Origin of the sequence: Sporosarcina sp. 6E9 (assembly GCF_017921835.1) — a bacterium.
Taxonomy (GTDB): domain Bacteria; phylum Bacillota; class Bacilli; order Bacillales_A; family Planococcaceae; genus Sporosarcina.
This window is the reverse complement of the sequence record NZ_JAGEMN010000001.1, coordinates 1,785,500-1,900,842: the sequence shown is the minus strand read 5'-3', so window position 1 is coordinate 1,900,842 and position 115,343 is coordinate 1,785,500. Positions and strand designations below refer to the sequence as shown.

Below are 115,343 nucleotides of genomic sequence, written 5' to 3'. Positions count from 1 at the left end.
TTTATCTGTCATGGTGACCGATATTCGACATATAAAGCGTGTTGGGGCGGCGGGTATTGTGATTGGTGCATTAACTGAAAATAATAAAGTTGATACAGATGCAATTTCGCTTCTCTTACAAGAAGCGGAAGGTTTAGATGTTACTTTCCACCGTGCATTTGATTTTGTAGATAATCAGTTCGAAGCATTAGAAACGATTTCGAGTTTCCCGCAAATCAATCAGATATTAACATCTGGGGGACCAGCACCGGCACCAGAATCAGCTGAACAACTTAAAAAATTGGTGAAGCAGTGTGAAAATAAGTCTATCAAAATTATAGCGGGCAGTGGTGTAACGCCAGAATCACTAGCTTTCTTGATCGAAGAAACTGGGGTGGAGCAGGTTCATCTAGGTTCAGGGGTTCGCGTGAATCGAAGTTTTATGTATCCTGTCGACGCTGAAGTTGTTACGGATGTAAAAAAACAATTAGAGCAAATGCGCAGCTAGATTAAACGAATAAGAGGGATGAGAAATGGAGAATGAGATGTCGTATGTTGTAGGCGTGGATCTGGGTGGAACAAAAATAGCGACTGCATTACATGACCAAAAAGGTACCGTTATTCACCGTGTACAATATCAGACGACGACACTTAAAAGTGCAGAAGAGGTCATCAATTGTTTAGTGAACTCTGTGAATGAGGTGCGCGGTGATTATCCGATAGCCGGTGTTGGTGTTGCATCACCTGGTGCTGTGGACACAGAAAAAGGTCTGATTTTAAAAGGTACTAACTTGCCCGAGTGGTCTAATATTCCACTTCAACAGGAGATGGAGTCTAAACTTAAACTTCCTGTCAAAGTTGTGAATGATGCAAATGCAGCTGCTTGGGGCGAATATTATGCGGGTGCTGGAAAAGATTCAAAGACAATGGTTTATGTAACGCTAAGTACTGGGATTGGTTCAGGTATCGTTCTAGATGGTAAATTATTGCTGGGTAGTAATGGATTTGCTGGGGAGCTAGGACATACAGTGATCGGTCAAGAGGGGGCAATATGTAGTTGCGGACAAGTTGGCTGTTGGGAAGTATTGGCATCTGGTACCGCTATGGCCCGTTTTGCAACTGTAGCGGCAGCGAAGAATTTCACATTGATGACAGAACTTGCAAAACAGGATGGTACACCGATAGGAGCAAAGCATCTATTTGAAGCGAATCGACAAGGTGACATGATCGCTAGTGAAGTTGTTGATAAAGTAACTGACTATGTTGCCTTAGGATTGAAGAACATTGTGCATACATTTAATCCGGATTGTATTGTGATTGGCGGCGGTGTCAGTTTAGCAGGCGATGATTTATTTAGACCGGTGCTTAAGAAAACAAGGAATCTAGTGATGGAACCATATCGCGAAACATTCCGTATTGTGCCAGCATTGCTAGGGGACGATGTGGGTGTTATAGGTGCAGCCACTCTCTGCTATGCATGAAAAGACATTGAAGAAAGTTATTGTTGAATTTAGGGGGGATATAGGCATGACTGACAAAATTGTTGGCGAATTGGCTTATAAAGGAATTCCGGGTGAAATAGAGTTGAGTAAAGATAAACGTATTGCAGCATGGCAAAGACTGCAATATGGCATGTTTATACACTGGGGGCTTTATTCTGAAATTGGTGGTATTTGGAATGGAAAACCAGTGACAAAAGGGTACAGTGAACAAATTCAAATGTGGGCGAATATTTCAGAAGCTGAATACTTAGAAGTCGCTAAAAACTTTACTGCTGAGAAATTTAATCCGGAGGAAATCTGTACATTGGCGAAGGATGCAGGCATGGAATATATCGTAATTACAAGCAAACATCATGACGGGTTTGCGATGTTTGATACGGCCACAACTGATTATGGAATTGTTCACCGCACGCCTTATGGTAAGGATCCCTTAAAATTATTGGCTGATGAATGTCTTCGTCAAGGCTTGAAACTTGGATTTTACTTCTCATTAATTGATTGGCATGAAGGGCATGCGTTTGATGAAAATAATAACAATCCGATCCCAACGTCTATGGAACCCATGATTGAAGGACAGTTACGTGAGTTAATGACAAATTACGGTCCAATCGCCGAAGTTTGGTTTGATATGTCTCACCCAACAGTGGCACAAAGTCTAAAGTTTGCTGAAATTATTCACGAACTTCAACCAGAAGCCATTGTTAGCGGCAGAATATGGAATAATCTCGGTGATTTTAGAACCTTAGCTGATAACCAAGTGCCTTCAAGTACATTAGATGGCGCCTGGCAAACACCAGCATCTATTTATCATGCGACATGGGGCTACCGATCCTGGCAGGAACGCAATGATTTTTCAGGAAAAGTTCGTGATCTTATTACAGGATTGACGAGCGTACGTGCTCGTGGTGGAAACTACTTACTTAATATTGGTCCTCAAGGGGATGGTTCGCTGGTCAAATTTGAATCCGATGTTTTACGTACTATGGGAGAATGGTTGAATAGGCATCCCGGGGCAATCCTAGGTGCTTCTGGTACTCATTTCGGCGGCCAATCATGGGGAGAGGTAACAATCAACAAAAAAAATCTATTTTTACATATTCTTAATTGTCCAAAAGAAAATGAAGTGACATTGTCTGGATTACTGACTGGTGTACTTAAAGTTGTTGAAGATGGTACTTCTAACGAACTGAATTGGCACCTGGAGGAAAATAATCTTGTTATTACATTGCCCGATTCACCAACGGATTCAGTTATATCAGTTATTCGGGTCGAGCTATCTGGAGAGTTGAGACTGATACCAGAACGTCTAATTGGTGCGAATGAAAACAATACTTGGACAATCGAAGCAAATGATATTTACTTTGGTCGTAGTTATGCTGATGAAGGCTATTATAATAGTCTGATTGAAACTACAGTTAGACAAACCGCCTATCTTACGACTCAAGAAGAAGGAAAAGTATTATTAACTGTGCGAGGCAAAGTGACGAATCAAGATGCTCTGTACAAAGTCGAACTTGGCACGGAATCGCAAGTGGTAACAGGTCGTCAATTGATAGAGTCTGAGGTAGGTCCAATTCCAGTTCCAGCGAGTGAAATTGTTCCGCTTACAATCACATTAGAAGATCCCAAGCATGCGAATGAAGATATAGGTTTAACGATTCATACGGCAATTGTAAAATATAAGTAATGAAGTAAATTGTTGAATTGTACATTGAAGTTACTTGTTAATTAAACTTTCAATATTTTTTAGGTTGACAATCTATAAATTTCATGCAAAAATGAATTTATAGATAATTGAGTTTGCGAATTAATAAAAAATCTCCTTCATCTGATTCTAATTTGTAATGTAATCGAAATCATTAATGGATCTTTCAGTAGAGATTGTCTGAATGAAGTAAAGTAAATTAACAAAGTAATGTGGTAATTGTCAAGGGAAATTTTAAAAGGAGGTTTTAATTAAAAATGAAAACGATTACAATTAAGGACAAGAAGCAGTCTAAAAAAGAACAGAAAGAATTGCAACAGAAGAATAGAAAGAGTAAGTGGCGTCAAGCACTCCAAACTTGGCAATTATACCTTTTTATATTACCAGCATTTCTTTACTTTCTTATATTTCACTACGTACCAATGTACGGTGTTCAGATTGCATTTAAAGATTTTACCCCTTCAATGGGAATTTGGGAAAGTCCGTGGGTAGGTTTCGAGCATTTTAAAGCGTTCTTCGAATCATACTATTTCTGGGATTTGATGAAAAACACATTGGGGATTAGTGTTTACTCTTTAATTGTTGGTTTTCCGCTTCCGATATTACTAGCATTATCGCTAAATGAAGCAAAAGATGGACTCTTCAAACGTGGTGTCCAAACTATTACATACGCTCCACATTTTATATCAGTCGTTGTTATGGCAGGGATTATTATTACATTCTTGTCACCATCAACGGGTATCATTAATGACTTTATCGGGTTATTTGGGATTGAGCCAATTGCATTTATGGAAGATCCGAAATGGTTCAAGACAGTCTTCGTCTTCTCAGGAGTCTGGCAAAGTGCCGGTTGGGGAACAATCATTTACTTAGCAGCTTTGGCAGGTGTTGATCCTCAGCAACACGAGGCGGCAATTGTTGATGGTGCAACAAGATTAGAAAGAATTTGGCATATCAATATTCCAGCAATTTTTCCGACAATGGTTATTCTACTTATCTTAAATACTGGTAGTTTACTAGCAGTTGGATTTGAAAAAGTTCTACTACTCCAAAACCCATTGAACATGGAGTCGTCAGAAATTATATCCACATTCGTCTACAGAGCGGGTTTACTAGGTGGGGAATATAGTTTCTCAACTGCAGTTGGATTATTCAACTCAGTCATCAATGCGATTTTATTAATCTGCGTAAACTTCATTGCTAGGAAAACAAGTGAAACTAGTCTTTGGTAAAAAGGAGGAGATCCTGGATGAATACAGCTATTAAAGAAACAATGCCTGACAAAATATTTAAGTTTTTCAACTACTCAATTCTTACAGTAGCTATGATTGCAGTTTTATATCCGCTAATTTACATTATTAGTGCTTCAATTAGTGATCCAGCCGCAGTCAACTCGGGAAAAATGTGGCTCTATCCGATTGATATTACATTTGAAGGGTATCAACGCGTCTTCAATAATGCGAAAATATGGAATGGTTATCGTAACACTATTTTCTATACTGCACTGGGAACATTTATTAACTTATTGGTCACATTACCCGCTGCATTTGCACTATCAAGAAGAGATTTTGTTGGACGTAATTTCTTCATGACAATGTTCGTAGTTACGATGTTTCTCAGTGGTGGATTAATCCCTAGTTATCTATTGGTGAAAAACTTGGGGCTTATGAACTCAGTTTGGGCTCTTGTACTCCCAAACGCAGCAGCGATTTGGCATATCATCGTCTGTCGTACATTCTTCCAATCTACAATTCCAGCAGACTTGGAAGATGCAGCTAAAATTGATGGTGCTTCGATTTTTCATTTCTTTGCAAAAGTCGTTCTACCATTATCAACACCGATTATTGCTGTTATGGCTTTGTTCTATGGTGTTGATCACTGGAACTCTTACTTTAACGCGATGATATATATATCAGATACAAGTAAATATCCATTGCAATTAGTATTACGTGAAATTCTTGTTCTACAAGAGATGTCTACAAATGTAAATAACTTAGATGGTGCTGCACTTCAGAACCAAGCGAATATCGCAGCAATTATGAAATACGCAGTTATGCTAGTTGCGACATTACCGCTTATTATCGTATATCCATTCATGCAACGTTTCTTTGTTCAAGGCGTAATGATTGGTTCAGTAAAAGGTTAATTTAAAAATGCAGAAGTCTAGGAAAGGGGTTGATAATTAAGTAGTGAATTTGTATTCATAGATTTGTTAAATATAAATTAAAAAGATAAAGGGAGTGGATCAAATTGAAAAAACTTAAGTTTCTAGCTGTTTTTGTTTTACTAATTGGTTTATTAGCTGCTTGTAGTTCGGACAAGAAAGAAAAAGAAGTCATATCAGCTGAGCCAGACGATAACTTCAATGCTGAAGGTTATCCAATCGTTGATGAGAAAATTACAATCTCAATGTTTGGTACAAAGGTTGGGGATGAATATTGGAAGGACATGGAGTTTTTCAAGGCAATGGAAGAGAAAACAAATATAAATTTTGAATTCAGAACGCCAAATCTTGATAGTCTTGCAACGCAGAAAAACCTCATGTTCGCAAGTGGCGACTATAGCGAAATCTTATTTGCTGCTGATTTATCCAATGAAGAGCAGATTAAAAATGGGGGACAAGGTACGTTAATCCCACTTGAAGATTTAATCGAAGAATATGCGCCAAACATTAAAAAGATGTTTGATGAAAATCCAGAAGTTAAAAAGTCTGTTACAGCAAGAGATGGTCATATATACGCTTTACCACAAGTTTCACAAGGTGAAAACTGGTACCGTGGACCATTATGGTATAACGCTAAATTCTTAGATGCATTGAATGTAACTGAATTACCAGAAACGACGGATGAAATGTATGAACTATTAAAACGTTTCCGAGATGAAGATCCAAATGGCAACGGTAAAGCAGATGAAATTCCACTAACAGCCAATGGTATGAATGATGTTCGGCAGTTCTTTCTTGGGGCATTTGGTGTGCTTGATAGCGCGACAGGTGCTTACGTAGCCGATGATAAGGTTCAATATAGCCGGAACCAACCAGGCTATAAAGCTTATTTGGAATATATGAAGTTGTTATATGATGAAAAACTATTCGACTCAGAAAGTTTTTCCCAAACAGATGAGCAGAAAAAAGGTAAAGGTCAAGAAAATAGAGTTGGATTATTTGCAGATTGGTTCCCATTCTTTACGTTAGGAACACCTGAAAATGGAACTGAAAACCCAATGATGGTTCCAATTAAGAGCGACATGGTTGATGAGCCAACGATTCCAATGGGGTCTGGTATTACGGCAGGTACATTCGCAATTACTGATAAAAATAAGTACCCTGCAGCAAGTATTCGTTGGATTGATTTCTTATATTCCGAGGAAGGATATGCAATGCTTAACATGGGTCCAGAGGGAGTATTCTGGAGTTGGGCAGACGAGGAAAAAACAATTAGAAAGCAAAATGAAACACCTGGTGAATTCACATCATCAGAAGATTGGCGCGGGTCACTTACGCCAGATTACGGAATTGCAACACCGAAGCTTGCATTCGATTTACAATTTGAAGAAGAGAATGAGTTCGCCGATTGGATTCGAGAAGAAACTGTAGAAAAGATTCACCCTGTTGGACATGTACCGCTACCACCATTGTTCTTAACAGATGAAGAGCAAAAAGAAATTAATAGAATTAGAACAGACATCGATTCATATGTAGAACAAATGGAAGCGAAATTTATCACAGGACAAGAACCAATGGAAAACTGGGATAAATACTTGGAAACACTTGATAAGATGAAAGTGGACAGACTAGTTGAATTATATGATCAAGCATACCAGGACTATAATTCAAACTAATCAATCACACTGATCAATTATCATTTGTCGTATAAAAGGTTGGCTTAGGTAGGAAAACAAACTGTCAGTGAGTTTTCCTACTATAGGCACCTGAATCGCAATTTAAGGAGTACCGGTATCGAATACTAAGACTTATCCAGTTGTTTTATTGACTTATGGTGAAACTATTTCTATGATAGACAAGGTTCAGATAATAATATGATCATCATTTTGGGAGTGTAATCACCATGTTTAACAATATTATTGAAGGAATTCTTGGGATAGGTAATTGGTGTGCCAAAATAATCTATCTTCATTTTTTATGGATTATTTTTACGTTACTTGGGCTTATTGTTTTTGGAGCGATGCCAGCGACTACAGCAGTATTTTACGTAATTCGAAAATGGCTAGAAGAAGATATCGATGCCCCTATATTTAAAAACTTCTATAGGAGTTACAAAGATCATTTTGTGAAATCTAATGGCCTTGGTATTATCCTTGTGGGTATGGGGTTATTTCTTTATTACGACTATAGTATTTCGAAAATGGAGATTGGAATCCCTTTTCTTCACTTCATCATATTGGTAATTGGATTTCTTTACTTCATCACGCTTTTATACTTTTTTCCAGTGTTTGTTCGCTATGAGTTTAAGTTTTTTGACTATTATAAAAAACCATTTCAACTTGCACTTGGGCGTCCATTTGAAACATTGGCGATGATTATCAGTTTTGTTTTATTGTATTATTTCTTTCATATTTTCCCGTTATTTTTTGTCGTTGCAGGTGTACCATTGATTGCCTATCCTTCAATGTGGTTTGCGCACAGGGCTTTCTCGCAGATTGAAGCTGGGGCTGCTTAATAACGGAATAAATCACTATGGATCACTATGTCGGAAAATGCCTAGTAGATAGATTACTTCTGACATAGTAATTATTTCTAAGTAAATGGCAATATGAGGCATTAACTGTAATCGTTTACATTAGGACTATATTAATTATATTATATTAGGAGGATTTTAAAATGACTAAAAAACTTAAATTGGGTATTATCGGCTGTGGGGGTATTGCGAATGGTAAACACCTTCCAAGTCTAAGTAAGCTCGATACTGTAGAACTTGTTGCATTTTGTGATATTAAAATTCAAAAAGCTGAAAAAGCAGCGAAGCAATATGGAACTGAAGGTGCAAAAGTTTATGAAGATTATAAAGAGCTACTAAGCGATAGTTCAATTGATGTTGTACACGTTTTAACACCGAATATTTCTCATGCTGAAATTTCAATTGCAGCCATGGAAGCTGACAAACATGTTCTATGTGAAAAGCCAATGGCAAAAACATCTGCAGAAGCGAAAGAAATGCTTGAAGTTGCTGAGCGTACTGGTAAAAAGCTAACAATTGGTTATGACAATCGTTTTAGACCTGATAGCCAACATTTACATAAGGTCACAAGCCGTGGTGATCTAGGTGAGATATACTTTGCTAAAGCACATGCAATTCGTAGACGTGCTGTTCCAACATGGGGAGTATTCTTAGATGAAGAAAAACAAGGTGGGGGTCCGTTAATCGATATCGGTACTCACGCGCTGGATTTAACACTATGGATGATGAACAACTACAAACCAAAATCGGTTATGGGTTCTGTTTATCATAAACTAGGCAAGAAAGAAAATGCTGCAAATGCATGGGGACCGTGGGATCCAGAGAAATTTACGGTCGAAGATTCTGCATTTGGATTCATCACAATGGAGAATGGTGCAACAATTAGTTTAGAGGCAAGTTGGGCACTGAATACACTAGATGTTGATGAAGCAAAGTGTTCCCTAAGTGGTACCGAAGGCGGAGCCGATATGAAAGATGGTTTGCGCATTAACGGTGAAGATATGGGGAATCTATATGCAACGAAAGTAGAGTTAGGTTCAGGTGGGGTTGCCTATTATGATGGGGCATCGGAAAGTAATGCAGACCTAGAAGCACGCTTGTGGATTGAAAGCATCATTAATGACACAGAGCCAACTGTAAAACCTGAACAGGCTTATGTTGTAACACAAATTCTAGAAGCAATTTACGAATCAGCTAAAACTGGAAAAGCAGTTTACTTTGACTGATAGAACTATTTCTAATTATGCGTAGTAATTAGTTTAGATTTAAAAATGACCGAAAGCCCTGAGATTGGAAGTGTTTTTTGTCTAACTTAGGGCCGGTATTTTTATTTCAGCACGAGACGAAGTTTTAGATTACATAGCTATGAAAAACTATAGAAAAGTGAGTGGTATAAATGATTAAGGTAGCGCTATTAAGTAGATGGCATGTACATGCAGATGATTATGCACGAGACATTAAAGAAATCAATGACTTATCAATTGAAATGGTTTGGGATGAAGAAGTAGAACGTGGTGAAGGATGGGCAAATGAACTGAATGTTCCATTTGAAAAAGATCTACAAGCAGTTTTATCTAATCCAGATATAGATGCAGTTGTTGTCAATACACCGACAAATATGCATAAAGAAGTTATCATTGCAGCAGCAAAGCATAAAAAACATATTTTCACTGAGAAAGTCTTGGCATTTACAGTAAGAGATTGCGAGGAAATTTTTGCAGCAGTTGAGGAAGCTGGAGTAGAGCTAATGGTTTCTTTACCAAGACTCACAGACAATAACTTCCTTTACGCAGAAAAGTCGATTAACGAGGGATGGATTGGAAAGTTAACAATGGTTCGTTGTCGCTTTGCTCATAACGGCGGTGTTGCTCCAGAAGGACAAGCGAATGGATGGTTACCGGCACGTTTCTACGATAAAGAACAAGCGGGCGGAGGCGCAATGATGGATCTTGGCGCACACCCGATTTATCTAACAAACCGCTTAGCAGGAAAAGCAGCTGGTGTATATGCACGTCTTCACAAAGAAGGGAATACTACTGTAGATGATAACTCTGCACTTCTAGTAGATTATGAATCAGGCGCACTAGGGATTATTGAAACAAGTTTCGTATCAAACGGAAGCCCATTCCAACTAGAAGTATACGGAACTGAAGGAACGCTTTTAATCAGTGATGATAAGATTCAGATTAATAGTGCAAATGTTGAATCAAAAGCGTTAACTGAAGTATTACCAAGTTTACCGATGCCAATGGTACAGTGGGTAGATTCAATTAAAACAGGGGCAACACCAACAATTACAAAAGAAGATGTTCTCAAATTAACAGCAATAAATGAAGCTGCAATCATATCGCATGAAGAGGGTCGCAGAATCGAGTTATAAGGTAGACGGAACATTATCGGGAAATTATTTTGGACCAATTGACCAGCAAAATTGATTATAAACTATGTTTATAAGGATGTTGCTGGTCCTATTCATTTTTACACTAAACTAAAGGAGAGGTTCGAATGTTAAAAGTTGGCGTTATTGGAGTCGGATCAATTTCAGAGATGCACATCACTTCTTATTTAAATAATAAGGAAGTAGAACTGGTCGCATTCTGTGATATTCATGAAGGACGTCTTGCTGAAAAAGGAAAGTTATTTGGTGTTGACCAATTGTATACTAGCCACCAGGAACTCTTGGAAAATCCAGAGATCGACGCAGTTAGTATTTGTACATGGAATAATAGTCATGCGGAGATTGCTGTTGCAGCACTACAGGCTGGTAAGCATGTCCTAGTCGAAAAACCAGTGAGTATGACAGTTGAGGAAGCGCTTATGGTTGAAGAGGTGGCTAAAAAGTCAGGGAAACTTGTTCAAGTTGGCTTTGTGAGGCGTCACGCTGATAATGCGAAAATCTTGAAGCAATTTATCGATAATGATGAGCTTGGTAATATCTATTATTCAAAAGTATCTTACTTAAGACGTCTGGGCAATCCTGGTGGTTGGTTTAGTGATCAAACGAAATCCGGTGGAGGCCCACTTATTGATCTGGGTGTACATGTCATTGATATTGCTTGGTATTTAATGGGGAAACCACGTCCGGTGTCAGTAAGCGGAAATACATATCGTAAACTGGGTAACCGTAACAACGTTGAAAATCTAAGTTTTTATCAAGCGGCAGATTATGATCCGACGCTAAATGATGTGGAAGATCTAACAAATGCACTCATTCGTTTTGAAAATGGTGCATCACTCTATGTTGACGTGAGCTACGCGCTACATGCAAAAGAAGATGAAACATCAGTGAAGTTATTTGGTGACAAAGGCGGCGCAGAAATTGAGCCAGCATTGGCACTTGTTACAGAAAAACATAATACAATTTTAAATATTGCGCCTCAAATTGATTCATTGGGTTTCGACTTCGCAAAATCATTTGCAAATGAAATCAATCATTTTGTGGACTGCTGTCAATCAGGTGAAGAATCAATCGCGCCGATTGCTGATGGTGTTGAAGTTATGAAAATGTTAAATGCGATTTATGAGTCCGCGAAAACCGGAAAAGAAGTGTATTTATAATAAAGAAGGGGGAAGAAAAGTAATGGGGAAATTAGGACTACAATTATATTCGATTAAAGAAGCTGCTGAGAAAGATTTTTTAGGTACACTGGAACAAGTTGCTGAGATGGGGTATGAAGGTGTTCAATTCGCTGGGTTCTTTAATCATACTGCAAATGAAGTAAAAGCTAAAATGGATGAACTTGGTATTAAGGCAGCAGGTGCACATGTTCCAATTGAAGATTTACAAGGTGATTTAGATGAGTTGCTCATTTATCACAATACGATAGGCAACCGTCTACTAATTTGTCCATGGCTAGCAGATGATATGCGGACGACGGCTGATGATTATAAAAGAACAGCTGAATTATTCAACAGTGTAGGCGAAAGATTATCTAAAGAAGGATTTGCGTTTGGTTATCATAACCATGCCTTTGAATTTGATTTACATGACGGGAAGACTGGTTTTGATATCCTGTATGAAAATACGAATCCACAGTATGTCAAAATGGAATTAGATTGTTTTTGGGCGACGAACGCGGGCTATGATCCTGTCGAGATTATTAAGAAAAATGCAGACCGATGTGTTTCTTTACACATAAAAGACCTCAAATTAGTTCAGGGGAATCCGGTTTCTACAGAACTTGGTACAGGAACGATTGATATTGCCCGTTTAATCAGAACTGGTAATGATCATCAAGTGGACTGGTTTGTTGTAGAACAAGAAGATTTTACGGGAGATCCAGTAGAGAGTGCTGCACAGAACGCTAAAGCATTAAAGGAAATTATTGAGTCAGTTTAAACATGAAAAATGCTGAGAAAGAAGGAATCTACTTTCTCAGCATTTTTTATTATGTTGAATCACGAATGATTAATTCATGGTCTAATAAAACACTATCCACCTCAACACCTTTAATTTTATCGATGAGCATTTTTGCTGATGTGAAGCCCATTTCATACCCTGGTTGAGAGATTGTCGTCAATGTTGGATGGGTCATGTTGGAAAAACTAATTTTATCAAAACCAATGAGGGCGATGTCATCCGGAACGTGTAATCCTCTACTATTAATTTCCTTTAGTGCGCCAATCGCAAGAATGTCAGAGACTGCAAAAATAGCAGTCGGCTTATCAGGGAGTGAAAGCAGGTGGCGCATTGCTCGTTGGCCATGTTCAAATCCTAAATTATCCGTATTGTATATCCAGTCAGTATTCACCGTTAAATTAGATTCATTCAAAGCTTTTTCAAAGCCTTGACGACGTTGCCGGGCATATAAAAATTTATTATGCGAATTAAGCAGGGCAATTTTTTTATGTCCGATTTTAATTAAATAACGCACTGCATGGTAAGCAGCCAGTTCATTATCGATGGATACATATGAGATATTACCCCCTTCATCGTACTCACTACATTGTACGACGGGATACCTATCTGCAAGCTCAAGTAGTTTAGTTCTGTCAACGGTTGGATCCATTGAAATAATGCCATCTGCTAGTTGACTTTTAAGTAGATTAAAATAAATGTTCTCTTTAATAGGATTTGAACCTGTTTCACATAGAAGGATATTATATCCTTGCTCGATTGCAGCATTTTCGATTCCATTAATGATTTCAATATAAAACGGGTTGGATATACTTGGAATGAGCGTCAAGAGTAGTCTACTTTTAGCAGTACGTAAATTACGTCCAAGTACGCTCGGTTCATAGTTTAGTTCTTCAATGATTCTTTGTACTTTTACCCTGGTTGCTTCTCTTACAAGGCTTGGATTATTAATGACCCGTGAAACCGTAGCGACGGAGACCCCCGATTTTTTAGCAACTTCTTGTATCGTGGCGGACATAGCATCAACTCATTTCTTTATAGTAATCGATTACATTATAAGTGGATAAAAAACATATATTGTGCTTTATGAAGACATGTAAAACAAATGAAAGCCCTCACAAAAAGAGGTTAGTATTTTAAATTGATACCCTACTTCAATTATATAGAATAAAAATAAAAAATGTTGGATTTATCTAAAAAAACAATTAAAATAATACTTTTTAAATGAATTTAATAAAAATCGGGCTTCTACTGGACTTTAAAATACGGTAGAAGTAAACTAAAAATGCAAATACAACTAAAAACTATGCATTTTAATATGGGGGAATCAGGCATGACAAAAGTGATTAAAATTGGCATTATTGGTGGCGGAGGAATTGCAGGAAGCCATGCAAATGCTTATTTGGCAATGGAAGGTGTTCAAATTGTAGGCGTAGCTGATGTAGTACCTGGGAAAGCCCAACAATTTATTGATGAATTGGGAATTGAGGGGGCACTAGCGTTTGAGGATCATAAGAAAATGCTTGAGCTAGATATAGATGGTGTAAGTATTTGTACGCCAAACGCATTCCATCATATAACAAGTATTGATGCTCTGCGTGCTGGCAAACATGTGCTTGTTGAAAAACCTTTAGCGGTTACACTTGAGCAAGGAATTGAAATGGTACAAGTAGCGAATGAGACAGGTAAAATGCTATCTGTAGGTTTCCAACCTCGCTATGATCCAAATATGCAACATGTAAAAAGGATTGTTCAGTCAGGGGAGCTTGGAGACGTATACTATGTAGAAGTAGGTGGCGGACGTCGTCGTGGTATGCCGGGAGGAACATTTATCAGTAAACAGTTGGCAGGTGTTGGCGCGATGGCTGATATTGGAACGTATTCGCTCGATCTTGCTTTAAATGCGTTAGGCCATCCAAAACCACTAACTGTTTCGGCATTTACATCAAATTACTTTGGTACAAATTCAAAGTATCATCCTGAAGCAGAAAAGTTTGAAGTAGAGGACTTTGGGGTCGCGATGATTCGCTTAGAAGGTGGTATCGTTCTAAACTTTAAAATCTCATGGGCAATGCATATGGATACATTAGGACCAACGATTTTCCTTGGTAAAGATGGTGGCTTAAAGCTCACAACAGCTGGAAGTGGTCCATGGAGCGGTGTTTGGGACGGTGGCATAGGATCAATGAGTATATTCCATGACACAGATAAAGAACAAACAGAAACAATCATACCTTTAGAAGAGCATACGCTTAACATTTTTGATGAAAAAGTACGTGATTTCGTTGTCGCCATTCAAGAAGGTAAGCCAGCCCCTATTCCAGGAGAAGAAATTCTGGTCAACCAAGCAATTATTGACGCGATATTTCGATCGTCTAGGGAAGGAAGAGAAGTCGAGGTTCAGCTTCCAGAACTATAATTCAATTAAACTGTTTACTGCCCTTTTGGCGTAAGCAGTTTTTATTTAAAAGTTATGTAAACGATTTCAATTGTATACAAAATGAAGTATAATAGAGTTATATTTGATAATTAAAAAAATGGAGGTAGTAATTATGAAACTAGGTGTATTTACAGTATTATTTGCAGAAAAATCATTTGAAGAAATGCTCGATCATGTTCAAGCAGCTGGTTTACAAGCTGTTGAAATTGGTACTGGTGGTTATCCGGGGAACTCACATTGTGATTTAGACGCGTTACTTGAAAGTGAAAAGAAACGTGAAGAATATCTTGAACAAGTGCATTCACGTGGTTTGACAATCAGTGCATTTAGCTGTCACGGAAATCCGGTTTCGCCTGATCATGAATTTGCAAAAGCTTCTGATGATGTATTAAGAAAAACAATCGTGTTAGCCAACTTATTAGACGTCCCTGTTGTCAACACATTTTCTGGAACACCTGGAGATCATGAGGAAGCGAAATATCCAAACTGGCCTATCACACCTTGGCCAACAGAATATAGTGATATTTTAACGTGGCAATGGCAAGAGAAACTGGTCCCTTATTGGAAAGAAATCGGACAACTCGCTGAGGAAAATGATGTAAAAATCGGTTTGGAATTGCATGGCGGATTTTTAGTTCACACACCGCACACGATGCTTAAATTGAGAGAGTTAACTTCACCGGCGATTGGCGCGAACCTAGATCCAAGTCATCTTTGGTGGCAAGGAATTGACCCAGTTGCTGCAATTAAGATTTTAGGAAAAGAAAATGCAATTCATCATTTCCATGCAAAAGATACATATATTGACCAAGAAAATGTCAATATGTACGGTTTGACAGATATGCAACCTTACGGAGATGTACAATCACGTGCGTGGACGTTCCGTTCCGTAGGATGTGGACATAGTATTCAAGAATGGTCAGATATGATGAGTGCACTACGCACGTATGGTTACGACTATGTTGTGAGTATCGAACATGAAGATCCGTTAATGTCTATTGATGAAGGGTTTACACGTGCGGTTACAAACTTAAAATCGGTATTAATTAACGAACAACCTACTGATATGTGGTGGGCATAAAATCGCAATTACTTAAGTGAAGAAGGCTCATAAGGTTAGGGAAGGAGACAAATATATGAAACTTGGTTTGAGTTCTTACAGTCTTTTAGGTGCATTCAATCGTAAGGAAATGACGATTATTGATGCAATCCAGTGGGTGGCAGATCAAGGTGGGGAACATATTGAGATTGTTCCTAATCTTGGTTTTAGCTTTGAAGAGGATCCAACATTAATAGATAAGGTTCGTGAAAAGGCTAATGAAGTAGGGATTGAACTTTCAAACTACGCAATTGGTGCGAATTTTATTACCGATAACGAAGAGGATTATCAGGCAGAAATTGTACGCGTCAAGAAAGAAGTCGACATTGCAAATCAACTAGGCATTAAGTTTATGCGTCATGACGTTGCATCCCGTCCAATCCCTGAAACAACAATCCAACAATTCGAAGCGGATTTACCCCAATTGATAGAAGCTTGTAGGGAAATTGCTGATTATGCCAATCAGTACGGTATCATAACGAGCGTGGAAAATCATGGGTACTATATTCAAGCAAGTGACAGGGTTCAATCATTGGTTAGTCATGTAGACCGACCAAACTTTAAAACAACATTAGACATAGGTAACTTTTTATGTGTAGACGAGGATCCAGTTGTTGCGACAAAAAATAATATTGAATTAGCTTCGATTGTACATTTCAAAGACTTTTTCCATCGCCCTGCAAAACTTAATCCTGGTGAAGGGTGGATGCAAACTGCTTCTGGAAACTATTTAAGGGGCACGATTGTTGGGCATGGGGATATTGATATTAGAGAAGTCATGCGTATTGTCAAAGGGTCTGGGTTCGATGGGTATATTTCTGTTGAATTTGAGGGGATGGAAGACTGTAAACAAGCATCCAAAATAGGTATGGCAAATGTTCGCCGATTATGGGATGAAATTTAACTAAATTCAGTGCTGAAAAATGGAGTTCAGTCAATCCTAGTTGTCCTCTTGATAATATAAAGTGGAGGCAATTATACCTAAGCAGAATTAATGGAAAATAAACAGTGTCCAGAACAGAGTGATTATTGCCTTGTGCTAAGGGAAAATAGTCAACACGATATTTCAACAAATCCTGTGAAAAGGCATTGTTCTCTCAAGTAAATGAGTGAATGATGCCTTTCCTTTTGTAAATGTACATTATTATCGACTTAAGATATTCGCACGTAGGAATAAACTATCTAGACTTTCTAATGTGAAAGAACAACGAAGGGAATGATCAAGGTGAAAATTGCAGTTGTAGGCGTAGGAAAAATAGGACAAAGACATTTGAATATTTGGTCGAAGCTCGAGGGTGTTGAAATTGTTGGAGTTATTGGCCGTAATCCGGAAAGATTAAAAGTTGTTGGAAATCGGCACGGTGCGAGGACTTTTACAAGTATTGAAGAACTACTTTCAGAGGTAGAAGTTGACGCCTTTGATATTTGTACACCAACAGACACGCATTTATCGTTTGTAACCCAAATTGCCGAAGCGCATAAAGATATTATTTGTGCGAAACCACTTGGCGTAACGAGCGAGGAAGCGGAAGAAATGATCGCTATTTGCGAGCAGAATAACATTCAACTACTCGTCAGCCATACGCTAAGATTCTTCCCGGAATACGCAAATGCAAAAGAGCAAGTAAAGAATGGTGCAATTGGACGTCCCGGAGTGATTCGTATGTCAAGAGGTGTTCCTTATCCTTCAGCCGGTAGAGAGTGGTATTCAGATGAAAAGAGAAGTGGCGGTCTATTTCTTGATGTGGGCGTTCATGAATTTGAATGGATTCAATCAACGTTTGGGGATGTGCATCGCGTGATGGCCAAACATGTAAAACACACCGAAGCGAATGGACGGGCAATGGAGTATGGGCTTGTAACAATTAGAATGGTTGATGGAACAATCGTTCATGTTGAATTGTCTTGGGCTGAGACAAAATTCCGCTCATCCTTCGAACTGACTGGAGACAAAGGAATGATTACTTATAATCTTGACGAGACAAATCCGGTAATCCTCGATGTTCACAATGACGGAACTTCCGTAGATTGGCCCCAAAGTATGCTGAGAAGAGATCCATATACACGCCAATTGGAGCACTTTTTAGATTGTCTCACTGGGAAAGTAGAACCTGTTGTTTTGGCTACTGATGCATTAGCAGCAATCCGGATTGCTGAAGCTGCAAAGAAGTCAGCGGAAGAGGGACAGCCTGTTGTATTAAGTGAAGGGGGACAAAAGATATGAAAATCGGGATGATTAGTTTTGCGCATATGCATGCGTTGAGTTATGCAGACACACTTCAACATCGGAGCGATGTAGAGTTATCTTATATTTGGGATGAGGACAAAGTAAGAGGAAAAGAAATGGCGGAAAAATATAATTGTCAATATATCGCTAATCTGGATGAATTTTTGGAAACAGATATCAAAGCAGTTGTTATTTGCTCAGAAAATATACACCATAAAGAACATGTGATTAGTGCAGCTCAAGCTAATAAACATATTTTATGTGAAAAACCACTTGCAACCGAAGTAAAAGACGCCGAAGCAATGATAAAAGCTTGCGAAGAAGCGGAAGTGATTTTGCAAGTTGCATATCCAGTGCGATTTGCACCTGCCATTGAAAATGTAAGAACAATGATTCAAGAAGGTGCGATTGGCAAAGTACTTGCGATTAATGCGACAAATCATGGTTTAATGCCGGGTGGATGGTTTATTGATCAGGAACTTTCGGGCGGCGGATCAGCGACCGATCATATTGTTCATATTATGGATGTGATTCGCTGGATTTTCAAAGATGAAGTAAAAAGTGTGTATGCCGAATTAGACACTAGATTTTATGATATAGATGTTGAAGATTGTGGCATGGTTTCATTGGAGCTTGAATCTGGAATGATCGTCTCTATTGATCCAAGCTGGTCTAGACCCAAAACATACCCGACTTGGGGGAATTTTGTGATGCACTTCGTTGGAACAAAAGGAAATTTAAGTGTAGACGCTTTCAAACAACATTCGCTTTATTATAATGATGTTGATGAGAAGATAGAGGAATTACCATGGTCAGAAGATATGGATGCTGGTTTAATTGCGGATTTTATTGACTGTGTTAAATCTAATGGCACGCCATCAATTACTGGAATCGATGGTTTACGTACACTAGAAGTGGTGAAAGCCGCTTATCTATCTAATGAAATGAAAAAAACAGTGACACTTAATCGTGTTTAATAAACCGAAAACTTCTCAAAAAGTTTCACCAGTAATTGGTGCGGACTTGAATGTATTTAGGAAAGATGATATTAGGGGGAGTCCAGTTGTCTAATCAAGAATGCTTATTAGAAACCCGTTGCTTAAGTTCACTGGTCAAAGTTTTTGCCGATGAAGAGTTAGAGGATTCCGCTATAGTGGGTGGGACAGCGCTACTAAATGAAGTGTACACTTTCCAAGTGGCCTATAAGACAACCGAAAGATTTTCAGATGGGATTACGATTCGAGTAGAATCAGATATTTCAGATGTGATAACAGTACGAGAAGTAGGACTAGTCCCATCAGATTTTCCTATGTATGAAAATCACGATGATAATATTTTACGTATCGAACCAGGATTGTTTCCTGACCCTTTGTATCCAATTGGATCAGAAGGAATACCTGCACGCCAAAATCAATGGCGATCCATTTGGGTAACAGTCAAGTTAAATAATAATATCAAATCCGACACATATAAAATATGTATCAAGTTCGAAACGGTTGAAGCTGGAACGATAGCTGAAGAAAACTTTCACTTGGAAGTGATTGATGAATCATTACCTAAATCGAAGCTCATACAAACAAATTGGTTTCATACTGATTGTATTGCAACATATTACAACATCGATGTTTGTAGCCAAGAACATTGGTCTTTAATTAAAGATTTTATTGAAACGGCTGTTAAACATGATATCAATATGATTTTAACCCCATTATTTACACCGCCACTTGATACTGAAATTGGTGAAGAACGCCCAACTGTGCAGTTAGTCGACATAGAGATAAAGGATGATACCTATCATTTTAACTTTGATAAATTAAAAAGATGGGTAGATATGTGTGATGAGTTAGGTGTTCAATACTTTGAGTTTTCACATCTTTATACGCAATGGGGGGCTAAACATGCACCTAAAATAATGGCAACCAAAAACAAAGAATATAAACAAATATTTGGTTGGGAAACTGATTCGGCTGGCGAGAATTATCGGAACTTCTTATCATTATTTCTTCCAGAACTTGTACATTTTATAGAAGAAAACAACTTACATGATCGTGTCTATTTTCATGTTTCCGATGAGCCAAATCTAGATAACATCGAATCCTATCAAAGCGCAAGTAACCATATGAACAAATACTTATCGAAGTATCCAATTATTGATGCATTGTCAGATTACGAGTTTTATGAAAGAGGTTTTGTTGAAAAACCAATCCCTGCAACAAATCATATAGAACCTTTTTTGGAAAATGAGGTTCCAGATTTATGGACATATAATTGTTGTGCACAATATATAGATGTGTCGAATCGTTTCTTCACATTCCCATCTGCGCGAAATCGAATTATCGGCATGCAATTTTATAAGTTTAATATTACTGGTTTTTTACATTGGGGCTATAATTTCTGGTACTCACAATTATCAAAGAGGTCAATAGATCCCTTTACAGTTACAGATGCTGATCAGGGTTTTCCATCAGGTGACGCATTTGTCGTGTATCCTGGAGAAAACGGACCAATTGAATCCCTTAGACTCGAAGTGTTTTATGAGGCATTACAAGATTTAAGGGCACTTCAACTTTTAGAATCTTATATTGGTAGAGAAGCCGTAATAGAGTTAATAGAAGAAGATTTAAGTGAACCTTTGACTTTTAGAAAATATCCACGAGGTAATGCATGGTTATTGGAGAAAAGAGAACTAATTAACCGGACAATAGAAAAGAACGTAAGATGAGTGGAATAATATTACTAATACTAGACTTCTCTCGACAGACGATATACTGAGATATTCTTTAAAATACTATAGACGGAATATGCTTTAAGTGATAATCTGGATAATAATTAGTAAAATGTTTACTAGTAATTGAGAGGATGAAAAGACTGAACTAAAGCTGTCCCTATCCCTGACGGCTTGGAACGACTATCAACATGTTCTGTTTTTATCTAAACAATATTAACTATGTAAGAGAAGTAACCACTATTTAAATAATATGCTCCCAAAAATCGATTCAAACACTACTAGTTAGGCATATGAAGTTATTTGATAATGGTATATAATAGTGTTACTTTCTAAAATAGAAAATTGTAGAAATGGAAAAGGTGATAGAGCGTGGCGACAATTAAAGATATAGCAGAAAAAGCTGGTGTATCTTCGGCTACTGTGTCTCGAGTACTGAATTATGACGCAAGTCTATCAGTCGCAGATGAGACGAAGAAAAAAATATTTGAAGCAGCGGAAGAGTTATCTTATCGGAAGCGGACTTCGAAAAGATATATTAATCAAAAGATTGCTGTTATCCATTGGTATACAGAAAAAGAGGAGCTGAATGACCTTTATTATTTATCTATTCGGTTAGGAATTGAAGAAAGATGTAAAGAAATTGGCATGAATCCTGAAGTTTATTTTTTCAACAATATCAAGGATATTAATGCTGCAGGGATTGAAGGTATTATAGCGATAGGTAAATTCAGTCCAAAACAAGTGAATGATCTCACCAAAATTAATCGCCATGTCGTTTTTGTCGATTATAGTCCAAACGAAGACAAATACGATTCGATTGTAATAGACTTTGAACGAGCAACGAAGAAGATTATAGGTTATTTCATCTCGACAGATCATACAAAAATTGGTTTTATAGGTGGAAGAGAGTTGCTCAAAGGACAAAAAACACCTATTGAGGACTTGCGAGAAAAATCGTTCCAGATGTATATGGAGGAAAATGGCCTTTATAACGAACGCTTTATGTTTATCGGTTCATTTTCCGTTGAAGATGGCTATAATTTAATGCAACAAGCGATTGACGAATTAGGGGAGGATTTACCTACCGCATTCTTCATCAGTAGTGATGTTATGGCAATCGGCAGTATGCGCGCTTTGCATGAAGCAAATATTGCTATTCCTGAAAGAGTAAGCATTATCGGGATCAATGATATGTCTGTTTCAAAACATATGTATCCTTCACTTAGCACGATACGAGTATATACTGAGATAATGGGTGAAGCTGCCGTGGATACATTATTAGAGCGATTAGAAGGTAGAAAAATTGCAAAGCAAATCGTTATTTCTACAAAGCTAATCATCCGAGATAGCGTTAAGAAATAAAGTAACTGGGTTTATTTTAGGAAGGTGCAAAACGTAATGGAAAAGAGCAGGATTCCGCTATACTTTCAGTTAATGCAAGATTTGATCGATAAAATTGATAATCGTGTCTATGTCGAGCATGAAAGATTGCCATCTGAACGTGAATTATGCACGATTTACAATATGAGTCGCATCACAATTAGACAGGCCTTACAAGAATTAGAAAGAGAAAACTATATTTATAAATTGCATGGAAAAGGGACGTTTGTTGCCCCGAAACTGTACAACCAAAAACTGGTGAAGCTTTATAGTTTTACCGATGAAATGAAAAAGTCTGGAAAAACGCCGTCAACTAAGGTTTTAGAATTTCATGAAATGATTGCGGATGAACGATTAGCTAGTAAGATGGATATCAAACCATTTGAAGAAGTCTTTCAAATAATTCGTTTACGTTTGGCCGACGATGAACCTTTAATGTATGAAACATCATATTTACCAAAAAAGATTTTTCCTCAGTTAACGCAAAAAGATGTGAGTGAAAAACCGATGTACAGTGTCTTTTCAGATGAGTATAATATCCGAGCTACTAAAGCATATGAACGCTTTAAAGCGACAAGTGTACGTGCCAAAGAGGCTACTCATTTAAATATGATTGAAAACCACCCGGCAATGCTAATTACTCGAAGTACCTATTATGAAAATACATTAATTGAATACACGATTAGTATAGCACGTGGCGATAAGTTTGATTATACGGTTGAATTAACATAACTCTATTTCGTGGAGTTTTGTTTTACTATAACTGGTTATGACAACATAACCATTGGGGGTTGTAAATATGTTTAATATTACAGAAGAGCAAATGAAGAAGCAAAATGCAGTTCATACAACTGGAGAAATTCATCAACAGCCAGCAGTATGGGAAGAGTTAGTGGAAGATTTTTTCGCACAACAAGCATCATATAAAGAATTTCTTAATGCAATTTACGAAAAACATCAAAGTGTTCGCGTCATATTCACAGGTGCGGGAACATCTGCGTTTGTAGGCGATACGCTAGTGCCAGAATTGGCAAGACAAAATAATAGAAATATCCAGTTTGAATCGATTCCAACGACGGATATTGTATCTAATCCAACTGAATTTTTCTTTAAAGATCATCCGACCATTTTGGTGTCATTTGCACGTTCCGGAAACAGTCCTGAAAGTGTGGCCTCGGTTTCACTGGGACAAGAAATTATAGATGACTTTTATCAAGTCGTTATCACATGTAACAAGGACGGCCTATTAGCAAAAAATATTCTAGCTGATAAAAATAGCATCACGCTACTTATGCCTGAAAAATCAAATGATCAATCACTTGCTATGACGAGTAGTTTCACAAGCATGATTATCGCAGGCTTTGCACTATTTACGGACAATGTATTTACAAAAGAAGTTGCAAAACAGGTGATTGAAAGTGCAACTTCATTGATTGAAAACCTGGGTGATAGTATTGATAACATACTGGAATCAGATTTTGAACGCGTTGTCTATTTAGGATCTGGCTTACTTGCCCAATTATCACATGAAGCAGCGTTAAAAATGCTCGAACTCTCCAATGGACAAGTAGTTGCGATTCATGAATCATCACTCGGTTTTCGTCATGGACCGAAATCGATTTTAAATGACCAATCAATCGTGGTTTTATTTGTCTCACAAAATCCATATACGCGAAAATACGATCTTGATATTTTAAAAGAATTAGCGGCTGCGGATACTTTTAAAATCATCGCGTTAACTGAAACAAAAGATGACGAGGTTGCGGAACTAGCGAATTGGCATCTAACGGTTAATAGCGGAACAAATCCATTATCCAATGATTTTAATCTTGCGTTATTGTATACGATTTTCGCGCAAACATTAGCTTTGAAAAAATCACTACAATTAGGGATTACTCCAGATAATCCAAGTCCAGATGGGTTAATCAGTCGCGTCGTTAAAGGCGTCACGATATATGACTATCAATAAGCAGAGAGTAGCAATCAGATTAAAACAATGGAGGAATTAGGATGGGGTCTATACAAAACACGAAGGAAATGTTAATCAAAGCTAGAAAAGAGGGGTATGCAGTTCCAGCATTTAATATTCATAACCTCGAAACAATTCAAGTCGTTGTTGACGCAGCGGTTGAACTAAAATCACCGTTAATCTTAGCAGCAACACCGGGAACAATGGATTACGCAGGGCGCGCATATATTCAAGCGATTGCGGAAATTGCAGCCAAAGAACATAATATTCCAATCGCCTTACATTTAGATCATCATGAAACACTAGATTCGATTACTGAATCGCTTAGACTTGGCGTAAAGTCCGTCATGATTGATGGCTCACATGGATCGTTTGAAGAAAATATTGCAATTTCCAAAGCAGTAGTCGAGAAAGCACATAAATACGGTGCAACGGTAGAGGCTGAACTAGGGAAGCTGGTCGGTCAAGAAGATGATATTATCGTGAAAGCAGAGGATGCTGAGTATACGGACCCAGATGCGGCGAATGAGTTCAGTGAGAGAACTGGGATTGACTCTTTGGCAGTTGCTATCGGAACGGGTCACGGTTTATACGAAACGAAACCGAATCTTGATTTTGATCGTTTACGAAAAATTCGTGATCTCGTCGATATTCCGCTCGTTCTGCACGGTGCTTCTGGTATTTCGAAAGAGGATGTTCGTAAATGTATTTCACTTGGATGTGCAAAAGTGAACATTTCGACAGAGTTAAAGATTCCATTCTCGAATTCATTACGTGAGTTCTTAATAGAAAATCCGAATGAAACAGATACGAGAAAATATATGGGACCAGCTAAAGAAGCGATGAAGAAAGTTGCAATGGAAAAAATTGAAATGTGTATGAGTAACGGAAAAGCCTAAGGAAATGGAGTGAGATTTTATTCTCACTCCATTTGACTATATGAGTGATTAAAGAGGGGATACTATATGATTTTAACGTTGACATTAAATCCTGCTGTCGATATAAGTTATAAGCTAGATTATTTGGCGTTAGACGTGGTTAATCGAGTGGCAGATGTTTCGAAAACAGCAGGAGGTAAAGGATTAAATGTTGCTCGAGTATTGCATCAGCTAGGTGAAGAAGTTGCTGCATCGGGATTTTTAGGGGGCAGCTTGGGAAGTTTTATAAGTGCTGAACTGAAGGCGATTGGAATCGAAGATCTATTTGTTCCAATAGAAGGAGAAACTCGAAATTGTATTGCAATTCTCCATGAAGGTAAACAGACGGAAATTCTAGAAAGTGGACCTATTATTTCAAAAACTGAAGCTGAATTATTTTTAACAAATTTTGAGGAGCATCTAAGTCGAGTAGATTTAGTCACGATTTCTGGTAGTTTACCTAAAGGTTTATCAAGTGATTTCTACGCTAAATTAATCGAAATTTCGAATCCCTATGGAACGAAAGTGTTATTAGATGCGAATGGTGCCCTTTTAACATCAACGTTAAACAGTGCCAGTAAACCGTATCTAATTAAACCAAATGAGGAGGAAATGGCTGAATTAATTGGAAAATCTACTATTGACGAAATTGAAATAATAGAAGCATTAGAGAGTATTTTATTTAGTGCTATTCCTTGGGTTGTTGTGACGCTTGGAGAGAATGGTGCAATCATAAAACATAATCAAACCATCTATCGTGCTTCTTTACCGAGAGTTGACGCGATAAATCCAGTTGGCTCGGGTGATTCAGTTGTTGCGGGATTCGCTGCTGGAATAGCGCGCGGCTTAACAGATGAAGAGTTAATCAATTTTGGCCTAACTATGGGTGTGCTTAATGCACAAGAAGAAAAAACAGGCTATATTAATGTAGAGGAAATAGAGACCGTTTCGAGTCAAATCCAAGTAGAGCGTGTCAACATTCATTAATCGAAATTATGAAAGGAAGTTTTTTCTTGGGTGAAATATATTTAACAAACGCCACGATTGTTCTTGAAAATAAGGTTTTGCCAAAAGGTTATCTACATATAAAAGATGAGCAGATCCAGTCGGTTGGAGAGATGAAAGATTGCCCGCCAATAAGCAAACAGGATATAAAATACGACTGTACAGATAAGCAATATGTCATCCCGGGAATGATTGATATTCATGTCCACGGTGCAGCTGGATACGATTTTATGGATGGAAGTACTGAAGCGGTTGAAGCGATTGCTCATGCCTTGCCGAAAGAAGGTGTTACATCTTTTCTAGCAACGACGATAACGAATCCAGTCGATTATACGAGTCACGCACTTGAAAATTTAAATTCCTACCGCCTGCATAAGAATAAACCCGGCGTAGCGGAATTAGTTGGTATTCATTTAGAAGGCCCATTTATTAATAAAGTACAAAAAGGTGCACAGCCAGAAGAAAGTATTTTACCTCCTGACGTTGCACGCTTTAAAAAATGGCAAGCATTGTCGGGGAATGCTATTAAAGTTATTACCTATGCACCCGAGTTGGATAGAAATTTTGAGCTTCTAACTGAACTTAATCAGACAGGTGTTATTCCTTCTATGGGTCATACAAACGCCACTTATGACGAGTCTAAAGATGCGATACATAACGGAGTTTCACATGCCACGCATTTATTTAATGGGATGAAGGGGTTACATCATAGGGAACCAGGGGTTGTTGGTGCGGTTCTTCTACAAGATGATGTGTTCGTTGAAATAATTCCCGACGGGATCCATTTTCATCCTGATTTAGTTAAGCTCATCGTCAAAATGAAAGGCCTTGAAAAAGTATTAGTCATTACGGATGGTATGCGTGCAAAAGGGTTGCCAGATGGTAATTACGATTTAGGTGGCCAAGAAGTAATCGTTCGCGATGGGAGTTGCTCGTTAGCCTCTAATGGTTCATTGGCTGGGAGTGTGGTGACGATGAATAAAGCCCGCTTGAATTTAATCGAATGGATTGATTTATCAATCGTTGAACAAGTACGGGTAACCGCCGTTAACCAAGCCAAACGTTTAAAAGTTTTTGATCGCAAAGGATCAATTGAAGCTGGAAAAGATGCTGATTTAGTAGTTCTGGGTTCAGATGGTCAAATCGAATTAACAATATGTAGGGGGAAAATCTCTTATCAACGGGAGACCTAATAATTTATCAAATAAAGAACGTCTATTCAAAACCTTTTCGGGTAAAGAATAGACGTTTTATTATTTAATAGGTCAAACAAGTATCTCCGTAACTTTTCGCGAAATTTCATGCGTATTTATAGTAGATTCAATTTGTCTATTCTTCACTGAGTTAATAAATTCTTCAACTTCATAATACATCGTATCATATTCGTGCTGAACAGAAATATCCTCCGTTTTACCATCTCTGTATTTAATCATGACTTGATGAGGATCACTAATTTTATCGATTTCAATGACGCCATTTTCGCCTTGGATTTCACTTGGTAAAAATGAATCGGAGATTTTTGAGTACATCACAATCGCTTCAAAACCCTCGTAATTCAAAATCATACTGCCTTGTCCTTCAGCACCCGTGGATAGTAAATAATTATTTTTCAAAACGGAAACCGGTTCGCCAACTAAATGAACAATAGGCGCAATCGCATAAACCCCCAAATCTGTTTTCGCACCATTTCCTAACTCAGGTTTAAAGGCATTTTCAATAATTCCTTCTTTGTAACTGTCGTATCTAGAAGAATATTGATTGTAATGAAAGACAAAGCGACGGAGTGGTCCAATCTTGTCCAAGTTCTTTTTTAAATTAAGGAATGATGGAATCACTGTTGATTTCATCGCCTCCATAAAGGTAACGTCGTATTGCCTAGAAGCTTCAATTACTTGATCCATTTCTTCCACAGTCGTGACAGCAGGCTTTTCACAAAGAACATGAATCCCGTTTTCCATTGCCAATATACTTTGTTCTGCATGAAATGCATTCGGTGATGCGATATAAACCGCGTCAATATCACCGCTACGGAACATCTCTTCCATATTGGTATAGACATTTTGAACGTGATGTTTCTCCGCAAATGCTCGTCCAGTTTCTTCAGCACGTGAATAAACCGCCCCAACTGTAAATTCTGGATGCGCGCTTGCTGCTTTGATAAATCGATCTGTGATCCAATTCGTACCTATAATCCCGAATCTCATAGAATAATCTTCTCCTGTCCATTATTGTAAATCCTATAACTAGTATTATACACGGAATTCAGCAAAAAATATTGGCTATTTATTGTGTGATATAATTAGACAAAAGAAATAATTGGAGGAATTCACATTTAGGGATTACTAAATCAAAAAAAGTCGGTGATTGAATGAAGAGGTCTACCAAAAAAATACTTTATAGTTGCGGAATCACTGTTTTTCTCATGAGCTTTTTAGGGATGATCTATTACGGTTATAAAACTTTTTATATTGAAAAGGATTCCGTTACTTCAAAAGAATACGCCCATCATTTCGTTTTGCTTGCTGAAGAAATTGACAATGAGTATTGGCGTCTCGTTGAGCAAGGCGCATTGAAGGCTGCCGATGAACATAACATCTACTTAGAATATTTAGGTCCCCCGAAAGCGGACAATGATCAGCTACTCAAACTATTAGATAGAATGATATCTGCCAAAGTAGACGGCATCATAACGCAAGGCGTGGAAGGCCAACAATTTGTTGATTTGGTATTTAAGGGCGTCGAACGAGGAATTCCGATTATTACAGTTGATACAGATGTGAAAAGCAGTGTTAGAAAGGCTTATGTCGGAACGGATAATTATTATGCTGGGCAGCTTGCTGGAAGAACGATTATTGAAAACACGATTGGCAAACAATATGTCGGTATCGTGATGGGGCGATTTGATGCAATAAACCAACAAGAGAGGTTGGAAGGTTTTAAAGATGCGATTCAATCAACTAATCGTATTCAAATAGTCGGCAGAAAAGAATCGAACATCACTCAAATTGGGGCTGCGCAAGCGACTTATTCGTTACTGAAAGAGTTTCCTTCAATTAATGCGCTCGTTGGGACAAGCGCACTGGATGGAATAGGCATCGTGGAAGGGTTACACGAAATCGCGCCGAATAAGGATGTCTATATCACTGCGTTTGATGTCTTGCCGGAGACGTTAATGTTAATTCAAAAAGGGGAAATCGATGCGACGGTTGCACAATATCCTGAAGAGATGGGCTATGAAGCGATTGAAGTCATGATTGAATTACAGGCGCATGATATATTGAGTACCGAAGTTTTTACGCGAACAAAAATAATCGATAAAGTCGATATCGATGGTTTAAGACCTGGTGATCCAAAATGAAAACAATTCGCGGGAAGTTATTAATGTACTTTTTCGTATTTGTCATCCTGTTTCAAGTAACTGCAATCTCCATTTTCGTCAGTTCCAATGAATTAACCAATAAATATAATGAGAGTTTTCAACGCTTCTTATTGTTAAATTCAATATCGCAAAAATCAGATGAACTTTATGCGCTCACCAGAATCTATGTAATTGAGCCGGAAGATGAAAATGCGACCAGTTATTTCAAAAGAAAAGACGAGCTAACGGCTGAGAAAGAACATTTAAGAACGCTTTATGCACTTAATGAAAATATTAAAATCAAAAACTATATCAATCTAGTCGATACATTTATTCATGAGAGTGAACTCACGGTTGGTTTCGTTTTGAAAGCAGATATCGAACAGTATACAAATCATCTAGAAGAAGTAAGGGTGGCTTCGGGTTATATTCAAGCGTCTGCGCTTGAATTAATCGATGTTGAATTAACAGCCTATCAAGCTTATTACAAGGATTTGCAAGAAAGAAACAGGTATTTTATTACATTCATTATCTTTTTATTTATCACGACTATTGCACTGGCAATCTTTTTTGCTATTTGGTTTTCAATAGGGATTACAAGCCCGCTTCATAAATTATCCCATGCGGCAAAGGAAGTTGCGAAGGGGGATTTACTGGGCGAGGCCGTGGAAATTCAATCGAATGATGAGTTGCGAATACTTGGGGATGCGTTTAATAATATGCGCGCCAATATTCATGAATTGGTGAAAGAAATCAAAGACCAATCAGAGCTTGATCAATTGCTTAAAGAAATGGAATTAAAGCATTTACAAAATCAAATCAATCCACATTTTTTGTTTAACACCTTAAATACAATTTCAAAAATGGCCTATTTGGAAGATGCGAATTCGACCTCAAGATTAATCGATTCAGTGGCTGCACTCCTGCGCCATAGCTTAGGCGAAATCGATGATCAAGTTACGTTGAAAGATGAAGTGAATATTGTACAAGCGTATTTCCGAATTCAACAAACCCGTTTTTCAGAAAGAGTTCAATTCATAACGAAAATAGATGAGACGTGCCTGGATATCGAAATTCCGCGCTTAACGCTTCAACCCTTAGTTGAAAATGCATTTATTCATGGGATTGAAGCACGTGAAGAAGGTGGCATTATATCACTTCGGATTGAACAGACAATAGACTCGGTTGTCATAGAAGTTAGTGATGACGGGGAGGGCATTGAGAAAGAAAAGATTGAAAGCCTGTTATCATCGTCGAGCGTTAGAGATGAGCATGTAGGGCATTCAACAGGCATAGGGTTGACCAATGTCATGCGGCGATTACAACTTTTTTACAAAAAAGACAATGTTGTTGAAATAGAATCAGAAAAAGGACAATGGACAACCATACGGTTATCTTTGCCTAAGACTAGTAAGGAGGTTCTATCTAATGAGGATCTTGATTGCTGACGATGAGCTACTAGAGAGAAAAGCGATGAAGAAATTCATCCAAGATAATTTTAGGGATATGGAAGTCGTTGGCGAAGCTGTTAATGGGCGAAAAGCGATTGAGTTAGCGAAAGAAACGGAACCCGATGTTATTTTTATGGATATTAAAATGCCAGGCATCAATGGTTTGGAAGCGATAGAAAAAATCCATGCAATGCGGCCAAGGATTAAGTTTGTATTAGTCTCGGCTTATGATACGTTCGAGTATGCGAAGCAAGCCATGCAATTTGGAATTAAAGATTATATTTTAAAGCCGGGTAATAAAGAAGAAATTATTTCCGCGCTATTTCGACTCAAAAAAGAGGTTTTAAATGAAGCGAAAATAGAAGATGAGAAACTTCAGTCTATACAACTGTTGAATGAGAGTTTTGTTCGAAAGCTGATGAAACAACCACTGGAAAAAGATGTATTTGAAATGCAACGCCAATTGTACCCACAAATGAAATCAGGTTACTTTTTCGTATTGAATTCAGATCATCTGCTGGAAGAAAAGCTGATTGCTGAAATCATTAGGAAGCATATAGGTGATTCATTCATCTTGTATAAAGAAAACGATGTTGTTACTATTGGCGTTTTTATCAATGATTATGTGACAAAGGCTGATCAGTTGCTAGTTGCCCGAAAACTACAAATTGGGCTTGGGAATAATGTATTTATTGGAATTGGACGTATTACCGAATCACTGGCGTATTTTCCGAAATCTTACCGAGAAGCTTATGGGGCAAGTTTTCAACTAAAAACCGAAAAGAAATCCAATTATGGATTTCTGCAAAAAGAGAACTCTGATTATCAAAATATCGTTCCAAGAATTGTTCGGGAGATTGAAAAGGGTAAGCGTGATAATGCGATTACGATTTTCAGAGAAAATGAACTGCAATTAACGATTGTTGATAAGGAAAATTTATATATAGCCATTCAAACTATGCTCGGGAAGAAAAGTATTTCAATAACTAAAGGGTCAATCTCAACGCTGCAATCAAATGAGGACTGGGTTATTTATATGAATATCTGCTGTCATAAAGTGAATGAACACTACCAGTCGAAACAATCGATGACAATTGCGAAGGAATATATCCAGACACATTTTAAGGCGTCAATTGCGCTCGAAGACGTTGCGCATTTGGTGAATTTAAGTCCAAACTACTTTTCTAATTTATTCAAAGAAGAGTTTGGTGAAACCTTTATCGAGTTTTTGACGAAAATACGAATGGAACGGGCTAAGGAATTAATCGAAGAAAATACATATTCGTTGAAAGAGATTAGTTTCATGGTTGGCTATAAGGATCCGAACTACTTTAGCCGTGTATTTAAGAGGTATTATCAAACTTCGCCAAAGCATTTTCAGGACAGCATCTTTGAAAAGTGAAGGTAAACGTAAAATAATGCAGGTATTCATCCCCATATAAAGTTTGAATTGTTTTACTATAAGGGTTGTAAGCGCTATCAATTGAAGGGGGAAAATTAATGAAAAAAATACTTGGATTTTTAGTATTATCACTTGTACTTGTGGTCTCTGCCTGTAGTTCAGGATCAGATTCTGGAAAGAAATCTGAAAAGGGCGGGGAAAATGCAGACGGTGCAGTTGAAATCTTTAGTTGGTGGACGGGGGCCGGTGAAGAGGATGGACTTCTAGCGTTAATCGATTTGTTCAACGAACTTCACCCGGATATTGAAGTTAAAAATGCAGCAGTTGCTGGGGGGGCTGGAACAAATGCGAAAGCAGTTCTAGCAACAAGAATGCAAGGTAATGATCCGCCATCAACGTTCCAAGTCCATGGTGGGGAAGAGCTAAATAAAAGTTGGGTTGCCGCGGATAAGATGGCGCCACTAAATGATTTGTATAAAGAAAACGAATGGATGGATAAATTTCCAGAAGCATTGATTGACCTAGTGAGTAATGATGGCAATATCTATTCAGTTCCTGTAAATATTCACCGTGGAAACGTCATCTTCTATAACATGGAGGTTTTCAAAGAACATGGAATTGAAGTGCCGACTACATTGGACGAATTTTTCACTGTAGCCGAGAAATTAAAAGACGCCGGTGTAACACCGTTAGCATTGGGAGATAAAGAGAGTTGGGAAGCGACACAAATATTTGAAAACGTACTTGCAGCTGAATTAGGAACAGAAGATTATATTAAATTGTTTTCTGGTGAACTAGATTTCACAGATAGCAGAGTCGTCAGTGCTGCGGAGAAATTCGGGAAAATCCTTGATTATGTGAACGAGGACCATGCTTCACGTAACTGGCAAGACTCCGGACAGCTAGTCGCTGAAGGTGATGCTGCAATGCTTAACATGGGCGACTGGGCGAAAGGTTATTTCGTAAATGATTTAAAGCTCGTTACGAATGAAGACTATGGTTACTTCGCATTCCCAGGTACTGATGGTGATTTTGCGGTAATCACAGATACATTTGGTCTGCCAAAAGGAATTGAGAATGTTGAATCCACAAAACAATTTTTAACAGTTCTGGGTTCTGTGGAAGGTCAAGACGCATTTAACCCATTAAAAGGGTCGATTCCAGCAAGAATTGATGCGGATCCATCCAAGTATGATGATTATGGGAAAGATACAATTGAAGACTTCAAAACTGCTAACCTATTCCCAAGTCTTGCACACGGATCGGCGGCATCAGAAGGTTTTGTAACGAAAGCAAATCAAGCTGTCAATATTTTTGTAACGCAAAGAGATGTTGATAACTTTATCGATGCGCTTCAAAATGCAGCACCTGATATGTAAAAGAAATGGGGGCGGCCTTCATTCGGCGGTCCCTACTCTTTTCATGAATACATAGTAACCTCAAACTGAGGAGGGTTTAACTTGGAAAAAGAGATACCGGTACGAAAGAAAAGGAAGCTATCAAATGATCATCTAACGGCAATCGCTTTTTTAATTCCTTCTATTATATTAATTTTAGTTTTTGTCTATGGATTTATAAGCTGGACGGGGTATCTTTCATTAAGTAATTATAATACGATTGTTCCGGATTTTTCATTTGCAGGCTTGAAAAACTATGTTTACTTATTCAATGATTTCCGTTTTCAAGCAGATTTACGTAATACTTTATTCTTTACGATTCTGTTTATCGGGGCTGTTATATTACTGGGTTTAGGGTTAGCGATTTTATTGGATCAAAAACTAAAAGGCGAGTCCGTATTTAGAAACATCTTTTTATTTCCAATGGCCTTATCTTTTATCGTGACTGGGGTTGTATGGCAGTGGTTATTGCACCCTTCTACTGGGTTCAATAAATTTTTAATACATTTTGGGATTCAACCGAAATGGTACACAGATACAAACATATTGGCTGGCTTCAAATGGGGAAGTATTGAGTTCGGTTTACCTGTTGCGATTATCGCAGTTGTTATCGCCGCCGTTTGGCAAATGACAGGATTTTCACTGGCGATGTATTTAGCGGGATTACGCGGGATTGACGAGGAATTACGTGAAGCTGCCAGAATGGATGGCGCAAGCGAGTTCCAAGTATACCGAAAAATTGTTTTACCGATTCTAATGCCAATTACGATGAGTGTTGTCATTATTATGGCGCATATCTCGTTGAAGATATTTGATTTGATTTATGCGATGACAGGGTCCGGTGCAAACTTTGTCACGGATGTTCCTGGATTGTATATGTTCGAAACGACGTTTAGAGGAAACTATTATGCTAATGGCGCCGCAATTGCAATTATTATGTTACTGTTAGTCGCCGTATTTATTGTCCCTTATTTATGGAATAGTAGAAAGGGTGAGAGATAATGGCGACATTACGAATCGGAAGTATAGTTAAATATGGTTTATTAGTTCTTGTATCCCTTCTTTTTTTAACGCCGGTTTATGTCATTATTGTGACGAGTATTAAACCGATTGATCAGGTATCGCTTTCACAGATGTGGACTTTGCCGACGGCGATTGATTTTAGCTCATATAAGATGGCATTTGAAAGTTTGAAGCCGAATCTGTTGAACAGTTTGTACTTGGTCATTCCAGCTACATTATTATCGGCTTTGTTGGGTGCGATGAATGGCTATATTTTATCGAAGTGGAAGTTTAGAGGATCTGATATGATCTTTACGTTCATTTTGTTTGGGATGTTCATTCCTTATCAAAGTATTTTAATCCCGGTGATTCAATTTTTACGAACGATTGAACTTTATAATACAATACCTGGGTTAGTGCTGGTTCATGTTGTTTATGGACTCCCAATTACGACGTTGATGTTCAGAAACTTTTATGCGAGTATTCCGGATGAGATGATTGAGTCGGCTCAAATCGATGGGGCAAACTTTTTAGGTGTGTTTAAGAATATTATCATTCCATTGTCGATTACTGGTTTTGTAGTCGTAGCCATATGGCAATTCACAAATATTTGGAATGAATTCCTGTTTGCTGTGACGATTACGACGGGGGATAAGCAGCCGGTTATGGTGGCGTTACAAAACTTGTCGGGAAGTCAAATTGTTCAGTGGAACGTACAAATGGCCGGCGCATTACTTGCAGCGTTACCGACATTGATAGTTTACATTTTTCTTGGTAAGTATTTTGTTAGGGGATTGTTGGCGGGGTCTGTTAAGGGGTAAAGTCACTTTTTGCCAGCCTAGAATAAATCCAATATATATAGCGAGTACTTGAAGAGTTCAATATTCAAGTACTCGCCTTTTTATATGGTTCGTTGATTTCCGTTCCGGGCGGCGCTTTCCTGCGGGCGGCCGGTGATTCCGCGGGAGTCGCCGCACTGCACTACAATCAACTAATTTCACTATATGAAGGATAGTGGTAATCCAGTGCCCTCTTTTCAACCCGATATCCATCAGTACAGAAGCGTATTTAAAGAGGAAAATTAGTTTTGCATCTCTTGATATAATCTTGAATAAAAGAAACATCAACAAGCTATCAAGAAAAATCAGCGTAGGCGCCTTGCCAGTGGTAGCCGTAGCAATAAGCCTGATAGTGGTTTTCTATCAGGCTTATTGCGGGAGGCATCCACCAGCGCCGAAGCGTTTTAAAGGGATATTCTTAGTTCAGCTAATAAAAGTGAAATCATTTGGTTACACTGGATCAAATAAATCCACTAAAAGTAATGCAACAGCACCTTTGAGCGTCGCACTATCGCCGAGTTTTGAAATTGAAATAGCTGTTTGTTTAGCTTTTGGTGTGAGTGCACGTGCTTCTATTGTCTTACGAATCTCTGGTAAAATCAGTTTCTCGGATTTTGTTACGCCGCCGCTTAGGACGATTTTTTCAGGGTTAATAATATGGATAAGATTTGTTAATCCCACACCGATTAATTCTCCTGTTACCCTAAATACCGATGCGATGTTTTCATCGCCATTCATTGCTAATTCATATATTTCTTCTCCAGATAGTTCAAGTTTTGCGCGTTTAGCAATGGCGGGTCCTGTGATGAATGTTTGCAAGCAACCCCGGTTGCCGCATTCACAAAGGTCACCGTGTAAATCGATTGTCATATGCCCGACTTCTCCAGCTATATCGTTTGACCCGTGATATAAGTTTCCATTCATAACAAGTCCAGCCCCGACACCTCTACCGATATTCACAACTAACATACTTTCAAGTGGACCATGATCCCCAAACCAAGATTCTCCTAAAGCGATAGCGCGTGCGTCATTTTCAACTTTTACATCTAAGTCAAATGCCTTTTCCAATTCATCTTTTATCGGAATATTTTTTAATCCTAAAATAGGTGCCACGAGCGATGTTCCGGTTTCAACTTCGACACCCCCATGCATAGCAACCCCTATTCCAATGATTTTATCGTTGGAAGTGGGGGAGCTGTCTATGCATGTTTGAATAGACCCTTTAAGAACCTTTAGAAACTGGTCATTGGTCATCGGTGTTGTTAGTTTACTTGAAGACCTCGTACTGATTTTTCCCGATAAATCTGCCATGACACACTCAATCATATCCGGGCCAATATCCACACCGACAATCGAGAAAGCCGAGTTATCGATTAGAAGCATGGTCGGTTTTCGTCCACCTTGCGATTCACCGAGTTCACTTTCTTTCACGATTCCTTGTTCAATTAATTCTTTCACATTGCTACTCACTGTAGGTGGTGTTAGTTTCGTTTCTTTGGCGATTTGCGCTCTTGAAATTGGTGCATCTGTCCGTATTTTATTTAAAATAATGGATTTATTTACTGATTTCATCCATTGAAAGGTACCTTGTCGCATAAAAAAACTCCTTTACTCTATTTTAAATGTAAACACGGTTTGTTTTTCGTATGTTTCATCTGCCTGTAAAATGACTGAAGGGAAATCTTTATGATGCAAGGAGGCAGGGGACGCTTGGGTTTCAAAGCATACGCCTAAATACTTCTCGGAATCCCTTTCTACTAGCTCAAAACCTTCTTCAAGGTTCGTTGATGTGTACATAAATACGCCGGGCTGATTTGTTTTAACGGTCATCATGCGGCCACTTGTTTCTTCTCTAACGTTAATCTTCTCATCATTGGTTTGATTGAAGAGAAAGTAATGATCATAACCGTTATCCGCTATACGATTTTGCTCGTGCGTGGATTGAATTCCGTCAGCGATTTTCCGACCTTGACGAAAATCAAATGGCGTATCGGTAACATCAATCTTTTTCCCAGTTGGAATCAATTCTTCATCAAGTTCGACAAACTCGTCGCTGGCCATGGTAACGAAATGATTTTGGACAGTTTCAGCTAAATTACCACTCAAATTAAAATACGAATGGTTGGTAATTGTTAACGCTGTTGTCTTATCCGTCGTAGCAGAATAATCTAGGATGAGCTCATTCTGATTCGTTAATGTGTAGGTCACTGTGGTATTTACATTACCCGGATAGCCACCTTCGCCATCTTCACTGGCATGTGTTAATTTCACACCGACTGTGTCGTCTGTTTGGAATGGGGCAGTTTCCCAAACGACTTGATGAAAACCACTTGGTCCTCCGTGTAGATGGTGGTTGCCTTCATTTGAGTCCAAGGAATAGATTCCACCATTCAGTGAAAAAGTTGCATCTTGAATTCTTCCTGCAACACGGCCAGTAATCGCACCGAAGTAATTGGGATTTTGCTCGTAATCGGATATGTTTTTATAGCCGAGAACGACATTTTCAAGTACACCATTTCGATCGGGAACAAGGATTTCAGTGATGATGCCACCGTAATCCAATAGGCTGACACGCATGCCGTTTCCGTTTGTTAATTGATAATGTTGCCAACCATTCTGAGTTTTTTCTATTTCTATGTTCATCTTATTGGCCACCTATTCATTTAAACGGTCGATAAACCGTTCATAATCATTTTTTTCATTAAAAACACCTGCGTCTTTGAGGACTCTGGCAAACTTATTTCCAAGTTCTTTTTCTATAATAGCATCAATTTCTTCTATGCTTGATCGTTCGCCGTAGTTCATCTTTATCTGGTCGACCCAATCATTATGATAAGAGGCTACTTCACTCGGTTGTCCTAATAAGTCCTTCTTGATTTCCTCTAATTCATCTTTTAGACGTGCGGGTAAAACCGCGAGACCCATAACTTCTATTAGACCAATGTTTTCCTTTTTTATATGATGGACATCTTCATGCGGGTGGAAAATTCCAAGCGGATGTTTATCAGTTGTGCGATTATTTCGGAGAACTAGGTCAAGTTCAAATAATCCATCTCTCATGCGCGCAATTGGAGTTATTGTATTATGTGGCGTATCACCACTAAACGCAAGAATGGCAGCATCTTCGTCGCTATAACCCTTCCAAACAGTCAGGACATAATCAGCAGCATCGACTAAAGTTTCGATGTCCGTACTCTGCAATCGAATCGTTGATAACGGCCAATCCAAAACAGATGCAGTGATATTTGAAAATTTTTCGAGTTGAAATGAAAATGCATTTTTAGCGCGTGTCATCGGAAATTCGTATCTGCCGGCTTGGTAATGGTCATGACTTAAAATGGACCCGCCGACGATTGGTAAATCTGCATTCGAACCGATAAAATAATGCGGGAATTTTTCTATAAACGACAGTAATCGTTCAAATGATTCTTTTCTAATTTTCATATTCCGATGCTCGCCGCAAAGCACGATGCTATGTTCGTTATAATAAACATACGGAGAATATTGCAGGTACCAGCTTTCATTTCCCAACGGAATTTCAACGATGCGATGATTCGCTCTCGCCGGATAAGCTGTGCGTCCTTCATAGCCTTCGTTTTCAATGCACAACAAACACTTCGGATAGTTTATATCGCTTTTCAATTCAAGTTCGCGTTTAATCTGTTCGGGATCTTTTTCAGGTTTTGACATATTGATCGTAATATCCATTTCACCGTAGATGGTTTCAGATTTAAAATGGATGTTTTTCTGAATGCGGTTCATCTGAATATAGTTGCTGTTTTTACTCAACTCATAAAAATAGTCCGTAGCATCTTCTGGTGATAACTCATATTTTTTTTGGAAAGTACTATTAATAACAGAAGGTCTGGCCACAAAGCAATTCATGATGTTTGCAGATAGGATTTCTTTATCATCAAAAACATTCTCTATCACATTATTTTCGACAGCATAGGTGATGATTTTCTCGAGTAGATTTGGAATTGTATCATCCGTTTTATGCGTATTTATTTCAGGAAAAGATTCGAGTTTTAGAAGCGCAAGTACTTGGTTACGGACGTAAATCTGATCTGCCTTTTCGATTAACTTCGTATCGATTCCTTTTTGTAATAAACCACCAATATGTTGGTAAATCATTATTCCACATCCTTTTCAAAGCCGTTTGGGTTGGCAACATGCCAGTTCCATGCATCTTCGATAATTTTTTCAACAGAAGTCCGAGTTGGTTTCCATCCTAGTACGGATGAAGCTTTTTCAGAACTTGCGACTAACGTGCTTGGATCTCCTGCGCGGCGTTCTCCAGTTTTTTCAGGGATTTCTCTTCCAGTCACAATACGTGCGGCATTAATCATTTCTTTCACAGAGAAGCCTTGATTGCTTCCGAGGTTGAAAATATCGCTTTTTCCGCCATTGTTTAAATAGGTAAGCGCTAAAAGATGTGCATTGATGAGGTCTTCGACATGAACGTAGTCACGAATACAACTGCCATCCGGCGTATCATAGTCTTCACCAAAAACAGTAATATGCGAACGTTTACCGAGTGCAACTTCTAAAATAATGGGTACTAAATGCGTTTCCGGGCGATGATCTTCACCGATTTCGCCAGTTTCTCGGGCGCCTGCAACGTTGAAATAGCGTAATGATACATATTGTATGCCGTATGCTTGATCGCACCATTTCATCATTTTCTCCATCGCTAACTTCGTTTCCCCGTAGGCATTTGTCGGGTTCGTTTTTACTTCTTCAGTAATTGGTATCGTATCCGGCTCCCCGTAAGTTGCCGCAGTTGATGAAAACACAATTTTCTTAACGCCAAATTCCTTCATCACTTCCAATAAAACTTGTGTGCCGTAAACATTGTTATCAAAGTACTCAAGCGGTTTTTCCATCGATTCGCCGACAAGTGAATTTGCAGCAAAGTGAACAACAGCATCAATTGATTCTTTTTCAAAAACAGTCCGCATAAATTCGATGTCACGAATATCGCCTTCGTAAAATGTCGCTTCAGGATGGATTGCTTTGCGATTGCCGGTTTGAAGATTATCAATAATAATGACCTCAAACTTTTGATCGATAAGTTGATAAACAGCATGAGAACCGATATATCCCGCTCCGCCTAATACTAATATACTCATTTCGCACACTCCTCTGTAATTTCTTTTGCGCCATCACCAATTGTTGCTACGTAGAAAGAAGGTGGGTATCCGATTTTAGCGTTGTAGATTTTATCTACATTGCTTTTAAAGTTGTCGGCTTGGTCTTTTTCAACGATGGCAATGGCACAACCGCCAAATCCTGCACCCGTCATACGTGCGCCGATAACACCAGGTTGTTCCCAAGCAGCACTTACAACGGTATCTAGTTCAAGACCCGTAACTTCATAGTCAACTTGAAGCGATCTATGAGATTCATTCATTAATTGGCCAAAAGCTTCCAGGTCACCAAGTCCTAATTTATGCGTCGCCTCAATCGTACGTTGGTTTTCATAGACTGCATGTTTTGCACGTTTTTGATCGAGTTCGTTTTTAATCAAGTGTTTGTGCTGTTCGAACTCATCGTTTGTTAAATCACCTAGGCTTTGAATCGACAGTTCTGTTTGTAAATCCGCTAACGCCTGCTCACATTGTGCCCGGCGCTCATTATACTTTGAGCCGGCTAGTGTCCGCTGTTTGTTGGTGTTAATAATAATAATGACATGATTATCAAGCAAGATTGGCGCGTATTGGTAGTCTAGCGTTTGGCTGTTTAATAGAATGGCATGATTACTTTTGCCTTTTCCAATCGCGAATTGATCCATAATGCCGCTATTCACACCGATATAATCATTTTCAACCTTTTGACCAATTTGAATCATCTTGATGCGGTCGATTTCCAGGTCGAATAATCCTTCAAGGACAACGCCGGTAACCATCTCAATGGAAGCAGAAGAGGAAAGTCCGGCACCGTTCGGAATGTTTCCATAAAATAAAATATCCATTCCCGTAGTTATTTCATGGCCGCTTTCGCGAATGAATTTAATCATCCCTTTGGGAAAGTTCGCCCAATTATGCGCGTCATTATAATCAAGGTTATTTACATCACATTCGATAATCCCGGAGTCAGGGAAGTTTAATGAATAAAAACACAGCTTTTGATCTGTTCGTTTATGTGCAAGGGCATAAGTTCCAAAGGAAATCGATGCCGGAAAAACGTGACCGCCATTATAGTCGGTATGTTCACCAATCAGATTAATTCTTCCTGGTGCAAAGAAAAAACGAGGTTTTTCTGATGTATTGAAAATGGAATTGTATTGCTCTAGTAAATTTGGCAGCATAGTAATTATTACTCCTCTCTCCAGACAACATGAGTTAATTAATTTAATTAATTAACTCTGTAATTTCTATACTACTATTATCTGATTAAATGTTCAATAGTAATTCAATTAGAGGGTGAATAGTGGAAGAGAAATTTGAATCTAGGAATAATCAATTCTTTATCAGAAAAGATTGTTGGATTATATAGTAGAAAAACAAATATGTTGTACATAAAATAAAGTGTGCGACATTATTTAGTTAAAGTTTCGGTTGCATTAGGTCAATATCTTCATTATTGGATTTTCCTCACTATGAAAAGACTGTATTTATAATAAGTAAACTAGTTGATTATTTGAATGAAAGAGTAGAAATTTTATTTTCAAATTAATTTGACAACGGATTTTTCAGGTGGTATTATCACTTTGACTAAGTTAGTTAATTTAAGTAAGTATCTTAAGGAGTGTTAAATTTCTTGAAATCTACGTAATTACTAACTAACGTTATATTATTCTTTACAAAGTAAGCGTTTTCAATTTGTTAACAAAGACTATTTTGGAGAGCTCATTGGTACTCGAACTATTCTATTTACTGGGGGGTATTTACACACTAAATAATGTTGACGAAAGCATAATTGTGAGTTAACTATCTTTTTAAAAAGCAGAGAATAACGATACATAATAGGGAGGGTTATAATTGAACAGAAAAAAAGTACTATTATTTGCTTTAGCGACATTATTATCAGTGTTACTAGTAGCATGTAATGGCCAAGAAAAGTCAAAAGAGGATGAAATTAAAGCCAACGAAGAAGCAACTAAAAACCTGACAGAATCAGGCATGCCAATCGTTAAAGATCAGATTACTTTAGACTTCTTCACAGGTAAATCCAATGTAAATCTAGGCATTGACTGGAACGATTTAATGTTGTGGAATAAATATAGGGATTTGACAAATATTAAAGTGAATTGGGTAGAGCAAGTATCAATGGATGCATTAGCTGAAAAGAGAAACTTAGCATTAGCTGGCGGAAATCTTCCAGATGTATTCTATTCATCTAGTATTTCGAACACAGATATATTGAAATATGGTCAGCAGGGAACATTTATCGAACTAAATGACTTAATTGAAGAGAATGCTCCCAACTTGAAAGCGCTTTTGGATGCAAATCCAAACGTTAAGAAGGGGTTAACATTCCCAGATGGTAAGATATATTCGCTTCCTTCAATACGTGATGAAGAGTTTCTATCAATACGCCTTGGTGCATTACCATGGTTCAATCAAACGTGGTTGGATAAATTCGGAATGGATATGCCTGAAACAACAGAAGAATTCCATAAGTATTTAACGGCTGTAAAAACACAAGATCCTAATGGGAATGGCAAGATGGACGAAATTCCGTACGGTGGCGTTGAAATAGATCATTTGATTGGTTGGATTAGGGGATCATTTGGTATCGGTAATAATGGTGGCGGAGATTTTGACAAAGATCCAGACGGAGATGGCTTACGCTATATTCCAGCAACAGATGGTTACAAAGAAATGCTTGAGTACCTAAATAAATTATATAAAGAAGAGCTTATTCAACAAAATATCTTTTCTATTGAGTGGGGTCAATACATGGCTGCTGCATCGGAAGGAAGATATGGAAGTACAGCTTTTTGGGATCCTACTAGAACATTTGCTTCAGGTAATGACGAAAATAAATATGTCTCTGCAGTTGCATTAAAAGGCCCGAACGGCGATCAAGTTTACTCAAATGTCGGATCTCCTTTATCTGGAATTGGGGCATTTGTAATTACGAAAGAAAATCCAAATCCAGCTGCAACAGTTAGGTGGTTAGATTTCTTCTATAGTGATGAAGGAGCCCGTTTCTTATACATGGGTATTGAAAACGAAACGTATGAAAAAACTGATGATGGCAAGTATCAATATGTTGATGAAATAGCGAATAGTGAAGATAAAAACGATGCGATTTCACGTTATTTACCTTGGGTTGGGGTAAATCCTCCGGGTATCGTGAAACAAGATTACTTTATTGGTGCTGAAACATCCGAAGCTACACTAGAAGCGACCGAAAGAATAGAACCTTTTGTACCTGAGGATTTGTGGTCAAGCTTTACTTATACGGAGGAAGAAAACAAGTTCATAGCTTCAAATGGTGCAGATGTTGAAAAGTATGTCAAAGAAATGCGTGATAAGTTTATTTCTGGAGATACGCCGTTCACTGAGTGGGATAAATATTTGAAAACACTTAAAGATATCGGTGCAGATAAATATCTAGAAATAAATAATGAGGCATATAAAAGATATTCTGAAGACAAGTAAGTGGTAAGTATTGATTGTTTGGGAACAGTGGATATTTATATCCTCTGTTTCTTTTTATCAATAAACTGTCAAAGGGAGGTTGGATTAATGGGGATTAAAGCACAAACTGTCGCTTCTACTCGAAACGAAAGTAAAGTTCAACGAATGAGGAAAAACTTTTCGAGGAACTGGCAGCTGTATACTTTTCTAATACCTGCACTTACATACTTCATTATTTTTCACTATGTCCCAATGTATGGAGTACAAATCGCTTTTAAAGATTTTTATGCGAACCTAGGAATAACGGGGAGCCCATGGGTTGGTTTTGAACATTTCACACGTTTTTTCGACTCTTACTATTTCTGGCGCTTACTTAAAAATACACTGATATTAAATATATATGGATTACTACTTTTCCCAATCCCAATTATATTTGCGCTCATGTTAAACGAGTTACGTAATGGGGCTTATAAAAAATGGACGCAAACACTTACATATGCTCCACATTTTATATCGGTCGTTGTTGTTGTCGGTATGCTCGTTGCCTTTTTGGATCCGATTACTGGAATTGTAAACCATGCGATTGTCTCATTTGGTGGACAACCCATCGACTTTTTAACGAGTCCAGGTTGGTTCCGTCACATCTTTGTTTGGTCAGGTCAATGGCAATCACTTGGTTGGGGAACCATTATTTATTTAGCCGCATTGGCTGGGGTGAACCCAGAATTGCATGAAGCAGCAACGGTAGACGGTGCTTCAAGAATGCAGCGAATTCTACATATTAATATTCCATCTATCCTACCGACGGTAGTCATTTTGTTTATCTTGAACATCGGAAGCTTTATGGCAATCGGTTTCGAGAAAGTATTGCTAATGCAAAACAGCTTGAACGCTGAAACGTCTGATGTTATTCAAACATTTGTTTACCAAACCGGTCTATTAGAAGGACAATATAGCTTCGCGGCAGCGGTCGGTTTATTTGAATCAGCGATTAATATTATCTTATTAATTAGCGTGAACCATATTGCTAGAAAGACAAGTCAAAATAGTCTGTGGTAGGGAGGGAAATCCATGAAGAATACGAGCATGTCGGACAAGTCGTTTGGTGTCATTAATACCATCCTTGTCACGTTTATTACACTTATCATCATTTACCCACTGATATTTGTTATTAGTGCATCCATCAGTGACCCGTCGGCAGTTAGTACGGGAAGAATGTGGCTTTGGCCAGTAGACATCACGTTCGAAGGCTTCAAGAAAGTCTTTGCGAATGAGGTGATTTGGCTTGGGTATCGAAATACCATCATGTATACAGTTTTAGGTACAGCGCTTCATTTATTTGTCTTATTACCTTGTGCATATGCATTATCTAGAAAAGAATTAGCGGGTAAGAAATACGTGTTGTGGTTTATCCTCTTCACGATGCTCTTTAACGGTGGATTAATCCCCACTTATTTAGTTATAAAAAACTTGCAAATGCTAGATACGATTTGGGCGATTGTAATACCTGGTTTGTTGGGGGCATGGTCAATTCTCGTTGCACGTACATTTTTTGAACAAACCATACCCGATCAACTTGTGGAAGCCTCAAAAATTGACGGTGCATCGGATTATAAAATATTTTGGCAGATTGTTTTGCCGCTATCACTGCCAATTATCGCAGTTATGGCTTTATTTCACGCCGTTGCGTTATGGAACCAATACTTTAACGCACTAATCTATTTGTCGAATGATAAGTTGTATCCATTACAATTAATTCTAAGACAAATCCTAGTTTTAAACGAAGTTGATGCATCAGGTGCAGGCGGTGGCGGCGGGGTTGCCGAGTCATTTGTTGAACAGATTAAGACAGCTTCTCTCATTAAATACGCGGTTATTATTGTTTCAGCGCTACCATTACTCATTGCGTATCCATTTTTGCAACGCTTCTTTGTTAAAGGTGTATTGATTGGATCAGTGAAAGAGTAAAAAAAGATACAACGGAAAATGAGTAACAGAGGAGGATTATCATGAGAGGTATTGTAAATGGGTACGTTGCATTCGCTTTTTGGATAACAAAATTGGCGTATGTAAACCTTTTATGGGTTGCTTTTACCGTATGTGGATTGGTAATATTCGGCATATTGCCCGCAACAGCTGGGATGTTTGCGGTAACGCGGAAATGGATTATGGGTGAACAAGATATCCCAATCGCAAAGACATTTTTGGCGACGTATCGCAAAGAGTTCTTCAAAGTAAATGCCGTAGGTTTAAGTCTGTTTCTGGTTATTTACTTATTGACGATACAGTTCCAAGTGTTACGTTCGATGGATGGGATAAATTATTTCATTGCGAGTTATGTAGTTTTAGCTCTATTTTTCATCATAAGCATTGCGCTACTGTATCTCTTTCCGATATATGTTCATTTCAATTTAACTGTTTTTGAACACTTAAAATGGTCTTTCGTCATTGGGATCATCCATCCTATTTTGACTGTTTTTTTAATGGTTGTTGTCGTAGTTCTAAATTACGCGACATTCATCTACATACCGGGTCTTTTATTTTTCTTCGGAGGTAGTGTCACTGCATACATTTTAATGTGGGGCGTATCTAAAACATTCTCGAAATATGAAGAAACTGAAAACCAGAAAATCCTTGTTACTGGATAATAAATACAATTTGTCAATGTCGAATATCTATTAAGGAGAATGATAGAAATGGTTCTTAAAGACTTAACTAACTTGAAAGTCATTCAAAAAAATCGTGTGAAAAGTCGTTCGCATTTTACTCCGTATTCAACTGAGCGTCATGCGTTGACATTTGATCGTGGTCACTCAAATCGCTTTCATTTATTAAACGGAATGTGGAAGTTTGCCTATGCGGAAAATCCGTATGAAGCACCGGAAGACTTTCAGAAAGAAAGCGTTGACGTAAGTGATTGGGATGATATCGTTGTTCCTCATCACTGGCAATTGCAAGGTTATGATCGACCACATTATACGAATGTGGATTATCCGATTCCTGTTGATCCGCCCAATGTTCCAACTGAGAATCCAACAGGTTCTTATCGTCGAGCGTTTTATGTGTCGGAAGAGTGGTTGAAAGAGCAAGTATACATAAAGTTTGAAGGGGTAGATAACTCATTCCATTTATGGATTAATGGGCATGAAGTCGGGTTTAGCCAAGGGAGTAGAATGCCTGCAGAGTTCAACATTACAACCTACTTGAAGCCAGGGAAGAACATAGTAGCTGTTCGGGTTTATAAATGGTCCGACTCAACCTATGTTGAAGATCAGGATATGTGGTGGTTAAGTGGGATTTTCCGGGATGTTTATTTACTATCTAGACCAAATGTCCATATTCGAGATACTTTCATTCGGACTGATTTGGATGAGCAATATAAGAATGCTGTCTTGAAAATAAATATTGAACTAGAGAACAGCAAACAACAGAAGACAGAGCAATATAAACTCGAATATCGTTTATTTGATGCGCAACAAAGGAAAGTAAAGGAAGGATTCCTCAACCAAAACATTACATCAGCTTTAACTAGTTATGATGTTGCCGTGGATGTTGAAAACCCGAGAAAGTGGTCTGCCGAAGATCCTTACTTGTATCAACTCGTATTAACACTAATAGATGAAAATAATCATGTACTTGAAGTGTTATCTCATAAAGTTGGTTTTCGTAAAATCGAACAAAAAGATGGGCTTGTTCTTATTAATGGCATCCCTATTAAGTTTAAAGGTGTCAACCGTCATGATGCACATCCTGATCTGGGTCGTGCCGTGCAAGTAGACCATATGAGAGAAGATATTGTTTTAATGAAACAAGGTAATGTGAATGCTGTTCGTTCCGCCCATTATCCAAATGATCCTCGTTTCTATGATTTATGTGATGAATATGGGCTGTATGTGATTAACGAAGCAGATATCGAAACACATGGTTTTGAGTACGTTGGAAACATTCATCAATTAAGCGATGACCCTGAATGGGAACACGTCTATCTTGATCGGATAGAAAGAATGGTTGAAAGAGACAAAAATCATCCGTCCATAATTATGTGGTCGCTGGGGAATGAATCAGGTTATGGGGTTAATCATAATGCGATGTACGACTGGACACATAAAAGAGATCCCGATCGACTCGTTCATTATGAAGGTGAATGTCGAGTATTACAAGTAGAAGCTGATTCAGATCAAAGACCAAAGTCTTCTGATATCTATACTTCTATGTATACGACGATTGAAAGATTGGAGGAACTTGGTAAACGTTCATATTATGAAATACCGCATATCGTTTGTGAATATGCCCATGCAATGGGCAATGGGCCTGGTGCATTGAAAGAATACTGGGATACATTTTATAAATATGATCGCCTACAAGGCGGTTTTGTTTGGGAATGGGTCGATCATGGTTTACGCCAATCTACTGAAAGCGGGGAAGAGTACTTTGCTTATGGTGGAGATTTTGGGGAAACGCCAAATGACTACAATTTTGTAATTGATGGCTTAATTGATCCTAATCGAAACCCGTCACCTGGTTATTATGAACTTAAAAAAGTGATGGAACCAGTTTTAGTAGAAGCAGTCGATTTGGAACAAGGCAAGATAAAGATCACGAATCGATATGATTTTATTTCACTAGAGCATTTAAATATGACCTGGAATATTGAAGCGGATGGCAACATTATTCAAACGGGTACATTTCCTTTAAAGGGGATAAAAGCTCGAACGTCTCAAGAAATTACACTGCCAATTGAGTTGCCGGAAAAACTTGCAATCGGAACGGATTATTATTTAAATGTCCACTTTACATTAGCTACTGCTACGATGTGGGCTACTGAAGGTTTTGAAGTTAGTTGGGCGCAGTTTGAACTTCCGGTAAAATCTAATGAATCATATGCGCTAATTGCAACAGGAAAACCATTAGCCATTGAAGAGAATAACAATCTACTAATGATCAATGGCTCAAACTTCGATGTGAGCTATAACACGATTACCGGACAAATGAAGTCTTGGAATTATGAAGGGCTTTCAATGATTGAAACTGGACCTAAATTTCAATTTTGGCGTGCAATGACAAATAATGACCATAGATCTGAAAAGATGTGGAAAAATTATCGTGTGCATTGGTTGCAACAAAGAACAGATACTGTGGATTGGACGTTAGCATCCGACAAAATGTCTGTGAAGGTGAAAGTTACTCAACGAATTGCGCCTCCAGTTTTAGCGTGGGGCATCTATTCGGAAATAATCTATACGATTCATTCTACTGGCGATATAGAAGTATCTGCAGTAGGAAAGCCGACCGGAGACACACCAGAAACATTACCAAGAATCGGTTTTGAATTAACAATTCCGAAGACAATGGGTGATGTGAAATGGTATGGACGTGGCCCAGGCGAAACCTATAGTGACAGTAAGCAAGCTGGTCGTATGGGGGTTTTTGAAAAAACGATTCGAGATTTCGGTACGACCTATATCTATCCACAAGAAAATGGGAATCGCTCGGATGTAAAATGGGCAACATTTACCAATCTATATGGAGTAGGGTTGCAAGTTTCTGACCCGAGTACGTTTAATTTCAGTGCGCATTTAAACTCAGTGGAAGACTTTGATAACGCACAACACACTTATGATTTAAAAGAGCGAGACGAAATTTATGTTCATATTGATTATTCACAACATGGAATAGGTTCCGCAAGTTGTGGACCGGATGTGCTTCCGCAATATGAATTAAAAACAAAGGAATTTGAATTTAGTTTTCGACTAACGCCATTTTCAACCAATCACATTTCACCAATGGAGTTAAGTAAACGAAATTTGAAAAATAAAAAGGAGTAGATAGTATGTTGAAAGTTGGCGTAATTGGTATCGGTTCAATATCCGGATTGCATATTGGACCATATTTGAAAAATGAGAATGTTAAGCTAGTGGCATTTTGCGATTTAAATGAAGAGCGTTTAAAGGAAAAAGGGAAGCTACACGGAGTTACTCAGCTTTATACTAATTACAATGAGCTTCTAGCAAATAAAGAAGTTGATGCCGTTAGCATTTGTACATGGAATAATACACATGCAGAAATTGCAATTGCTGCATTGGAAGCGGGAAAACATGTTTTAGTCGAAAAGCCGCTAAGTATTACAGTGGAACAAGCAAAAGCAGTTGAGGAAGCTGCAAAGAAATCAGATAAGGTTGTTCAAGTTGGATTTGTCAGACGACATGGAGATAACGCCAAACTTTTGAAATCATTTATTGATCAAGACGAACTTGGAGAAATCTATTATGCGAAAGCTTCATATTTAAGACGACTTGGGAATCCAGGTGGTTGGTTTAGTGATATATCCAAATCAGGTGGGGGACCATTGATTGACTTAGGTGTTCATATTATAGATCTGTCTTGGTATCTAATGGGGAGACCGCGCCCAGTTTCAGTTAGTGGAAATACCTATACAAAAATAGGTAATCGGAGTCATGTTGAAAACTTATCATTTTACCAAGCTGCAGATTATGATCCAACACTGAATGATGTAGAAGATTTAACGAATGCACTTATCCGGTTTGAAAATGGCTCTTCATTGTATATTGATGTAAGTTTTACATTGCAAGCTAAATCTGATGAAGTAGGCGTCAAACTGTTCGGTGATAAAGGCGGTGCTGAAATTGAACCAGAATTAGCGCTAGTGCTCGAAAAAAATAATACAATTCTAAATGCTACACCTCAAATCGATAATTTGGGATTCGATTTTGAAAAAGCTTTTACAAATGAAATCAATCATTTCGTTGAATGTTGTATCGATGGTAAAGAAACTATAGCTCCGATTGAAGATGGCGTAGAAGTCATGAAAATGTTGAGCGCGATTTATGAATCAGCAAAAACCGGTAAAGAAATATATTTATAATAGGAAGAAGCTACTTTTTTCATAGGGATTAAAAATATTTATGAAATAATTTCCTGTATGTAAAAATATTCGCCTAAATATTAGTGCATAATATCGACTGTATGATTTAATAACGCATGATTAACAACTAACGAAACTTGTGAAAAAAATGATAATCAAATTATTAGGCTAAAAGTAACTTAAAAGGGGGATTCATATGAAATTAGGGTTAAGTTCGTATAGTTTATTTGGAGCGATGAAATCGGGAGAAATGTCGATTATAGATGTGATTCAGTGGGTTGCAGATCAAGGTGGAGAACATCTTGAAATTGTTCCTGGTCTTGGCTTTACACTCGATGATAATTCTAATCTAGTTGATGAAATTCGTATGAAGGCTAAAGAAGTCGGAATCGATATATCAAATTATGCAATCAGTGCAAACTTCCTTACTGAAGATGAAACCTCTTATTTAGCAGAAATAGATCGCGTTAAAAAAGAAGTGGATATTGCAGCTCGTCTGGGAGTTAAATTTATGCGTCATGATGTAGCAGCTCGTCCGCTACCTGATTGTACCATCAAAAACTTTGAAAATGATTTACCTAAACTAGTAGCGGCGTGTCAACAAATCGCTGATTATGCTAAGGGGCTAGGGATTACGACAAGTGTTGAAAATCATGGTTTTTATATTCAATCTTCGGACCGCGTTCAATCGCTTATTAATCATGTGGACCGAGACAACTTCAAAACGACTCTTGATATTGGGAATTTTTTATGTGCCGATGAAAATCCAGTTTCAGCAGTAAAAAAGAATATTTCTTACGCATCCGTTGTACATATTAAAGATTTTTACCATCGACCTGCAGGCTTAAATCCTGGTGAAGGTTGGTTCCAAACAATCTCTGGAGATTATTTAAGAGGTGCAATTGTAGGTCACGGTGATATTGATATTAGAGAAACCATTAAAGTCATTAAAGATTCAGGATTTAATGGCTATATTTCAATTGAGTTTGAAGGAATGGAAGAGTGTAAAAAAAGTTCTAAAATCGGTATGGAAAATGTACGTCGATTTTGGGATCTTGTGTAGTGAAAAAAGTGGATATAGGGGATGAATATCAGTTGGAAAATAGAAAAAAACCGAACGTACTATTCATCATGAGTGATGATCATGCAGCACATGCAATCAGTTGTTACGACAGTAAAATTAATGAAACACCAAATCTTGACCGAATTGCTGAAGGTGGTATGCGCTTTGATAATGCTTTTTGTACAAATTCTATTTGCGCGCCAAGCCGAGCTGCTATTTTAACCGGTCGCTATAACCATTTAAACGGCGTTAAAACACTAGGCGATGAATTCGACAGTAGACAACAAACGGTTCAAAAAATAATGAAAGATGACGGTTATCAAACGGCACTTATCGGAAAATGGCATCTAGGTCATGGAGGTATACATGATCCATCTGGATTCGATTATTGGAATATATTCCCGAACCAAGGGGATTATCACGATCCGATGATGTATGAAATGGGAATAGAAAAGACTATAAAGGGTTATGCGACAGATATTATTACAGACTTATCGATTGACTGGCTTGATCAGAGAGACAAAGATAGTCCTTTCATGCTCATGTTGCATCATAAGGCACCCCATCGTCCTTGGGATCCTGATGAAAAGCATAAGCATATGTATGAAGATATTGATATTCCGGAACCGGAAACTTTTAATGATGACTACTCAAATCGTGCGCAAGCTGCGAAAGAAGCGAAAATGCGAATTGATCGTGATTTAACAAAAAGAGATGTTAAAGCAGATCCGCCAAAAGGCTTAACAGATGCAGAGCTGAAAAGTTGGAAATACCAACGATACATTAAGGATTACTTGCGCGTTATTGCTTCTGTAGATGACAATGTTGGTCGAATTCTGGATTATCTGGATGAGAACGACTTGGCGGAAGATACAATTATCATTTATACATCTGACCAAGGATTTTTCTTAGGGGATCACGGATGGTTCGATAAACGATTTATGTATGAAGAATCATTGAGAATGCCGTTGATGATTCGATACCCGCGTGTAATAAAGCCTGGTTCAGTTACAAAAGACTTTGCATTAAATGTTGACTTTTCAGAGACATTTTTAGATTATGCCGGTATTGAAATACCTGAAGAAATGCAGGGAAGGAGTTTACGACCCGTGCTTGAAGGAAACACACCAGATGATTGGCAAACATCGATGTACTACAGATATTGGGAACATCTAAGTTTAGAACATCGAGTCGGTGCGCACTACGGCGTAAGAACACATGATTATAAACTTATTTACTATTACGGCGAAGCACTTGGTTCAGCTCATGCATCAGATGAGCCTAGAACGCCAGAGTGGGAATTATTTGATTTGAACAAGGATCCATATGAAATGAATAATGTATATGATGATCCTGCCTATGCAGAAATCGTTAAAGAACTTAAAACAGAGTTATATAGACTTAAAGAAAAAGTACAAGACTTTGAATAAGTAAAATGAATATTGTTATGAGGAAAGTAGTGAAGTCATCTTGTTAGAGTATAAAAAAACATCCTGTTGCTCGGCTAGCAGGCAACCCAATGAGAATCCGGTAAAAAAACATAATATAGAACCGCCGAAAGAAATTTCGAAGGAAAATATGGTGTATTTACCTGGAGGAAAGTTTCTGATGGGCACCAATGATACGGTAGGTTTTCCAGATGATGGGGAAGGTCCAATACGTGAAGTTTCAGTAAAGCCCTTCTACATAGATAAGTTTGCAGTTACGAATGCTCAGTTTGCAAAATTTATAGAAGCAAGTAATTATCGAACAGAAGCAGAAGAATTTGGTTGGTCATTTGTATTTTATAGCTTTTTATCAGATTCTACTGCTAAAAAAGTTACCCAAACTGTTGCTGGCACACCTTGGTGGACGGTAGTGGAAGGGGCTTATTGGAAGAGACCAGAAGGACCTGAATCTGATATTAGTAGCCGAATGGACCATCCTGTAGTGCACGTATCCTGGAACGATGCATTAGCCTATTGTCAATGGAGTGGAAAGCGTCTTCCGACCGAAGCTGAATGGGAATATGCAGCCCGAGGGGGATTGTCACAAAAAATGTATCCGTGGGGAGATGAACTAACTCCTGACGGGAATCACCAATGTAATATTTGGCAAGGGTCATTTCCGCGAACGAATCGTATAGAAGACGGGTATGCTGGCACAGCGCCAGTAGACACGTACGAACCGAATGATTATGGACTTTATAATGTATCCGGAAATGTGTGGGAATGGTGCTCGGACTGGTTTACGAAACGTGTAGATCAGAAGGGTGGGCTTGATAATCCACAAGGACCTCAAAGTGGAGAAACGAAATCAATGAGAGGTGGCTCTTACCTATGCCATAAATCTTATTGCAATCGCTATCGAGTAGCGGCAAGAAGTTCAAATACACCTGACAGTTCGACTGGGAATATCGGATTTCGTTGTGTTGTGAGGGAATGATTTATAAAACCTTAAATTGAGATGCAGTTGTTTAAAGCATTCTTGATTTGAGGTTTTTTTATGTTGAAAATCCTAATAGCTTCAATGGTATTGAAAAGTACTAATATTTCAATAAAACTATATAGACAAGCTTACAAGTTGGTGGTATATTTAAAACTATTAGTAAAATCTTAACTAACAGTATTCGGTAAAGTTTTTACTAGGGTGTTTAATAGTTATTATCACCAATTATTCTAATGTAGGCGGATTCAATTAACTTGATTTTAACGGGGGGGATAAATGGTTAATTAGAAGAAATTTAGAAGTGTTAATGAACATAAACCTGCAATGCTTTAATTAATAATGATTGTTAAGTTGATTACAATAAAAATACATATAAACATGGAGGGTAAACAAAGTGAGAAAAAAGTTAATTGTTATATTGGCTTTAAGTTTAATGTTACTAGTTGCATGTACAAATCCCGATAATAAAAATGAAGCTGGAACAAACACCGAACCGCCCGAAATTTTGAAAGAAACTGGCATGCCGATAGTAGATGAAGAAATTACTTTGAACTTTTTTGCTGGAAAAGCACCTGCAACTGCTGATAACTGGAATGATGTAATGCTTTTCAATAAGTATAAAGAAATGACCAATATTAATATTAAGTGGGATCAGGTGCCGCATGCTTCACTACCAGAAAAAAGAAATCTTGCACTAGCAAGTGGAAATTTACCTGATGCTTTCCATAGCGCATCAATACCCACAGCAGATATATTAAAATACGGAGAGCAAGGAACTTTCATTCCATTGAATGATTTAATAGACAAATATGCACCGAATTTAAAAAAGATTCTTGATGAAAATCCGGATGTTAAACAAGCCTTAACATTTCCGGATGGCAATATTTATTCATTTCCACAGATGGCAGAACCAGAATTCACATCTTATCGAATGGGACCAAAACCACGTATCAATGAAGAGTGGTTAGAAGTACTCGGTATTGATATGCCAGAAACAACTGAAGACTTTTATCAATATTTGAAAGCGGTTAAAGAAGGTGATCCAAATGGAAATGGACAAGCGGATGAAATACCTTTTGGTGCTCCATCAATAGGAATGTTAGTCAACTATCTACAAGGATCATTTGGATTAGCGAATAAGGGAAATTCTAATAGAAATGTAGATTTAGATCCTGAAACTGGGGAATTGCGATTTTTTCAAAAAACAGATGAATACAAAGAACTCCTGCAATATGTTAATAAATTATATAGCGAAGGGTTAATCGAACAAAGTATATTTACATCTACAATGGAACAATACCATGCTAATGGCTCTGAAACGAAATACGGTAGTACGGTTTGGTATAGCCCTGTAGAAATCTTTGGTGATTCGGCAATTGTCTACACTGGAATGCCGGTTTTGGAAGGACCGAATGGTCATAAACAATTTAATTCACTAATGCCACCAGTGTTGAATCCAGGTGCATTCGTCATAACAAATGCAAATAAACATCCAGAAGCTACGGTTAGATGGATTGATTATTTTTATGGTGATGACGGGATGAAGATGTTCTTTATGGGATTTGAGGGTGAAACATATGAGAAAAACGAAGATGGTGAACTAGTTTATATGGATCATATTATGAATAGTGCTGATGGTTTAACCTATGAGCAAGAACTTGCAAAATATTTAACATTCCCAGGAGGCGGATTCCCAACAATTACAACTCGAAAATATTTTAAAGGTACCGAGAATTCACCTCAAGATTTAGAAGCAGCTGAAAGGTTAGCACCAGATCTAGTTGAATCACCGTGGGCTCCATTCAAGTATACAAATGAGGAAACAAAAACTTTGGCTGGGGTTGGAGCAGACGTTGAAAAATATGTAACAGAAATGACTGACAAGTTTATCGCTGGTGATGTACCATTCTCTAAATGGGATGAGTATTTAAAGACCCTTGAAAATATCGGCTTGGAGAAATATATGGATATTAAAAGAGCTGCATATGAACGCTATGAGAATGATAAATAAGAAATAAAGTAATAAGAGTGGGTGCTTCAAGTACTCACTCTTATTATTTTTCTTGTATTAAATGAATCGAACGAGAATATTAGTGAGTGGCTGTATTATTACCTCTTAAGGGAGTGCTAATGAATCATAACAGACAATTCCCTTTAATCTATCCTTTTACAATATTTAGATAGACACAGAAGTTAAGAAGTGATATATTAAAAGTGGTTAGTAAAACATTTACTATTAATATTTACTTAAATTTGTTTTAGAAGTAATATTATTAAAGTTCAATGTTTAATTATTTGTTTTTAATAATCCCAATAGCCTTGATATCGAAAAATTAAAGGGGGCAAAGATGAAAGAAACTGATTTAAATTTTTAAAATAGAAATAGTGGAACTTTCAGGTAATAAAAAATGAGGAGGTATATAGATGATGAAGAAAAAAATATTTATTTTAATGATGTTAACATTGTTGTTCCTTGCAGCTTGTGCAAATGATGATAAAAAGAACAGTGCAGTAGGGAATGAGAAGGCATTAGAAAATTTAACGGATACAGAAATGCCAATTGTTAAAGAAGAAATTACTTTAAATTTCTTTGCTGGAAAAGCGCCTGCAACTGCTGATAACTGGAACGATGTAATGATTTTCAATAAGTATAAAGAAATGACTAATATTAATGTTAAGTGGGAGCAAGTTCCTCATGCCTCACTCGCAGAGAAAAGAAATCTAGCACTAGCAGGCGGTAATTTACCCGATGCTTTCCACAATACGGGAATGCCAACAGCAGACATATTAAAATATGGTGAGCAAGGAATCTTCGTCCCTTTAAATGATTTAATAGAAGAATATGCACCAAATTTTAATAAGATTTTAGAAGAAAACCCGGACGTGAAACAAGCGCTAACTTTTCCGGATGGAAATATCTATTCTTTTCCTTTGATGGCTGAGCCAGAATTCTATTCATATCGTATGGGACCTAAACCACGGATTAATGAAGAATGGCTAGATGCTCTTGGTATGGATATGCCTGAAACACTGGAAGATTTTTATCAATATTTGAAAGCGGTTAAAGATGGAGATCCCAATGGAAACGGAAAAGCAGATGAAATCCCATACGGTGCTCCAAGCTTAGGTACATTAATAAATTACTTGCAAGGGGCGTTTGGTTTATCGAATAAAGGTACATCCAATTTGAACGTAGATATTGATCCTAAATCAGGTGAGTTACGTTTCTTCCCTATTACAAATGAGTACAAACAAATGTTGGAGTATATCAATAAATTATATAGTGAAGGTTTAATAGAACAGAGTATTTTTACTACTACAACGGAACAATACCTTGCAAACGGATCAGAATCGAAATATGGCAGTACTGTATGGTATAACCCAATTGATATATTTGGCGAAAAAGCTAGTGTGTATACAGGGATGCCAGCTTTAGAAGGTCCAAATGGTGACAAACAATTTAACTCTCTAATGCCAACTGTTGTAATTCCTGGTGCATTCGTTATTACGAATGCTAACAAAAATCCAGAAGCAACTGTTAGATGGATAGACTATTTCTATGGTGATGAAGGTATGAAATTATTCTTCATGGGGGTTGAAGGAGAAACTTTTGAAGAAAATGCGGATGGTGAATTAGTCTATATGGATCATATTATAAATAGTGCAGATGGTTTAACTTATGAACAGGAAGTTGCAAAGTATTTAACCTATCCAGGTGGAGGTTTCCCGTCCATAACACATCGTAAATACTTTAAAGGACCAGCAAATTCACCAGCAGATTTGGAAGCTGCCGAAAAGTTAATTCCAAACTTAGTTGAATCCCCATGGGCACCGTTTAAATATACTAATGAAGAAACAAAAACATTAGTTGGGCTAGGTGGGGACATTGAGAAATATGTAACAGAAATGACTGATAAGTTTATCGCTGGAGAAGTTCCGTTTTCTAAGTGGGATGAATACGTGAAAACAATTGAGAATATCGGGTTGGAAGAGTATATGATGATCAAAACAGATGCAATGAAGCGTTATGAAGGTGATAAGTAAGTAGTGTATTGAAGTGAGAGGGTGTTCAATTGCTCTCTCATACTTTTTACAAATAAAAAGTATAGGGAATTGTAGGTGAAGGACGTGGGGTATGTAATTGGTGTTGATATTGGAGGAACAAAAATTGCTTCAGTAATACTTGATCAGTGGGAACATATTGTTTTTCGAACTGAAGTTGAAAGTGATACTTCAAATCGAGAGAAAATGTTTACCCAAGTTACTAGTTGCATAGATATTCTACTTGAGGAAACTAAAATTCCTTTAACAGAAATAGTGGGCATGGGTGTTGGCGTTCCAGGAAAAGTTGATCGTAAGAATGGAATTGCTGTTTTTCAGAATAATTTACCGTGGAGAAGTTTTCCTGTAATAGATCGATTACGGGAACACTATCGTATTGAAAATATTAGTTTAGATAATGATGTATATTTGGCTACATTAGCTGAGTGGAAAATCGCCGGAGAGAATATTGATGAAACATTTGTCTATATTACTATCAGTACAGGGATTTCTTGCTCGATTATTCACAATGGTTCATTTTTAAGAGGAGCTGGATTTGCTGGAGAACTTGGATTGTTCCCTGTGTTACCGTTGGCTGATTCAAGTAAGTTTGAGAGTTTAGAAGAAACTGCATCAGGATTGGCCATTCAAAAACTCGCGCGGAAATATTTTAATAAAGCTGAAATGACAACGAAAGATTTTTTTATGTCCTACCAAAATGGAAATGACATAGCTAGAAACTTGATGAATGATATCGTCAAACCATTGGCATATGGAATCTATTCAGTTGTCTGTTTATTAGATCCTAACAAAATAGTATTTGGTGGTGGAGTTGTTAATAATAATTCTTTTTTTATAGATTTAGTAAAAGAGGAGTTAGCTAAGTATTTAATACCCGAACAAAGATTAGTATTAGAAAGAATACATACAAGTCATTTTAAAGGTGATTCAGGCATTATTGGTGCAGGAATTATCGGTAAGAATCAATTGGAAATAAGGGAGGAAAAGTTTTGAAGCCAAAAACAGCTATACTCATTGGAGGCGGGGACCGTGGTGCTAGAGCCTATGCTCCTTATGCTATAGAATACCCGCATGAGTTGAAAATTGTTGGAGTAGCAGAACCAATAATCGAGAGAAGAAATAGACTAAAAGAAGATCACAAACTTAATGAGAAAGCGTGTTTTGAATATTGGGAAGATATACTGTCAGGTGAAAAATTAGCTGATATTGCTATTATTTGTACGCTTGATAGAGAGCATTATTCGCCAACATTGAAAGCGCTTGAATTAGGCTACCACGTTCTATTAGAGAAACCAATGTCTCCAGATCCGATGGAATGTATCGAAATGGAACGAGCGGCAAAGAAGCACAATCGTCAACTAACAATTTGTCATGTTCTTCGCTATACACAATTTTGGTCAACGATTAGACAAATTATTTCAGAGGGGAAGATTGGACAAGTAGCATCCCTTCAATTAAACGAGAATGTAGAGTTTATGCATATGTCTCATAGCTTTGTTAGAGGGAATTGGGGTAATAAAGAAAAATCAAGTCCAATGATTTTACAAAAGTCATGTCATGACATGGATATCATTAGTTATGTATTAGATAAAAAATGTGAACGAGTGAGCTCATATGGCTCTCTAATGCATTTTAGAGAGGAAAATAAACCCGAAGGTGCACCGAAAAGATGTTTAGATGGGTGTCCTGTTGCGCAAGAATGCCCTTATCACGCTGGCCGCTATTATTTAGGTGATGGTAGAGGTTGGGCAAAGAAATTCACAGAAGATCATACGAACGAAGGTATTATCAAGGGACTTAATGAAACAGACTATGGTAAATGTGTGTATCAATCTGATAATAATGTTGTAGATCATCAAGTTGTAAATATGGAGTTTGAAGATGGTGCAACGGCGACGTTTAGCATGTGTGGATTTACACGTGAGCAAACACGCATGGTACAAATCATGGGCACCAAAGGTGAAATAAGAGGGAATATGGAAGAGAACAGTATTTCAATTTATGATTTCTTAACAAAACATGAAACGATTATTAAGTTTGATAATCCAGTCGGAGGACATGGTGGCGGTGATAATGGTATTGTTCGTTCCTTCCTAAATGATATTGAGGATGAAGGACAATCTGAGAGCTTGTCTTCTGCTTCTGTATCCTTACGAAGTCACTTAATGGCATTTGCTGCTGAGGAGTCAAGGTTAAACAAAGGGAATTCGATTGATTTGGATGCCTATTATGATCGATTTGCAAAGGGGCTGTTATAATTGTCAAAGTTAAACGTACAAGGAAGTCAATTTATACTTAATGATGAACCTATTCAACTTATTTCAGGAGCTATTCATTATTTTAGAGTTGTCCCTGAATATTGGGAAGACAGATTACTAAAATTAAAAGCATGCGGATTCAACTGTGTAGAAACCTATGTTCCTTGGAATTTACATGAGCCAAAAGAAGGTGAATATAACTTTGATGGAATTGCCAACATAGAGGAGTTCATCAAGATTGCTGGTGAAGTAGGCTTACATGTAATTATTCGTCCAAGTCCTTACATATGTGCTGAGTGGGAATTCGGAGGATTACCATCATGGTTACTCGCCGATAGTAATATGCGAATTCGATCATATTATGAACCTTTCTTAGAAAAAGTGGATCGTTATTTTGATGTTTTATTGGGGAAATTCAAGCCATTATTACAAACAAATGGTGGTCCGATTATTGCAATGCAAATTGAAAACGAATATGGAAGTTATGGTAACGATAAAAAGTACTTAAATTACATTAAAGATGGCATGATATCCAGAGGAATAGATGTTTTATTATTTACTTCGGATGGTCCAACGGATTTAATGCTCCAAGGTGGTTCAGTAGAAAATGTATTAGCTACTGTCAATTTCGGTTCAAGGCCGACTGAGTCGTTTGATTTATTACAAAGTCATTTTCCTAATACGCCAAGTATGTGTATGGAATTTTGGAATGGCTGGTTTGATCATTGGGGTGAAGAACATCATAAACGTAATACGGACGACACTGCAGCTACACTTAGAGAAATGCTTAATTATGGTGCTTCCGTTAACTTTTATATGTTCCATGGTGGGACGAACTTTGGATTTTATAACGGAGCGAACTTTGGTGAAGAATACCAACCAACAGTAACAAGCTATGATTATGATTGTCCAATTAGCGAAACAGGTGATATTACACCTAAATTCCATGCAGTGAGAAAAGTTATTTCAGAATTCAAGGATATAGGAGAATTAGTATTACCTGAACCAATTCCAAAAATGGATTACGGGAAAGTGAAAATGGATTCATCTATCAATCTATTTGAAGCTTTGGATAGTATTAGTAAACCAGATCAAAGAGCGAATCCAACGACGATGGAGAAGCTTGGACAAGATTATGGATTTACTTTGTACCGTACCTTTTTAAAGGGACCGCATAAAGAAGCGCCGTTATCAATTCAAAAAGTTCGCGATCGTGCTCTTGTCTTCGTAAATCAAGAATACAAAGGCGTCATTGATCGATGGGATGATCAAAAGATATCTTTTGAGATACCGAAAGAAGGCGCGCAAATTGATATTTTAGTTGAAAATATGGGGCGCATTAATTATGGCCCTCGTATGAATGATCCTAAAGGGATTACAGAAGGAGTTCGTTTTGCATACCAATTTTTACATGATTGGACAATGTACCCATTAACAATGAACAATCTTCAGCAATTGTCATTTAACGAAGATGTCGCTTCGGAAACTGCACCAGCACCAACTTTTTATCGAGGTAACTTTACTGTAGAGGAAATAGGAGATACATTTGTTGAACTTCCGGGGTGGACCAAAGGCTTTGTAACGGTTAATGGGTTCAATCTTGGTAGGTATTGGGAGAAAGGGCCCCAAGAAACATTGTATTTACCAGGCCCACTACTGAAAAAAGGTGAAAATGAAATTATTGTCTTCGAACTCCACGGAACAAGTAATGAAGAACTCGCATTAATCGATACGCATAAATTAGGGTGAAAGTAACTCGATGAATTTATACTGGAAGAATCTCTTTTTTAGTCATTTAGTGAGGGCTAATTAAGGGGTTCTTTTTTCTAATAACTAATAGCGTCAACTTCATGATATTATGCTCGCTCAGGCTGGGAGAGGTAATCAACAAAGAAATCAATCCTTTTCGTATTATATTATGAATTTCACTTACTTGAGAACGGCCCGGTTATGCCAGATTGAAAACAAGTACTAATAGGAAAATTCGAATAGACAAACGATTTGCCTGGTGATATAATTAAATTTATAGTAAATTATTAACTAATTATATTAGTAATATAAACTTTGAGGGGGACGTGTAGAAGGGGGATTTCAAACTAGAATCGTAGGGAGTGTATTTTTTTGAAGATTAGAAGATCACTAATAGTTTTATTCGCAATGGTATTATTACTGGCAGCATGTAATGACGATAAGACTAAATCAAATGAAGAAGAAGTAAATGAAGGTAACCTTGATAATCTTAATATAACGGATATGCCAATCGTTAATGAACCAATTAGTTATGACGTTTTTGTCGCGGCAAATTCGAATGAAGGCAATTGGAATGACATTCTTATTTGGAATAAATATAAGGAAATGACCAACATCGACATTAACTGGGAACAAATCCCTCATGCATCGTTGGAAGAAAAGAGGAATTTAACTTTAGCAAGTGACGATATACCAGATGCTTTCTATGCTTCCGGATTAAATAACTTGGATTTATATAAATACGGGAAACAAGGAACTTTCATTAAACTAAATGACTTAATTGAAAAATATGCTCCAAATTTAACAAAATTGATGGAGCAATATCCAGAAGTGCGTAAAGCGATCACCTTTCCAGATGGAAATATCTACTCGATGCCTACTATTCAAGATCCAGAGTTTCTCTCATTAGTTGTGGGGGCTAGGCCATGGTATAACCAGCAATGGCTGGAAACTTTGGATTTGGAAATACCAGAAACCACTGATGAGTATTATGCTTATTTGAAAGCTATCAATAATAATGATTTAAATGGCAATGGAAAAGCGGATGAGATTCCTTATGGTGGTCGTAATATCAACGAACTAGTTCGTTGGCTAAGAGGTTCATTTGGTTTATCGGAGCAAAATCAAACTTATATCGACTTGAATAAAGAAAATGATAAAGTTCGATTTGTTCCTTCCACAGAGGGCTACAAAGAAATGTTGATATATATAAATAAGCTATATCAAGAAGGATTAATAAACCAAAATATTTTCACAATAGAAAACGACCAATTTTTGGCTAATGGCGCATCAAATATTTATGGAAGTACGGTATTTTATAGCCCTGATGAGACATTTGGTGTAAGTGAAAGTGCTTTCGTCGGCGGCTTGCCACTTAAAGGTCCAGAAGGTTATCAGTCATATAGTAAAAGTAATGCAGTCGGGAGAGTAGATGGACTAGTGATAACTAGAGAAAATAAAGAACCGGCGGCAATGGTTAGATGGCTCGATCACTTCTATACGGATGAGGGAGCAAGATTTCAATACATGGGTATCGAAGATGAGACTTATGTGAAGAACGAAGATGGTACGTATGAATATGTTGATGAAATTACTAACAGTCCCGATGGTTTAACTATGGATCAAGAAATTAGAAAGCGCTTAACTTGGGTGGGCATCTGGCCACCAGGAATTATGAAGCAAGAATACTTTCTTGGGTCAGAAACTTCACAGTCTTCTTTAAAGGCAACAGAGAAGTTGAAGCCATATCTCTCTGACGTGTCGTGGCCGAAATTTATGTATACAGAAGAAGAAACTAAAGTTTTAGCTTCTGTTGGTGCAGATTTGGAAAAATATGCACTTGAAATGCGTGATAAATTTATCAAAGGTGATACGCCATTATCTGAGTGGGATAATTACTTGAAAACACTTAATAGTATTGGTATGGATAAATATCTTGAAGTACAACAAGCCGCTTATGAAAGGTATTCAGGTAACTAATTACAGATTGTTAGTCGAAAAGGATTATCAGTAGAATTAAATCAATAAGATATTCATGGAACCGTTGTGAATTAGCAGGGGAAAATATTCCCCTGTTTCTTTTTAATCAACGAATTGTCAAAAGGAGGTTGGATTAATGGGAATCAAAGCACAAACTGTCGCTTCTTCTCGAAACGAGAGTAAAGTTCAACGAATGAGGAAAAACTTTTCGCGAAACTGGCAGCTGTATACTTTTTTAATACCTGCACTTACATACTTCATTATTTTTCACTATGTCCCAATGTATGGAGTACAAATCGCATTTAAAGACTTTTACGCGAACCTAGGAATAACGGGAAGCCCTTGGGTTGGTTTTGAACATTTCACACGTTTTTTCGACTCTTACTATTTCTGGCGCTTACTTAAAAATACACTGATATTAAATATATATGGATTACTACTTTTCCCAATCCCAATTATATTTGCGCTCATGTTAAACGAGTTACGTAATGGGGCTTATAAAAAATGGACGCAAACGCTTACATATGCTCCGCATTTTATATCGGTCGTTGTTGTTGTCGGTATGCTCGTGGCCTTTTTGGATCCGATTACTGGAATTGTAAACCATGCGATTGTCTCATTTGGTGGACAACCCATCGACTTTTTAACGAGCCCAAGTTGGTTCCGTCACATTTTTGTTTGGTCAGGTCAATGGCAATCTCTTGGTTGGGGAACCATTATTTATTTGGCGGCATTGGCTGGGGTGAACCCAGAATTGCATGAAGCAGCAACAGTAGACGGTGCTTCAAGAATGCAGCGAATTCTACATATTAATATTCCATCCATCCTACCGACGGTAGTCATTTTGTTTATCTTGAACATCGGAAGCTTTATGGCAATCGGCTTTGAGAAAGTATTGCTTATGCAAAACAGTTTGAACGCTGAAACGTCTGATGTTATTCAAACTTTCGTTTATCAAACCGGTCTATTAGAAGGACAATATAGCTTCGCAGCGGCGGTCGGTTTATTTGAATCAGCGATTAATATTATCTTATTAATTAGCGTGAATCATATTGCTAGAAAAACAAGTGAAAATAGTCTGTGGTAAGGAGGGAAATCCATGAAGAATACGAGCATGTCGGACAAGTCGTTTGGTGTCATTAATACCATCCTTGTCACGTTTATTACACTTATCATCATTTACCCACTGATATTTGTTATTAGTGCATCCATCAGTGACCCGTCGGCAGTTAGTACGGGAAGAATGTGGCTTTGGCCAGTAGACATCACGTTCGAAGGATTCAAGAAAGTCTTTGCGAATGAGGTGATTTGGCTTGGGTATCGAAATACCATCATGTATACAGTTTTAGGTACAGCGCTTCATTTATTTGTCTTATTACCTTGCGCATATGCATTATCTAGAAAAGAATTAGCGGGTAAGAAATACGTGTTGTGGTTTATCCTCTTCACGATGCTCTTTAACGGTGGATTAATCCCCACTTATTTAGTTATAAAAAACTTGCAAATGCTAGATACGATTTGGGCGATTGTAATACCTGGTTTGTTGGGGGCATGGTCAATTCTCGTTGCACGTACATTTTTTGAACAAACCATACCCGATCAACTTGTGGAAGCCTCAAAAATTGACGGTGCATCGGATTATAAAATATTTTGGCAGATTGTTTTGCCGCTATCACTGCCAATTATCGCCGTTATGGCTTTATTTCACGCCGTTGCGTTATGGAACCAATACTTTAACGCACTAATCTATTTGTCGAATGATAAGTTGTATCCATTACAATTAATTCTAAGACAAATCCTAGTTTTAAACGAAGTTGATGCATCAGGTGCAGGCGGTGGCGGCGGGGTTGCCGAGTCATTTGTTGAACAGATTAAGACAGCTTCTCTCATTAAATACGCGGTTATTATTGTTTCAGCGCTACCATTACTCATTGCGTATCCATTTTTGCAACGCTTCTTTGTTAAAGGTGTATTGATTGGATCAGTGAAAGAGTAAAAAAAGATACAACGGAAAATGAGTAACAGAGGAGGATTATCATGAGAGGTTTTGTAAATGGGTACGTTGCATTCGCTTTATGGATAACAAAATTGGCGTATGTAAACCTTTTATGGGTTGCTTTTACCGTATGTGGATTGGTAATATTCGGAATATTACCCGCAACAGCTGGGATGTTTGCGGTAACGCGGAAATGGATTATGGGTGAACAAGATATCCCAATCGCAAAGACATTTTTGGCGACGTATCGCAAAGAGTTTTTCAAAGTAAATGCCGTAGGTTTAAGTCTGTTTCTGGTTATTTACTTATTGACGATACAGTTCCAAGTGTTACGTTCGATGGATGGGATAAATTATTTCATTGCGAGTTATGTAGTTTTAGCTCTATTTTTCATCATAAGCATTGCGCTACTGTATCTCTTTCCGATATATGTTCATTTCAATTTAACTGTTTTTGATCACTTGAAATGGTCTTTCGTCATTGGGATCATCCATCCTATTTTGACTGTGTTTTTAATGGTTGTTGTCGTAGTTCTAAATTACGCGACATTCATCTACATACCGGGTCTCTTGTTTTTCTTCGGTGGTAGTGTCACTGCATATATTTTAATGTGGGGCGTATCCAAAACATTTTCGAAATATGAAGAAGGAGTAGCAACTGTTTAATTTTAGAACACTCTGATGTTTTTGTAATAAGTGATATGTTTACTGACTCAATAAAAATATAAAAAACAGGAGTATTTGCCTATATGAGGAAACCCAATATATTATTGATAACAAGCGATCAACAACATTTTGACACGATAGGTGCATTTAATGATGAACTCTCTACACCAAATTTGGATCGATTGGTTAAAGAGGGAACGACTTTTAAACGTGCCTACTGTCCAAATCCAACGTGTACTCCAACACGAGCTTCAATTATTACCGGAAAATATCCAAGTCAACATGGAGCATGGACACTTGGTACAAAGTTATTAGAAAATCGTCATACAGTTGGAAATGATTTTACAGAAAATAATTACCGTACTGCACTCATTGGAAAGGCGCATTTTCAACAACTACATGAAACTGATGAATATACATCACTAGAATCCTATCCATTATTACAAGATTTACCGTTTTGGAAGGAATATAATGAAGAGTTTTATGGGTTTGAACATATTGAACTCGCCAGAAATCATACTAATGAGGCACATGTAGGGCAACATTATGCATTATGGCTCGAAGAAAATGGCTGCATGAATTGGCGAGATTATTTTGTCGCTCCAACCGGAACAATGGATAAGAAAGACGAACATAAATGGCCAATTCCAGAAGAGTATCATTACAATACATGGATTGCTGAACGGACGAATACTAAAATCAAGGAATACACCCAAAATAATGAGAGTTTCTTTATGTGGTCAAGTTTTTTTGATCCTCATCCTCCTTATTTAGTTCCAGAACCGTGGGATAAGATGTATGATCCGGAACTTTTGACCATTCCCAAAGGTATAGAGGGCGAACATGAAAAGAATCCACCGCATTTTCAAATGACTCAAGAAGAGAACCCAGATTTCTCTAGCTATAAAGAAACTGGGTTAGCTATACATGGTTATCATTCGCATCAAATTGAAGATGAACGTCATAAGAAAATAACCGCTACATATTACGGTATGGTTAGTATGATGGATAAGTATATCGGGAAGATTCTAGATAACTTAGATGAATTGGGTATTGCTGATAATACAATTATTGTTTTCACCAGTGATCATGGTCATTTTTTTGGGCAACATGGATTGCAGTATAAAGGTGGCTTTCATTATGAGGATCTAATAAAAGTTCCATTTATTGTTCGTTATCCAGGTAAAGTTCCGGCTGGAAAAGTATCTCAATCAATGCAGTCATTAGTTGACTTAGCACCAACATTTTTGTCGTTTGCTACTATTCTCGTTCCACCGCAAATGACTGGAGTCAATCAAAGTAAAGTGTGGTTGGGGCTTGAAGAAAAAGCAAGAGATCACATAATATGTGAGTTCAGACATGAACCTACGACCATACATCAGAAAACCTATGTAGATGATAGATATAAAATCACAGTTTACTATAATAAAACATATGGTGAGATTTATGATTTAAAGGAAGATCCAGGTGAAATAAATAACCTATGGGCACAGGATGAATATGAACAATTAAAGAGTGAGCTTTTATTGAAATATGTTTGGGCGGAACTAGGAAAAGAGTCAATGGCAATGCCTAGAGTAACACACGCCTAATCGATAGAAATCCTGTAATGTACAATTAATAAATCTATTAATTAAATTAAGTGCCTGTTAGGAGGCTAGTTCATGATTACAACCCAACAAGTTAAACCAACGGCAAGGCAACTCGAGTATCAAGCATGGGAATTTGGTTTATTTATTCACTTTGGCCTTCGTACTTTTTATGAGGGCTATGTTGATTTTGATAAAAGGACGATGTCACCAACTGAATTTAATCCGGAAAGTTTAGATTGTGGGCAATGGCTGAGGACTGCGAAAGAAGCAGGCATGGAGTACGCTGTTTTAACTGCGAAGCATCATGATGGATTTTCCAACTGGCCTTCAAAATACACGGACTTTTCAGTTGCCAAATCACCGTGGAAAGATGGAAAAGGCGATGTTGTTCGAGAATTCATTGCAGAATGTCGTCATCATAATATTAAGCCTGGTCTATATTATTCTCCATATGATGGTGCAGCTGATTTTTATAGCAATAAAGATGCAAAAGCATATGACGATTATTTTATCAATCAAATTACAGAATTGCTATCAAACTATGGAGAAATTGATATTCTATGGTTTGATGGTGCAGGATCTGAAGGTCACGAGTATGACTGGGAACGTATCATCTTGAAAATCCGTTCATTGCAACCGAATATTCTAATTTTTAATATGGCTGACCCAGATTTCAGGTGGGTGGGGAACGAAGATGGTCTTGCACCAATTCCATGCTGGAATGTCGTGAGCAATCTGGATTTCTCTATTTATGTTGATGAACTGGAAGATTTGGAAGAACCGATTTGGTTACCGGCGGAATGTGATGTTCAAATGAGAGATAACTGGTTTTACAGTGAAAATGATGAACATTCTGTAAAGAGTTTAGAAGAATTAATGGGGATATATTATCACTCTGTTGGCCGAGGTGCAAATCTATTATTGAATATTGGTCCAAATCGAGAAGGGCTTTTACCGGAAAAAGATACAAGTCGTTTATTAGAGTTTGGGGCGGAGATTAGTGAACGGTTTCATGGTCCGATTGTATCCATTGATCAGTTTGGTTATCGCGATGGAAAGTGGATTTATGAAACTAGTGAACCCCATTTAATTGACCATATTGTGATTCAGGAAGATTTAACAGATGGGGAAAGTGTAAGCCGATTTACGATCAATGCCATCACAGCTAAAACACGGCGGAGACTGTCAATCCATGAAGGTAGAAATATAGGGAATAAAGTAATTGTTCCAATCCCTGCGATAAATGTACGTGGGATAGAGTTAGAAATCACTGAAAGTAAAGGGACACCTGCTATCAAAGAAATTTTTGTTTATCACCATGGTAACGCGTAATCATTGAGGTGATATTCCTTGTATGCACCTTGGTAGGTGGACCATATAAAGCATTGGAATTAAATTTATCTTGGGGGACATCTATATATGAAACCGAATGTTTTATTAATAATGGTCGATCAGATGCGTGCTGATTGTTTGAGCATTCTGGACCACCCAGTTGTGGATACACCCAATTTAGATCAACTGGCTAGAAGTGGGGCATTGTTTACAAATGCCTATGCCGCCACACCTTCATGTGTTCCAGCACGAGCGAGTGTATTAACTGGAAGGTCACAAGCTTCAACAGGTCGGGTAGGCTATGAAGATAAAGTACCTTGGAAATATGAAAATACAATTGCGGATGAATTTACGAAGGCGGGCTATCATACACAAGCGATTGGAAAGATGCATGTGTATCCAACGCGTAGTTTATGTGGATTTCATAATGTCATCTTACATGATGGCTATATGCATTATAATCGATTTAAATATAATACAAAAACGATAGAATCTGCTGATTACGCTGATGATTATTTGAACTGGATGCGGGAAAGAGCAATAGGTAATGTGGATTTGACGGATTTAGGGTTAGATTGTAATTCATCAACAGTTACACGACCTTGGCATGTAGCAGAAGAACTCCATCCAACGAACTGGTTAACTTCGCAATCGATAGACTTTTTAAGAAGGCGTGATCCAACTAAACCTTTCTTTCTAAAGATGTCCTATGTGAGGCCGCATCCACCATTTGATCCACCATCCGCATTTTATGATATGTATCGCGATGTGGATATTCCAGACTCTCCAATTGGTGATTGGGCAAATACAGAAGACGAGGGATTAGAAGGTTACAGTCCAATTACAGCTAAGGGAATTGTTCCCGAAAGGCGCTTAAAGCAAGCAAAAGCAGCTTATTATGCGTTGATCACGCATATTGATCATCAAATTGGAAGATTTTTAAATGCGATGCAAGAGTACGGTGTATATCAAGATACAATTATATTATTTGTCTCTGACCATGGTGAATTACTAGGAGATCATAACTTATTCAGAAAAAGTCTACCATATGAAGGAAGTGCAAATGTGCCTTTCATACTTGTAGATCCAGGGAATCACTTGCAGATGAAAAAGAATGTAAAGATTGATGAAATGGTTGAATTAAGAGACATAATGCCCACCCTTCTGGATGCTACAAATATTACGATACCCAATACAGTTGAAGGGAAAAGTGTACTTCCATTAGTCAAAATGGAATCAACAGAGAATTTAAGTTGGCGTGAATATATTCATGGCGAACATACACTTGGAATTCAATCGTACCATAGCATTACCAGTGGGGAAGAAAAGTATATTTGGTATTCACAAACTGGTGAAGAACAGTTCTTCAATTTAATAGAAGATCCTCAAGAGTTAACCAATCTAATACATGTAACTGATTATGGAAAACGCATTAATTTAAGAAGAAATCAGTTAATCGAAGAGTTAACTGGCCGTGAGGAAGGTTATACAGACGGTAAATCATTAATCGTTGACAATAAGCCAAAAGCAACATTACAAATTGCACTTAGATAAAAAGAGTACCTGAAAAGGTTCTATGCTTTGTTGGCGCTTTCCGATGGGGAGGCGCCAATCCGCTTAAAACTACATATACTTTTCTTTAATTCGATTAAACTCCGTACAATAATTAGTTATTCCCGCAGGTAGTCCGTGGTTTTGCGAGTGTTACCTTCAAGTAGTGGCCTTCTAGCAGTAGGCATCCACCAAGTGCAGAAAGAACTAGATCAATCTATCCCTAGAGCTTGAAAAGTAAAGCGACTACAATTACTATAGACTAGAGAGAGTTAGTCTGTTTGTTTGATAAACAAATAAACTAATATCGATAAATTTACATAAATATTAATTGAAGGGTTGGTAAATATAAAAACATTTATCACAGATGATTTTCTGTTGTATAATGATACTGCAAAAGAGTTGTATCACGGCACAGCCAAAGATTTACCAATTATCGATTATCATAACCATTTAAATCAACACGAAATTTTAGCGGATAAAAACTTCACGAATCTATCCGAAATCTGGCTAGGCGCGGACCACTATAAGTGGAGAGCGATGCGTGCAAATGGTGTAGAAGAGTCCTTCATTACAGGGGACAAAAGCGATTATGAAAAGTTTTTAGAATGGTCGAAAACAGTCCCGAAAACATTCGGGAATCCATTGTATCACTGGACGCATTTAGAACTTAAACATTATTTCGGTATTGAGGAGCTACTCAATGAAAAGTCGGCACCTGCAATCTGGGAAGAAGCGAATAAAAAATTATCGGCAAAAGAGATGTCTATCAGATCATTGCTTATAAAAGATCAAGTAGAATTTCTAGGAACGACTGATGATCCGACAGATGATTTGGCGAGTCACCAGGCTTTACATGATGAAAGCTTCGAAATTACAGTGTCACCTTCATTCCGACCAGATAAAGGTCTAAATCTTGAGCGTAAAGAATTTATAGGCTGGCTCGAAAAACTTGGTAAAGTTACGAATTCTTCGATTGAAACATACAACCAATTTTTAGACGCGTTAGCTAGTCGTGTTGAGTATTTCGATGAACATGGTTGCCGTGCTTCTGATCACGGAATTGACGTGATGTTCTTTGAAGCAGCAACGAAAGAAGCAGCTTCAACTATTTTCGAAAAGCGTTTAAATGGAGAAAGCTTAAGTTCCAAAGAAATTGAACAGTATAAAACGTTTACGATGCTGGCATTGGCTGAATTGTATGCTGAAAAAGGTTGGGCAATGCAACTACATTTCAGTGCGCTTAGAAATAACAATACAAGAATGTTCAATATTCTAGGACCGGATGCTGGATTTGATTCTATCGGTAATGTCTTACTTGCCAATAAAGTGTCGAACTTCTTAGATGCATTGGAAAGTGAAAATAAGCTTCCGAAAACAATTTTATATAGTTTAAATGCGAATGATAATAATGTGCTTGCTTCAATGGCTGGGAATTATCAAAGTTCAGAAATTGCTGGAAAAGTTCAATTTGGTACAGCTTGGTGGTTTAATGATACAATTGACGGTATGGAAGAACAGATGAAAATGCTTGCGAATATCGGATTAATTAGTAACTTCGTCGGGATGTTAACCGACTCAAGAAGTTTCCTTTCATTCCCGAGACATGAATATTTCAGAAGAATTCTTTGCAATTTACTCGGCACTTGGGTTGAGGAACGTAAAGTTCCGAAAGACATGGTACTCCTAGAGCAGTATGTCTGTGATATTTGTTATGAAAATTCAAAGCGTTATTTCGGATTATAAGTTTCTCCATATAAATCAAGTTCGTTCAGGAAGGAAGATAATTAAAATGTCTAAACAACAAATTGGTGTTATCGGTTTAGCAGTAATGGGAAAAAACTTGGCCCTAAATATTGAAAGCAGGGGGTATTCTGTTTCAGTATTTAACCGTACAACCGCTAGAACTGAAGAGTTTCTAGAAAATGAAGCAAAAGGCAAAAACTTTTTTGGTGCGACAACGATAGAAGAGTTTGTAAACTCACTAGAAGTTCCACGTAAAATCATGCTTATGGTTCAATCAGGAAAGCCGACAGATGCGACAATCGCATCTTTGCAACCATTCCTTGAAAAAGGCGACATCTTAATCGACGGCGGAAACACATTATATGAAGATACGATTCGTCGTAATAAAGACCTGGAAAAAACAGGTATTCACTTCATAGGTACGGGCGTTTCAGGTGGAGAAGAAGGCGCGCTTACGGGTCCTTCAATTATGCCAGGCGGACAAAGAGAAGCTTATGATCTCGTTCAACCGATATTTGATGCAATTGCAGCAAGAGTCGACGGAGAATCTTGTAGTACTTATATCGGACCGGACGGCGCAGGCCATTATGTGAAAATGGTGCATAACGGAATCGAGTACGGCGATATGCAATTAATCGGGGAAGCGTATTTCATCTTGAAACATGTTCTTGGCGTGGATGCACAGGATTTGCATGAGACATTCACAGAGTGGAATAAAGGTGAACTAGATAGTTACCTGATTGAAATTACTGCTGAGATTTTTACAAAAATCGATGAAGAAACAGATCAGCCATTAATCGATGTTATATTAGATAAAGCAGGGCAAAAAGGAACGGGAATGTGGACTAGCAAAAACGCATTAGATTTAGGCGTTCCGCTACCAGTCATAACTGAAGCCGTATTTGCACGTTGCATTTCGTCTATGAAAGACGAGCGCGTTAGGGCAAGCAAAGTACTGAAAGCGCCTGAAGCAATCGAATTCGCTGGTGATAAAGAAGAGCTTGTTGAAGCAGTTCGAAAAGCTTTGTATATGAGTAAAATTTGTTCATATGCACAAGGTTTTGCACAAATGCGTGCACAATCAGAAGAAAGCGATTGGAATTTGCGCTACGGTGATATCGCAATGATCTGGCGCGGTGGCTGTATTATCCGTGCGCAGTTCTTACAAAATATTAAAGAAGCATACGATCGCAATCCAGAATTGGACAACTTATTATTGGATGAATACTTCAATAATATTGTCGGTAATTACCAATCAGCTTTACGCGAAGTCGTATCGGTTGCGGTGAAACACGGTATTCCGGTTCCTGCATTTGCAAGCGCGATTTCCTATTACGATAGCTACCGTTCAGAAAACTTGTCAGCGAACTTAATCCAAGCACAACGTGATTATTTTGGCGCACATACGTATGAGCGTAAAGACAAAGAAGGTTCTTTCCACACAAACTGGTTCTAATATTAATGACATACAAACGTCCATTCAATTTGAAATGGGCGTTTGTTTTTATTAAAAAAGAATCCTCAGGTCAAGGATTCAAGTTTGTTGTTCTTCAAGGGATAAAAGGAGGTTAGGAACTTCTAAAAATCGTTGTATCCCCAATGCACAGGCACCGATTGAACAGGATTTATTCCCTAGGTCCGAAATTTCAATAGTTCCGTACTTGCTAACTGTCGATTTAAAATTACTTTTAATCTTCTCGATGGAATCGGGGTACATTTTTAAGATTTCACTTGTTAAAACCAAGGTCTCCGGGTTATACATATTAATAATATTATTAAGACCAGTTGACAGATCTACGATAAAATTTTCAATCAACGCGATTGTCGAGGGATCATTTTTAGCGATTAAATTCTGAACGTCTTTGTATGTTAATTTTGGCACATCGAGTTGCGAAGAGAGTCGGGCGAGCAGACTTGTCTCGGATGCATATTGTTCCCAGCAACCGCGGTTTCCGCACCGACAAAGTTCCCCGTCCTGAGCAATAATCATATGGCCCATTTCACCGGCATAACCGTGGAATCCTTTGTGAAGCTTACCGTCAATCATGATGCCGACACCGATACCCGAAGAAAGCATGATGCAAAGCAAATTATTGCTTTCATGGTGCTTATAAACTCGTTCGGCGTAAGCGGACAAGTTGGCGTTGTTTTGAATGGTGATAGGCAAATCCAGTTCATCCATCAAATCATCTTTCAATGATTTATCTTGCCACTGATATGTAGGGATGAAAAAGATGCTTTCGTCTATATTTACCGTTCCATGGACGCCAATCATGACGCTAACCAATCCATATCGTCTTTTTGAATACTTGCTTTTATATGTGTTAATCTGTTTAATGAGTAAACGGATAATTTCTTCATAATTATCTGTTTCAAATTCCACGGATTCGTAGTGAACTGGCTTGCCGCTTAAATCAGCGACCGTATATTGGATAAGTTTATAATCAAGATCAATACCTAATACATAGCCAACACTTTTGTTGATAGATAGCATAATCGGCCTTCTGCCAACGACATTATGTTCAAGCCTAGTTTCATTAATTAATTCTTCGTTTAATAAATCAGCAACTTGAACGGATATCGTTGCTTTATTCAACCCGGTAATTTTAGATAGTTCAGCTCTAGAAATCATTTTATGTTCAATGATTTTACTTAAAATGATACTTCGATTTATTTTTTTGATATAAGCGCCATCACCAGTAATCATAGATTTTCGCCCTCCAATTTTTCATAGAATCAACTTATTTTGTTTAGTCACCAAACTATAATAACGTATATATAGCTTCATGGAAAGGCTTTCAAAAGGCTAACTGATATGATTATAACATAGGAAGGAATTGTAAAAATGAATATATTATATTTTGATTGTTTTTCAGGAATCAGTGGAGACATGGTCATCAGTGCTTTAATCGATGCAGGTGGAGATGCAACTCAATTGGTGAATGAATTAAAAAAGCTGACGCTAGAAGATGAATATGACTTAACGTTTACGAAAGTCGTAAAAAATGGCATAACGAGTACAAAGTTCGATGTTTTGTTGACCAATAAAGAACATAGCCACGAGCATAATCACGAACACGAACACCATCACGGGCATAGCCATCGTTCTTACAAACATATTGTGAAGCTCATTAAATCAGCAGGTTTATCTGAAAGCGTTGAAGACATGGCCTTATCTATTTTCAGGAAAATTGGAATTGCAGAAGGCATGATTCATGGTGTTGCGTTAGATGATGTTCATTTCCATGAAGTAGGGGCTGTCGATTCTATAATCGATATCGTTGGGACAGCGATATTACTTGATCAGTTGGAGATTAATACGATTCAATCATCACCAATTCCTGTTGGCTCAGGAAAGATTCATATTGATCATGGAATCTATCCGGTACCTGCGCCCGCGACATTGGAAATTCTTCGCGGTATTCCGATAGCTGCGAGCGATGTAAAAGGAGAACTGGCTACACCGACTGGTGCTGCAATTGTAGCGGTACTTGCTGAAAGTTTTGGAACGTTGCCGGCGATGAAAGTGACGTCAATTGGATATGGCGCTGGAACGAAAACATTTACGACTCATCCAAATGTTTTACGCGTAATTATTGGAAGTTAAGTAAACACATGACGTACGGGCCATTTGGTTTACAATTTAGAGATTAGGGAATCCTGTTTATAATCGAAACTATAAGTGAATAGGGGATGATCCTAATGACTAGAAGTGTAGAAGTTTATTTGAAAAGTGAAAACGATGCTGAATCCGTACGTGCAAGTTTACAAACCGCCAGAGTGAATAACTTGGTTATCGATGAAATGGGAGAAGAAAGTGAGACAAGGTTATTTACGCCTTTCTTCCCGACGAACATCGGAAGTTCCGGGATGCCAGCTAGCGCCGGCCCGGTTGGTGTAAGCGCGCCGATTGGCATCGAAGAAGATGTCTTTACGGGAGAAGAAGACGCTCATCCGACTCATTTATTGAAGTTGGAAGTGGAAGAATCCGAATATGATCATGTACTTTCTATCTTACAGAAACATGATTGTTATACTTCGGTGCAATGAAAAAAGAAAAAGTGTAGAAGTGAATTTATTAATCCTACTTCTTCACTTTTTTTATTTATGGGAATTTAAACATTAATCGACTGTTAGATAACTCGAAAAAGGCGTGTGTAGCTCTTTTTTAATACAATAAAAAAAGCTTGAATTGTAAAGCGCTTACACCTATAATGAATAAAGATAGTTTGTTTGCCGGTCAAATTAATGAGACGTAAAATAGAAAAAGGTCAGCAGCAATTTTACAATAAAAATTAGAAAAGTGGGTTGAAGAAAATGAACGAAACATCTATTCAAAAGAATCTTGAATTAGGGGAAATCCTTTCTGAAATGGGACGCGTCATGGTCGCGTTCTCGGGCGGCGTGGACAGCGCTTTGGTTTTAAAAAGAGCACAAGAAGAACTAGGAGATCAAGTGTTAGCAGTCGTAGTTGCATCAGAACTGTTCCGTAAACAAGAGTTTGAAGATGCGGTTAAACTTGCAGAAGACATGGGTGTAGAGGTTTATAAAACAGAAATCAAAGAATTAGATAATCCGGATATCGTTGCCAACACACCTGACAGTTGGTATTACAGCAAAAAAATGCTTTATACACACTTAAATGAGCTAGCAGAGCGCATGGATTATCCATACGTTTTAGATGGCATGATCATGGATGATTTGGACGATTTCCGCCCAGGCATGCGCGCAAGAAAAGAAGCTGGCGCGCGTAGCGTATTGCAAGAAGCGAAAATCTATAAGAAAGAGGTCCGGGAGCTTGCCAATCAGTTAGGACTCCCGGTATGGGATAAGCCAGCGTCATGCAGTCTTGCATCAAGAATTCCATACGGCATCGAAATTGATCAACAAAAAATCGAACAAGTTGATCAAGCTGAAATCTTCTTAGCGAAAATTGGCTTCCCTCAAGTACGTGTTCGTCACCACGATAACATTGCACGTATTGAGGTAACTCCTGAAGAAATCGGGAAATTAGTCGAGCAACGTGATAGCATCCATTTAAAACTTAAATCGCTTGGCTTTACTTATGTCTCATTAGATTTACGTGGATACCGAACAGGCAGCATGAATGAAGAGTTGCCTGAAAATGTACTAAAGAGCGTCTAACCATTAAAAGCACTTCACTATAGCTTATGGTGAAGTGCTTTTCATTTCGAACAGAATATAAAGAATAGGAGTGGATCATGTTATGAGCATTATTGATGAACTTTTAAAAGACATTCCAGTACCGAAAATGATGAAAGTTAAGCAAACATTCGACAATAAACAGATAGATGATGTTGATCAAGCATTGACAGATGCTTTGCAACAAGAGGAAATTCGGAAAACGGTAAAGCCCGGAATGGAAATCGCAGTAGCTGTTGGGAGCCGAGGTGTTGACCAAATTGTTGAAGTGACTGCACGAACGATAAAATTTTTACAAGACCTTGGCGCTAAACCCTTCATCGTTCCAAGCATGGGAAGTCACGGAGGCGCATCTGCGGAAGGACAAATAGCTGTTTTAGCCCATTTAGGTGTTACAGAAGAATCGGCTAACTGTGAAATTCGCTCATCCATGGAAGTTGTGGAAATTGGACAGTTAGAAAATGGATTGCCGGTCTATGTTGATAAATATGCATCTGAAGCAGATGGAATCGTCGTTATCAACAGGGTGAAACCACATACTGCATTCAGAGGAACTGTTGAAAGTGGCATTATGAAAATGATTGCAATCGGTTTGGGTAAGCAGAAGGGTGCAGAAGCTTGTCATCAGCTCGGATTTGAACATATGGGAAAACATATTATTCTAATGTCGAATATGATTCTCGAAAAACTACCTGTACTTTTTGGCGTTGCGACGGTTGAAAATGCTTTTGATAAGGTCGCCCATGTCGAAGTATTGCTACCGGATGTCATTGAATCGAGAGAAACTGAACTTCAAAAGTTGGCGAAAAAACTATTGCCGAAGATTAATTTCAAAAATATCGATGTTTTGATTATCGATGAAATCGGTAAAAACATTAGCGGAGATGGCATGGATCCGAATATTACGGGACGTTACCCAACGCCTTATGCGCACGGCGGACCTGAAGTGAATAAGATGGTCGTTCTTGACTTGACGCATGAAACTGAAGGAAATGCAAACGGTGTTGGAACTGCAGACTTCACGACGCAGCGGTTAATTGATAAAACAGATTGGGATGCGACGTACGCAAATGGACTCACTTCAACAGTCGTCGCGCCAACAAAAGCTGCTACGACATTGGCGAATGACCGACTAGCTTTAAAGGCGGCAATTAAGACTTGTAATATTCTTGATTTCACTCAAGTGAAAATGGTGCGCATCAAAAATACGTTAGAACTAAGTGAGATTGAAGTGTCAGAGGCTTTATTGGACGAAGTTGAAAATAATGAGTACTTGACAAAAGTATCAGCGTTGTTTGAATTGGAATTTGATGATGAAGGAAACTTAGCGTAAACGCTGAATTATGGATAGAGGAGATTTTACAAATGGGAAAGTTATTTGATTTGACTGGGAAAACAGCAGTAGCGATTGGCGGTAACAGTGTATTGGGATCATCAATGGTTAAAGGATTGGCGGACCAAGGTGCACAAATAGCTGTTGTTGGCCGTAATTTAGAGACAGCGGAGAAGGTTGTACAAGAAATTATTGAAAACGGTGGAAAAGCAAAAGCATTTCGCGCAGATGTCGTTTCTAAAGAATCTCTTGAAAATGTTGCAACTGAAATTGAAGCATGGTCAGGCGGATGGGATATTTTATTGAATGCACCGGGCGCGAACAGTCCGACACCGTTCTTTGAAATAGAAGAAGACGAGTGGGACCATATTTTAGATGTAAACTTAAAAGGCATCATGCTAACGACGCAAGTATTTGCCAAAAAGATGATCGATCAAGAAAGAAAAGGCAGCATCATTAACATATCATCTGTCTCTTCAACAACACCGCTTTCAAGGGTATTCACCTACTCTGTTTCTAAAGCAGGCGTTAACAATATGACACAATTCTTGGCACGCGAATTCGCGCCATACGGCATCCGCGTCAATGCGATTATCCCTGGATTCTTCCCTGCTGAACAAAACCGTAAAATCTTAAGCGAAGAAAGAATCGAATCTATCATGGGCCATACGCCGATGAATCGATTCGGTGATCCTGAAGAGTTAGTGGGTACAGCAGTATGGCTTGCATCTGATAAAGCATCTAGCTTTGTTACGGGAACGTTAATCCGCGTTGACGGCGGTTTTGGAAGTATGACAATTTAAATTCGATACCAAGCTTTGGAGTAAAAATCCAAAGCTTCTTCTTTATTAAAGTAGAATTTTATATCTGGAAGGGAAGAAGTCACGATGAAAAAAGATTTAGTGTTTGCATTGGATATTGGAACAACAAGTGCAAAAGCGGTACTGTTTGAATTAGACGGCAAATTGGTCGCGTCTGCTGAAAGAATGATCACTTCAAATTACCCTGAAACAGGTAGGGTCGAACAAAATCCAATTGAAATTGAACGTGCTTCTGTCGGTGCGATTCATGATTGCATGAAGAAATCAAATCGAAGAAAAGAAGAGGTGTTAACACTAGGGATTTCTTGTGCGATGCATTCTTTGATTTGCGTGAACGAGAATTATGAACCGCTATCGCAAGCTTTGATTTGGGCGGATGGCCGTAGTAACGAACAAGCTAAAAAACTTAGAGAAACCGTTGGAGACAGCGTTTACGCGAATACGGGACTTCCCAATCACCCAATGTCGCCGCTAAGCAAATTGCTTTGGATGAAAGAGACGAATTTTGAACCCTATCAACAAGCCGCTTATTTTATTTCCGTAAAAGAATATGTTCTTCAAAAGTGGTTTGGCCATAGCGTAATTGATTATTCGATGGCGTCCGCTACGGGATTATTTAATATGAAGACATTCGATTGGGATGAAGAAGCACTCGAACTTGCAGGTATTAGCAAGAACCAACTTTCGCGAATTGTACCACCGACCGAAATTCTTACCGGCATTGATAAAACGATTGCTGAAAAGATGGGTATTTCAAGTGAGATGTCGTTTGTCATCGGTTCCGCAGATGGTCAATTGGCGAACCTTGGAAGCGGAGCGATTAATCCAGGAGAAGTGGCGATATCCGCTGGAACAAGTGGTGCAATTCGACAAATGATTAAAGGTTTTGAAGTGAGTGATAGCCAAGAAACATTTTGTTATGCATTCACTGATGAATTGTCAATTCTCGGGGGACCTACAAATAATGGTGGGATCGCATTGCAGTGGTTAAAAGAACTTATCGAATACGAAGGAAGTTTCGATCAGTTAACTGCTGAAGCAGAGAAAGTTGCTCCAGGTGCTGAAGGTGTATTGTTCTTACCATATATAAACGGGGAAAGAGCCCCGATATGGAAACAAGAAGCGAAAGGTAATTTCTTTGGACTTTCTATCACACACAAAAAAGAACACTTAGTTCGTGCTGTTTTGGAAGGGATTACGTATAATCTATACCATATCGGTAAAGCGCTTGAAAAGAAAGTTGGCGAACCAGAAAAAATATTCGTCAATGGCGGTCTAGCTCAATCTCCACTTTGGGTGCAAATGCTAGCTGATGTATTTGGAAAGGATGTCTATGTTTCTGAAAGCCACCATAGTGCGGCTTGGGGAGCGGCATGGACTGCGTTGGTTGCAATCGGTCAGGTGGATTCATTTGAAAAAATTAAACAGAATATCCCGATTGAAGCAATTATACAACCGAATATGGATAATCATGAAGTCTATGCAAAAGCATTTGAAAAGTATATTGGAATTGCGAGCGACTTATCGAAGTACTTTTAACGTAATAGAGGGTGAAAATAGATGGAAGACATTTTGAAGCAAGTCCAACAAGGTACGTTAACCGTTGAAGAAGCCAAAATAAAGTTAGCTACATATGAAAATTTGGGGTTTGCGAAAGTAGACCATCATCGAAAAAAACGTCAAGGATTTCCCGAAACCATTTACGGAGAAGGAAAATCTGCCGAACAAATTTCAGCCATTATTTCCGCAATTCGCGCGAATAATGATTATGTATTAGTGACGCGGATTACTGATGAAAAGTCGACTGAAGTTCAAAAAACGCACCCTGATTTACTGTATAATAATCAAGCACAAATTTTGCATTCTTCGAGACCGAGCGATGATATTTTCGGGACTGGATATATTGCGGTTGTTTGTGCGGGTACGTCTGATTTACGGGTTGCGGAAGAAGCCGCGGTTACTGCGGAAGTATTCGGCTGTGAAGTTCGTCGTTTTTACGATGTGGGAGTGGCTGGAATTCATCGTCTTTTTGATAATATCGATGAAATTCAAAATGCGACCGTTTCAATCGTAGTCGCGGGAATGGATGGCGCCCTTCCAAGCGTAGTCGGCGGACTTGTTTCCCACCCTGTCATTGCAGTCCCGACAAGTGTCGGATACGGTGCAAGTTATAATGGATTAGCTGCTTTGTTAACAATGTTGAATTCCTGTGCATCTGGCATTAGTGTTGTCAATATCGATAATGGTTTTGGCGGCGCTTATAATGCGGCGTTGATCCATAAATTGGCACAGCGAAAAGTGGAGAGGTGATAGCATGAGTGCTAAACACCCTCCAAATCATGCACATATAGATCAAGAGATGTTTAAAATGGAAGTAAATCTGGATGATATATCAGGGGAAATACTTGGCTATATAATGGATCTATTAATTGAGTCGGGTGCCAATGATGTTTATTATACGTCTATTTATATGAAGAAAAACAGACCGGGAATATTGCTTCAATTATTATGCTCTGGGGAAAATCTTGATAAGATGAAACGAATCTTATTCACGGAAACCACTACGCTTGGTGTGCGTTATTATCCTTTAACGGTTCACCGGACGGAGAGAAGGTTTCGCAAAGTGTTAACGAAGTGGGGAGAAGTGACTGTTAAAGAAGGGATTTATGAGGGAAAAGTCATTCAAAGCTCGCCAGAATATGAAGAATGCAAGAAAATTGCCGAACATCATCAAGTTCCGCTGAAAAAGGTATATGAACAGGTGTGGAAGCAGTTGATTGATTAATAAAGGTTATAGAATTAATCGAAAGGCATCAAGGGGGAAGGGGAACACTTGATGGAACTATTAAGCATTCTAAAAGATATTATTTTGCCGATTTTCGTGGTCATGGCATTAGGGTTTGTGATGCAGACGAAATTCGAGTTAAACATTCAAACGTTAGCCAGAATGAATATTTACTTTCTCGTTCCGGGTTTCATCTTCGTTAAGTTATATAGCACGAAAATCTCATTCAACTTATTTGGGAATATTTTACTCTTTTTCATGCTTTATGTTGCTATCCTTTTTGTAATTTCCCGTTTTATCGGGAATGCAATCGGTTTGGAGAAAGGCGAGAAAACCACATTCTCAAACAGTACGATTTTTTTCAATTCGGGCAATTACGGGGTTCCTGTGAATGATTTAGTGTTCAAAAGTGATCCGTTGGCGATGTCGATACAAGTGATTATACTGACATTGCAAAATATCTTTCTTTTTTCGTACGGTATTTTTTCATTACAATCGATTCAAGTTGGGAAGCTAAAGGCGGCACTTGGTTATTTTCGAATGCCCGTTTTGTATGCGATGTTGGCGGGGGTACTATTAAATGCTTATGATGTTCCAATTCCGTCTTTTATTTGGATTCCGGCGAATTATATCGCAGATGCAATGATTGCGCTTGCCTTATTTACATTAGGTGCGCAGGTCGCCAAGATCAAATTTTCGACTGGATTGAAGACAGTTTACTATAGTTTGGTGCTTAGATTGGCCATTGGTCCGTTCATTGCTTTAGCGATTATATACATATTTAAAGTGGACGGCATTGTGGCTCAAGCATTATTAATCGGTTCAGCAATGCCAACGTCTGTTAACAGTGCAGTGATTGCTGAAGAATATAATAACCATCCTGATTTAGCGGCACAGATTGTATTGTTCTCAACATTGTTTAGTGCGATTACGGTTACGCTTGTTATTTATTTGGCTAGGTTTTTATTTTGATAGATTGATATTAGGTAAATATTAAGACCGATTATTTTTTGGCTATGTCGTCGATTTCCGTTCCGGGCGAGCGCTTTCCTGCGGGCGAGCGCAAGAGCGGAAAGATAAAGTTCAATCTTTCCCTGCCATATGCAGGTAGTTATACGTTTCTTCACTTTTAAAAAGTGGTAGAAAAAGAAGGTAACGCCCAAACTTTTAGGGCGTTACCTTCTTTAACGTTATTATATTTTCAAACGCAATGCTGATTCGATTGCTGTACCGACGCCATCGAATTCGTTTGTTGTTGTTACGGATTTACACACGGACTTGATTTCCTCAGGGGCATTGCCCATTGCGACTGAATGGCCAACGACCTGTAGCATTGACAAGTCATTATAGTTATCACCAATGGCCATCACATGTTCCATTGCAATGCCTTTGGACTTGGCAAGTTGTTTCAATGCGATTCCTTTTTGTGCATTGATATTGGTAATCTCAAGGTTGCCTGCTCCGGAGGAACTGACTGCAAGTCCAGGTAATGATTTTAGTGCTTGTCTAGCGTTATCCAAATGGACTTTATTAAATGACGTACCAAAGATTTTATTAATTTCTTTTTTATGTTTCTCAATAATCGGTGCTAATGCAGGAATTTCCTTAACTAACCCGATTTCCACTCGATTCATCACTTCTGCACGTATGTCGTCAATTGGCGGAACTTGATTTGCAGCCAGCGCCAGTTGAACAAAAGTATCAATTTGATCTTCGATACTTTTTGTATAGACTGTTTTACCGATAAACAATTGATAATCGATTATCTGTTCTTCTAAAATCGATATAATGTGGTCTATTTCACTTTCAGCTAAATACGTAGCGGAAATCAATTCTCCATCATTTTTTCGAACTTCTGCACCATTCAAGCAAATGAACGGGACTTTTAAACCAGCGTCCGTTAAAGGATAATAAGCTTCTGAAAAACTTCTACCCGTTGCAATCACTACTTCGATTCCACGTGACTGTGCTTCTAGTATCGCTTCTTTATTTTTATTGCTAATCGTATGGTCGGGACCTAATAACGTACCATCCATATCTATTGCTATTAAACGTATCACAGTTAATCACCTTTTCTCTTTACAGTAGAGATTGATAATATCAATGAAATTTCCGAAAATCAAATAATTCGTTCGCGCGGTAAACGAATTATTCGATAAAGCTATCATCAGGCAAGAGAACTCAAGAGGTATATGATATAATTAAGATGATAGCCTTTGGTAGTTAATGTCTGGAGTCTGTGCGTTTCTTTGCATATTAAACATAGGGGGATGTTCATGTGAGCTGGAAAATTGAAGCAGAAAAGTGGCTAAATCAAGAAGCATTAGAGGAAACATTAAAACAACAACTAGAGTTAGCTAAAAACAACGAAAAATTAATGGAAGATAGCTTTTATAAGAACTTGTCATTCGGAACAGCGGGTCTTCGAGGGGAACTCGGATTCGGGACGAACCGGATGAATATCTATACGGTCAGAAAAGCAGCCCAAGGGCTTGCGGCATACATCAAGAGCTGCGGGGAAGAAGCTGCTGAAAGAGGGGTCGCAATTGCTTACGACTCGAGACATCAATCGCCTGAGTTCGGTCTTGAAGTCGCAAAAGTATTAGGGAAAAACGGCATCAAATCTTATTTATTTTCGAAGTTGCAATCGACTCCGTTGTTATCTTTTACAGTCCGTGAATTAAATACATTTTCTGGTGTTGTGATTACTGCGAGTCATAATCCTGCCGAATATAATGGGTTTAAAGTTTACGGAGAAGACGGCGGACAAGTCGCGTCAGAAGCTGCAAGTGCGATTACGGAGCATGTAGAAAGTATTGAAGATCTATTTTCCGTTGAAGTTATGGATGAATCACTACTTTTAGATGAAGGTTTATTAATTTATTTAGGCGATGATATGAGCGAGCGTTATACCGAACAACTACGACATATCCTCATAGAAGGCGATTATGATAAGAGTCTATCGATTGTTTATTCGTCTTTACATGGAGCTGGTGGGGAGTTGGTGTGCAAAGGATTAAAGGCAGCCGGTTTCGATAATGTTACTGTTGTTGCAGAACAAGCAATTCCGGACCCTGATTTTTCAACCGTCGCCTATCCAAATCCTGAAGAATCAAAAGCGTTTGACCTTGCGATACCTTACGGCCATAAAGTAAATGCGGACATACTTATCGCGACAGATCCAGATGCCGATCGAATGGGCTTGGCAGTGTTAAATAAAACCGGCGAATACGTGTTTCTGACGGGCAACCAAATCGGTGCTTTGTTATTAAGCACGATATTGGAAGATAAGAAAACTCAAAACACATTGCCAGACAATGGTGTCGTTATTAAATCGATTGTTACGTCAGAACTTGGACAGGCGATTGCAGACAGTTACAACGTAAAAATGATGAATGTATTAACCGGATTCAAGTTCATTAGCGAAGAAATCGAGAAATTCCATCAGACCAAAGCGTCTACTTTCCTATTTGGCTATGAAGAAAGTTTCGGCTATTTAATCGGCGACTTCGTGCGTGATAAGGATGCCGTTCAAGCATCTGTATTAATTGCCGAAGCGGCAGCCAAATATAAAGAAAATGGCCTGACTTTACTGGATGGGCTCGATGCTTTGTACGAAGAATATGGGTATTACCAAGAGGCATTGGAATCGTTAACATTAAAAGGAAAATCTGGAATGGCTGAAATTGAAAAAATCATGCAATACTTCGGATCGGATGACTTTTTGAAAGAGTTTCCAGAAACGATTGCGGTTGTCGAGGATTATTCAACTGGAAAAGTTGTCAATCATGAAACAGGAACGACAAAACAACTTGACTTCCCTACATCGAATGTCCTGAAATATATAACGCCTGATAATTCATGGTTTTGTATACGTCCATCAGGAACTGAACCAAAAATCAAGTTCTACTTTGCTGTAAAAGGTGAAACAAAAACTGAAAGTGATACACTATTAATTAACATGAAAAATGCTGTCATGAAAGTCGTTGAAACGCTGACGACTACGTGATCAAAATATAGAAATGAGGAATGCACCAATGGCACAACCATTAATACTGACACAATCTCATAAAACTACCGATGAACTTGAAGCTCTTTACGGTGAACAAGTGAAGAAAATTCATGAAGACATGAAAGCCGGCACATCAATCGGTGCTGAATTTTTAGGATGGCAAGAACTCCCGCACGAAGCGCCAGAGTTGGATAAGGTATTGGAAGTCGCAGCGAAGATTCGTGAACTGGCAGAAGTCGTTGTTGTTATCGGGGTCGGAGGTTCTTATTTAGGCTCTAAAGCTGTAAAGGATGCACTAGCGCCTTACTTCGAAAAGAAATCGAATGATCCTGAAATACTATTTGCAGGACAAAACTTAAGCGGTCCATACATGAAACAATTATTAAATCATCTTGAAGGAAAAGAAGCGGCTGTCATTGTCATTTCGAAATCTGGTACAACGACTGAACCAGCAATCGCTTTCCGAATCCTACTTGAATATATGGAGAATCGCTACGGAGAATCTGCTAATGAAAGAATCGTTGCAATTACAGACAAATCGCAAGGTGCGCTTAGAGAGTTAGCAGATCGCTCAGGTTTTGCATCTTTCATCGTTCCAGATGATGTTGGCGGTCGTTTTTCAGTACTCACACCTGTGGGACTTCTCCCATTAGCAGTAGCTGGTGTCGATATTGACCAATTACTTTCAGGGGCAAAAACTGCGGTAGAAGATTTCTCGAATTCAGATATAGCATCGAACAAAGCTTACGAATATGCAGCACTTCGTAACCAACTATTGTCAGAAGGATACAACATTGAAATTCTAGCTAGTTTCACACCGCGTTTCGCTACGTTCCATGAGTGGTGGAAACAGCTTTTCGGTGAAAGTGAAGGGAAAGACGGCAAGGGAATTTATCCAGCATCTGTCGCCTATCCAACTGATTTACATTCACTTGGTCAATATGTTCAAGATGGTCGACGTGAACTTTTCGAAACGTTTATTCAATTTGCAGAATCAGCAGAGGACTGCGGAATTCCAACATCTGATGAAAACTTGGACGGATTGAACTACCTGTCCGATAAGTCGATGAATGAAATAAACGAAGTTACAATGCATGCAACAATGCAAGCTCACCGAGACGGCGGCGTCCCTATCATTCATTTGAATGTTGGAAAACATGACGCATACCATATCGGTTACCTTATCTACTTCTTTGAAGCAGCTTGTGCGATGAGCGCTTACTTACTAGGCGTCAATCCTTTCGACCAACCAGGTGTTGAAGAGTATAAGAAGAACATCTTTAGAATGCTTGAAAAACCGGGGTTTGTTGAGGAAAAGTAAATTAGAATTAGTCCCTATACTCCCATTTATGGAGTAGGGGACTTTTTCTTTTTATAGGCTAAAGCTGTGTTATAATTTCTTTAGTAGACTACGAAAGAGGCGTTCTTATGATTAATCAACTAAGAAAAGTTTACTCAACTTTAATCGTACATAATAAAGAGGGAAGTAATTCAGAACAAAACTATAAGTGGTTTGTCACTGATAGCCATGAAGTTATCGGGATTCATGAAGACGAATTGACCCCAAAAGATATTTCGTTATTAGAGACTTTTATGATTCCATATAATGTAGAACTTCCAGTTTTAACGGAAGAGGAAGAAAAATGGAGACGCGTCATTCAATCGAAGGAACCAACTGAAAGCGAGTTTGAATTGGAATCTTCATTTCGCTTTGTTTACTTTTCCATCTCCGAAAATCAAATTAGTCCCAACTTATTTAATGATGCCATCCATGAGTTGTTTGCAAAAAAAGTTCCTATCTTATGGCAAAGTGGTAGGGAAGGTGTCATTATCGAAAAACGGAAAGACAGTGATGAGAACCTATCCTATGAACAAATCATCGATGTCCTAATGAGTGATCTTTATGTGAATATCAATTTTTTCGTAGGTCCATTTAAAGATGATATTCGTGAAATCTATGATCATTTTGAAACATTATCAAATGATGCTAAAACAGTATTTGCCTATACGAATAGGCCTGTCGTGTCCTATGTCGATGCAATTCCATACTTACTTATCCATCAAACAGAACCAGCGTTGCGTGAAGAAATAAGTAAAACGATTTTACAAGAATATCTTGATGATGAAGACACGCTTAAAATGCTTGAAACTTTTGTTCAATGTAATTTAAATATTTCAGAAACCGCGAAGGAATTATATATGCATAGAAACAGTTTGCAGTATCGCCTGGATCGTTTCTTAGAGAAAACGGGCATCGACGTCCGTCAATTTCAACATGCAATGCCGGTTTATCTGGCGATGTTAGCGCGGAAATGAGTGTTTATCTTCATAGTTATACCACTTAATCTACCAATAGTTACTGTGCACACATTTCCTAAATGAAAATGTGCACAATAACTATCTGAAACTTTGTGCAAATCTACCATTACTATAATCCAATCAATCTTGTATGCTTAAAGCAGTAAATGAAAGCACTTACATACTTGGAGGGAATACAAAATGGCAGAACTTAGATTAGTAGGAATCAAGAAAGTTTATGACAAAGATGTTGTATCAGTTAAAGATTTTAATCTTGAAATTCGCGATAAAGAGTTTTTAGTATTAGTTGGTCCATCTGGTTGCGGTAAATCTACTACACTTCGAATGATTGCTGGTTTAGAAGAAATCACTGAAGGTGATCTCTACATTGGTGATAAACGAGTAAACGATGTTGCGCCGAAAGACCGTGATATCGCGATGGTATTCCAAAACTATGCGCTTTATCCGCATATGGACGTATACAACAATATGGCGTTTGGTTTAAAACTTCGTAAGTTTAAAAAAGATGAAATTAAAAAGCGCGTAGATAACGCGGCTAAAATCTTAGGACTTGAGGATCTTCTGGACCGTAAACCGAAAGCACTTTCAGGTGGTCAGCGTCAGCGTGTTGCACTTGGACGAGCGATTGTTCGTGATGCTGAAGTATTCCTAATGGATGAGCCACTCTCTAACTTGGATGCTAAATTACGTGTTCAAATGCGTGCAGAAATTCAAAAATTACATGCTCGTCTTCAAACGACGACTGTTTATGTTACGCATGACCAAACAGAAGCGATGACAATGGCTACACGTTTAGTCGTTATGAAAGACGGTATTATCCAACAAGTAGGCGAACCAAAAGAAGTTTATGATAACCCGAATAATATCTTCGTTGGTGGATTCATTGGTTCACCTGCTATGAACTTCTTAAACGGTAAAATTCAAGGTAACCAATTTGTGATGGGTAACGTAAAAGTTGAAATTCCAGAAGGTAAACTTAAACCGCTACGCGACCAAGGTTATGTTGGTAAAGATATCGTTCTTGGTATCCGTCCAGAAGATATTCATGATGAGCCGCTTTATCTTAAATCATCACCTGAAACAAAATTTAATGCACATATTGAAGTTGCTGAGTTAATGGGATCTGAAATTGTTCTATATTCTAAAGTGGACGGCCAAGATTTCGTTGCACGTGTTGACGCACGTTTCAATGCAACAGCTGGTCAAGCAATTGACTTCGCATTTAACCTAAGCAAAGCGCATTTCTTCGACAAAGAAACTGAAGAGCGTATTAAATAATATCGTTAACCCACCGACAGGAAAATTTCCCGTCGGTTTTTCTTCATTTTCTATCGTTTTCATAAAAGCTAAATGGATGCCTTTACTAGGTACTTATGATAATATAGATTACTGGGAACGAAATAAAACCAGAAACAAAAATATAAATTAATTTGAAGGAGTTTGGATAAAATGGTAGAAAAACAATTCACAGTAATCGATGCGACGGGGATTCATGCACGTCCTGCATCTATGTTGGTAAGCGTAGCAAACAAGTATCAGTCAGATGTTAACTTGATTCATAATGATAAGAAAGTTAACTTGAAATCAATTTTAGGCGTTATGTCCCTTGGAATTGGAATGGGCGAAGAATTTAAAATCAGTACGGAAGGATCCGACGAACAGGACGCTTTAGAAGCACTGGAAAATACGTTGAAAAGTGAAGGTCTAGCTGAATAATGAGTGTATTACAAGGAATTGCTGCGTCAAGCGGGATTGCAATTGCAAAAGCATATTGTCTTGTAGAACCTGATTTGACTTTCAGTAAGAAAACTGTTGATGATGTAGAAAAAGAAGTCGAGCGTTTTCAGTCCGCCATTGCGATTACGAAAAGCGAACTGGAGTCAATCCAGGAAATCGCAAAAAAAGAGCTTGGTGCTGACGAGGCTGCTATTTTCGATGCGCATATATTAGTCTTAACGGATCCAGAACTAATCGCGCCAATTGAAGATAAGATTAAAACTGAACAAGTGAATGCTGAACATGCTCTGGAAGAAACGACGGATATGTTCATCATGATGTTCGAACAAATGGACAATGAATATATGCAAGAGCGGGCTGCAGATATTCGCGACGTTAGAAAGCGAATTCTCTCCCACTTACTAGGCGTAAAAGTTGTAAATCCAAGTGAGATTTCCGAGGAAGTCGTTATTATTGCTGAGGATTTAACACCATCTGATACGGCTCAATTGAACCGTAACTTTGTTAAAGGGTTTGCGACTGATATCGGTGGCAGAACATCTCACTCTGCTATTATGGCTCGTTCATTAGAAATTCCTGCGGTTGTAGGAACTAGTGACGCTACGGAAACGATTCAAGACGGCGACATCATTATTGTCGATGGTCTAAGTGGTAAGGTTCATATTAACCCAACCGATGAAGTTATTGCTGAATACAAAGTAGAACAAGAAAACTTTGAAAAACAAAAATTGGAATGGGCAAAATTAGTTGATGAAAAAACTGTAACAGCTGATGGCCATTACGTTGAATTAGCTGCTAATATTGGAACACCTGAAGACCTAGAGGGTGTTACGAATAACGGTGGTGAAGGAATTGGCCTGTATCGTACAGAGTTTTTGTACATGGGGCGGGACCAACTTCCGACAGAAGACGAGCAATATGATGCGTATAAAAAAGTGCTTGAAGGAATGAATGGAAAGCCAGTCGTTGTGCGTACACTTGACATCGGTGGCGATAAAGAACTTCCATACTTGAATCTTCCAACAGAAATGAATCCATTTTTAGGATTCCGTGCGATTCGTTTGTGTTTGGAAGAGCAGGACATTTTCCGTACGCAATTACGAGCATTACTACGGGCTAGCTCATACGGTAACTTGAAAATCATGTTCCCGATGATTGCGACACTTGATGAATTCCGTGAAGCGAAAGCAATTTTGGAAGAAGAAAAAGCAGCACTTCTTGCAAATGGCACTACTATTTCTGAGAACATTGAACTTGGCATCATGGTCGAAATTCCATCGACAGCTGTACTTGCGGATCAGTTTGCAAAAGAAGTCGATTTCTTTAGTATTGGAACGAATGATTTGATTCAATACACAATGGCAGCTGACCGTATGAATGAACGCGTTTCTTATTTATACCAACCTTATAACCCAGCTATTTTACGTCTGGTTAAAATGGTTATTGACGCTTCCCATCGTGAAGGGAAATGGACAGGCATGTGCGGCGAGATGGCCGGAGATGAAATCGCGATTCCACTCTTACTTGGTTTAGGACTTGATGAGTTTTCAATGAGTGCTACATCAATCTTAAAAGCTCGTACACAAATTAAAGATTTGAAGAAGAGCGATATGGAAGAGCTAGTGAATGAGGCGCTTCAAATGGGAACTGCTGAAGAAGTCATGCAAGCCGTCAAAAATCGCTGTAACCTTTAAGATTCATAAGCATCGCCAAGAACAATGAGTTCTTGGCGATGCTTTTTTGCATTTAAATAAAAAAATGGGATATTTATATATTAGTTTGTCGAATATTGTGATAACATGGAGATAACTTGAAAAAATCTTATAATATCCGTATTAGGAGGGGGTTTTGAATGCTTTCCGACTTGATTAAAAGGAAGAAACTCGAAAAGTACTTAACGCAAGAAAAGCAATCATATCCCGAAGTATTTGAAAACTCTCCGGATATCATGTTATTCATCATCGATTTGGAAGGAATAATTGTTAAAATTAGAGGGAAGCACGATCAATTATTCGGTTTGGATTACGAGCGTGTTGTAGGAAAGAAATATAGTGATTTTGTATTTAAACCAGATTTAATAAAAGTGCAGAATTTTCGTTTGAAAGCATTGAAAGAAGGACCACAGTATTTTGATTTTAGGATTATGAATACGAATGGTAACCTCATTAGTATCGACATAACACTGGTACCTATTAAAGACAAAAATGACATAATCGGTTTCTACGGATTAACCCATAATGTTTCGGAAAAAATAACTTTGCAAAATTATATACGAATAAAGAGTGAAAAAATTAATTCCTTGATTCATCATGCGTATGAGATTATCGGCATTATTAATCGTGATGGATTAATCGTTATTGAAACCCCTTCGATTGAAGAGAAACTCGGGTATAAAGTTGAAGAGATTTCCGGACGGAATATTATGGAGTTAATTCACCCAGATGATCGAGACTTTTTCAGTGTTAAATTTGAAGAAATTATTAATAGGCCAAATACGCCATTTACACTTGAACTTCGGATAAAACATAAACTGGGTGAATGGCGAAATTTTGAAGTGGTTTGTACAAATTTATTAAATAACCATCATATTTCCGGCATAATTTGCAACTTTCTCGATGTAACTGAAATTAAAAAACAACAACTTGAAATTCAAAAGATGGCTTACGAGGATGATCTCACCGGATTGCCGAATCTACGGGCATATGAAAAAAGGTTGGACGAAGTGATCAATGTGGCTGGAAACCAAAAGTATGCAATTTTTCATCTAAATTTAGACGGGTTTAGATTCTTAATGGATTTGATTGGTCGAGATATCGCCAATAAATTATTAGTTAAAATTGCAGCACAAATTCAAGGTAAACTAGATTCCTCTATTCATATACTTGCTAGAATAAACGAAGATGAATTTGCAATTTTAACAACTGAAATTCATAAGACAGCATTGATAGAGCAATTGGCCAATGATATTCTACAGATATTCAAACGTTCTTTTAATGTGAATAGTTATAATCTCGCGATAACGATTCGAATTGGTATTAGTATATATCCAGAATCAGGTAAAACAACTTCTATATTGATGAAAAACGCTAGTTTGGCATTATATTTAGCCAAAAAGGAAAGTGGAGGGAATTACCAAATCTTTTCTCCAAGTGCAAATGTCAGTACATATAAAGTTTTTTCTTTAAGAAATGAGCTTCAGCAAGCGCTCGAGAACAATCAATTTGTAATCCACTACCAACCAATTATAAATATCATAACGAAGGAAATAGAAGGTGTTGAAGCGCTCCTACGTTGGAATCATCCTGATTGGGGGATTGTTCCACCTGACGAATTCATTCCGTTGGCTGAAGAGTCAGGTGCAATCATTCACATTGGTGAGTGGGTGTTGCAAAATGTTTGTGAAAGCGTCAGTTCATGGCATAAGTCTGGCTATCCTATACGAGCATCTGTTAATTTGTCTATTGTCCAGTTTCTGCAGCCCGATTTGGTTAATATGATTGCCTGTATATTGGAGGAAAATGATCTTGATTCAAAGTGGTTGACGATTGAAATTACGGAAAGTACGACAATTGAACAGGAAGAGAAAATGTTTGATAAGCTTAACCAACTTCGTAAGCTCGGTGTCCAGATTGCGCTTGATGATTTTGGAACTGGTTATGCATCTTTTAATAAATTAATTGAAATCAAACCATCGATTTTGAAGCTGGATAGTGCACTCATACAAGGCATACCTACTGAGAAGATTAGTGCTGAAATTGTAACGGCAATCATCCAATTAGCGCATAGACTTTCGATAAAAGTTGTTGCGGAAGGTGTCGAAACAATCGAACAAGAAAAGTTCGTGGCTGATTTGGCGTGTGATTGGGTTCAAGGGTATTTATATAGTAAGGCGGTTCCGCCAAAAAAGTTTTTGGAAATGTTAGAGGGACAACTGGCAAGTATCAATGAAAGCGATTTGAAACAGGATAGAAGTAAAAATGTCACAATTGAATTCAAGTATCCACTAGAAGCGATGATGACGATTGCTGAACTAAACGAACGAAAAGTTAAGTTGGGTAATAAAAATGTATTATTGGAAAATATTAAGCCTGATCAGCTGTGTTTTCTATCGAATGTAAAACTTCCGGTTGGAACCGACATGCTCTTGAAGTTTCAATTGATAATCATGGGCGAACAGCTGACGCTTTTCGGAAAGATTGTTTGCGACACGGAACAGGAATATTTTCACCAATACGACGTTAAGTTGATCATTGAAGAGCAGAATCGAGATCTTCTGATCAAACAACTTGATAAACTCTACCTCGAATTAAACAATGATTGGCTGATACCAGGGCATTCATTTATTTCAGAGAGTGCCGAAAATTATTTTAAGAAATAATAAAAAAGAAGCCGAAGACTACTTTTTGGCTTCTTTTCTGTGTTAACGTTAATCTTTTTTCCAGCTTTCAGGTGAAAAATCCATACTGTCAAAAACTTCACCAGCTTCAAATCGTAAGGCACTATCATTACTGTCTTTAGTTCTCTTTTTATCGTTATTTATTGGCGTGTTATTATTGTTTTCCTGGGCCTTACCTTGTTTCGATTTGTTATTCTTTTTCATTAAGAATATTCCCTCCTTCATTAATAGGTTTTCCAATTAATAAAGAAATATTCTTAATAAGTATTATCAATGAAACACAAGAATTGTAGATTGGTTTCATACCATTATTATGATCAGAATCCCAACACTATATATTAAATCAAAAGGAAAAAGCCCCTTACAGGGCGTGTGGTGAGAGTTATGAAGAGTGCTTTAATGTATTTATGGAAGTGCGACGATGGATTTCACTTTCCAATAGAAGAATAAAATCGGAGCTTAAATTTAATTCAATGGCTTTAAAATAGGATTCGATCAAAAAATGATCCGATAATTTACTCACTTTAGATTTTCACCTCCAATTATTGAAATAGTGTACTATTTGATGTTTGCTTGGAATACATTGATAAGTAATCTATCTATATTAATAATCTATCAGATTTGAATAGTTAGAACAACCGTTCCTTTATCCACAGGGAGTGGGGGATATCCTGTGGATTGAATGTTCGCAATGTGTGCAAAATTAAGAAAGAGTAGTGTCATAGTGTGTGCAACCTTATCCACAGTCGTGAAAAAAGACAGACTTTTGTCGAAAAATAAAGTTAATTAATTAGTTTTTTCGGTTCTAAATTGAAAAATCCCGTTGTGAGGGGGAAAAGTGCAAATAAAAAAACGACTCATGTTCGAGTCGTTTTTTTATTGGGTGATTAGTCTAGAGGATTAACATCGTAAATTGATACGTTAGGTGTTGAAGTCAGCTTAGGCATTTCATCGTAATGTGCCGATGCATTGTTACCTAAAAACGAGCTGCCCAAAATTGTTAAGATAAATAGGAATGCTAAAATTTTTTTCATTATAAATCCTCCCATTTCTGATTTTTTCTATAAATATAACCATATCTATTCGCCTCATTATAATGAATAGATGATAGTTTATATTTTCTATTAGTAAAATACCATTCAGCTAGCGCGATACTATATTTATTAATATATTGATAGTCCTGAATTTTTTTAAAGTGCTCGATTGCTTCTTCAGCGATTACCTCTGATAAACCAGCGGCGCTATGAAGAGATTTGAAAAAATTAAAGTGGTGATAATAAGAAATAAAGCTTTCATCATCTAATTTGTAATATAATGAGAGACCCTTTTTACACCAGGAATCCACTGATAACTTGTCGTTTATCTTTGAATACTCAATTACTATACCTAATATCGAGATTAGCTTGCTGCTTGTATCATTTTTAATATTAATAGCTTTCATTAAGAAAACTATTGCTTCATTACTTTTTCCCATTAATCCATATAAAGCACCTAAGTTATGGTATACTAAACCTTTTTCACTGTTCAAATTAAATTCATCACAAAGTTGTTTAGCCTTATGATAAGATTCGAAAGCTTCTTCAAATTGATCACTTCTTTTTTGAGTAACCCCAATTAGCACATAACACTCCAAAACTCGGTTCATTAAAAAATTCTCTTGAAAGAATCCTAGTGCTTTTCTAATGTGCTCTATCGCAATAAATATTCGATTATCAGCGGTATATATTAACCCAATCATATAATTTAATTCTGCTTTTTCCCAAATTTCTAAAGAAATGTCGTCAACTGTATGCAAAACTTCTTCTAGGTATTCAATTGCCTGCCTTCTATTTTTAACAGAGTAGTAATAAATAGCTTTGGCAACATTAAACATATATTTATGACGAGGGTTAAAGTTTGAACTAAGTTTTGTTAAATTATCAATCTCTTTTTTTCTTGCTTCTAAATCAATACCCAGAATCAAACGTAACCGTAAGATAATTAATTGAAAGGAATAATGGTGGGCGTCATTTTCAAATAAAATGTTTTTTGATTCTAACTCTTTTAACTTTTGTTTTCTAAATTCATCATTGCGTACTGTTAAAATCTCTTTATAGGTATTCCTTAAAAGAGTTTCAATTTCAGCTTCAGATTCATAATCTTTTTCTTGAATCGAATCAATATCCATCCCAAGCTTATTAAACAGTAAAATTGCTATTTCTTCGCTGGGCGCAATTTGGTTACGTTCAATCTTCGATAAATAAGATGGGGTACAGATTCCCCGTGCCAAAACGACTTGTTTCATTTTTTGTCTAATTCTTTCAGCCCTGATTAAATGGCCAACTTTCATAGAGGATCCCCTCTTTCTTTATAGTATAGTTCATTATCACTAAAATGTCATGTGAATTTTCATATAAGAAACTTTCTTTAGATATTGCTAAATAATACACTTTTTCAGAAAAAATGTCCCAACTAGAACATGTTTAAAACCCAGCCCTCGCGTGGTATCTTTAGTATAGCAAGAGAAAAGGGGTTTTGACATGCGCAGAATAGAACAAGTTTCAATCGATGAATTAGTGAGACGTGATCCTGTTCGCCGTGATGCTACTAAAGTCAGGGATATAAGCAAATTAAATACATTGCTTAATTACATTATATCATTAATTCGAGGGAGGTAAGCTTATGGCGATGAAACAGATGAATTATTCCTATGACAATGATACAAACAGCCTGGAATTGAAAAAAATGAAACGTGAACTATTGATGTTCGTTACAAAAATGAAATCTGAAGGTTATTTGACCACGGTCGACTATCAAGATCTACCTGATGTCTTCGAAAGTAATCAAAATAGTTATTCTGCTGTTTAAGAACGGAACATAATTTAATATATGCCCAGTTTTTATTAAACAAACTATCATTAGTAAGGAAGGGGTGGTAATAAACGTATGTATAAAAAGCTTGCACTTTACTGGCACACCTTTAAATACAATATTAATACCACCTCGTTTAAAGATTGTTTGGATTGCAAAATGAAAGAAAAAATAAAGAACAATATCGATTATCATATAAATAAAATTAGAGAACTTAAACAAGGAATTGATGAAAGCGCTTAATATACGAGGTCCATTGGGGAATGACGCCGATGGACTTTTTTTGTATCGAAATAATTCCTGAGTTTTAACTGTGCTTTTTAAATAAAACAAGACCAGTCACACTTGACTGGTCTTGTTTACGTTGTTTGTCGTTTAGCAATTCTGGTAAACGCCCTGAAACCTAGCCTCGTTACAATATATGCAAATATACTTCCTGGAAACAACGGTATCATGCCTGGGAAAACACTTACAACTATGTAGATACTCACTCCTGTGAGCGCGATAGTTATTACTTCAATTGGTGATGTTAGTGCGATTAAAAAAGATTGTTTTAGATATTGAAAGTAACTAAGTTTGAAATGAACGTACACAGGAAAGAAAAATAACAGCGTAATTAGTCCAGAGAAAAAGATTAAAATGAGGACGGGGTATAAGAACTGAAATTTACCAACGTTCAATTGTAAGAACTGTAAATCGTAATATAAAAAATAGCCAACCAGATAAAAAATAATTGCAAAACCATTCGTCCTCATGAATTCCATATGGTATGTACGCCAGAATGTGTTAAATATTTTAAATTTCTCTTCCTTTACTATTATTTTGCGTACAATCGTAAACATCGATACGGTTGCTGGGAAGATTCCGAAAATGCCAAGCCCTAAAATTGTGAATAGTATCCAGAGAATGTTTATGTAAATAAGCTCTATCATTCTATGCGCGATATTGTTAAAACTCTCCCAATTCATAATTGTCCCCCCTGTAACTACTAACTATAAGATAGTGTCACCGTAGAAAGCAATAATATAATGTAATCTTAAATCCAATATTTTGTATCATACACCAATTAAAGACACTTAAGAGACTTGTCTCTAGATGTTTAATAATGTAATCTAAAAATAAGTCATCGGACAATTTAGTGATTTCAGACTTCCAGGAGAGATTAAGTAACTCTCAACTGTCTGATCCTGAAGAAGTCCTAAAGTTACAGATGATAGCGCTCTCAACAATAACTTAATACATCAAAAAGAGGTGTTGCTGTAAATTCGAATTGGAAAGCGAATGATTGTTGAATTCAAATTAGTATACTTTGAGAGGGGTTAATTGAATGAGAAAGTTTAAGTTTTTGGTTTTATTTATTTTGGTAGGACTTCTTCTCGTGGCTTGTGATGATGGAACGAAAAGTGAAAAGACAGATGGGGAAAAGAAACCAGTTTCTGGCGACGACGGAAAACTCTCCGGGGAAATAACGGTTTGGGCACATCCTTTCACTGGTGATCAAGAAGTAGAAGGGAAAATGTGGGATGAAGTAATCGCGTCATATGAAGAGGCGACGGGCGTTAAAGTGAATTTCGAGCAAATTCCTTGGGCTAACCGTGATCAGAAAATTTTAACTGCGCTTGCTGCGAATAATGGACCTGATGTCTTTTATGTAATCCCTGACCAAATGCCGCAATATGCAGATGCTGGTATGCTACTTGGATTGGATCAATATTTGGGAGGCTTTGATATTGATGATTTTGTGGATTCGGCACTTGTATCAACTACATGGAAAGATAAATTATACGGGCTACCTATTTTACAAGAGGCCTACACTTATCTTTACAATGTAGACGTTGTAAAAGATATTGGGGAAGATCCGGAAAACTTACCTGCAACTTGGGATGAATTTGAAAAATGGGCAGAAAAGGCTAAAGCAAAAGGCTATTATGCAACTAGCTTCCAAGGTGGAGGTTCCATGAATGGAACATTGTATCCATTCTTATGGCAGGCTGGCGGAAAAGTTGTTACGGAAGACAATGAAGTCTTAATTAACAATGAAGCCGGCGTGGAAGCCTTTGCGTTTATCGACAAGATGTATAAAAATGGTTGGATCCCTGAAGATTCGATTACAGCAATGGAACATGATGCACTATGGGAAGGTGGAAAAATGCTAGCTGTACAAGGTTCAGGGATTTCAGTGAGTCGTATGATTAGTTCGGATCTTTTCGATTTTGTAATTGCTCCACCAATGAAAAATAAAGAACAATTGACTTATGGAACTACTGGTATGTTCGTGGCTCCGATCAATACAGATAATCCAGCAGCGGCAGCGGAATTCATCAAAGTCGTTACAAATTCAGATAATCAGAAGAAGTTCAATACTGTAACTCAATACATTCCTACCCGGGAATCTGCGAAAGATATATTTGGCGATAATAAGTACCTAGAGCAACTTGCGGGATATACACAGTATGCGTTACCAGGTGTAATTCACCCTGAAGGACGTACAATCATGCCGATGATTCAAGCGGAACTTCAGACTATGTTGGAAGGCAAGAAAACACCGCAAGAAGCAGCAGATGATGCTGCAGCAGCGATTGAAGGCAAGATGGGTAATTAACTAGTCGGTAAAAATAGAGAGTTTAGTTGAATTCAATTAAACTTTCTATTATTAACCTTAGCAAGAGAGGGTGTTAACACTGAATAATGCAGTGACTTCCAAGAAAACAAAATTGCCATTCGGTGAAAGGGTCAAGCGAGAATGGAACCGTAATGCGATTGTTTATATCTTCTTAATCCCAGTACTAATCCATTTCGTTGTATTTCAAGTCTATCCTTTCTTATTAAGTTTTTATTTAACGTTCATGGACTGGAAAGTAATTGGTGACCCGGAGTTTGTCGGGTTAAAACACTGGCAATATTTTTTAACGGATAAATTGGCTTGGAAAGCATTATGGAATACAGTAATGTTCTCTGTTTATTATATTCTACCTACTATGGCATTAGGTCTAATTTTGGCGTTAATCATAAATTCTGGCGTTAAATCTGCACGCTTTTTTAAAGGTGTGTTTTTTCTACCTGTTGTTACTTCCTTTGTAATCATTGCCGGGATTTGGGGCTGGTTATTCAGGGGAACAGATGCAGGATTGATTAACTATATCATTAGTTTTGTCGGTATCGAACCACAGTTATTTTTATCAAACTCTAGTCAGGCGCTAGCTGTATTGGCAGGATTAAGTATATTCAAAGTTGGTGGATCAACGATGATTTACTATTTCGCTGGGCTACAATCGATTGATAAGCAATTGTACGAAGCAGCAAGGATTGACGGGGCTTCTGCAATGGAGATATTTTGGAAAGTCACGTTTCCTTTATTAAGACCGATTCACTTTTACGTGGCAATCACAACGACAATTGGTTCTTTTCAAATTTTCGATTCTGCTTATCTATTGACGGGCGGTGGACCGAATTATGCGACGACAACAATTGTTTATTACTTATATGAACAAGGATTCACTGGTCTAAACTTGAGTTATGCGGCCGTTCTTTCTTATGTCTTGTTTGCGATTATTTTGGTTATTTCGCTTATCCAGCGAAAATATTTAGGCCAAGAATCTAAACATTATTAAGAATACATGCTTGTTAAAGGAGCCTGATTAGATGTTGAAAAAAGTTATTACATATACAGCATTATTTATATTGGGATTCTGCTTCTTATTGCCTTTCGTAATCATGATATTGGGATCGTTTAAAGATGTCGAATTTGCTCAACTGGACCCGCTTTTCTGGATACCGGATGAACCTACATTGAAAAACTATTTATATATTATGAGGGATGGTTTATTCGTTAGGTGGATACTAAACTCAGTTATTATTACGATAATTCCCGTGGCAAGTCAGATGATTTTTTGCGCAGTTTTAGGTTATATTTTTGCGAAGAAACAATTCCCTGGAAGAGAAGCGATTTTCTGGACTTTTATGGCAGTAATTATGATACCACAACAACTCTTAATCATTCCGAAATTCATCATGTTCTCTGATTTCGGTTGGATAAATACATACTGGGCATTGATTGTTCCAGAGTTATGGGGAATTATGGGCGTCTTCCTGGTGAGACAATTCCTTCAAAACATTCCTAATGATTTAGAAGAAGCGGCATATATAGATGGCGCGAATGATATACAAATATTTATGAAAGTTATTCTTCCACTTTCTGTCCCGGTAGTTGCGACGGTTGGAACTTTTTCATTCATCTCAAACTGGAATGATTTATTTCAGCCATTAATCTATTTAACACAAGAGAAGATGTTTCCAGTAACGCTTGGTTTAGCTTCAATGCTTGGGAAGGAAGGGAATTTTGGAATTGAAATGGCAGGCTCCACCGTATCCTTTATACCGACATTCCTTATATTCTTATTTTTCCAGCGATATTTTACAGAAGGTATACAAATGTCAGGTTTGAAATAAATACTGGTTAACAGGGGAGTGACTTTCATCCGGACAATCAAGATAGGACTCATCGGATTAGATACGTCTCACGTTGTCGAATTCACGAAGCTTTTAAATGACACCAATGGATTAAACTATGTACCAGGTGGAAGGGTAATTGCTGCTTATCCCGGCGGATCGGAAAACTTTGCGTTAAGTAAATCTAGAATCGAAAAGTTTACGGAACAACTTCAGAATGATTTCGGCATAAAAATTGTGCATACGATTAAAGAAATGGCCGAGCAATGTGACGCAATTATGCTCGAATCAATAGACGGCGCTACGCATCTAGAACAACTACGTGAAATCGTGGAATATCGAAAACCTATATTTATAGATAAACCTTTCAGTATTAATACAGATATGGCTGAGGAAATGATTCAATTGGCAACTGACTATGGAACGCCACTAATGAGTTCATCTGCACTGCGGTTTGCTGAGGGGATAACGGATATTCATAGTGTAACGGATAAAGGGGCTGTCATAGGGGCTGATTGTTTTGGGCCGATGGAGATGGTTGACGGGGGTTCCGGATACTTTTGGTACGGCATTCATTTAGCTGAAATGCTATTCGCCATCCTAGGACCTGGTGTTGGATCAGTCACGTCTATTGCGGAAAAGGAACATGATGTCATGGTTGGTACGTGGAAAAATGGGAAGATCGGCACGGCTAGAGGAATTAGGGAAGGAAATTCTCAATTTGGTGCTTTGATTCACTTTGAAAACGGCAAAGAATATTTCGAAGTTTGCCCAACTCGAAAATCATTTTATGCGAGTTTGGTTGAAGAAATCATGGCGTTTTTTATTACTGGATCTTCATTAGTACCTTTAAATGAAACGAAGGAAGTTATTGGTTTTATAGAGGCGGCCAATCAAAGCGTTGTATCTGGTAAAACGATAAAAGTAGGGCCGTGAGATTGAATACACGGCCCTTTTTTACAGCTGATTGTCTTCCTCGATAAAACATAATCGATAAATACGACGTGGTCTGCCTTTGTGGGTAACTTTTTCTTCGCCTATTATTTCCACTAATTCCGCGTCCGTCCATTTTAATAGAATTCTATTAGCGCTCCTGAGTGTTACGTTCAGAGTAGATGCCAACTCTGGTGCAGTGTAGTTGATTTTCTTCTGGCGTGAAACGCGTGCCATCAGTTTAGTCATATAAGCAGCTGACATTCCCGCTTTTTGGGCTTTATCCAATAGGTAGGGGTCTGTGATTGCTAAATTATAGCGTTCATATTGTTTATGCGTCGTGATATCGACAGGTCCAAGAACGCTTCGATCTTCACGAACAATATAGCAAACATTTCCGCCTAATTCTTTTGATTGACGGAGTGCGAGGCGTGCATGATTTCCGGCTTCGGCAGCAGTGAGACCGAAACCAACACCCAGGCTAATTGTGATACCAAGTTCATTTTTAATTTCTTGCAGCAAGGGAATGAATTTATAGCCCCTTGTTTCACGCTCAAAAATACCGCGTGTAGTTATGAATGAGTATTCTTCGCCGCCTAGATTGATAAGGTGGCCATCTAATAATTTAGTGTAATCAAGTAGCATTTGGTGGACATTCAGTTTTAATAATTGAACGTCATATTCAGATGCATATCTTTCTACCACGCCTTTGAAATTATCGATATTAACCAAACCGAAAACAATTTGAGATTCTTTATTTCTACGCGTATTCGTTGCCAATAGAGCTCTTTCGAGTGAGACAGTCATGTCCTGTTGTGTAGGTGTAACCCATTCATTTGGTATTTCAAGTTCAGAAAGACGAATGGAGACCTCCTGAATACCTGTCAAAGCGACCGCTCTAAATGACTTGTAGTTGACTATATGAAATTGAACAACTTCGTCAACTTGCGAGGATCCTTTACAAGCAAAGATTTCGTAATTATCTTCTTCAAGTTCCAAGAGGATTTGTTCAACATATTTTTCTTCGACCGTATCGATGGATAAACATTGTAAACTATACCCGCTTTTAATTATGGATAAAGATCGATAAAGGCCAGTACCCATCAACGGCATATGGTGCACCGGTATGGTAAAATTGATTGCTTTTTTCACGCTTTTATAGGCATTGTATTCCGTAAAGATTAAAACTTCAACATCATTCATCAACTCTTGAGTGATATCTGGGATAACCGTCTCGCTGTCGATTACACGAAATATAGGTTTGAAATTCGGGAAGTTCTTTAATGTTTCTTGCGTGCGATTAACAAGTGCTTGAGGTGTGATGATGCCAATATTAATTTCTGAAGTGTCATTTACAATCTTATTTTCCGGCAATGAATTTCCCTCCTGTATTAAAAGACCTAATAAAGACTTGTCTTTTAATAAGAGTGTAACTAGAATTATGTTATAAGTCAATTGTGTATATTCAGATTAATGATAACTTGAGGAGTGATGGAATGAATACGCTAACAGAGCTAGAGGAATTTATGACTAGACCATCAGATGATCTAATTAACGATCTTAAACAGCTAGATGGAGATATTCTAATCTTAGGTGTTGGGGGGAAAATGGGTCCCACTTTGGCAAAAATGACGAAACGAGCAATAGAATTAGGCGGTCTTAATAAAAAGGTAATCGGTGCTTCTCGTTTTTCTTCGGGAAGTTTAAAAGAAGAATTAGAAGCTTTCGGAATTGAAACGATTGCTGTGGATTTACTAGATGACGACCAGTTGCAAAAGATGCCCGATGTGAAAAATATTATTTTCATGGCGGGAAACAAATTCGGAACATCGGGTAATGAACATTTCACATGGGCGATGAATGCTTATTTGCCGGGAAGAATCGCTGATAAATTTAAAGACTCTAGAATAGTTGCGTTTTCGTCAGGAAATATTTATCCGCTGACGAATGTTGTGAATGGTAATTGTTCAGAAGAGACAACGCCAAGTCCGATCGGTGAGTATGCGCAATCTTGTTTGGGAAGAGAACGCGTCCTTTCAAACTTTTCTTATACGAATAACACGCCTTTGTTACTTTTTCGATTGAATTATGCGATTGATATGAGATACGGTGTTTTATTGGAAATTGCGAAGCATGTTATTGATGAAAGACCAATTGATCTAACAATGGGCAGCGTCAACGTCATTTGGCAAGGCGATGCCAATGAATATGCAGTGCGCTCGCTCCTTCACTGCGATACGCCGCCAAAAATATTGAATGTGACGGGTCCTGAAACGATATCGGTTCGTTGGTTGGCAAAAGAATTCGGAGTACGTTTCAATAAAACACCATTATTCGAAAACGCGGAGCAGGAGACTGCCTTATTGAACAACGCCTCTAAAGCGCATCAGCTTTTTGGCTATCCAAGGGTATCACTACAAGAAATGATAGACATGACGGCTGATTGGCTTCTGAACGATGGAGAAATGTATGATAAGCCGACTCATTTTCAAGAGCGAAAAGGAGAATTTTAATGGTGAATCCTAAAGTACTGGAACATTTACACAAAGGAACTGTGATTCCAGCGCATCCGCTTGCCTTAACAGAAAGCCGCGAGCTCGATGAAGATGGTCAACGAGCTCTTACTCGTTATTACATAGATGCGGGAGTGGGCGGGGTAGCCGTCGGTGTTCATACAACACAGTTTGAAATCCGAGATCCACAATTTAATCTATTTGAAAAGGTATTGACGCTAGCAATTGAAGAAATAAATAACGCACAAGTCCCTGAATCCTTTATAAAAATTGGTGGTATTAGTGGACCCGAAGAGGCTGCAATTAAAGAAGCTAAGTTCATCAAGTCGATTGGTTATGATTTTGCTTTACTAAGCATGGGAGGTTTATCAGATGCTACTCCTCAGGAATTACTGGAGCGAACGAAAAAAGTAGCGGAAGTGATTCCAGTCATCGGCTTTTATTTACAGCCTGCTGTAGGAGGACGCGTCCTCTCTTTTGACTTTTGGAAAGCGCTTGCAGAAATTCCCAATGTTTACGGCATAAAGATTGCCCCGTTTAATCGGTATCAAACGCTTGACGTGATGAGGGCAGTTTGTAATTCGACGAGGAATAAAGAAATTGCTATCTATACAGGAAATGACGACAATATTGTGGCTGATCTTTTGACGACGTACCGCTTCCAAGTTGACGGGAGGAAAGTGGAGAAAGAAATCGTTGGTGGTTTACTGGGTCACTGGTCTGTTTGGACGAAAACAACCGTAGATATTTTTAAAGACATAAAAAATAGTAAGTTAGATGGCAAAATTCCGGCTGAACTATTAACCCTTGGACAAGAAATCACAGATGCGAATGCGGCGTTTTTTGATTCGAATAACCAATTTAAAGGAAGTATTGCCGGAATCAATGAAGTTCTGGCAAGACAAGGTATTCTGAAAGGGAATTGGTGTTTAGCTGACAGAGAGAAACTAAGTCCTAACCAATCGACAGAAATCGACCGTGTGTATTCCGAATATCCCCATTTGAACGATGATGCATTTGTGAAGGATAATTTATCAAAATGGTTCACTAAGTAAGGAGTGAATGTAATGAAAACAATTGTTGCCAGAAATCGAAAAGTACAGATTATTGAACAACCGGATCCGGAGGTACTACCTTCTTATCTACTGATTGAAACAACCTACTCAGCTATTTCTCCAGGAACAGAACTTGGATTGATAGATATTAGCGCTGACAAGGATCTTGAGTTGGGCTACAGTGCTGTTGGCAATGTCTTGGCGTGCGGAGAAAATGTGGTGGGATTTCAAGAAGGTGATATTGTCGCGTGTTACGGTGCACCTTACGTTGGACATCGTGAAAAACTACTTGTACCTACCACCTTATGCGCTAAAGTTCCAAAGGACGTAGATGTAAAAGAAGGATCATTAGCGGGTATAGGTGCAATTGCAATTCATGCATTACGGATTGCCAAATTGTCTTTTGGCGAAACAGTAGTCATTGTCGGATTAGGATTGCTGGGTCAAATGATTGCAAAAATCGCCAATGCAGCTGCGTATAATGTCATTGCTTTTGATATTCAAGCGGATCGAGTGGATATGATTCAAAGAGACAAGGGAATCGCTGCATTTTCATCGCTTTCGGAAATGGAAAATGAATTGTTACGTCGTACAAATAATCAAGGCGCAGATGCAGTTCTATTGTGTTCAGGCGGCAAACGTTCGGAACTGACCGATTATTGTCTTAACTGGGTCCGGAAGCAAGGAAAAGTTGTGATTGTCGGAGATATTGAACCTGTATTCCCACGTGATCAACTATTTGCGAAAGAAGCGCAAATCCTCATTTCTCGTGCGGGGGGACCAGGTCGCTATGATTCAGTGTACGAAAAACAGTCAATCGATTATCCCTATGGGTATGTGCGCTGGACCGAAGGACGGAATGTAGCAGAATATATACGCTTAATAAGCAATAAGATGATTGATGTGAAGCCATTTTTACAGAATGAAGTAGATTTTAAAGATGTTCCTGTTGCCTATGATGAGTTGATTGAACTTAAGCAAGATATGTTAACCCAAATCATAAACTATAAAAATTAAGTAAAGGGAGTTTTGTGCATGTTGAAAGTAGGGGTTATTGGGGGAGGCTCAATTTCAGAGTTTCATATTAAGCCGTACGTGAACAATGACGATGCGCTACTGATTGCTTTATGCGATAAAAATAAAGAACGTTTAGCTGAAGCGGGCACACGTTATGGTGTGGATAACCTATATACGGACTATGAAGATTTGTTAGCGAATAAGGAAATCGATGCGATTAGTATTTGTACTTGGAACAATACCCATGCCGAAATTGCCATTGCTGCTTTGGAGGCGGGAAAACATGTACTGGTCGAAAAACCTTTAAGTATGACTGTCGAAGAAGCATTCGCTGTTGAAGAAGCTGTCGAGAAGTCCGGTAAAATACTGCAGGTCGGTTTTGTCAGAAGACACGGCGACAATACGAAGCTATTGAAACAATTTATTGATCAAGGTGAACTCGGTGAGATTTACTATGCGAAAGCTTCTTGCATCAGAAGACTTGGAAATCCGGGTGGTTGGTTTAGTGATAAATCGAAATCGGGCGGTGGTCCACTCATCGATTTAGGTGTCCATATGATTGATATAAGTTGGTATTTGATGGGTAAGCCTCGTCCCATATCAGTCAGCGGGAATACATATAGTCGACTGGGTAACCGAAGTAACATTAAAAATCTATCTTTCTACAAGGCGGCTGATTATAATTCAGGCCTAAATGATGTAGAGGATTTGGCGAATGCATTAATTCGTTTTGAAAACGGAGCGTCTTTATTCATCGATGTAAGTTTTACGCTTCATGCTAAAAAAGATGAGTTGTATGTAAAACTATTTGGCGAAAGTGGTGGTGCTGAGATTGAACCCGAGTTGGCAATTGTCACTGAAAAAAATAATGTAATTTTGAATATAGAGCCACAAATTGATAATTTGAATTTTGATTTTGAAGTAGCATTCATTAATGAAATCAACCACTTCGTTGAATGTTGTCGTGAAGGAAAGCAAACAATTGCCCCCGTAGCCGACGGTGTACAAGTGATGAAAATGCTGAATGCGGTATACGAATCAGCGGCTACAGGGAAGGAAGTCTATTTATAAATGGCGACAATTCATGCAGATCTATTGATCATTGGCGGCGGTTTAGGCGGTTGTGCTGCGGCAATATCAGCATGTGATGAAGGCTTACGTGTATTGTTGACTGAAGAAACAGATTGGATTGGAGGACAGTCGACATCGCAAGGGGTACCCCCAGATGAGCATCCATGGATTGAGGATTTTGGAGCGACCAAAAGGTATCAAGTGTATCGCGGGAAAGTGCGTGAAACTTATTTGCGAATGATGGATGTAAAAGATGAAAAGGAAACATTCAATCCCGGTAATGGACTAGTTAGCAACATTTGTCACGATCCACGAGTTAGCGTTCATGTGTTAAATGAAATGCTTTTGCCTTATGTATTATCAGGTCAACTGACAATTGAACTAAACACGGTAGTTACTTCTGTTGAGAGAAGTGGTGACCAAGTTGACCGTGCAACATACCGAAATGTACTGACTGGAAGTCTTGGCACAGTTGAAGCATTTTATTTTATAGATGCAACGGAGGCGGGGGATGTTTTACCGTTAGCTGAAGTGGCGTATGTAACCGGTGCGGAAGCAATCTCGGAGACAAACGAGCCGCATGCAGTAAAAGCGGCTGATCCAAAAGACATTCAAGCGTTTACGTACGTCCTTGGCATTGAATATAGAGCGGGTGAGGATAATACGATACCAGAACCGGAATTGTATTCTTTTTGGCGGGACTTTCATCCGGAGATATGGCCGGCGGCTTATCTAAGTTTTTTTGCACCCCATCCGATTACGAGAGAGAAAAGAGTGTACACACTCTTCCGGGAAGAAACTGGTTTTCCACTATGGGAGTACAGACGCAGTTTTGATGCCCAGAATTTTAACCTACCATTAGATGCAGGCGATGTCAGCTTGATGAATTGGCCGATGAATGATTACTTTTTAGGGAATATTTATGATGTACCTGAAATGGAAAAAGAAGAAAATCTATTTAAAGCCAAGCAACTAAGCTTGTCGTTACTTTACTGGCTCCAAACAGCAGCACCACGACCCGATGGTGGAAAAGGATACCCTGGATTGAAACTGCGTAAAGATATCTTTGGAACTGATGACGGATTAGCGAAAGCGCCTTATATAAGAGAGTCTAGAAGAATAAAAGCGCTATATACAATTGTTGAACAAGATGTATCGCCTGATTTCAATGAAGGAAAAACTGGGAAGTTTTATGACGACAGGGTAGGCATCGGTTCCTATAGCATTGATCTCCACCCGAGTATGTCGGGAAGAACGTATTTGGATATTAAGGCACTTCCTTATCACATCCCATTAGGCGCACTGATTCCAAAGGATGTAGATAATTTGTTGGCAGGGTGCAAAAATATCGGTACGACACATATTACAAATGGCTGCTACAGGCTTCATCCGACGGAATGGAATATTGGGGAAGTATGCGGCGCACTGGTTGCTTATTGTAAACAAAGAAATGCCACACCAAAAGAAGTTCGGGAAAACACACAGTTGTTGACTGCATTTCAAGATAAATTACGTTCTGCTGGAATTGAACTTGAGTGGCCTGAGGCGTTTTATGAAAGGGAGAGTCTATGAAAAGCTTCTGATTCTAGTGAAACAATAGAAGCGATAAAGTTGTAAATTAGCAAGAGCACCGATTGCGTGCTCTTTTATTTATTAAAAGTAGAGAAGGTGCTGTTTATGGATAAAATCATCTATTGGGATACGCACGAGACTGTACTTTTTGCAGTCGAAGAACTTGAGAGACTTATGATGGCGGCGGGTACTAAAAGTTCAATCGGTGATCGTGCTCTGTTTACGAAGCGTAATGAAGAGAAATTCACAAGAATTATTTTAATCGGTCTTGAGGAATACAACAGTTTCATGGGCGAAAACATTAGGCTACAAAAAGATGGCTTTGCAATCGTTCATTCTGAGAGAGATACATGGATCATCGGAAATGAACCGAGATCAATTCTGTATGGGGTTTATTACTATTGCAGAGAGCGTTTCGGTTATCGTTGGATTGAATTGGAAGAAGAGGTGGTTCATTCTGTTGTGAAAAAATGGGGGAAAGATGAAGTGTATATTCATGAGCCTTTATTTGGCAGGCGCGGAAATATCCTAGAAACCATAGATGATCCCGCCTATATTAACTCGCTGATTGATTGGGGAGTTAAAAATGGTCAAAATGAGTATTTCTTCACTTTTTTCTTATGGGATAGCATTAAAACCTATGTTGCGCCAGAGTTACAAAAGCGTGATGTTCGTGTAACGCTTGGAGGGCATAGTCTTAGCTATCTACTAAAGGAGATTCAAAAAGAAGACTCTAGCGAAAATCTTCAGGAAGAAGAGAAGCTTAAATTCTTTGCGGAAGATACGATTCTTCAAGAAAAAGTGATACAGAAAATCGTTGATATTTGTTTGGAAAGTAATATTATAACAAGAATTTCATTATGGCCCGAAGATGTAGGAATTGATGAAAAAAATGCGGAAGGATTTTTACAAACGTATATCCGTTTTACAGAAAAATTAAAGGTAGCGCTTAATGAGAAGGTGCCCCATGTAGAAGCGGAATATATTGTTTACAATGCAGGCTTATCATGGAACATGTTGGAAAGAGATCATGAAACGGAAATATCGAATGAAGTCAATGCATTGTATGCCTATTGGGGAAGGGATTATTCAACCTCGATTGACTCTGGGGAATCTAGACAAGACAGAGCGCGCCGAGCTTTGCAGGATTGGATTGGACAAGTTGAAGAAAAAGGCAGGTCATTGACAGTTCTTGAATACTATAGCGACCATTTTATGCTGTCGGAAATTTTTCCACCCTTAGTGACGAGAATTCAACAAGATTTACAGGCTTATAAGGAACTGAATGTTGATGGTGTTTTAAACTTAATTGTTCCAATTCACCATAAAAAGGGATCACCTAAATTACTAGAAAACTATCCCTGGAAATGGATTCATCATTTGAATAACTATGTATACACCCGTATCGCTTGGGGGGAACGTTTTGAAGACATTGTTGAGGAGTACTTCACAATATTTAATGAAGAAAAAAGTCAGTTTTATTCAATAATCCTACAATTGGAGAGTATGGTTTCTCAACATACAAAATATAATGCGCCTTTATTCCCGGCAAGAATCGTTGACCCTGAAAAGGTTACCGAACAGGTAAAAGACTTAATGATAGTAGCGTATTTGGAACAAATTGAGACGTTATTAGACAAATGGGATTTGGGTGATGTCGAATCACTAGATACACTCGAAAGAAATGATAGTACTTTATCATCGAAAGATATGATGTTGATTTATCTAGCCTATTTGAAAAAGTCAGTGAAGCTTTATTCTGATGCATGGGCTTTAAAAGAATAGTAGGAGGTCATCGCATTGAGTTTTGAAAATCTACATTATTATAAACCAACAAATAAACTGGATAATCCCAAGTTGATTGAAAAGGATATTATCATTTACGGAGGAACTCCAGCAGGTATTTCGGCGGCTATTCAAGCTACAAAAATGGGGTCGACCGTTGCAATCGTTGAATTTAGTCAACATATCGGAGGTATGACCGCTAGTGGTTTAGGCGCAACGGATTTGGGTGCTGAAGATGCGGTCGGTGGTCTTTCAAGGGAATTTTATCAGAGAATCGCAACTTATTACGGGAAAGACAAGCAATGGACTTTTGAACCGAAAGCTGCGCAGGCTGTATTTGCCGAGTGGATATACGAATACGAGATACCTGTTTATTTGAATCAGCATTTAGATGAGGTTTGTAAAGAGGATTTGAAGATTACTGAAATTGCCATGGAGAATGGCAATCGCTTCAAGGGAAAAGTTTTCATGGATTGTAGTTATGAGGGTGATTTATTGGCGGAGGCGGGGGTTTCTTTCTTTGTCGGAAGGGAGTCTAATGCAACCTACAAAGAAATTTACAATGGTATTCAGTTTGGGGCTCCTCATCATAAATTTGAAAAATGGATCGATCCTTATGTGATTGAAGGCGACCCGGAAAGTGGTGTATTACCAGGCATTACGGAAGATGATTCTACTAAATTAGGTTATCAGGGACAAGGGGATCATCGGATACAAGCCTATAATTTTCGGATTTGCTTGACGAAAGTAAAGGATAATCAAATTCCTTTTCCGAAACCGCCACAATATGATGTAGGGCGCTATCAGCTACTGCTCCGTTACATACAATCCGGTGTATGGGATGCAATGAATCTTCATACGATGCTACCTAATGGTAAAACGGATTTGAATAATTACGGTGCATTTTCAACTGATAATATTGGTATGAATTACGAATGGCCAGAAGGCAGTTATGCAAGACGAGAGGAAATATTCCAGGATCATGTGAATTACGCGCTTGGACTATTGTATTTCTTAGCAAATGATGAGCATATTCCAAATGAGATTCGTGAAGAGGTCAAAGGATGGGGATTACCGAAAGATGAGTTTGAGAGCACGGGACATTGGCCGCATCAGCTTTATATCCGTGAAGGCAGAAGAATGATTTCGGATTACGTCATGACAGACAAGAACTGTCTGCAACAGGCGTTTATCGATGATTCGATTGGCTTGGCATCATTTCATATGGATTCACATAATTGTAGACGTGTTGTCATTGATGGTAGATGCGTAAATGAAGGGGATGTCCAAGTGCCAATCCCTCCGTATGAAATTTCATATCGTTCTATCCGTCCTAAAGCGGAGGAGTGTACAAATCTACTGGTACCCGTTTGTTTATCAAGTTCTCACATTGCTTATGGATCGATTCGTATGGAACCGATTTTCATGATTTTGGGGCAGGCAGCAGGAACAGCCGCTTCATTGGCAATCAAAGATAATGGAACCGTCCAAGAAGTAGACTACAACGAATTGAAACAAGAACTACTGGAGGCAGGTCAAGTCGTCCAATGGGGTGAGGATATGTTCGATGATCCTATTGAACGAATGCAAGAAACTTTTGGGAAAGAGTAAGACTACGGAGGGCTACTATGAAGTTAATTCCTTGGAATGTTGAACGGTTTGATGAATTACTTGCATTATGGGCTAAAGAATTATCGGATGAATTTCCAATGCGCGAAGAGCTGTTCAAGCAAAACAGTTTTGATGATGTGAATCTTTCGTATGAGAGTTCTCATATTGCGGTGGATGATGAAAATCATGTAATTGGTTTTGTCGTTGCTAAACTGTGGCAAGAAGAAATAGATGTGAACATGGACCTGAAAAGGGGATGGATTCAAGTGTTGCTAGTGGATCATGAGCATCGTGGGAAAGGGGTAGGTACGGCTTTACTTGAACGAGCGGAAGACGATTTGAAGAACCTCGGAATCACTGAAATGCAATTGGCTGGGGATCCGTTTCATTACTTCTCCGGAATACCGGATCAATATCCAGAAACTCAAAAATGGGCTGAGAAAAAAGGGTATCAAAAGAGAATAGATACATATGATTTGATAAACCATTTAGAGAAGCACTATCCGATACCTGAGGATAAGATGATTGAATTCTCGATATTAAAAAGGAATGAAAGGGATGAACTTATTTCA

At 38.1% G+C, this 115,343-nt stretch carries 96 protein-coding genes (2 of these 96 running past the window's edge); 81 read left to right on the top strand and 15 right to left on the bottom strand.

The window, feature by feature from the left end; all coding sequences use genetic code 11:
• From J4G36_RS09740 to J4G36_RS09690, 11 genes are all read left to right on the top strand, one after another.
• A protein-coding gene (locus J4G36_RS09740) for a copper homeostasis protein CutC (protein ID WP_210469809.1) crosses the window boundary here: on the top strand, nt 1–487 show its 3' portion. Its footprint begins 209 nt before the window's first position; 487 of the gene's 696 nt are visible here — the last part of the coding sequence; the start codon falls outside the window, past its left edge; the stop codon is at nt 485–487.
• Nucleotides 488–512: 25 nt separating this feature from the next.
• A complete protein-coding gene (locus J4G36_RS09735) occupies nt 513–1,460 on the top strand; it encodes an ROK family protein (protein ID WP_210469808.1) in 948 nt (315 codons plus the stop codon).
• A gap of 46 nt (nt 1,461–1,506) precedes the next feature.
• A complete protein-coding gene (locus J4G36_RS09730; RefSeq protein ID WP_210469807.1) occupies nt 1,507–3,168 on the top strand; it encodes an alpha-L-fucosidase in 1,662 nt (553 codons plus the stop codon).
• Nucleotides 3,169–3,443: 275 nt separating this feature from the next.
• Nucleotides 3,444–4,418 (top strand): ABC transporter permease, encoded by a 975-nt coding sequence (locus J4G36_RS09725; RefSeq protein ID WP_210469806.1) that lies wholly within the window; start codon nt 3,444–3,446, stop codon nt 4,416–4,418.
• Nucleotides 4,419–4,435: 17 nt separating this feature from the next.
• Nucleotides 4,436–5,332 (top strand): carbohydrate ABC transporter permease, encoded by an 897-nt coding sequence (locus tag J4G36_RS09720; RefSeq protein WP_210469805.1) that lies wholly within the window; start codon nt 4,436–4,438, stop codon nt 5,330–5,332.
• A 104-nt stretch (nt 5,333–5,436) separates the two neighbouring features.
• Nucleotides 5,437–7,026, top strand: a complete 1,590-nt coding sequence (locus J4G36_RS09715) for an extracellular solute-binding protein (RefSeq protein ID WP_246880466.1) — start codon at nt 5,437–5,439, stop codon at nt 7,024–7,026.
• A 227-nt stretch (nt 7,027–7,253) separates the two neighbouring features.
• Entirely contained in the window at nt 7,254–7,865 is a 612-nt protein-coding gene (locus tag J4G36_RS09710; RefSeq protein ID WP_210469804.1) for a YesL family protein, read from the top strand.
• 161 nt (nt 7,866–8,026) lie between these two features.
• On the top strand, nt 8,027–9,109 hold the full coding sequence (locus J4G36_RS09705; RefSeq protein ID WP_210469803.1) for a Gfo/Idh/MocA family protein: 1,083 nt from the start codon (nt 8,027–8,029) through the stop codon (nt 9,107–9,109).
• Between the two features lie 170 nt (nt 9,110–9,279).
• Complete coding sequence (locus J4G36_RS09700; RefSeq protein WP_210469802.1) at nt 9,280–10,263, top strand: Gfo/Idh/MocA family protein; 984 nt, start codon at nt 9,280–9,282, stop codon at nt 10,261–10,263.
• A gap of 125 nt (nt 10,264–10,388) precedes the next feature.
• Nucleotides 10,389–11,441 carry a Gfo/Idh/MocA family protein gene (locus J4G36_RS09695; protein WP_210469801.1) on the top strand — a complete coding sequence of 351 codons (1,053 nt, stop codon included), beginning with the start codon at nt 10,389–10,391 and terminating at the stop codon, nt 11,439–11,441.
• 22 nt (nt 11,442–11,463) lie between these two features.
• Nucleotides 11,464–12,222 (top strand): sugar phosphate isomerase/epimerase family protein, encoded by a 759-nt coding sequence (locus J4G36_RS09690; protein ID WP_210469800.1) that lies wholly within the window; start codon nt 11,464–11,466, stop codon nt 12,220–12,222.
• Between the two features lie 49 nt (nt 12,223–12,271).
• Here the strand turns inward: J4G36_RS09690 and J4G36_RS09685 are convergent, their stop codons facing one another.
• A complete protein-coding gene (locus tag J4G36_RS09685; RefSeq protein ID WP_210469799.1) occupies nt 12,272–13,258 on the bottom strand; it encodes a LacI family DNA-binding transcriptional regulator in 987 nt (328 codons plus the stop codon).
• A gap of 315 nt (nt 13,259–13,573) precedes the next feature.
• Here J4G36_RS09685 and J4G36_RS09680 point away from each other — a divergent pair, with 315 nt between their 5' ends.
• The 12 genes from J4G36_RS09680 to nagA all read left to right on the top strand — a co-directional run bounded on the left by J4G36_RS09680 (nt 13,574) and on the right by nagA (nt 27,198).
• Entirely contained in the window at nt 13,574–14,659 is a 1,086-nt protein-coding gene (locus J4G36_RS09680; RefSeq protein WP_210469798.1) for a Gfo/Idh/MocA family protein, read from the top strand.
• A gap of 133 nt (nt 14,660–14,792) precedes the next feature.
• On the top strand, nt 14,793–15,761 hold the full coding sequence (locus J4G36_RS09675) for a sugar phosphate isomerase/epimerase family protein (protein ID WP_210469797.1): 969 nt from the start codon (nt 14,793–14,795) through the stop codon (nt 15,759–15,761).
• A 55-nt stretch (nt 15,762–15,816) separates the two neighbouring features.
• The gene (locus J4G36_RS09670) at nt 15,817–16,683 is read left to right on the top strand and encodes a sugar phosphate isomerase/epimerase family protein (RefSeq protein ID WP_210469796.1); all 867 of its coding nucleotides are present in this window, start codon (nt 15,817–15,819) and stop codon (nt 16,681–16,683) included.
• Nucleotides 16,684–17,004: 321 nt separating this feature from the next.
• Entirely contained in the window at nt 17,005–18,003 is a 999-nt protein-coding gene (locus J4G36_RS09665) for a Gfo/Idh/MocA family protein (protein WP_210469795.1), read from the top strand.
• A complete protein-coding gene (locus tag J4G36_RS09660; protein ID WP_210469794.1) occupies nt 18,000–18,983 on the top strand; it encodes a Gfo/Idh/MocA family protein in 984 nt (327 codons plus the stop codon). The genes J4G36_RS09665 and J4G36_RS09660 overlap by 4 nt, the downstream gene beginning before the upstream one ends.
• Before the next feature lie 86 nt (nt 18,984–19,069).
• Nucleotides 19,070–20,728 (top strand): DUF4091 domain-containing protein, encoded by a 1,659-nt coding sequence (locus J4G36_RS09655; protein ID WP_246880464.1) that lies wholly within the window; start codon nt 19,070–19,072, stop codon nt 20,726–20,728.
• A 375-nt stretch (nt 20,729–21,103) separates the two neighbouring features.
• Complete coding sequence (locus tag J4G36_RS09650; RefSeq protein ID WP_210469793.1) at nt 21,104–22,096, top strand: LacI family DNA-binding transcriptional regulator; 993 nt, start codon at nt 21,104–21,106, stop codon at nt 22,094–22,096.
• 72 nt (nt 22,097–22,168) lie between these two features.
• Nucleotides 22,169–22,846, top strand: a complete 678-nt coding sequence (locus tag J4G36_RS09645) for a GntR family transcriptional regulator (RefSeq protein ID WP_246880463.1) — start codon at nt 22,169–22,171, stop codon at nt 22,844–22,846.
• Nucleotides 22,847–22,913: 67 nt separating this feature from the next.
• Nucleotides 22,914–24,083, top strand: a complete 1,170-nt coding sequence (locus J4G36_RS09640; protein WP_210469791.1) for an SIS domain-containing protein — start codon at nt 22,914–22,916, stop codon at nt 24,081–24,083.
• 41 nt (nt 24,084–24,124) lie between these two features.
• Nucleotides 24,125–24,982, top strand: coding sequence for a tagatose-bisphosphate aldolase subunit GatY (locus J4G36_RS09635; RefSeq protein WP_210469790.1), 858 nt, complete (start codon nt 24,125–24,127; stop codon nt 24,980–24,982).
• 66 nt (nt 24,983–25,048) lie between these two features.
• Nucleotides 25,049–25,987 (top strand): hexose kinase, encoded by a 939-nt coding sequence (locus J4G36_RS09630; RefSeq protein WP_210469789.1) that lies wholly within the window; start codon nt 25,049–25,051, stop codon nt 25,985–25,987.
• Between the two features lie 26 nt (nt 25,988–26,013).
• Nucleotides 26,014–27,198, top strand: coding sequence for an N-acetylglucosamine-6-phosphate deacetylase (nagA, locus tag J4G36_RS09625; protein ID WP_210469788.1), 1,185 nt, complete (start codon nt 26,014–26,016; stop codon nt 27,196–27,198).
• 72 nt (nt 27,199–27,270) lie between these two features.
• Here nagA and J4G36_RS09620 read toward each other — a convergent pair whose 3' ends face one another.
• The gene (locus J4G36_RS09620) at nt 27,271–28,209 is read right to left on the bottom strand and encodes a Gfo/Idh/MocA family protein (protein WP_210469787.1); all 939 of its coding nucleotides are present in this window, start codon (nt 28,207–28,209) and stop codon (nt 27,271–27,273) included.
• Nucleotides 28,210–28,427: 218 nt separating this feature from the next.
• On the opposite strand from J4G36_RS09620, the gene J4G36_RS09615 reads away from it, so the two are divergent.
• The 6 genes from J4G36_RS09615 (at nt 28,428) to J4G36_RS09590 (ending at nt 35,436) form a co-directional block, all read left to right on the top strand.
• A complete protein-coding gene (locus J4G36_RS09615) occupies nt 28,428–29,363 on the top strand; it encodes a sugar-binding protein (protein WP_246880462.1) in 936 nt (311 codons plus the stop codon).
• Nucleotides 29,360–30,811 (top strand): sensor histidine kinase, encoded by a 1,452-nt coding sequence (locus J4G36_RS09610; protein WP_210469785.1) that lies wholly within the window; start codon nt 29,360–29,362, stop codon nt 30,809–30,811. The genes J4G36_RS09615 and J4G36_RS09610 overlap by 4 nt, the downstream gene beginning before the upstream one ends.
• Nucleotides 30,792–32,216, top strand: a complete 1,425-nt coding sequence (locus J4G36_RS09605; RefSeq protein ID WP_246880461.1) for a response regulator — start codon at nt 30,792–30,794, stop codon at nt 32,214–32,216. Before J4G36_RS09610 ends, J4G36_RS09605 begins: the two co-directional genes overlap by 20 nt.
• Before the next feature lie 98 nt (nt 32,217–32,314).
• Nucleotides 32,315–33,595 (top strand): ABC transporter substrate-binding protein, encoded by a 1,281-nt coding sequence (locus J4G36_RS09600; RefSeq protein WP_210469784.1) that lies wholly within the window; start codon nt 32,315–32,317, stop codon nt 33,593–33,595.
• Between the two features lie 81 nt (nt 33,596–33,676).
• Nucleotides 33,677–34,615, top strand: coding sequence for a carbohydrate ABC transporter permease (locus tag J4G36_RS09595; RefSeq protein WP_210469783.1), 939 nt, complete (start codon nt 33,677–33,679; stop codon nt 34,613–34,615).
• The gene (locus J4G36_RS09590) at nt 34,615–35,436 is read left to right on the top strand and encodes a carbohydrate ABC transporter permease (RefSeq protein WP_210469782.1); all 822 of its coding nucleotides are present in this window, start codon (nt 34,615–34,617) and stop codon (nt 35,434–35,436) included. Before J4G36_RS09595 ends, J4G36_RS09590 begins: the two co-directional genes overlap by 1 nt.
• A 468-nt stretch (nt 35,437–35,904) precedes the next feature.
• Here J4G36_RS09590 and J4G36_RS09585 read toward each other — a convergent pair whose 3' ends face one another.
• From J4G36_RS09585 to J4G36_RS09565, 5 genes are read right to left on the bottom strand one after another with little or no spacing between them, the layout of a single operon-like run.
• A complete protein-coding gene (locus J4G36_RS09585) occupies nt 35,905–37,050 on the bottom strand; it encodes an ROK family transcriptional regulator (protein WP_210469781.1) in 1,146 nt (381 codons plus the stop codon).
• Nucleotides 37,051–37,062: 12 nt separating this feature from the next.
• On the bottom strand, nt 37,063–38,097 hold the full coding sequence (locus tag J4G36_RS09580) for an aldose epimerase family protein (protein ID WP_210469780.1): 1,035 nt from the start codon (nt 38,095–38,097) through the stop codon (nt 37,063–37,065).
• Nucleotides 38,098–38,109: 12 nt separating this feature from the next.
• Nucleotides 38,110–39,588 (bottom strand): UDP-glucose--hexose-1-phosphate uridylyltransferase, encoded by a 1,479-nt coding sequence (gene galT, locus J4G36_RS09575; RefSeq protein ID WP_210469779.1) that lies wholly within the window; start codon nt 39,586–39,588, stop codon nt 38,110–38,112.
• A complete protein-coding gene (gene galE, locus J4G36_RS09570; protein WP_210469778.1) occupies nt 39,588–40,586 on the bottom strand; it encodes a UDP-glucose 4-epimerase GalE in 999 nt (332 codons plus the stop codon). Before galE ends, galT begins: the two co-directional genes overlap by 1 nt.
• Complete coding sequence (locus J4G36_RS09565; protein WP_210469777.1) at nt 40,583–41,764, bottom strand: galactokinase; 1,182 nt, start codon at nt 41,762–41,764, stop codon at nt 40,583–40,585. The genes galE and J4G36_RS09565 overlap by 4 nt, the downstream gene beginning before the upstream one ends.
• 673 nt (nt 41,765–42,437) lie before the next feature.
• Here J4G36_RS09565 and J4G36_RS09560 point away from each other — a divergent pair.
• The 23 genes from J4G36_RS09560 (at nt 42,438) to gndA (ending at nt 74,805) form a co-directional block, all read left to right on the top strand.
• Nucleotides 42,438–44,066 (top strand): type 2 periplasmic-binding domain-containing protein, encoded by a 1,629-nt coding sequence (locus J4G36_RS09560; protein ID WP_210469776.1) that lies wholly within the window; start codon nt 42,438–42,440, stop codon nt 44,064–44,066.
• Nucleotides 44,067–44,210: 144 nt separating this feature from the next.
• Nucleotides 44,211–45,104 (top strand): ABC transporter permease, encoded by an 894-nt coding sequence (locus tag J4G36_RS09555; RefSeq protein WP_246880571.1) that lies wholly within the window; start codon nt 44,211–44,213, stop codon nt 45,102–45,104.
• 12 nt (nt 45,105–45,116) lie between these two features.
• A complete protein-coding gene (locus tag J4G36_RS09550; RefSeq protein ID WP_210469763.1) occupies nt 45,117–46,013 on the top strand; it encodes a carbohydrate ABC transporter permease in 897 nt (298 codons plus the stop codon).
• 41 nt (nt 46,014–46,054) lie between these two features.
• Nucleotides 46,055–46,693 (top strand): YesL family protein, encoded by a 639-nt coding sequence (locus J4G36_RS09545; protein ID WP_210469774.1) that lies wholly within the window; start codon nt 46,055–46,057, stop codon nt 46,691–46,693.
• 48 nt (nt 46,694–46,741) lie between these two features.
• Nucleotides 46,742–49,870: a beta-galactosidase, LacZ type gene (lacZ, locus tag J4G36_RS09540; RefSeq protein WP_210469773.1), complete on the top strand. Its 3,129-nt coding sequence runs from the start codon at nt 46,742–46,744 to the stop codon at nt 49,868–49,870.
• 5 nt (nt 49,871–49,875) lie between these two features.
• A complete protein-coding gene (locus J4G36_RS09535) occupies nt 49,876–50,928 on the top strand; it encodes a Gfo/Idh/MocA family protein (protein ID WP_210469772.1) in 1,053 nt (350 codons plus the stop codon).
• Between the two features lie 196 nt (nt 50,929–51,124).
• Nucleotides 51,125–51,991 carry a sugar phosphate isomerase/epimerase family protein gene (locus J4G36_RS09530; RefSeq protein ID WP_210469771.1) on the top strand — a complete coding sequence of 289 codons (867 nt, stop codon included), beginning with the start codon at nt 51,125–51,127 and terminating at the stop codon, nt 51,989–51,991.
• 32 nt (nt 51,992–52,023) lie between these two features.
• On the top strand, nt 52,024–53,421 hold the full coding sequence (locus J4G36_RS09525) for a sulfatase family protein (RefSeq protein WP_210469770.1): 1,398 nt from the start codon (nt 52,024–52,026) through the stop codon (nt 53,419–53,421).
• Nucleotides 53,422–53,461: 40 nt separating this feature from the next.
• Nucleotides 53,462–54,415 carry a formylglycine-generating enzyme family protein gene (locus J4G36_RS09520; protein WP_246880460.1) on the top strand — a complete coding sequence of 318 codons (954 nt, stop codon included), beginning with the start codon at nt 53,462–53,464 and terminating at the stop codon, nt 54,413–54,415.
• Nucleotides 54,416–54,812: 397 nt separating this feature from the next.
• Nucleotides 54,813–56,429 carry an extracellular solute-binding protein gene (locus J4G36_RS09515; protein WP_368668747.1) on the top strand — a complete coding sequence of 539 codons (1,617 nt, stop codon included), beginning with the start codon at nt 54,813–54,815 and terminating at the stop codon, nt 56,427–56,429.
• 413 nt (nt 56,430–56,842) lie between these two features.
• The gene (locus J4G36_RS09510) at nt 56,843–58,462 is read left to right on the top strand and encodes an extracellular solute-binding protein (RefSeq protein WP_210469769.1); all 1,620 of its coding nucleotides are present in this window, start codon (nt 56,843–56,845) and stop codon (nt 58,460–58,462) included.
• Between the two features lie 84 nt (nt 58,463–58,546).
• A complete protein-coding gene (locus tag J4G36_RS09505) occupies nt 58,547–59,473 on the top strand; it encodes an ROK family protein (RefSeq protein WP_210469768.1) in 927 nt (308 codons plus the stop codon).
• On the top strand, nt 59,470–60,738 hold the full coding sequence (locus tag J4G36_RS09500) for a Gfo/Idh/MocA family protein (RefSeq protein ID WP_210469767.1): 1,269 nt from the start codon (nt 59,470–59,472) through the stop codon (nt 60,736–60,738). Before J4G36_RS09505 ends, J4G36_RS09500 begins: the two co-directional genes overlap by 4 nt.
• On the top strand, nt 60,739–62,487 hold the full coding sequence (locus J4G36_RS09495) for a glycoside hydrolase family 35 protein (RefSeq protein ID WP_210469766.1): 1,749 nt from the start codon (nt 60,739–60,741) through the stop codon (nt 62,485–62,487).
• Between the two features lie 372 nt (nt 62,488–62,859).
• On the top strand, nt 62,860–64,467 hold the full coding sequence (locus J4G36_RS09490) for a type 2 periplasmic-binding domain-containing protein (protein WP_210469765.1): 1,608 nt from the start codon (nt 62,860–62,862) through the stop codon (nt 64,465–64,467).
• A gap of 193 nt (nt 64,468–64,660) precedes the next feature.
• The gene (locus J4G36_RS09485; RefSeq protein ID WP_483315896.1) at nt 64,661–65,554 is read left to right on the top strand and encodes an ABC transporter permease; all 894 of its coding nucleotides are present in this window, start codon (nt 64,661–64,663) and stop codon (nt 65,552–65,554) included.
• A gap of 12 nt (nt 65,555–65,566) precedes the next feature.
• Nucleotides 65,567–66,463 (top strand): carbohydrate ABC transporter permease, encoded by an 897-nt coding sequence (locus J4G36_RS09480; RefSeq protein WP_210469763.1) that lies wholly within the window; start codon nt 65,567–65,569, stop codon nt 66,461–66,463.
• A 41-nt stretch (nt 66,464–66,504) separates the two neighbouring features.
• On the top strand, nt 66,505–67,128 hold the full coding sequence (locus J4G36_RS09475; RefSeq protein WP_210469762.1) for a YesL family protein: 624 nt from the start codon (nt 66,505–66,507) through the stop codon (nt 67,126–67,128).
• Between the two features lie 83 nt (nt 67,129–67,211).
• The gene (locus tag J4G36_RS09470) at nt 67,212–68,720 is read left to right on the top strand and encodes a sulfatase family protein (protein ID WP_210469761.1); all 1,509 of its coding nucleotides are present in this window, start codon (nt 67,212–67,214) and stop codon (nt 68,718–68,720) included.
• A 72-nt stretch (nt 68,721–68,792) separates the two neighbouring features.
• Entirely contained in the window at nt 68,793–70,052 is a 1,260-nt protein-coding gene (locus J4G36_RS09465) for an alpha-L-fucosidase (RefSeq protein ID WP_210469760.1), read from the top strand.
• An 87-nt stretch (nt 70,053–70,139) separates the two neighbouring features.
• A complete protein-coding gene (locus J4G36_RS09460; RefSeq protein ID WP_210469759.1) occupies nt 70,140–71,606 on the top strand; it encodes an arylsulfatase in 1,467 nt (488 codons plus the stop codon).
• 345 nt (nt 71,607–71,951) lie between these two features.
• On the top strand, nt 71,952–73,349 hold the full coding sequence (gene uxaC / locus J4G36_RS09455) for a glucuronate isomerase (protein ID WP_210470511.1): 1,398 nt from the start codon (nt 71,952–71,954) through the stop codon (nt 73,347–73,349).
• Between the two features lie 46 nt (nt 73,350–73,395).
• On the top strand, nt 73,396–74,805 hold the full coding sequence (gene gndA, locus J4G36_RS09450; protein WP_210469758.1) for an NADP-dependent phosphogluconate dehydrogenase: 1,410 nt from the start codon (nt 73,396–73,398) through the stop codon (nt 74,803–74,805).
• A gap of 78 nt (nt 74,806–74,883) precedes the next feature.
• On the opposite strand, the gene J4G36_RS09445 is transcribed toward gndA, so the two are convergent.
• Nucleotides 74,884–76,056, bottom strand: coding sequence for an ROK family transcriptional regulator (locus J4G36_RS09445; RefSeq protein WP_210469757.1), 1,173 nt, complete (start codon nt 76,054–76,056; stop codon nt 74,884–74,886).
• A 138-nt stretch (nt 76,057–76,194) separates the two neighbouring features.
• Here J4G36_RS09445 and larC point away from each other — a divergent pair, with 138 nt between their 5' ends.
• The 9 genes from larC (at nt 76,195) to J4G36_RS09400 (ending at nt 84,423) form a co-directional block, all read left to right on the top strand.
• Complete coding sequence (gene larC, locus J4G36_RS09440; RefSeq protein WP_210469756.1) at nt 76,195–76,956, top strand: nickel pincer cofactor biosynthesis protein LarC; 762 nt, start codon at nt 76,195–76,197, stop codon at nt 76,954–76,956.
• Between the two features lie 95 nt (nt 76,957–77,051).
• On the top strand, nt 77,052–77,399 hold the full coding sequence (locus tag J4G36_RS09435; protein ID WP_210469755.1) for a hypothetical protein: 348 nt from the start codon (nt 77,052–77,054) through the stop codon (nt 77,397–77,399).
• A gap of 267 nt (nt 77,400–77,666) precedes the next feature.
• A complete protein-coding gene (larE, locus tag J4G36_RS09430) occupies nt 77,667–78,494 on the top strand; it encodes an ATP-dependent sacrificial sulfur transferase LarE (protein ID WP_210469754.1) in 828 nt (275 codons plus the stop codon).
• Nucleotides 78,495–78,576: 82 nt separating this feature from the next.
• Nucleotides 78,577–79,845 (top strand): nickel pincer cofactor-dependent isomerase, group 22, encoded by a 1,269-nt coding sequence (locus J4G36_RS09425; RefSeq protein WP_210469753.1) that lies wholly within the window; start codon nt 78,577–78,579, stop codon nt 79,843–79,845.
• Between the two features lie 32 nt (nt 79,846–79,877).
• A complete protein-coding gene (locus tag J4G36_RS09420; protein ID WP_210469752.1) occupies nt 79,878–80,648 on the top strand; it encodes an SDR family oxidoreductase in 771 nt (256 codons plus the stop codon).
• A gap of 84 nt (nt 80,649–80,732) precedes the next feature.
• Nucleotides 80,733–82,205 (top strand): gluconokinase, encoded by a 1,473-nt coding sequence (locus J4G36_RS09415; RefSeq protein WP_210469751.1) that lies wholly within the window; start codon nt 80,733–80,735, stop codon nt 82,203–82,205.
• 21 nt (nt 82,206–82,226) lie between these two features.
• Nucleotides 82,227–82,976 carry a nickel pincer cofactor biosynthesis protein LarB gene (larB, locus tag J4G36_RS09410; protein ID WP_210469750.1) on the top strand — a complete coding sequence of 250 codons (750 nt, stop codon included), beginning with the start codon at nt 82,227–82,229 and terminating at the stop codon, nt 82,974–82,976.
• A 4-nt stretch (nt 82,977–82,980) separates the two neighbouring features.
• A complete protein-coding gene (larC2, locus tag J4G36_RS09405) occupies nt 82,981–83,451 on the top strand; it encodes a nickel pincer cofactor biosynthesis protein LarC2 (protein ID WP_210469749.1) in 471 nt (156 codons plus the stop codon).
• Between the two features lie 48 nt (nt 83,452–83,499).
• Nucleotides 83,500–84,423: an AEC family transporter gene (locus J4G36_RS09400; protein ID WP_210469748.1), complete on the top strand. Its 924-nt coding sequence runs from the start codon at nt 83,500–83,502 to the stop codon at nt 84,421–84,423.
• A 221-nt stretch (nt 84,424–84,644) separates the two neighbouring features.
• Here J4G36_RS09400 and J4G36_RS09395 read toward each other — a convergent pair whose 3' ends face one another.
• The gene (locus tag J4G36_RS09395) at nt 84,645–85,511 is read right to left on the bottom strand and encodes an HAD family hydrolase (RefSeq protein WP_210469747.1); all 867 of its coding nucleotides are present in this window, start codon (nt 85,509–85,511) and stop codon (nt 84,645–84,647) included.
• A gap of 218 nt (nt 85,512–85,729) precedes the next feature.
• Between J4G36_RS09395 and J4G36_RS09390 the strand changes: the two genes are divergently transcribed.
• The 7 genes from J4G36_RS09390 (at nt 85,730) to J4G36_RS09360 (ending at nt 95,897) form a co-directional block, all read left to right on the top strand.
• Nucleotides 85,730–87,460: a phospho-sugar mutase gene (locus J4G36_RS09390; RefSeq protein ID WP_210469746.1), complete on the top strand. Its 1,731-nt coding sequence runs from the start codon at nt 85,730–85,732 to the stop codon at nt 87,458–87,460.
• Between the two features lie 28 nt (nt 87,461–87,488).
• The gene (locus tag J4G36_RS09385; RefSeq protein ID WP_210469745.1) at nt 87,489–88,784 is read left to right on the top strand and encodes a glucose-6-phosphate isomerase; all 1,296 of its coding nucleotides are present in this window, start codon (nt 87,489–87,491) and stop codon (nt 88,782–88,784) included.
• A gap of 107 nt (nt 88,785–88,891) precedes the next feature.
• The gene (locus tag J4G36_RS09380) at nt 88,892–89,779 is read left to right on the top strand and encodes a PucR family transcriptional regulator (protein ID WP_210469744.1); all 888 of its coding nucleotides are present in this window, start codon (nt 88,892–88,894) and stop codon (nt 89,777–89,779) included.
• A gap of 183 nt (nt 89,780–89,962) precedes the next feature.
• The gene (locus J4G36_RS09375; RefSeq protein WP_210469743.1) at nt 89,963–91,060 is read left to right on the top strand and encodes an ABC transporter ATP-binding protein; all 1,098 of its coding nucleotides are present in this window, start codon (nt 89,963–89,965) and stop codon (nt 91,058–91,060) included.
• Nucleotides 91,061–91,231: 171 nt separating this feature from the next.
• Nucleotides 91,232–91,498, top strand: coding sequence for a phosphocarrier protein HPr (locus tag J4G36_RS09370; protein ID WP_210469742.1), 267 nt, complete (start codon nt 91,232–91,234; stop codon nt 91,496–91,498).
• On the top strand, nt 91,498–93,213 hold the full coding sequence (gene ptsP / locus J4G36_RS09365) for a phosphoenolpyruvate--protein phosphotransferase (protein ID WP_210469741.1): 1,716 nt from the start codon (nt 91,498–91,500) through the stop codon (nt 93,211–93,213). Before J4G36_RS09370 ends, ptsP begins: the two co-directional genes overlap by 1 nt.
• Nucleotides 93,214–93,383: 170 nt before the next feature.
• Nucleotides 93,384–95,897, top strand: a complete 2,514-nt coding sequence (locus tag J4G36_RS09360) for a sensor domain-containing protein (RefSeq protein WP_210469740.1) — start codon at nt 93,384–93,386, stop codon at nt 95,895–95,897.
• 48 nt (nt 95,898–95,945) lie between these two features.
• On the opposite strand, the gene J4G36_RS09355 is transcribed toward J4G36_RS09360, so the two are convergent.
• The 4 genes from J4G36_RS09355 to J4G36_RS09340 form a co-directional block, all read right to left on the bottom strand.
• Nucleotides 95,946–96,119, bottom strand: coding sequence for a hypothetical protein (locus J4G36_RS09355; protein WP_210469739.1), 174 nt, complete (start codon nt 96,117–96,119; stop codon nt 95,946–95,948).
• A gap of 178 nt (nt 96,120–96,297) precedes the next feature.
• Nucleotides 96,298–96,438 (bottom strand): sporulation histidine kinase inhibitor Sda, encoded by a 141-nt coding sequence (sda, locus tag J4G36_RS09350; RefSeq protein ID WP_210469738.1) that lies wholly within the window; start codon nt 96,436–96,438, stop codon nt 96,298–96,300.
• Nucleotides 96,439–96,802: 364 nt separating this feature from the next.
• The gene (locus J4G36_RS09345; protein ID WP_210469737.1) at nt 96,803–96,949 is read right to left on the bottom strand and encodes a hypothetical protein; all 147 of its coding nucleotides are present in this window, start codon (nt 96,947–96,949) and stop codon (nt 96,803–96,805) included.
• Nucleotides 96,949–98,244, bottom strand: coding sequence for a tetratricopeptide repeat protein (locus J4G36_RS09340; RefSeq protein ID WP_210469736.1), 1,296 nt, complete (start codon nt 98,242–98,244; stop codon nt 96,949–96,951). Before J4G36_RS09340 ends, J4G36_RS09345 begins: the two co-directional genes overlap by 1 nt.
• Nucleotides 98,245–98,576: 332 nt before the next feature.
• Here J4G36_RS09340 and J4G36_RS09335 point away from each other — a divergent pair, with 332 nt between their 5' ends.
• Nucleotides 98,577–98,762 carry a hypothetical protein gene (locus J4G36_RS09335; RefSeq protein ID WP_210469735.1) on the top strand — a complete coding sequence of 62 codons (186 nt, stop codon included), beginning with the start codon at nt 98,577–98,579 and terminating at the stop codon, nt 98,760–98,762.
• Between the two features lie 362 nt (nt 98,763–99,124).
• Here the strand turns inward: J4G36_RS09335 and J4G36_RS09330 are convergent, their stop codons facing one another.
• Nucleotides 99,125–99,733 carry a YesL family protein gene (locus tag J4G36_RS09330; protein WP_246880458.1) on the bottom strand — a complete coding sequence of 203 codons (609 nt, stop codon included), beginning with the start codon at nt 99,731–99,733 and terminating at the stop codon, nt 99,125–99,127.
• A 359-nt stretch (nt 99,734–100,092) separates the two neighbouring features.
• On the opposite strand from J4G36_RS09330, the gene J4G36_RS09325 reads away from it, so the two are divergent.
• The 4 genes from J4G36_RS09325 (at nt 100,093) to J4G36_RS09310 (ending at nt 104,150) form a co-directional block, all read left to right on the top strand.
• On the top strand, nt 100,093–101,367 hold the full coding sequence (locus J4G36_RS09325; RefSeq protein WP_210469734.1) for a sugar ABC transporter substrate-binding protein: 1,275 nt from the start codon (nt 100,093–100,095) through the stop codon (nt 101,365–101,367).
• A 91-nt stretch (nt 101,368–101,458) separates the two neighbouring features.
• Complete coding sequence (locus tag J4G36_RS09320; protein ID WP_210469733.1) at nt 101,459–102,376, top strand: carbohydrate ABC transporter permease; 918 nt, start codon at nt 101,459–101,461, stop codon at nt 102,374–102,376.
• A 34-nt stretch (nt 102,377–102,410) separates the two neighbouring features.
• Entirely contained in the window at nt 102,411–103,214 is an 804-nt protein-coding gene (locus tag J4G36_RS09315) for a carbohydrate ABC transporter permease (RefSeq protein WP_483315895.1), read from the top strand.
• Between the two features lie 18 nt (nt 103,215–103,232).
• Nucleotides 103,233–104,150, top strand: a complete 918-nt coding sequence (locus tag J4G36_RS09310) for a Gfo/Idh/MocA family protein (RefSeq protein ID WP_368668746.1) — start codon at nt 103,233–103,235, stop codon at nt 104,148–104,150.
• 21 nt (nt 104,151–104,171) lie between these two features.
• Here the strand turns inward: J4G36_RS09310 and J4G36_RS09305 are convergent, their stop codons facing one another.
• Complete coding sequence (locus J4G36_RS09305; RefSeq protein WP_210469731.1) at nt 104,172–105,521, bottom strand: hypothetical protein; 1,350 nt, start codon at nt 105,519–105,521, stop codon at nt 104,172–104,174.
• Nucleotides 105,522–105,643: 122 nt separating this feature from the next.
• Here J4G36_RS09305 and J4G36_RS09300 point away from each other — a divergent pair, with 122 nt between their 5' ends.
• The 8 genes from J4G36_RS09300 to J4G36_RS09265 form a co-directional block, all read left to right on the top strand.
• Nucleotides 105,644–106,660 carry an NAD-dependent epimerase/dehydratase family protein gene (locus tag J4G36_RS09300; RefSeq protein ID WP_210469730.1) on the top strand — a complete coding sequence of 339 codons (1,017 nt, stop codon included), beginning with the start codon at nt 105,644–105,646 and terminating at the stop codon, nt 106,658–106,660.
• The gene (locus J4G36_RS09295; protein ID WP_210469729.1) at nt 106,660–107,715 is read left to right on the top strand and encodes a dihydrodipicolinate synthase family protein; all 1,056 of its coding nucleotides are present in this window, start codon (nt 106,660–106,662) and stop codon (nt 107,713–107,715) included. Before J4G36_RS09300 ends, J4G36_RS09295 begins: the two co-directional genes overlap by 1 nt.
• A 12-nt stretch (nt 107,716–107,727) precedes the next feature.
• Nucleotides 107,728–108,732 (top strand): zinc-dependent alcohol dehydrogenase, encoded by a 1,005-nt coding sequence (locus J4G36_RS09290; RefSeq protein ID WP_210469728.1) that lies wholly within the window; start codon nt 107,728–107,730, stop codon nt 108,730–108,732.
• Nucleotides 108,733–108,750: 18 nt separating this feature from the next.
• A complete protein-coding gene (locus J4G36_RS09285) occupies nt 108,751–109,803 on the top strand; it encodes a Gfo/Idh/MocA family protein (RefSeq protein ID WP_210469727.1) in 1,053 nt (350 codons plus the stop codon).
• Entirely contained in the window at nt 109,804–111,375 is a 1,572-nt protein-coding gene (locus J4G36_RS09280; protein ID WP_210469726.1) for an FAD-dependent oxidoreductase, read from the top strand.
• 105 nt (nt 111,376–111,480) lie between these two features.
• Nucleotides 111,481–113,160 (top strand): alpha-glucuronidase family glycosyl hydrolase, encoded by a 1,680-nt coding sequence (locus J4G36_RS09275; RefSeq protein ID WP_210469725.1) that lies wholly within the window; start codon nt 111,481–111,483, stop codon nt 113,158–113,160.
• Nucleotides 113,161–113,175: 15 nt separating this feature from the next.
• A complete protein-coding gene (locus J4G36_RS09270) occupies nt 113,176–114,771 on the top strand; it encodes an FAD-dependent oxidoreductase (protein ID WP_210469724.1) in 1,596 nt (531 codons plus the stop codon).
• Between the two features lie 17 nt (nt 114,772–114,788).
• Nucleotides 114,789–115,343 carry the 5' portion of a GNAT family N-acetyltransferase gene (locus tag J4G36_RS09265; RefSeq protein WP_210469723.1) on the top strand. 396 nt of this gene lie beyond the right edge of the window, so the window shows 555 of its 951 coding nt (coding positions 1–555); the start codon lies at nt 114,789–114,791; the stop codon falls past the right edge of the window.

What these genes read in the sequence shown, in the direction of transcription:
- J4G36_RS09735 (WP_210469808.1), top strand. Translation starts at nt 513, where the DNA reads ATGGAGAATGAGATGTCGTATGTTGTAGGCGTGGATCTGGGTGGAACA.
- J4G36_RS09730 (WP_210469807.1), top strand. Translation starts at nt 1,507, where the DNA reads ATGACTGACAAAATTGTTGGCGAATTGGCTTATAAAGGAATTCCGGGT.
- J4G36_RS09725 (WP_210469806.1), top strand. Translation starts at nt 3,444, where the DNA reads ATGAAAACGATTACAATTAAGGACAAGAAGCAGTCTAAAAAAGAACAG.
- J4G36_RS09720 (WP_210469805.1), top strand. Translation starts at nt 4,436, where the DNA reads ATGAATACAGCTATTAAAGAAACAATGCCTGACAAAATATTTAAGTTT.
- J4G36_RS09710 (WP_210469804.1), top strand. Translation starts at nt 7,254, where the DNA reads ATGTTTAACAATATTATTGAAGGAATTCTTGGGATAGGTAATTGGTGT.
- J4G36_RS09705 (WP_210469803.1), top strand. Translation starts at nt 8,027, where the DNA reads ATGACTAAAAAACTTAAATTGGGTATTATCGGCTGTGGGGGTATTGCG.
- J4G36_RS09700 (WP_210469802.1), top strand. Translation starts at nt 9,280, where the DNA reads ATGATTAAGGTAGCGCTATTAAGTAGATGGCATGTACATGCAGATGAT.
- J4G36_RS09695 (WP_210469801.1), top strand. Translation starts at nt 10,389, where the DNA reads ATGTTAAAAGTTGGCGTTATTGGAGTCGGATCAATTTCAGAGATGCAC.
- J4G36_RS09690 (WP_210469800.1), top strand. Translation starts at nt 11,464, where the DNA reads ATGGGGAAATTAGGACTACAATTATATTCGATTAAAGAAGCTGCTGAG.
- J4G36_RS09685 (WP_210469799.1), bottom strand. Translation starts at nt 13,258, where the DNA reads ATGTCCGCCACGATACAAGAAGTTGCTAAAAAATCGGGGGTCTCCGTC.
- J4G36_RS09680 (WP_210469798.1), top strand. Translation starts at nt 13,574, where the DNA reads ATGACAAAAGTGATTAAAATTGGCATTATTGGTGGCGGAGGAATTGCA.
- J4G36_RS09675 (WP_210469797.1), top strand. Translation starts at nt 14,793, where the DNA reads ATGAAACTAGGTGTATTTACAGTATTATTTGCAGAAAAATCATTTGAA.
- J4G36_RS09670 (WP_210469796.1), top strand. Translation starts at nt 15,817, where the DNA reads ATGAAACTTGGTTTGAGTTCTTACAGTCTTTTAGGTGCATTCAATCGT.
- J4G36_RS09660 (WP_210469794.1), top strand. Translation starts at nt 18,000, where the DNA reads ATGAAAATCGGGATGATTAGTTTTGCGCATATGCATGCGTTGAGTTAT.
- J4G36_RS09645 (WP_246880463.1), top strand. Translation starts at nt 22,169, where the DNA reads ATGCAAGATTTGATCGATAAAATTGATAATCGTGTCTATGTCGAGCAT.
- J4G36_RS09640 (WP_210469791.1), top strand. Translation starts at nt 22,914, where the DNA reads ATGTTTAATATTACAGAAGAGCAAATGAAGAAGCAAAATGCAGTTCAT.
- J4G36_RS09635 (WP_210469790.1), top strand. Translation starts at nt 24,125, where the DNA reads ATGGGGTCTATACAAAACACGAAGGAAATGTTAATCAAAGCTAGAAAA.
- J4G36_RS09630 (WP_210469789.1), top strand. Translation starts at nt 25,049, where the DNA reads ATGATTTTAACGTTGACATTAAATCCTGCTGTCGATATAAGTTATAAG.
- J4G36_RS09620 (WP_210469787.1), bottom strand. Translation starts at nt 28,209, where the DNA reads ATGAGATTCGGGATTATAGGTACGAATTGGATCACAGATCGATTTATC.
- J4G36_RS09615 (WP_246880462.1), top strand. Translation starts at nt 28,428, where the DNA reads ATGAGCTTTTTAGGGATGATCTATTACGGTTATAAAACTTTTTATATT.
- J4G36_RS09610 (WP_210469785.1), top strand. Translation starts at nt 29,360, where the DNA reads ATGAAAACAATTCGCGGGAAGTTATTAATGTACTTTTTCGTATTTGTC.
- J4G36_RS09605 (WP_246880461.1), top strand. Translation starts at nt 30,792, where the DNA reads ATGAGGATCTTGATTGCTGACGATGAGCTACTAGAGAGAAAAGCGATG.
- J4G36_RS09600 (WP_210469784.1), top strand. Translation starts at nt 32,315, where the DNA reads ATGAAAAAAATACTTGGATTTTTAGTATTATCACTTGTACTTGTGGTC.
- J4G36_RS09590 (WP_210469782.1), top strand. Translation starts at nt 34,615, where the DNA reads ATGGCGACATTACGAATCGGAAGTATAGTTAAATATGGTTTATTAGTT.
- J4G36_RS09585 (WP_210469781.1), bottom strand. Translation starts at nt 37,050, where the DNA reads ATGCGACAAGGTACCTTTCAATGGATGAAATCAGTAAATAAATCCATT.
- J4G36_RS09580 (WP_210469780.1), bottom strand. Translation starts at nt 38,097, where the DNA reads ATGAACATAGAAATAGAAAAAACTCAGAATGGTTGGCAACATTATCAA.
- galT (WP_210469779.1), bottom strand. Translation starts at nt 39,588, where the DNA reads ATGATTTACCAACATATTGGTGGTTTATTACAAAAAGGAATCGATACG.
- galE (WP_210469778.1), bottom strand. Translation starts at nt 40,586, where the DNA reads ATGAGTATATTAGTATTAGGCGGAGCGGGATATATCGGTTCTCATGCT.
- J4G36_RS09565 (WP_210469777.1), bottom strand. Translation starts at nt 41,764, where the DNA reads ATGCTGCCAAATTTACTAGAGCAATACAATTCCATTTTCAATACATCA.
- J4G36_RS09555 (WP_246880571.1), top strand. Translation starts at nt 44,211, where the DNA reads ATGAGGAAAAACTTTTCGAGGAACTGGCAGCTGTATACTTTTCTAATA.
- J4G36_RS09550 (WP_210469763.1), top strand. Translation starts at nt 45,117, where the DNA reads ATGAAGAATACGAGCATGTCGGACAAGTCGTTTGGTGTCATTAATACC.
- J4G36_RS09545 (WP_210469774.1), top strand. Translation starts at nt 46,055, where the DNA reads ATGAGAGGTATTGTAAATGGGTACGTTGCATTCGCTTTTTGGATAACA.
- lacZ (WP_210469773.1), top strand. Translation starts at nt 46,742, where the DNA reads ATGGTTCTTAAAGACTTAACTAACTTGAAAGTCATTCAAAAAAATCGT.
- J4G36_RS09535 (WP_210469772.1), top strand. Translation starts at nt 49,876, where the DNA reads ATGTTGAAAGTTGGCGTAATTGGTATCGGTTCAATATCCGGATTGCAT.
- J4G36_RS09530 (WP_210469771.1), top strand. Translation starts at nt 51,125, where the DNA reads ATGAAATTAGGGTTAAGTTCGTATAGTTTATTTGGAGCGATGAAATCG.
- J4G36_RS09510 (WP_210469769.1), top strand. Translation starts at nt 56,843, where the DNA reads ATGATGAAGAAAAAAATATTTATTTTAATGATGTTAACATTGTTGTTC.
- J4G36_RS09485 (WP_483315896.1), top strand. Translation starts at nt 64,661, where the DNA reads ATGAGGAAAAACTTTTCGCGAAACTGGCAGCTGTATACTTTTTTAATA.
- J4G36_RS09480 (WP_210469763.1), top strand. Translation starts at nt 65,567, where the DNA reads ATGAAGAATACGAGCATGTCGGACAAGTCGTTTGGTGTCATTAATACC.
- J4G36_RS09475 (WP_210469762.1), top strand. Translation starts at nt 66,505, where the DNA reads ATGAGAGGTTTTGTAAATGGGTACGTTGCATTCGCTTTATGGATAACA.
- J4G36_RS09470 (WP_210469761.1), top strand. Translation starts at nt 67,212, where the DNA reads ATGAGGAAACCCAATATATTATTGATAACAAGCGATCAACAACATTTT.
- J4G36_RS09465 (WP_210469760.1), top strand. Translation starts at nt 68,793, where the DNA reads ATGATTACAACCCAACAAGTTAAACCAACGGCAAGGCAACTCGAGTAT.
- J4G36_RS09460 (WP_210469759.1), top strand. Translation starts at nt 70,140, where the DNA reads ATGAAACCGAATGTTTTATTAATAATGGTCGATCAGATGCGTGCTGAT.
- gndA (WP_210469758.1), top strand. Translation starts at nt 73,396, where the DNA reads ATGTCTAAACAACAAATTGGTGTTATCGGTTTAGCAGTAATGGGAAAA.
- J4G36_RS09445 (WP_210469757.1), bottom strand. Translation starts at nt 76,056, where the DNA reads ATGATTACTGGTGATGGCGCTTATATCAAAAAAATAAATCGAAGTATC.
- larC (WP_210469756.1), top strand. Translation starts at nt 76,195, where the DNA reads ATGAATATATTATATTTTGATTGTTTTTCAGGAATCAGTGGAGACATG.
- J4G36_RS09435 (WP_210469755.1), top strand. Translation starts at nt 77,052, where the DNA reads ATGACTAGAAGTGTAGAAGTTTATTTGAAAAGTGAAAACGATGCTGAA.
- larE (WP_210469754.1), top strand. Translation starts at nt 77,667, where the DNA reads ATGAACGAAACATCTATTCAAAAGAATCTTGAATTAGGGGAAATCCTT.
- J4G36_RS09425 (WP_210469753.1), top strand. Translation starts at nt 78,577, where the DNA reads ATGAGCATTATTGATGAACTTTTAAAAGACATTCCAGTACCGAAAATG.
- J4G36_RS09420 (WP_210469752.1), top strand. Translation starts at nt 79,878, where the DNA reads ATGGGAAAGTTATTTGATTTGACTGGGAAAACAGCAGTAGCGATTGGC.
- J4G36_RS09415 (WP_210469751.1), top strand. Translation starts at nt 80,733, where the DNA reads ATGAAAAAAGATTTAGTGTTTGCATTGGATATTGGAACAACAAGTGCA.
- larB (WP_210469750.1), top strand. Translation starts at nt 82,227, where the DNA reads ATGGAAGACATTTTGAAGCAAGTCCAACAAGGTACGTTAACCGTTGAA.
- larC2 (WP_210469749.1), top strand. Translation starts at nt 82,981, where the DNA reads ATGAGTGCTAAACACCCTCCAAATCATGCACATATAGATCAAGAGATG.
- J4G36_RS09385 (WP_210469745.1), top strand. Translation starts at nt 87,489, where the DNA reads ATGGCACAACCATTAATACTGACACAATCTCATAAAACTACCGATGAA.
- J4G36_RS09380 (WP_210469744.1), top strand. Translation starts at nt 88,892, where the DNA reads ATGATTAATCAACTAAGAAAAGTTTACTCAACTTTAATCGTACATAAT.
- J4G36_RS09375 (WP_210469743.1), top strand. Translation starts at nt 89,963, where the DNA reads ATGGCAGAACTTAGATTAGTAGGAATCAAGAAAGTTTATGACAAAGAT.
- J4G36_RS09370 (WP_210469742.1), top strand. Translation starts at nt 91,232, where the DNA reads ATGGTAGAAAAACAATTCACAGTAATCGATGCGACGGGGATTCATGCA.
- ptsP (WP_210469741.1), top strand. Translation starts at nt 91,498, where the DNA reads ATGAGTGTATTACAAGGAATTGCTGCGTCAAGCGGGATTGCAATTGCA.
- J4G36_RS09355 (WP_210469739.1), bottom strand. Translation starts at nt 96,119, where the DNA reads ATGAAAAAGAATAACAAATCGAAACAAGGTAAGGCCCAGGAAAACAAT.
- J4G36_RS09345 (WP_210469737.1), bottom strand. Translation starts at nt 96,949, where the DNA reads ATGAAAAAAATTTTAGCATTCCTATTTATCTTAACAATTTTGGGCAGC.
- J4G36_RS09340 (WP_210469736.1), bottom strand. Translation starts at nt 98,244, where the DNA reads ATGAAAGTTGGCCATTTAATCAGGGCTGAAAGAATTAGACAAAAAATG.
- J4G36_RS09335 (WP_210469735.1), top strand. Translation starts at nt 98,577, where the DNA reads ATGGCGATGAAACAGATGAATTATTCCTATGACAATGATACAAACAGC.
- J4G36_RS09330 (WP_246880458.1), bottom strand. Translation starts at nt 99,733, where the DNA reads ATGAATTGGGAGAGTTTTAACAATATCGCGCATAGAATGATAGAGCTT.
- J4G36_RS09325 (WP_210469734.1), top strand. Translation starts at nt 100,093, where the DNA reads ATGAGAAAGTTTAAGTTTTTGGTTTTATTTATTTTGGTAGGACTTCTT.
- J4G36_RS09300 (WP_210469730.1), top strand. Translation starts at nt 105,644, where the DNA reads ATGAATACGCTAACAGAGCTAGAGGAATTTATGACTAGACCATCAGAT.
- J4G36_RS09295 (WP_210469729.1), top strand. Translation starts at nt 106,660, where the DNA reads ATGGTGAATCCTAAAGTACTGGAACATTTACACAAAGGAACTGTGATT.
- J4G36_RS09290 (WP_210469728.1), top strand. Translation starts at nt 107,728, where the DNA reads ATGAAAACAATTGTTGCCAGAAATCGAAAAGTACAGATTATTGAACAA.
- J4G36_RS09285 (WP_210469727.1), top strand. Translation starts at nt 108,751, where the DNA reads ATGTTGAAAGTAGGGGTTATTGGGGGAGGCTCAATTTCAGAGTTTCAT.
- J4G36_RS09280 (WP_210469726.1), top strand. Translation starts at nt 109,804, where the DNA reads ATGGCGACAATTCATGCAGATCTATTGATCATTGGCGGCGGTTTAGGC.
- J4G36_RS09275 (WP_210469725.1), top strand. Translation starts at nt 111,481, where the DNA reads ATGGATAAAATCATCTATTGGGATACGCACGAGACTGTACTTTTTGCA.